The organism is Bradyrhizobium sp. STM 3561, assembly GCF_045571455.1.
GTDB lineage: Bacteria > Pseudomonadota > Alphaproteobacteria > Rhizobiales > Xanthobacteraceae > Bradyrhizobium > Bradyrhizobium vignae.
The window spans coordinates 3,580,121-3,692,885 of record NZ_CP120695.1; the positions used below are offsets into that span (position 1 = coordinate 3,580,121).

General features: G+C 64.6%; 107 protein-coding genes, 1 tRNA gene and 3 pseudogenes (1 of these 111 only partly in view). 56 read left to right on the forward strand and 55 right to left on the reverse strand.

The features are described from left to right. Positions 1-658, forward strand: partial view of a TadE/TadG family type IV pilus assembly protein gene (locus tag P6U28_RS16895; RefSeq protein WP_122402846.1) — the 3' portion only. Its footprint begins 731 nt before the window's first position; 658 of the gene's 1,389 nt are visible here — the last part of the coding sequence; its start codon lies beyond the left edge, outside the window; its stop codon occupies positions 656-658. Positions 659-734: 76 nt separating this feature from the next. Here P6U28_RS16895 and P6U28_RS16900 read toward each other — a convergent pair whose 3' ends face one another. Next, on the reverse strand, positions 735-1,073 hold the full coding sequence (locus tag P6U28_RS16900; protein WP_122402845.1) for a phasin family protein: 339 nt from the start codon (positions 1,071-1,073) through the stop codon (positions 735-737). Positions 1,074-1,460: 387 nt separating this feature from the next. Here P6U28_RS16900 and P6U28_RS16905 point away from each other — a divergent pair, with 387 nt between their 5' ends. Then, complete coding sequence (locus P6U28_RS16905) at positions 1,461-3,284, forward strand: D-alanyl-D-alanine carboxypeptidase (protein ID WP_129143236.1); 1,824 nt, start codon at positions 1,461-1,463, stop codon at positions 3,282-3,284. A 233-nt stretch (positions 3,285-3,517) separates the two neighbouring features. Here the strand turns inward: P6U28_RS16905 and P6U28_RS16910 are convergent, their stop codons facing one another. The 4 genes from P6U28_RS16910 to P6U28_RS16925 form a co-directional block, all read right to left on the reverse strand. Further along, the gene (locus tag P6U28_RS16910) at positions 3,518-4,243 is read right to left on the reverse strand and encodes a DnaJ domain-containing protein (RefSeq protein WP_122402843.1); all 726 of its coding nucleotides are present in this window, start codon (positions 4,241-4,243) and stop codon (positions 3,518-3,520) included. 61 nt (positions 4,244-4,304) lie between these two features. Next, the gene (locus tag P6U28_RS16915; protein ID WP_122402842.1) at positions 4,305-5,054 is read right to left on the reverse strand and encodes a VWA domain-containing protein; all 750 of its coding nucleotides are present in this window, start codon (positions 5,052-5,054) and stop codon (positions 4,305-4,307) included. 136 nt (positions 5,055-5,190) lie between these two features. Continuing rightward, positions 5,191-6,051 carry an alpha/beta fold hydrolase gene (locus P6U28_RS16920; protein WP_122402841.1) on the reverse strand — a complete coding sequence of 287 codons (861 nt, stop codon included), beginning with the start codon at positions 6,049-6,051 and terminating at the stop codon, positions 5,191-5,193. A 342-nt stretch (positions 6,052-6,393) separates the two neighbouring features. Beyond that, positions 6,394-7,317: a division plane positioning ATPase MipZ gene (locus P6U28_RS16925; RefSeq protein ID WP_122406620.1), complete on the reverse strand. Its 924-nt coding sequence runs from the start codon at positions 7,315-7,317 to the stop codon at positions 6,394-6,396. Between the two features lie 283 nt (positions 7,318-7,600). Between P6U28_RS16925 and panC the strand changes: the two genes are divergently transcribed. After that, on the forward strand, positions 7,601-8,452 hold the full coding sequence (gene panC, locus P6U28_RS16930; RefSeq protein WP_122402840.1) for a pantoate--beta-alanine ligase: 852 nt from the start codon (positions 7,601-7,603) through the stop codon (positions 8,450-8,452). Here the strand turns inward: panC and P6U28_RS16935 are convergent. The 4 genes from P6U28_RS16935 to P6U28_RS16950 all read right to left on the reverse strand — a co-directional run bounded on the left by P6U28_RS16935 (position 8,449) and on the right by P6U28_RS16950 (position 11,245). Continuing rightward, positions 8,449-8,889, reverse strand: a complete 441-nt coding sequence (locus P6U28_RS16935; protein WP_122402839.1) for a DUF1489 family protein — start codon at positions 8,887-8,889, stop codon at positions 8,449-8,451. The genes panC and P6U28_RS16935 overlap by 4 nt on opposite strands. Before the next feature lie 42 nt (positions 8,890-8,931). After that, positions 8,932-9,915 carry a hypothetical protein gene (locus P6U28_RS16940; RefSeq protein ID WP_122402838.1) on the reverse strand — a complete coding sequence of 328 codons (984 nt, stop codon included), beginning with the start codon at positions 9,913-9,915 and terminating at the stop codon, positions 8,932-8,934. A gap of 157 nt (positions 9,916-10,072) precedes the next feature. Next, a complete protein-coding gene (locus tag P6U28_RS16945) occupies positions 10,073-10,276 on the reverse strand; it encodes a hypothetical protein (protein ID WP_085969273.1) in 204 nt (67 codons plus the stop codon). A 306-nt stretch (positions 10,277-10,582) separates the two neighbouring features. Beyond that, positions 10,583-11,245 (reverse strand): glutathione S-transferase family protein, encoded by a 663-nt coding sequence (locus tag P6U28_RS16950; RefSeq protein WP_122402837.1) that lies wholly within the window; start codon positions 11,243-11,245, stop codon positions 10,583-10,585. Between the two features lie 124 nt (positions 11,246-11,369). On the opposite strand from P6U28_RS16950, the gene P6U28_RS16955 reads away from it, so the two are divergent. Together P6U28_RS16955 and P6U28_RS16960 are read left to right on the forward strand one after the other, a co-directional pair. Next, positions 11,370-12,083, forward strand: coding sequence for a DUF599 domain-containing protein (locus tag P6U28_RS16955; protein WP_122402836.1), 714 nt, complete (start codon positions 11,370-11,372; stop codon positions 12,081-12,083). A 281-nt stretch (positions 12,084-12,364) separates the two neighbouring features. Further along, positions 12,365-13,530 (forward strand): annotated as a pseudogene (locus tag P6U28_RS16960) (IS110 family transposase). 373 nt (positions 13,531-13,903) lie between these two features. On the opposite strand, the gene P6U28_RS16965 reads toward P6U28_RS16960, so the two are convergent. The 4 genes from P6U28_RS16965 to mgtE all read right to left on the reverse strand — a co-directional run bounded on the left by P6U28_RS16965 (position 13,904) and on the right by mgtE (position 17,747). Then, positions 13,904-14,812, reverse strand: a complete 909-nt coding sequence (locus P6U28_RS16965; protein WP_407122793.1) for a hypothetical protein — start codon at positions 14,810-14,812, stop codon at positions 13,904-13,906. A 49-nt stretch (positions 14,813-14,861) separates the two neighbouring features. Then, positions 14,862-15,680: an aldo/keto reductase gene (locus P6U28_RS16970; protein WP_122402834.1), complete on the reverse strand. Its 819-nt coding sequence runs from the start codon at positions 15,678-15,680 to the stop codon at positions 14,862-14,864. Positions 15,681-15,820: 140 nt separating this feature from the next. After that, the gene (locus P6U28_RS16975; RefSeq protein WP_122402833.1) at positions 15,821-16,138 is read right to left on the reverse strand and encodes a DNA-binding transcriptional regulator; all 318 of its coding nucleotides are present in this window, start codon (positions 16,136-16,138) and stop codon (positions 15,821-15,823) included. A 187-nt stretch (positions 16,139-16,325) separates the two neighbouring features. After that, positions 16,326-17,747: a magnesium transporter gene (gene mgtE, locus P6U28_RS16980; RefSeq protein ID WP_122402832.1), complete on the reverse strand. Its 1,422-nt coding sequence runs from the start codon at positions 17,745-17,747 to the stop codon at positions 16,326-16,328. Positions 17,748-17,828: 81 nt separating this feature from the next. On the opposite strand from mgtE, the gene P6U28_RS16985 reads away from it, so the two are divergent. Both P6U28_RS16985 and P6U28_RS16990 read left to right on the forward strand, forming a co-directional pair. After that, on the forward strand, positions 17,829-18,626 hold the full coding sequence (locus P6U28_RS16985) for a polysaccharide deacetylase family protein (RefSeq protein WP_122402831.1): 798 nt from the start codon (positions 17,829-17,831) through the stop codon (positions 18,624-18,626). Between the two features lie 160 nt (positions 18,627-18,786). Then, positions 18,787-20,157 carry a polysaccharide deacetylase family protein gene (locus tag P6U28_RS16990; protein WP_407122795.1) on the forward strand — a complete coding sequence of 457 codons (1,371 nt, stop codon included), beginning with the start codon at positions 18,787-18,789 and terminating at the stop codon, positions 20,155-20,157. A gap of 4 nt (positions 20,158-20,161) precedes the next feature. Here the strand turns inward: P6U28_RS16990 and P6U28_RS16995 are convergent, their stop codons facing one another. After that, entirely contained in the window at positions 20,162-20,536 is a 375-nt protein-coding gene (locus P6U28_RS16995; protein ID WP_122402829.1) for a hypothetical protein, read from the reverse strand. 286 nt (positions 20,537-20,822) lie between these two features. Between P6U28_RS16995 and P6U28_RS17000 the strand changes: the two genes are divergently transcribed. Beyond that, on the forward strand, positions 20,823-21,080 hold the full coding sequence (locus P6U28_RS17000) for a hypothetical protein (protein ID WP_174221578.1): 258 nt from the start codon (positions 20,823-20,825) through the stop codon (positions 21,078-21,080). Positions 21,081-21,177: 97 nt separating this feature from the next. Here the strand turns inward: P6U28_RS17000 and P6U28_RS17005 are convergent, their stop codons facing one another. The 13 genes from P6U28_RS17005 to P6U28_RS17065 form a co-directional block, all read right to left on the reverse strand. Further along, the gene (locus P6U28_RS17005; protein WP_209296165.1) at positions 21,178-21,366 is read right to left on the reverse strand and encodes a hypothetical protein; all 189 of its coding nucleotides are present in this window, start codon (positions 21,364-21,366) and stop codon (positions 21,178-21,180) included. A 10-nt stretch (positions 21,367-21,376) separates the two neighbouring features. Continuing rightward, on the reverse strand, positions 21,377-21,706 hold the full coding sequence (locus tag P6U28_RS17010; RefSeq protein ID WP_122402827.1) for a four-helix bundle copper-binding protein: 330 nt from the start codon (positions 21,704-21,706) through the stop codon (positions 21,377-21,379). A 116-nt stretch (positions 21,707-21,822) separates the two neighbouring features. Beyond that, entirely contained in the window at positions 21,823-22,767 is a 945-nt protein-coding gene (locus tag P6U28_RS17015) for a cation diffusion facilitator family transporter (protein WP_122402826.1), read from the reverse strand. A 27-nt stretch (positions 22,768-22,794) separates the two neighbouring features. Continuing rightward, complete coding sequence (locus tag P6U28_RS17020; RefSeq protein WP_122402825.1) at positions 22,795-23,697, reverse strand: NAD(P)/FAD-dependent oxidoreductase; 903 nt, start codon at positions 23,695-23,697, stop codon at positions 22,795-22,797. Continuing rightward, positions 23,694-24,770 (reverse strand): flavodoxin family protein, encoded by a 1,077-nt coding sequence (locus P6U28_RS17025; protein ID WP_122402824.1) that lies wholly within the window; start codon positions 24,768-24,770, stop codon positions 23,694-23,696. The genes P6U28_RS17020 and P6U28_RS17025 overlap by 4 nt, the downstream gene beginning before the upstream one ends. A 65-nt stretch (positions 24,771-24,835) precedes the next feature. Next, positions 24,836-25,039, reverse strand: a complete 204-nt coding sequence (locus P6U28_RS17030) for a hypothetical protein (protein ID WP_244607977.1) — start codon at positions 25,037-25,039, stop codon at positions 24,836-24,838. After that, the gene (locus tag P6U28_RS17035; protein WP_122402822.1) at positions 25,036-25,245 is read right to left on the reverse strand and encodes a hypothetical protein; all 210 of its coding nucleotides are present in this window, start codon (positions 25,243-25,245) and stop codon (positions 25,036-25,038) included. The genes P6U28_RS17030 and P6U28_RS17035 overlap by 4 nt, the downstream gene beginning before the upstream one ends. Positions 25,246-25,517: 272 nt before the next feature. After that, a complete protein-coding gene (locus P6U28_RS17040) occupies positions 25,518-25,718 on the reverse strand; it encodes a hypothetical protein (RefSeq protein ID WP_122406619.1) in 201 nt (66 codons plus the stop codon). 136 nt (positions 25,719-25,854) lie between these two features. Continuing rightward, positions 25,855-26,061: a hypothetical protein gene (locus P6U28_RS17045; RefSeq protein ID WP_244607976.1), complete on the reverse strand. Its 207-nt coding sequence runs from the start codon at positions 26,059-26,061 to the stop codon at positions 25,855-25,857. 559 nt (positions 26,062-26,620) lie between these two features. After that, a complete protein-coding gene (locus P6U28_RS17050; RefSeq protein WP_122402819.1) occupies positions 26,621-27,367 on the reverse strand; it encodes a Crp/Fnr family transcriptional regulator in 747 nt (248 codons plus the stop codon). Beyond that, positions 27,367-30,537 carry a CheR family methyltransferase gene (locus P6U28_RS17055; RefSeq protein WP_129143233.1) on the reverse strand — a complete coding sequence of 1,057 codons (3,171 nt, stop codon included), beginning with the start codon at positions 30,535-30,537 and terminating at the stop codon, positions 27,367-27,369. Before P6U28_RS17055 ends, P6U28_RS17050 begins: the two co-directional genes overlap by 1 nt. Positions 30,538-30,879: 342 nt before the next feature. Continuing rightward, positions 30,880-31,146, reverse strand: a complete 267-nt coding sequence (locus P6U28_RS17060) for a hypothetical protein (protein ID WP_122402817.1) — start codon at positions 31,144-31,146, stop codon at positions 30,880-30,882. Positions 31,147-31,156: 10 nt separating this feature from the next. Beyond that, positions 31,157-32,164: a chemotaxis protein CheB gene (locus P6U28_RS17065; RefSeq protein ID WP_122402816.1), complete on the reverse strand. Its 1,008-nt coding sequence runs from the start codon at positions 32,162-32,164 to the stop codon at positions 31,157-31,159. A gap of 87 nt (positions 32,165-32,251) precedes the next feature. Between P6U28_RS17065 and P6U28_RS17070 the strand changes: the two genes are divergently transcribed. Then, the gene (locus P6U28_RS17070; RefSeq protein ID WP_407122797.1) at positions 32,252-32,656 is read left to right on the forward strand and encodes a response regulator; all 405 of its coding nucleotides are present in this window, start codon (positions 32,252-32,254) and stop codon (positions 32,654-32,656) included. Positions 32,657-32,708: 52 nt separating this feature from the next. Next, positions 32,709-32,897, forward strand: a complete 189-nt coding sequence (locus P6U28_RS17075) for a hypothetical protein (protein WP_122402814.1) — start codon at positions 32,709-32,711, stop codon at positions 32,895-32,897. A gap of 342 nt (positions 32,898-33,239) precedes the next feature. Here the strand turns inward: P6U28_RS17075 and P6U28_RS17080 are convergent, their stop codons facing one another. Beyond that, on the reverse strand, positions 33,240-34,022 hold the full coding sequence (locus P6U28_RS17080; RefSeq protein WP_122402813.1) for an SDR family oxidoreductase: 783 nt from the start codon (positions 34,020-34,022) through the stop codon (positions 33,240-33,242). A 170-nt stretch (positions 34,023-34,192) separates the two neighbouring features. Between P6U28_RS17080 and P6U28_RS17085 the strand changes: the two genes are divergently transcribed. The 12 genes from P6U28_RS17085 to P6U28_RS17140 all read left to right on the forward strand — a co-directional run bounded on the left by P6U28_RS17085 (position 34,193) and on the right by P6U28_RS17140 (position 44,780). Continuing rightward, positions 34,193-35,368: a zinc-dependent alcohol dehydrogenase gene (locus P6U28_RS17085; RefSeq protein WP_122402812.1), complete on the forward strand. Its 1,176-nt coding sequence runs from the start codon at positions 34,193-34,195 to the stop codon at positions 35,366-35,368. Positions 35,369-35,380: 12 nt separating this feature from the next. Continuing rightward, a complete protein-coding gene (locus tag P6U28_RS17090; RefSeq protein ID WP_129143232.1) occupies positions 35,381-35,950 on the forward strand; it encodes a hypothetical protein in 570 nt (189 codons plus the stop codon). After that, entirely contained in the window at positions 35,931-37,535 is a 1,605-nt protein-coding gene (locus P6U28_RS17095) for an alpha-amylase family glycosyl hydrolase (RefSeq protein ID WP_122402810.1), read from the forward strand. The genes P6U28_RS17090 and P6U28_RS17095 overlap by 20 nt, the downstream gene beginning before the upstream one ends. 166 nt (positions 37,536-37,701) lie before the next feature. After that, positions 37,702-37,881 (forward strand): CsbD family protein, encoded by a 180-nt coding sequence (locus tag P6U28_RS17100; protein WP_122402809.1) that lies wholly within the window; start codon positions 37,702-37,704, stop codon positions 37,879-37,881. Next, on the forward strand, positions 37,878-39,032 hold the full coding sequence (locus tag P6U28_RS17105) for a DUF305 domain-containing protein (protein ID WP_407122799.1): 1,155 nt from the start codon (positions 37,878-37,880) through the stop codon (positions 39,030-39,032). The genes P6U28_RS17100 and P6U28_RS17105 overlap by 4 nt, the downstream gene beginning before the upstream one ends. 73 nt (positions 39,033-39,105) lie before the next feature. Next, the gene (locus tag P6U28_RS17110; protein ID WP_122402807.1) at positions 39,106-39,666 is read left to right on the forward strand and encodes a c-type cytochrome; all 561 of its coding nucleotides are present in this window, start codon (positions 39,106-39,108) and stop codon (positions 39,664-39,666) included. Positions 39,667-39,698: 32 nt separating this feature from the next. Beyond that, positions 39,699-40,673 (forward strand): cytochrome c oxidase subunit II, encoded by a 975-nt coding sequence (gene coxB, locus P6U28_RS17115; RefSeq protein ID WP_122402806.1) that lies wholly within the window; start codon positions 39,699-39,701, stop codon positions 40,671-40,673. Next, a complete protein-coding gene (gene ctaD, locus P6U28_RS17120) occupies positions 40,670-42,583 on the forward strand; it encodes a cytochrome c oxidase subunit I (protein WP_129143231.1) in 1,914 nt (637 codons plus the stop codon). Before coxB ends, ctaD begins: the two co-directional genes overlap by 4 nt. Further along, on the forward strand, positions 42,580-43,182 hold the full coding sequence (locus tag P6U28_RS17125; protein WP_122402804.1) for a cytochrome c oxidase subunit 3: 603 nt from the start codon (positions 42,580-42,582) through the stop codon (positions 43,180-43,182). The genes ctaD and P6U28_RS17125 overlap by 4 nt, the downstream gene beginning before the upstream one ends. Beyond that, positions 43,179-43,523 (forward strand): hypothetical protein, encoded by a 345-nt coding sequence (locus P6U28_RS17130; RefSeq protein ID WP_122402803.1) that lies wholly within the window; start codon positions 43,179-43,181, stop codon positions 43,521-43,523. The genes P6U28_RS17125 and P6U28_RS17130 overlap by 4 nt, the downstream gene beginning before the upstream one ends. After that, entirely contained in the window at positions 43,511-44,389 is an 879-nt protein-coding gene (locus tag P6U28_RS17135) for a cytochrome c oxidase assembly protein (RefSeq protein ID WP_122402802.1), read from the forward strand. Before P6U28_RS17130 ends, P6U28_RS17135 begins: the two co-directional genes overlap by 13 nt. Further along, positions 44,370-44,780 carry a cytochrome c family protein gene (locus P6U28_RS17140; RefSeq protein ID WP_122402801.1) on the forward strand — a complete coding sequence of 137 codons (411 nt, stop codon included), beginning with the start codon at positions 44,370-44,372 and terminating at the stop codon, positions 44,778-44,780. Before P6U28_RS17135 ends, P6U28_RS17140 begins: the two co-directional genes overlap by 20 nt. Positions 44,781-44,785: 5 nt before the next feature. On the opposite strand, the gene P6U28_RS17145 is transcribed toward P6U28_RS17140, so the two are convergent. Then, entirely contained in the window at positions 44,786-45,703 is a 918-nt protein-coding gene (locus P6U28_RS17145; protein ID WP_407122801.1) for a c-type cytochrome, read from the reverse strand. A gap of 240 nt (positions 45,704-45,943) precedes the next feature. Here P6U28_RS17145 and P6U28_RS17150 point away from each other — a divergent pair, with 240 nt between their 5' ends. Continuing rightward, positions 45,944-46,726, forward strand: coding sequence for a Crp/Fnr family transcriptional regulator (locus tag P6U28_RS17150; protein WP_122402799.1), 783 nt, complete (start codon positions 45,944-45,946; stop codon positions 46,724-46,726). A gap of 231 nt (positions 46,727-46,957) precedes the next feature. Here the strand turns inward: P6U28_RS17150 and P6U28_RS17155 are convergent, their stop codons facing one another. Together P6U28_RS17155 and P6U28_RS17160 are read right to left on the reverse strand one after the other, a co-directional pair. Beyond that, positions 46,958-47,566, reverse strand: coding sequence for a cysteine hydrolase family protein (locus tag P6U28_RS17155; protein ID WP_122406618.1), 609 nt, complete (start codon positions 47,564-47,566; stop codon positions 46,958-46,960). Positions 47,567-47,603: 37 nt separating this feature from the next. After that, positions 47,604-49,925 carry an FdhF/YdeP family oxidoreductase gene (locus tag P6U28_RS17160; protein ID WP_129143230.1) on the reverse strand — a complete coding sequence of 774 codons (2,322 nt, stop codon included), beginning with the start codon at positions 49,923-49,925 and terminating at the stop codon, positions 47,604-47,606. 176 nt (positions 49,926-50,101) lie between these two features. Here P6U28_RS17160 and fdhD point away from each other — a divergent pair, with 176 nt between their 5' ends. From fdhD to P6U28_RS17180, 4 genes are all read left to right on the forward strand, one after another. Further along, complete coding sequence (gene fdhD, locus P6U28_RS17165; RefSeq protein WP_174221577.1) at positions 50,102-50,890, forward strand: formate dehydrogenase accessory sulfurtransferase FdhD; 789 nt, start codon at positions 50,102-50,104, stop codon at positions 50,888-50,890. A gap of 405 nt (positions 50,891-51,295) precedes the next feature. Further along, positions 51,296-52,633 (forward strand): erythromycin esterase family protein, encoded by a 1,338-nt coding sequence (locus tag P6U28_RS17170; RefSeq protein ID WP_129143228.1) that lies wholly within the window; start codon positions 51,296-51,298, stop codon positions 52,631-52,633. Between the two features lie 2 nt (positions 52,634-52,635). Then, entirely contained in the window at positions 52,636-53,958 is a 1,323-nt protein-coding gene (locus tag P6U28_RS17175; protein WP_122402795.1) for a phosphoribosyltransferase family protein, read from the forward strand. A gap of 587 nt (positions 53,959-54,545) precedes the next feature. Continuing rightward, on the forward strand, positions 54,546-55,703 hold the full coding sequence (locus P6U28_RS17180; RefSeq protein WP_160118820.1) for a S1C family serine protease: 1,158 nt from the start codon (positions 54,546-54,548) through the stop codon (positions 55,701-55,703). Positions 55,704-55,792: 89 nt separating this feature from the next. Here the strand turns inward: P6U28_RS17180 and P6U28_RS17185 are convergent, their stop codons facing one another. From P6U28_RS17185 to P6U28_RS17195, 3 genes are all read right to left on the reverse strand, one after another. Continuing rightward, on the reverse strand, positions 55,793-57,697 hold the full coding sequence (locus P6U28_RS17185) for a diguanylate cyclase domain-containing protein (protein WP_244607975.1): 1,905 nt from the start codon (positions 57,695-57,697) through the stop codon (positions 55,793-55,795). A gap of 118 nt (positions 57,698-57,815) precedes the next feature. Beyond that, positions 57,816-59,948: a glycosyltransferase gene (locus P6U28_RS17190; protein ID WP_244608019.1), complete on the reverse strand. Its 2,133-nt coding sequence runs from the start codon at positions 59,946-59,948 to the stop codon at positions 57,816-57,818. Between the two features lie 21 nt (positions 59,949-59,969). Further along, complete coding sequence (locus P6U28_RS17195) at positions 59,970-60,980, reverse strand: HlyD family efflux transporter periplasmic adaptor subunit (protein ID WP_407122804.1); 1,011 nt, start codon at positions 60,978-60,980, stop codon at positions 59,970-59,972. Between the two features lie 476 nt (positions 60,981-61,456). Between P6U28_RS17195 and P6U28_RS17200 the strand changes: the two genes are divergently transcribed. Continuing rightward, positions 61,457-61,729 carry a hypothetical protein gene (locus P6U28_RS17200; protein ID WP_129143225.1) on the forward strand — a complete coding sequence of 91 codons (273 nt, stop codon included), beginning with the start codon at positions 61,457-61,459 and terminating at the stop codon, positions 61,727-61,729. Positions 61,730-62,209: 480 nt separating this feature from the next. Here the strand turns inward: P6U28_RS17200 and P6U28_RS17205 are convergent. Together P6U28_RS17205 and P6U28_RS17210 are read right to left on the reverse strand one after the other, a co-directional pair. Beyond that, a tRNA-Leu gene (locus tag P6U28_RS17205) sits at positions 62,210-62,294 on the reverse strand. Between the two features lie 165 nt (positions 62,295-62,459). After that, positions 62,460-62,702 carry a FliM/FliN family flagellar motor switch protein gene (locus P6U28_RS17210; protein ID WP_018647371.1) on the reverse strand — a complete coding sequence of 81 codons (243 nt, stop codon included), beginning with the start codon at positions 62,700-62,702 and terminating at the stop codon, positions 62,460-62,462. A gap of 67 nt (positions 62,703-62,769) precedes the next feature. Here P6U28_RS17210 and lipB point away from each other — a divergent pair, with 67 nt between their 5' ends. Next, positions 62,770-63,519: a lipoyl(octanoyl) transferase LipB gene (lipB, locus tag P6U28_RS17215; RefSeq protein ID WP_122402792.1), complete on the forward strand. Its 750-nt coding sequence runs from the start codon at positions 62,770-62,772 to the stop codon at positions 63,517-63,519. A gap of 186 nt (positions 63,520-63,705) precedes the next feature. Then, positions 63,706-64,419 (forward strand): DNA helicase, encoded by a 714-nt coding sequence (locus P6U28_RS17220; protein ID WP_122402791.1) that lies wholly within the window; start codon positions 63,706-63,708, stop codon positions 64,417-64,419. Between the two features lie 47 nt (positions 64,420-64,466). Here P6U28_RS17220 and P6U28_RS17225 read toward each other — a convergent pair whose 3' ends face one another. Continuing rightward, positions 64,467-64,889: a 4-oxalocrotonate tautomerase family protein gene (locus P6U28_RS17225; RefSeq protein WP_122402790.1), complete on the reverse strand. Its 423-nt coding sequence runs from the start codon at positions 64,887-64,889 to the stop codon at positions 64,467-64,469. Between the two features lie 111 nt (positions 64,890-65,000). Here P6U28_RS17225 and P6U28_RS17230 point away from each other — a divergent pair, with 111 nt between their 5' ends. Then, the gene (locus tag P6U28_RS17230) at positions 65,001-65,852 is read left to right on the forward strand and encodes a LysR substrate-binding domain-containing protein (protein ID WP_122402789.1); all 852 of its coding nucleotides are present in this window, start codon (positions 65,001-65,003) and stop codon (positions 65,850-65,852) included. 16 nt (positions 65,853-65,868) lie between these two features. On the opposite strand, the pseudogene P6U28_RS17235 reads toward P6U28_RS17230, so the two are convergent. Continuing rightward, positions 65,869-66,069, reverse strand: a pseudogene (locus P6U28_RS17235) (DUF1731 domain-containing protein); the annotation flags it as partial. Positions 66,070-66,174: 105 nt separating this feature from the next. Here P6U28_RS17235 and P6U28_RS17240 point away from each other — a divergent pair. Further along, positions 66,175-67,692 (forward strand): PAS domain-containing sensor histidine kinase, encoded by a 1,518-nt coding sequence (locus tag P6U28_RS17240; protein ID WP_122402788.1) that lies wholly within the window; start codon positions 66,175-66,177, stop codon positions 67,690-67,692. A 57-nt stretch (positions 67,693-67,749) separates the two neighbouring features. Here P6U28_RS17240 and P6U28_RS17245 read toward each other — a convergent pair whose 3' ends face one another. From P6U28_RS17245 to P6U28_RS17260, 4 genes are all read right to left on the reverse strand, one after another. Further along, positions 67,750-68,049 (reverse strand): acylphosphatase, encoded by a 300-nt coding sequence (locus P6U28_RS17245; RefSeq protein WP_122402787.1) that lies wholly within the window; start codon positions 68,047-68,049, stop codon positions 67,750-67,752. Beyond that, a complete protein-coding gene (locus tag P6U28_RS17250; RefSeq protein ID WP_122402786.1) occupies positions 68,046-68,924 on the reverse strand; it encodes an oxaloacetate decarboxylase in 879 nt (292 codons plus the stop codon). The genes P6U28_RS17245 and P6U28_RS17250 overlap by 4 nt, the downstream gene beginning before the upstream one ends. A 146-nt stretch (positions 68,925-69,070) precedes the next feature. Beyond that, positions 69,071-71,086 carry an acetyl/propionyl/methylcrotonyl-CoA carboxylase subunit alpha gene (locus P6U28_RS17255; protein WP_122402785.1) on the reverse strand — a complete coding sequence of 672 codons (2,016 nt, stop codon included), beginning with the start codon at positions 71,084-71,086 and terminating at the stop codon, positions 69,071-69,073. A gap of 163 nt (positions 71,087-71,249) precedes the next feature. Continuing rightward, a complete protein-coding gene (locus P6U28_RS17260) occupies positions 71,250-72,341 on the reverse strand; it encodes a putative zinc-binding metallopeptidase (protein WP_122402784.1) in 1,092 nt (363 codons plus the stop codon). Positions 72,342-72,549: 208 nt separating this feature from the next. On the opposite strand from P6U28_RS17260, the gene P6U28_RS17265 reads away from it, so the two are divergent. From P6U28_RS17265 to P6U28_RS17300, 8 genes are all read left to right on the forward strand, one after another. Then, the gene (locus tag P6U28_RS17265; protein WP_122402783.1) at positions 72,550-75,027 is read left to right on the forward strand and encodes a PAS domain S-box protein; all 2,478 of its coding nucleotides are present in this window, start codon (positions 72,550-72,552) and stop codon (positions 75,025-75,027) included. Positions 75,028-75,178: 151 nt separating this feature from the next. Then, the gene (locus tag P6U28_RS17270) at positions 75,179-75,619 is read left to right on the forward strand and encodes an EamA family transporter (protein WP_122406615.1); all 441 of its coding nucleotides are present in this window, start codon (positions 75,179-75,181) and stop codon (positions 75,617-75,619) included. A gap of 36 nt (positions 75,620-75,655) precedes the next feature. After that, a complete protein-coding gene (locus P6U28_RS17275; RefSeq protein WP_122402782.1) occupies positions 75,656-77,110 on the forward strand; it encodes a PAS domain-containing sensor histidine kinase in 1,455 nt (484 codons plus the stop codon). Then, entirely contained in the window at positions 77,095-78,459 is a 1,365-nt protein-coding gene (locus P6U28_RS17280) for a sigma-54 dependent transcriptional regulator (protein WP_122402781.1), read from the forward strand. Before P6U28_RS17275 ends, P6U28_RS17280 begins: the two co-directional genes overlap by 16 nt. Positions 78,460-78,569: 110 nt before the next feature. Further along, positions 78,570-79,295: a hypothetical protein gene (locus P6U28_RS17285; RefSeq protein ID WP_244607973.1), complete on the forward strand. Its 726-nt coding sequence runs from the start codon at positions 78,570-78,572 to the stop codon at positions 79,293-79,295. A 35-nt stretch (positions 79,296-79,330) separates the two neighbouring features. Further along, on the forward strand, positions 79,331-79,942 hold the full coding sequence (locus P6U28_RS17290; RefSeq protein ID WP_122402780.1) for a hypothetical protein: 612 nt from the start codon (positions 79,331-79,333) through the stop codon (positions 79,940-79,942). Positions 79,943-79,994: 52 nt separating this feature from the next. Continuing rightward, complete coding sequence (locus P6U28_RS17295; RefSeq protein ID WP_122402779.1) at positions 79,995-81,287, forward strand: MFS transporter; 1,293 nt, start codon at positions 79,995-79,997, stop codon at positions 81,285-81,287. Between the two features lie 2 nt (positions 81,288-81,289). Further along, the gene (locus tag P6U28_RS17300; RefSeq protein WP_407122805.1) at positions 81,290-82,540 is read left to right on the forward strand and encodes an arsenic transporter; all 1,251 of its coding nucleotides are present in this window, start codon (positions 81,290-81,292) and stop codon (positions 82,538-82,540) included. 9 nt (positions 82,541-82,549) lie between these two features. Here the strand turns inward: P6U28_RS17300 and P6U28_RS17305 are convergent, their stop codons facing one another. Both P6U28_RS17305 and P6U28_RS17310 read right to left on the reverse strand, forming a co-directional pair. After that, a complete protein-coding gene (locus P6U28_RS17305) occupies positions 82,550-83,914 on the reverse strand; it encodes an MFS transporter (protein WP_122402777.1) in 1,365 nt (454 codons plus the stop codon). Between the two features lie 24 nt (positions 83,915-83,938). Then, on the reverse strand, positions 83,939-84,706 hold the full coding sequence (locus tag P6U28_RS17310) for a GntR family transcriptional regulator (protein ID WP_122402776.1): 768 nt from the start codon (positions 84,704-84,706) through the stop codon (positions 83,939-83,941). Between the two features lie 190 nt (positions 84,707-84,896). Between P6U28_RS17310 and P6U28_RS17315 the strand changes: the two genes are divergently transcribed. The 3 genes from P6U28_RS17315 to P6U28_RS17325 are packed head-to-tail and all read left to right on the forward strand — an operon-like array spanning position 84,897 to position 87,928. Beyond that, the gene (locus tag P6U28_RS17315; RefSeq protein WP_122402775.1) at positions 84,897-86,096 is read left to right on the forward strand and encodes a mandelate racemase/muconate lactonizing enzyme family protein; all 1,200 of its coding nucleotides are present in this window, start codon (positions 84,897-84,899) and stop codon (positions 86,094-86,096) included. A 12-nt stretch (positions 86,097-86,108) separates the two neighbouring features. Next, the gene (locus P6U28_RS17320; RefSeq protein WP_122402774.1) at positions 86,109-86,876 is read left to right on the forward strand and encodes a glucose 1-dehydrogenase; all 768 of its coding nucleotides are present in this window, start codon (positions 86,109-86,111) and stop codon (positions 86,874-86,876) included. Between the two features lie 20 nt (positions 86,877-86,896). Then, positions 86,897-87,928: an L-idonate 5-dehydrogenase gene (locus P6U28_RS17325; RefSeq protein WP_407122806.1), complete on the forward strand. Its 1,032-nt coding sequence runs from the start codon at positions 86,897-86,899 to the stop codon at positions 87,926-87,928. Positions 87,929-87,994: 66 nt separating this feature from the next. On the opposite strand, the gene P6U28_RS17330 is transcribed toward P6U28_RS17325, so the two are convergent. Beyond that, positions 87,995-88,855 (reverse strand): DUF3280 domain-containing protein, encoded by an 861-nt coding sequence (locus P6U28_RS17330; protein ID WP_122402773.1) that lies wholly within the window; start codon positions 88,853-88,855, stop codon positions 87,995-87,997. 194 nt (positions 88,856-89,049) lie between these two features. On the opposite strand from P6U28_RS17330, the gene P6U28_RS17335 reads away from it, so the two are divergent. Both P6U28_RS17335 and P6U28_RS17340 read left to right on the forward strand, forming a co-directional pair. Then, a complete protein-coding gene (locus P6U28_RS17335) occupies positions 89,050-90,432 on the forward strand; it encodes a histidine kinase (RefSeq protein ID WP_122402772.1) in 1,383 nt (460 codons plus the stop codon). Next, positions 90,429-91,091 carry a response regulator transcription factor gene (locus P6U28_RS17340; protein WP_122402771.1) on the forward strand — a complete coding sequence of 221 codons (663 nt, stop codon included), beginning with the start codon at positions 90,429-90,431 and terminating at the stop codon, positions 91,089-91,091. The genes P6U28_RS17335 and P6U28_RS17340 overlap by 4 nt, the downstream gene beginning before the upstream one ends. Before the next feature lie 16 nt (positions 91,092-91,107). Here P6U28_RS17340 and P6U28_RS17345 read toward each other — a convergent pair whose 3' ends face one another. Next, positions 91,108-92,091 (reverse strand): VOC family protein, encoded by a 984-nt coding sequence (locus P6U28_RS17345; RefSeq protein WP_209296173.1) that lies wholly within the window; start codon positions 92,089-92,091, stop codon positions 91,108-91,110. Between the two features lie 146 nt (positions 92,092-92,237). On the opposite strand from P6U28_RS17345, the gene P6U28_RS17350 reads away from it, so the two are divergent. From P6U28_RS17350 to P6U28_RS17365, 4 genes are all read left to right on the forward strand, one after another. Next, positions 92,238-93,029, forward strand: coding sequence for a DNA-binding transcriptional regulator (locus tag P6U28_RS17350; protein ID WP_122402770.1), 792 nt, complete (start codon positions 92,238-92,240; stop codon positions 93,027-93,029). A 72-nt stretch (positions 93,030-93,101) separates the two neighbouring features. After that, entirely contained in the window at positions 93,102-94,625 is a 1,524-nt protein-coding gene (locus tag P6U28_RS17355; protein WP_122402769.1) for a bifunctional 3-(3-hydroxy-phenyl)propionate/3-hydroxycinnamic acid hydroxylase, read from the forward strand. Between the two features lie 21 nt (positions 94,626-94,646). After that, positions 94,647-95,525 carry a fumarylacetoacetate hydrolase family protein gene (locus P6U28_RS17360; RefSeq protein WP_122402768.1) on the forward strand — a complete coding sequence of 293 codons (879 nt, stop codon included), beginning with the start codon at positions 94,647-94,649 and terminating at the stop codon, positions 95,523-95,525. Positions 95,526-95,540: 15 nt separating this feature from the next. Further along, positions 95,541-96,752, forward strand: coding sequence for an ABC transporter substrate-binding protein (locus P6U28_RS17365; protein WP_122402767.1), 1,212 nt, complete (start codon positions 95,541-95,543; stop codon positions 96,750-96,752). A 65-nt stretch (positions 96,753-96,817) separates the two neighbouring features. On the opposite strand, the gene P6U28_RS17370 is transcribed toward P6U28_RS17365, so the two are convergent. After that, entirely contained in the window at positions 96,818-97,660 is an 843-nt protein-coding gene (locus tag P6U28_RS17370; protein ID WP_122402766.1) for a hypothetical protein, read from the reverse strand. 213 nt (positions 97,661-97,873) lie between these two features. Between P6U28_RS17370 and P6U28_RS17375 the strand changes: the two genes are divergently transcribed. After that, the gene (locus tag P6U28_RS17375; RefSeq protein WP_122402765.1) at positions 97,874-98,749 is read left to right on the forward strand and encodes an IclR family transcriptional regulator; all 876 of its coding nucleotides are present in this window, start codon (positions 97,874-97,876) and stop codon (positions 98,747-98,749) included. 10 nt (positions 98,750-98,759) lie between these two features. Here the strand turns inward: P6U28_RS17375 and P6U28_RS17380 are convergent, their stop codons facing one another. The 3 genes from P6U28_RS17380 to P6U28_RS17390 all read right to left on the reverse strand — a co-directional run bounded on the left by P6U28_RS17380 (position 98,760) and on the right by P6U28_RS17390 (position 100,617). Beyond that, positions 98,760-99,026, reverse strand: coding sequence for a hypothetical protein (locus P6U28_RS17380; RefSeq protein WP_122406611.1), 267 nt, complete (start codon positions 99,024-99,026; stop codon positions 98,760-98,762). A 716-nt stretch (positions 99,027-99,742) separates the two neighbouring features. Continuing rightward, positions 99,743-100,234, reverse strand: a complete 492-nt coding sequence (locus tag P6U28_RS17385) for an SRPBCC family protein (protein WP_162500237.1) — start codon at positions 100,232-100,234, stop codon at positions 99,743-99,745. Positions 100,235-100,236: 2 nt separating this feature from the next. Then, the gene (locus tag P6U28_RS17390; protein ID WP_122406609.1) at positions 100,237-100,617 is read right to left on the reverse strand and encodes a helix-turn-helix transcriptional regulator; all 381 of its coding nucleotides are present in this window, start codon (positions 100,615-100,617) and stop codon (positions 100,237-100,239) included. Positions 100,618-100,900: 283 nt separating this feature from the next. Here P6U28_RS17390 and P6U28_RS17395 point away from each other — a divergent pair, with 283 nt between their 5' ends. After that, positions 100,901-101,962, forward strand: a complete 1,062-nt coding sequence (locus tag P6U28_RS17395; RefSeq protein ID WP_162500236.1) for a serine hydrolase — start codon at positions 100,901-100,903, stop codon at positions 101,960-101,962. A 64-nt stretch (positions 101,963-102,026) separates the two neighbouring features. Here the strand turns inward: P6U28_RS17395 and P6U28_RS17400 are convergent. Both P6U28_RS17400 and P6U28_RS17405 read right to left on the reverse strand, forming a co-directional pair. After that, a pseudogene (locus P6U28_RS17400) lies at positions 102,027-102,375 on the reverse strand (outer membrane protein); the annotation flags it as partial. Further along, positions 102,372-103,076 carry an SDR family oxidoreductase gene (locus tag P6U28_RS17405; protein ID WP_122402763.1) on the reverse strand — a complete coding sequence of 235 codons (705 nt, stop codon included), beginning with the start codon at positions 103,074-103,076 and terminating at the stop codon, positions 102,372-102,374. The gene P6U28_RS17405 and the pseudogene P6U28_RS17400, both read right to left, overlap by 4 nt. Before the next feature lie 100 nt (positions 103,077-103,176). On the opposite strand from P6U28_RS17405, the gene P6U28_RS17410 reads away from it, so the two are divergent. Beyond that, entirely contained in the window at positions 103,177-104,019 is an 843-nt protein-coding gene (locus P6U28_RS17410; RefSeq protein ID WP_122402762.1) for a GNAT family N-acetyltransferase, read from the forward strand. Between the two features lie 119 nt (positions 104,020-104,138). Here the strand turns inward: P6U28_RS17410 and P6U28_RS17415 are convergent, their stop codons facing one another. Further along, on the reverse strand, positions 104,139-104,588 hold the full coding sequence (locus P6U28_RS17415) for a hypothetical protein (protein ID WP_162500235.1): 450 nt from the start codon (positions 104,586-104,588) through the stop codon (positions 104,139-104,141). A 285-nt stretch (positions 104,589-104,873) separates the two neighbouring features. On the opposite strand from P6U28_RS17415, the gene P6U28_RS17420 reads away from it, so the two are divergent. After that, positions 104,874-105,152 carry a hypothetical protein gene (locus tag P6U28_RS17420; RefSeq protein WP_122402761.1) on the forward strand — a complete coding sequence of 93 codons (279 nt, stop codon included), beginning with the start codon at positions 104,874-104,876 and terminating at the stop codon, positions 105,150-105,152. Between the two features lie 598 nt (positions 105,153-105,750). On the opposite strand, the gene P6U28_RS17425 is transcribed toward P6U28_RS17420, so the two are convergent. Next, on the reverse strand, positions 105,751-106,749 hold the full coding sequence (locus tag P6U28_RS17425; protein ID WP_122402735.1) for an IS110 family transposase: 999 nt from the start codon (positions 106,747-106,749) through the stop codon (positions 105,751-105,753). 527 nt (positions 106,750-107,276) lie between these two features. On the opposite strand from P6U28_RS17425, the gene P6U28_RS17430 reads away from it, so the two are divergent. Then, positions 107,277-108,236 carry an IS110 family transposase gene (locus P6U28_RS17430; protein WP_122406484.1) on the forward strand — a complete coding sequence of 320 codons (960 nt, stop codon included), beginning with the start codon at positions 107,277-107,279 and terminating at the stop codon, positions 108,234-108,236. 650 nt (positions 108,237-108,886) lie between these two features. Then, positions 108,887-110,740: an alkaline phosphatase family protein gene (locus P6U28_RS17435; protein WP_407122809.1), complete on the forward strand. Its 1,854-nt coding sequence runs from the start codon at positions 108,887-108,889 to the stop codon at positions 110,738-110,740. A 56-nt stretch (positions 110,741-110,796) separates the two neighbouring features. Here the strand turns inward: P6U28_RS17435 and P6U28_RS17440 are convergent, their stop codons facing one another. Further along, complete coding sequence (locus tag P6U28_RS17440) at positions 110,797-111,369, reverse strand: hypothetical protein (protein ID WP_122402758.1); 573 nt, start codon at positions 111,367-111,369, stop codon at positions 110,797-110,799. Between the two features lie 393 nt (positions 111,370-111,762). Here P6U28_RS17440 and P6U28_RS17445 point away from each other — a divergent pair, with 393 nt between their 5' ends. Continuing rightward, on the forward strand, positions 111,763-112,422 hold the full coding sequence (locus P6U28_RS17445) for a peroxiredoxin (protein ID WP_122402757.1): 660 nt from the start codon (positions 111,763-111,765) through the stop codon (positions 112,420-112,422). The last annotated feature ends 343 nt before the right edge of the window (positions 112,423-112,765 follow it).

Consider the following 112,765-nt stretch of genomic DNA (forward strand, 5'->3'; position numbering starts at 1 on the left):
CTGGATGACTTATGCCCAATGCGTGGGGCACGGCTACACTTGGAATCACACGCCTACGATCGACAAGACACTGTGGAACGGATGCGTGACCGACCGCGACAAGAGCTCCAACTACGATGTCACCTCGACCGCGCCCTCCTCTCTCGCCACCTCCTTCTACGCGGATCAGGATCAATCGTGCCCGACAGCCCAGATCCTCCCCCTGACCTACAACTGGACTGCGGTCAACAACACGATCAACTCGATGACCGCGCGCGGTGCAACCAACCAAACCATCGGCCTGCAGTGGGGCTGGTTCTCGCTGCTCCAGCAGTCTCCCCTCAATGCACCGGCGGAATCGATCACCGGCAACACCTACCAGCACATCATTGTGCTGTTCACTGACGGCCTGAACACCGGCAACCGCTGGTACGGTGACTTCTCTAGTACGAGCACACAGGTCGATGCCCGCATGAGCACCTTGTGCACGAACATCAAGAATTCAGGCGTCACCATCTACACCGTGCAGATCGATACGGATGGCGCTGGCCAATCGGCGGTCCTGCCGGCCTGCGCGAGCGACTCAAGCAAGTTTTTCATGCTGACGAGCTCCAGCCAGATCGCATCCGCTTTCAGTCAGATCGGAACCTCCATCTCCAAGCTCCACGTCTCGCGCTGACGCGGAAGTGGAGCCACTCACAAAAAAAGCCCGGCTGTTCAGCCGGGCTTTTCGCTTCCAGGATTTCCCGGAGAGTTTAGTGAGCGGCCGGGGTGAACTTCGACACAATCGTCTCGACCGGCTTGAACGCCTGCTTGGCGAGGTCGTTGTAGAGGCCGGCGATCTTCTGCGATTCCGCAACGAAGGTCTCGTAGGCGGAACGGGCAAAATCGGTCTGTGCTTCCATGGCCTTGTCCAGCGACTTCACGCCGGAAAGCTTCTCGACAAAGGACTTGGTGTCTTCGAACGACTTCTTCGTATAGTCGCCATAGGCGCTCGCGATCGCCTGGAGGCCGTGCTGCACCGAGGTCGCGGAGGCAACGCACTGCTCGAACTGCTCTTTCCCGTAGTTCTGAAAGTCTTCAACCTTGAACATCTCGGAATCCTTTTCCCTGGCTCACGTCGGGAAGCCCCGGCTCCCTGACTTCGCCCAAAATTAGTGCAACGCACAAAAAAGTCAACAATCTTGTGCATCGCACAAAATTCGATGCAAATCGCAGAAATTCCCGGGGTTTCCCGCAAGGGTTCCTTAAGCTTTTGGAAACCGCGGCCCCCTACCCTGATTCCCTGGACGTGTTCACTTCCGCAAGCGGCCAAAAGCCGTTTGAGAACATCACCTTGGCCAGAACAGCGGCTCGGGTCCAACGTCCCCCGCGGCGAACACCAGCGGAGGGACAGCCTGAGCAGGTAATGATCCCGGGTTTATTGGGCACAATTTCGCCTCACGGGCCGGTGATCAAGTCAGAAACGGGGACGGGGTTCCATGCTTCGTAAAAACTTGTCTTCCTCGCGCTTGGCGCGGGTTGGCGTTTTCGGGCTTCTTACGGTCACCACCGCAGTCATCTTCACCACCGATGCTGCCGAAGCGCGGCGCCATCGCCGACACTACGCGCACCACCGGGTCCAGCGCGATGTGTCCGAGAGCTCCAGCCCGAAATTCGCGTCCATCATCATCGACGGCAATTCCGGCGCGGTGCTGCAGGCGACAAGTCCTGACGGGATTCGCCATCCGGCCTCGCTGACCAAGATCATGACGCTCTATCTGCTGTTCGAGCGCCTGGAATCCGGCAAGATGAAACTCGACACTGAGATGCCGGTGTCCCAGCACGCTGCCGACCAGGATCCGACCAAGCTGAATCTGCGTGCCGGCCAGACCATTCGCGTTGAGGACGCGATCAAGGGCCTCGTCACCCGTTCAGCCAACGATGCAGCCGTGGTGATCGCAGAAGCGATCGCCGGTAACGAGGACGACTTCGCCCAGATGATGACGCGCAAGGCGCGCTCGCTCGGCATGTCGCGGACGGTCTACCGCAACGCCAATGGCCTTCCCAACGACGAGCAGGTCACGACCGCACGCGACCAGGCTACGCTGGGTCGCGCCATCCAGGAGCGCTTCCCGCGCTACTATCGCTATTTCGCGACCTCGACCTTCAATTGGCGGGGACAGTCGATCCGCAACCACAACCACCTGCTCGGCAGCGTCGAGGGCGTGGACGGCATCAAGACCGGCTACACCCGCGCCTCAGGCTTCAACCTCGTTACCTCGATGCGCCGGGGCAACCGCCACCTGATCGGCGTTGTGCTCGGCGGCCGTAGCGGCGGTTCGCGCGACGCCATCATGCGCAACCTGCTCGCCGAGAATCTCGAGAAGGGTGCAACCGTCCACACCGTCGCCGCAGTCACGGAGCGCAACGGCGCCGAGGCCAATACCGACGTCGCCGATGCATCGGATGCTCCCCGCTCCGCGCCGCAGGTCCAGGCCGCTGTAGCGCCTGCTCCCGAGGCTGCCCCGTCACGCCTTGCCGCGCGTCTGTCGACGCTGGCCGCCGCGACTGCCGCCATGCCGCCCGCTCAGCCCAAACCCGAAGTTCGGCCGACGGAGTCCAAGGTCGAACCTGCGCCGCTCACCAATGGTGTGATCTCGAGCCAGCCGCTCTCCATCATCCCCGGCTCGTCCGAGCCGATGAAGCCGGTTCGGGTCAAGACGGTTCAGGTCAAGGCCGGCGCCGTGAAGGTCGCCTCTGCGGCCCCGGCTCAGGTCGCGCCGCCGGTCACCAGCACCATCCCGCCGCGTTCGGACGTCGCGGAAACCTCCGGCGCCATCGTCGCCAGGGCAGACCTCATCAACAAGCCGGAGGCGGTGAGCCAGCCGGAAGCGCCGAAGGCCGAGATTGCCCGCACCGAACTGCCTCGGCAGCCGGCCGGCTTCGGCACCGGCAACGGCATTCTCGGGGTGCTGCCGGCCGCGGCGCCCGCTCCCGCCGCTCCGAAGCTCGCGTCCGCCGAGCCGCCGTCGCAGCCGATCCAGATGAGCGCCACCACCAGGCCAGCCGTCACCCACAGCGGCTGGATCGTCCAGGTCGGCGCGCTCGATAGCGAGAACGAAGCTCAGCAGCGCATCGATGCCGCCCGCAACTCGGCGCGCGGCTTGCTCAGCAAGGCCGACCCGTTCACCGAGCCCGTTGTCGCCAAGGACAATCGCAAGCTCTACCGCGCCCGCTTCGCCGGGCTCGAGCGCGACCAGGCCGAAGCAGTCTGCCGCACCTTGAAGCGTGCCGAGATCTCCTGCATCACCGTTCGCAACTGATCTCCTTCCTCCGTTGCAGACCAAATGCCCGCGCCTTGCGCGGGCATTTTCATTTTGGGCTGCGGTGATGCCGAAGCGGTTTCACGACAAGGCTGTTCCACGACAACCTCTCGTCAAGGATTTACGGTTAAAACTTTGCTTGAGGGGATCGACCACGCCGACACAGGCGGGCGACGGCGACACAGAGCAAACGGAGCTCACGCGGTACGGGCGTTTGTGGCGTGGTGCCGGAGTTAGCCGTTATGCGTGCGAAGCAGAGTATCCTTGGCCTCGTTTACCCGGGCAGCGAGATACGTCGAGCCCCCTTGGTCGGGATGGAGTTTCTTCATCAGGGCCTTGTGGGCCCGGCTGATGTCGTCGCGCCCCGCGCCCGGCTGCAGGCCAAGGATCTGATAGGCTTCCTCCGCCGTCATTTTGCTGCTCGCCGCCGTGCGGCGCTGCCGCCCTGCCGCATCGCCCTGCGCGTTCTGACGCCAAGCGGGAAACCGGCGGTCCAGATAGCTTTCAAGTAAGGCCACGCTCTCGGCGTCGAAGGTCGGGACCATCGCCAGCAGGCCGGCGAGATCGAACTCATCGAGACTGCGCCCGGCGTGAGGCCCCGCGACGATCTGGCCGGAAAGCTGGCCAGAGTCGTGGTCGAGCCGCATGTCCAGGAATGGCGAGCGCACCCGCGAGGCCTGCCCGGACGGGCGCGTCGCGCCGCCGCCGAACAGCCCTCCGACATTGCCGAAGCCGGCATTCGCCAACGGCGTCCAGCCGAGCAACCCGGCGCCAAATATTCCGAGGGGGATCGCAACCGCCAGCTCGCCGCGCAAGCCCGTGAAGGCTGCGACCGCCAGCGCCAGCACGCCGCCGCCGAACTTGATGGTGCGCGCCAGCACCGCCGGATTGGCGGAGCGGAACATCTGGAGCAGCAGGTAAAGCGTGATAACAGCGACAGCGCCGGCAAGCAGGGTCATGGCCGGAATATAGTCGTCCTCTCGTCAAAAAGCATGGCGTTCACTGCCGCCGGCCAGGCCGCTATTTCAGCTGGCTGATCAGCTTCGCCGCGCCGCTCACGCTTCCAGCCAATTTCAGCAACGCCTCACGTCCGCCGGCGGCATAGGCCGCAGCTGCCCGCAACAGCTCGCGCAGCTGCGCCGCCGCACCGGGATCGAACCGGCACCAGGCACCGCCAGTCAGGCGCGCGATCTCGCGGAAGGCCCGCTCGGCGACGGCGTCATGACCTTCCTGAAACACGAACACCGGCACCTTGAGCATGCCGAGTTCGCCGGCTTTGGCGCAGAGCTGGTCGATTTCTTCCTCCATGGCATCGCCGACGAAGACCACGGCCCGCACGCCGGATGCGACCGCCTCGCGCCGGGCCTCGCTCAGTACCTTGCCAATCTGGGTGTCGCCGCCGCGGCAATCGATCTTGCTCATCAGCGCCGCCAGCTTGGCGCTGTCGGAGATCCAACCCGTGGCCCGGCACTCGTTGAAGCCGCGATAATAGACCAGCCGGATGTCGAGACTGCCGAGCGCCGCGGCCTCGCGAAACATGTCGGCCTGGAGCGCGCAGGCCATGTCCCAGGTCGGCTGCCGGCTCATCGTCGCATCCAGCGCAAAGATCAGCCGTCCCTTCGCGCCCGGTGCATGCGGTGACAGGGCCCGCGCCTTGGCGACGAAGGCGGCGATGTCTTCCGCGGTTGAGGTCCCCGCTTGCGGTAGCGCGCCGTCTGCTTGCGCCGAGACGGCATCGCGACCGCGCGGTTTGATGGGTTCGCCCGACATCGCTTGCACCTTGCGTGAACGGCTAATGTGGTCAGCGCATGCGGCCCGGTCAATGCGCAAAGCCTCCGCGGGCGGGCGCCGGCGGAGGCTTACAGTCGAGCGGCGATGTCAGCTCTTGTACGTCAGCCCTTGTACGTCAGCTCTTGGCAGGCGCCATCAGGGCGACCGGACCAGGCTCGAGGACCTTGGGCGGGGCCGATTGCGTGTCGACCGGCGCCACCTCGCTGTCCGTCGCGTTCAGGAACTTGTCGAGCATGCTCTGGATCGAGCTCTTGGCCGCATCCGGACCGGTGTCGCGCATGTCGTTGTGCTGGAATTCGGTCTTCACGACCTGGATGCCCGCCTTCTCGCATTCCTCGTCGGTCGGGAGCACGCCTGCGTCCGTCTTGAACTGTGGATCCTGCGAGCGGAACGAGAGGATCTTGAACTTGCCGGCGGTGACGAAGGGCACGCGCAGATTGTCGAGCGTGACGACCTTCTTGACTTCGTCCGGATACTGCTTGGCGAAGTACATCGTGATGTCGCCGCCCATGGAGTGGCCGACCATGGTCACCTTGTCATAGTCGGCGTTGGGCTGAACCTTCTTCATCTCCTGCATGGCGAGATGGATGTTGGCGACGCCGCGCAGGATCTGCGGCAGCCGGCCGACGTAGAGTTCGCCGGGCTTGGTCACCATCGGAGGATCGGTCGGCAAATCATGCTGCGGGCTCACGACCATGTAGCCGCGCGCGGCGAAGATGTTGGCGAGGAAGCCGTACTCGGTGTTCTTGACGGTGTTGCCGTGGTTGATCACGGCGACCGGCAGCGTGATCATGCCGGCATTGGCCTGCAGTTCCTTGTCGCGGCGCACCGCGATGTCTACGGGCACCGGGCGGTTGTCGCGCGAGGCATCGTAGAAGGTGATGGTCTCGTGCTTGATCGCCCACTTGCTCGCCGTGAAATAGGCGATGCCGCAGAGGGCACTGACCGAAACCAGAACGGCAATTCCACGCTTCATTTTCGTCCTCAGCCTCAGGCTTTGCGGCCTGAATCCCTGTTGAAAATCGTGTTCTTCCGGGGCTCTTCGGCCCCTGGTCGCCTATTCCCTAATATATGTCACAGGAGCGTGACAGGAAGGCTAAATATTGTGAGCCCGCAGCCCTTTCATTGTGCGTCGCACACGGTTTGTGAGCACCCCATCCTCATACCGCTACGTCAGGGTGCAGGTCACCGTTCGACGCAACCGGTCTCGATTCGGTTCGATTTCGCAGTAGATGCAGGATAGAACGCGCCGGACGCGGGCCGGGTTCCCGCGACAGGTATTACCCGGAACGGCTGGAACTGGCGCGATACCGAGGCGTCAGGCGCCGAGGATGTCGTGGACCTCAAGCGGCTTGTCGACCTGGCTGAACCACTCGGCCCGGTTGGCGGCGCGGCGGCGGCCGCGCTCGTCGAGCGGCAGCTTGAGCTGGCGGAGCAGGCTCGTCACCTCTTCCCGCGCGGTGAGATGGCCGAGATTGGGCCGCATGCCGAGCGTGGCCTCATCGATCTCATCGAGGGCGGTCAGGCCGCGCGGAAAAAATTCGCGGTACACGACACGCTCGGCGAAGCCATCGACGTAGCGGAACCCGAGCCGCAGCGACAAATCCTTCAACCCCTCGGCGACGAGTTGCTTGTTGCGGGAGCCGAGCATGGAGAGGCGGTTGCGCACGACGATCCAGTCGGTGGTCGCGCCATCGACCTGGCGGCGCTTGCGCCTGACGTCGCGTACCATCTCGGCATAGTGACTCTCGCCCGTCACCGCGTAGCTCGCGGGATCGACGGTGCCGAGCACATCGAAATCGAGGAAGCTGTCGTTGATCGGCGTCACCAGGGTGTCGGCCATCGAATGGGCAAGCCGCATCAGATAGCTGTCGGTACCGGGCGTATCGATGACGATGAAGTCGAAGCTGCTCTCGACTGCCGAGACCGCCTCCATGAACTGCTGGAACTCGGAAGTCTCGTTCTCGGCAATCTGCATGGTCTCGCCGAGCTTGATGCAGCGATGCACCGGCAGTTCGAGGTCGAGCTTGGTGCGACGGGCCCAGGCGGCGCGGTTGTCGATATAGCGGGTGAAGCTTCGCTGGCGGCAGTCGAGGTCGATGGTGGCGACCCGCTGGCCGGCCTTCAGGAGCGCAACAGCAATGTGCAAGGCGGTGGTCGATTTGCCGGAGCCGCCCTTCTCGTTGCCGAGCACGACCACATGCGCCGCGCCGGATTGGCCTTGGCTAGCCTGCACAAGCATAGCGATCCTCAACACCCTGACGAATATCTTCGAGTTGGTCGCCTCTGCGGTCAAGTGAAATGCGTGACAGGTAATGCAAATCGCAGCGCGCCCTGCTTCATCATGAATCGCGCGCCATCTTTCATCTGCGATCCGGCCCACAATGTCGCAAACGTGCTGCGCCACCGTGCGCGGGATGCTGTGCCGCATCCGGATGCATGGCGTCCACGAGCGCCGCTTGTTAAGGTTAGCCTGCTGGCGCTGCGCCCGCGCCTTTCGTCGCTTCCCAATCCGTCGAGTCCTGATGTCAGCAAGCCCATTGATCGCCCGCACGGTCCCCACCCTGCGACGCGCCATCGACAATCTCCGCAAGCGAAAGGCCACGATCGCGCTGGTCCCGACCATGGGGGCCCTTCACGACGGGCATGTGTCGCTGGTTCGTCTTGCCAAGCGGCGCGCCACTCGCGTCGTGGTGTCGATCTTCGTCAACCCCACTCAGTTTGCCCCGACCGAGGATTTTGGTGCCTACCCGCGAACCTGGAAGGCCGATATCGCCAGGCTCGTCGCCGAGGAGGTCGATATCGTCTGGCACCCGGGCGTCGCAGCCATGTATCCGGAGGGCTTTGCCACCCGCATCGTGCCGGAAGGGCCGGCGCTGGCCGGGCTCGAGGACCGCTTCCGACCGCACTTCTTCGGCGGTGTCGCCACCGTCGTCGGCAAGCTGTTCACGCAGTGCCGGCCTGATGTGGCGATCTTCGGCGAAAAGGACTTTCAGCAGTTGCGGGTGGTGATGCAGATGGCGCGCGACCTCGACCTCGGCGTCAAGGTGATCGGCTCCCGCACCGTGCGCGAGCGCGACGGGCTCGCGATGTCCTCGCGCAACGTCTACCTCTCGCCCGAGGAGCGCCAGACCGCCACCGTCCTCTACCGCGCCATGAAAGAGAGCGCCGCGCGCATCCGTGCCGGCGATTCGATCGCGCCTGCGATGGGAGGCGGCGCCGAGATGATCAAGGCGGCAGGCTTGGCGCTCGACTATTACGAGGTCCGCCATGCCGAGACGCTGGCACCGGTCACCTCGCGCAAGGACGGCCCCCTGCGGATCCTGGTCGCGGCCAGGCTCGGCACCACCCGGCTGATCGACAATATCGCTGTTTAGAGCAGCCCGAGGTCACGCAGCTGGCGCCGCATCGGCTCCGGCATCGCCGCAATCGAGCCGGCCGCAGACTTGCCGAGATCGGCCGGCGCGGAATCATCGGTCAGATAGCGCCAGCCCTGGAACGGGCGCATCGGCCGCGGCGAGACCGAGATCACCTTCGGCTGCATCACGATCCGGCAGCGCCCGATGCCGTCCTTGTCGCGGAACGGCTCGATGCCGATGATCTTCTCGCGCGCGGCGATCTCGCCCTTGATCACCCAATAGAGCGAACCTCCGGCGAGGATTTCGGCGTCGCGCTTCGGCACCATGCGGGTGATGTGGATGTGACGTTGCGGCAGACCCTTCTTCTTGGCGGTCCGCATCCGTTCGGCCACCCACTCCTTCAATTCCTTGACGGAGTCGCAGCCGACGGCGAGCTTGATCAGATGGAGTGGCATGCCCAAGCATTAGCCGGGCAGCCACGCATTGGGAATGCCGATCTATTCATTATCCGCAGCCGGAGCAGCGGCCGATGCCGGCGGCGGTGCGAGCGGAACCGGTGCGGCTGCCGGCGCACGCGCAGCTTTTGGCGCCGGCGGCTTCTTCGCGGCCGGCGCTGCGGCCTGTGCCGAGGTCGCGGCCGGCGCACGCGGTGCCGCCGCTGCGTTTGCGGCCGGCGTCGCCTGGCGGGTCGCCGCGGGCGACGGTTCCGGATTCATGATGCTCACCGGTGGCGTCGACGAAGCGCTCGGGAACTCTGCATTGGTCGGCTTGCCCGTCGGCACCGATGGCGGCATCCCGGCGAGTGCAGCGGTGACCGGCATCGCTGTCGCTGCTGCAGGCGTGTTCCAGGTCGGCGCATAGCGCGCGACCAGCGTGTCATAGAGATGGGAGTCCATGTTGGCCGCGACCTGCCGCTGGTCGGCCAGCGAGCGGAACGCGGCGCAATCGACCTGCGTGCAGCCGTCGCGCATCATCAGCACATGCGCGACAAGGCCGTAGCGATCACGCTCCAGCGACTTGCGCAGCACCTTCATGTCGATTGTCAGACTCTTCTCGGCCGCGGCGGCGTCGCCGAGCGCGGTCAGCCGGTCGATCCTGGCGGCAGTGTAGGAGACCGCCGCAGCCGCTGCGTCAGGCGCACCGAACAGCGCCTTCTCGCAACCAGCGGCGACGACATCGCCGGCGAGATCGTCGAGACAGGACAGCGCCGGCAGGCTCGCGGTCACCGCACCTTGCGCGCGCGCTTCGGCTGGAGCGGACTGCGCTTCCGGTCCATAGACGCGCACGGTGGCGGCCCCCGCGATCGCGATCGATAACAGCGTGATGACGGTCAGCGCACCATTGGCGACCGATCTGTCGGCGCGCAGCAGCGTGATCAGGAGGATCAATCCGAAGAATCCGGCAGCCGCCAGCGTCATCCACATCGGGAGGGCCGGCGAACGCCAGATTTGGTCAAGCGAACTGGCCCATGCCCAGTTCATGCGCGACGTCCCCTCACGCGAGCAAAGAGCGAATGGTCAAGCGAGCACCGCGTGTCGGCAACTGCCCCCGCTCACCTTGTGAAGGTGAAGCAGGCCTTTTGACGGCGGCAGAATGCAATTCCCCGGGGTCGCCAATGCGCTGACGGCGTCACAGCCTTCAGGAGAGCGCGAGCTGGCTTTCCTTGGCAACGCGCTCGAAAGCTTCGGTCGAGCTCTTGATCCGGTACTGGCAATCGTCGCCTTCGGTCGGCAGCAGGCGGATGACCTCATAGGCGCCGCTGGCGGCCGGACGCGCAACATTGCTAGCCGTGAACAGGACGCGCGTTCCCACGGGGAATTTGTGCTTCAACACCCTCTCCATTACTCAAACAGCGCCTGCCTCGCCCAGTGTCCCACTGCGATGGCTGGCCGGAAACCCGGGCCGCTATATAGCACGCGGCCGGTCGTTTTGGCCAGCACCATGCCAGCATGGCGAGCACACAAATTTTGCAGTTTTTTCAGAATGATAGAGATGGAACCAGCGGACCGATGATACCGCCGGGGTCGCTGGTTCAGGGGGCGTGTGGCAGGCCGGTCGCAGCTCCGAGTGAGGCGTTGCTCTGGTCGATTTCCGGATCATGAGAGCCGCCGGCCGACACGCGGTCGGCCGCACCCACCAGAGCTGCGATCAGGCGTCCTCGAATTTCGCGATGACAAGCGTCTCAGCCAGCCCGTCGCGCGTCCATTCCTGGAATGCCGGCAGCGCCATCATCGTTTCCATGTAGGCCCTGGTGTCCGGCGCCACCTCGATCGCATAGGTGCGGAAGCGGTGCACGACCGGCGCATACATGGCGTCCGCCGCGCCGAAGCGGCCGAACAGGAACGGCCCCTTCGCGCCATAGCGGGCGCGGCATTCGCGCCAGATCTCCTCGATCCGAGCGATGTTCGCCTTGGCGTCCGCCGACAGCGTCACGGGGCGGATCGGCCGATGCAGGTTCATGCCGCACTCGTTGCGCAGAGCGGCGAAGCCGGAATGCATCTCGGCGCACACCGAACGGGCATGCGCGCGCGCAGCGACATCGTCCGGCCACAGCTTCACTTCCGGGTAGCGCTCGGCGATGTATTCGATGATGGCAAGCGAATCCCACACCGTGATGTCGCCATCGACCAGCACCGGCACCTTGCCGGCGCGGCTGAAGGACAGGATCTGCTCCTTGTCCGCGGGATTGTCGGTGTAGAGCGGGATCAGCGTCTCCACGAACGGGATGTCGTTGGCGCGGAGCGCGAGCCAGGGCCGCATCGACCATGACGAGTAGTTCTTGTTGCCGATCGCGAGTTTCAGCGCAGCCATGTCACCAGTCCTTCCCGAGACGTCCTAGAGCGAGCTGCTTTTAACGCCATCGCCTGCCGCCAATCAATCGTTGCTGCGCCCCGTCATGCGTGGCAATCGTTGCGGTCCTTGCGAGGAGAAAGACATGAGCAGGCATTGGGTCGACATCGCTGCCGTCGGCTTCTTCATCATCGAATGGCTGATTTATGCCCTGACGCTGGAGCACTCGGCCTATGGCCGCGACAGCCTGTCGGCGCGCATGAACGGCTATCGCGAGGTCTGGGTACGCCGGCTGCTCGACCGCGACACGCGCATGGTCGACATGCAGATCATGGCCTCGCTCCAGAACGGCACCGCCTTCTTCGCCTCCACCAGCCTGTTCGCGCTCGGCGGCGCGCTGGCGCTGCTGCACGCCACCAACGACGCGATCACGATCCTGAGCAAGCTGCCGATCGACCTCAGCACCTCGCCCGCGCTGTGGGAGCTCAAATGCGTCGGCCTCGTGCTGATCTGCGTCTACGCCTTCTTCAAATTCGCCTGGGCCTATCGCCTGTTCAACTATGTCGCGATCCTGTTCGGCGGCATGCCGCCGGCCAACCGGCGCGACACGCCGGAGGCCGAAGCCCACGTCATCCGCACCTCGCGCCTGTTCGAATCCGCCGGCCGCCATTTCAATCGCGGCCAGCGCGCCTTCTTCTTCGCGCTCGGCTATCTCGGCTGGTTCGTCAGCCCATGGGTGCTGTTCGTCACCACCGCAGCCGTGGTGGTCGTGACCTGGCGCAGGCAGTTCGCGTCGAGCGCGTGGGCCGCGATGGCGCCGGAGGTCAACCTTGATGAGGGGATGAAGCGCAGTCATTGATCTCTCGTGTCCCGGACAGGCTGCAACGCGCGAAGCGTTGCGGCGCAGAGCCGGGACCCCGAGCAACACGGCACGGGCGCGGCGACATGGGCCCCGGCTCTGCAGCGCACGCTGAAGGAGCGCTGCGCTGCGTCCGGGGCACGCGAGAGGCGTGTGGTCCACGCTCTCTCCTCCTCGTCATTGCGAGGAGCCCTTGCGACGAAGATTCCATGGGGAGTGGATAGCGACCAGGTCTGAGGCCAGACTGAGGGTTGCTGAATCCATTCAACCTGGAGACGACGATGTTGCTCGATCATCCTTCCGACGGACTGGCCGCTATCCGCACGCAGTTTGGCGCAATTTTTGTGTCATTGGAACTAAGCCGTTCGACATGGCTGGTCACTTCGCTGTCGCCCTGCAAGGGCGAGAAGATGTCCAAACGCAGCATGAAGGCCGGCGACCTTTCGGAACTGTTGAAGCTGTTTGCGGAGCTGAAGCGCAAGGCGCAGGCGCGAACGGGTGAGAGCTATCCGATCATCGCGATCCAGGAGGCGGGGCTGGACGGGTTCTGGCTTCACCGCGCCCTGCAGCAGGAAGGCATCGAGAGCCACGTAGTCGATCCGGCCTCGATTGCGACGCCGCGCCGGCGCCGGCGGGCCAAGACGGACCGGCTGGATGGCGAGACGCTGTTGCCGACGCTGCTGGCCTACAAGCGCGGCGAGGTACGGGTCTGCGCCATGGTCGTTGCGCCCTCTCCGGCAGAGGAGGACCGCCGTAGGCTGTGCCGCGAGCGAGAGACCTTGATCGCGGAGCGGATCGAGCATGTGAACCGGATCAAGGGTCTTCTGTTCGCGCAAGGGATCTTCGACTACGCGCCGCTGCGGCGAGACCGGCGGAAGCGGCTGGAGGCCTTGCGGACGGGCGACGGGCGCGCCTTGCTGGCGCATCTGAAGGCGCAGATCAGCCGCGAACTCGACCGGCTCGAACTGCTGCTCGACCAGATCACGGCGGTGGAGCGCGAGCAGGATGCGTTGCTGGCCGCGAGCAAGGCGGCGGGGAGAAGACCGTATCGAACCCGGTGGCAATGCTGCTCGAACTGAAGAGCCTGGGCCCGAACTTCACGGCCGTTCTCTGGTCGGAGGCCTTTTACCGGCAGTTCGCCAACCGCCGCCAGATTGCATCCTATGCCGGCCTTGCAGCCACGCCATGGCGCAGTGGCGGCATCGAGCGCGAGCAAGGCGTGTCGAAGGCTGGCAATCCGCGCCTGAGAACCACGATGATCCAGCTCGCCTGGCTCTGGGTACGCCACCAGCCTCAATCGGCTTTGACCCAGTGGTTCAAGGTGCACAGCCAACGCGGCCGCAAGCGCGCGATCGTGGCGCTCGCGCGCAAGCTGCTCGTGGCCCTCTGGAAGTACGTGACCGCGGGCGTGGTGATCGAGGGAGCCGAGATAAAGGCCGCCGCCTGACACCACGCTCCTCAGCCTCAAAGCCAATCCGCCGAGATTGATCAGCCTCGGCCGATCCGGGTGGACGAACCGATGGATTGCATGGCTTCAAACGCCGTAACGCCCGCTGCCCCGACTGCCAAAGCCTGATGGCGTGCTCGCTCGAGTCAAGGCCAAGTCGCTTCGCGACGGCCCTCCGGGCCGACCTTGACTCGATCTGCGCGCGCCATCCCACGTGCTCCACGGTCGGGACGAAGAGCTGGCCTGCAATCGAACAAAGAGCTGAACAAACCGCCTTGACACACCAAATCCCCATGTGAGCAATCCAGAATCCCGCCGCGGAATTTGCGTGATGGGATTGACAGAGGGCGACACAGGCACGATGGCGGGAGCGCTACGACCCAAAATCCTTCGGGCTGAACGGCAGGTCCAGCACCTTCCATTCCCCATACAAATTGGCCGGCAGCATCTTGTAGGGCTGGCAGTTCTGGAGCGCGCTCATTGCAGACTTGACGATGGCCACGCCTTTCGCGGACGGCGGCGCTTCGATCAGGATGGGCTCGCGCGCCAGCGTGCCGTCGGTGGCGAACACCGCGCGCAGCTTGACATGGACGTTGTCGCTCGGCGCGACCCCGGCGGGCAGCTTTGCGCAACTTCGCAAATGACGACGGAGTGCCGCGATGACTTCGGCCGGCAACCTGGCCGCGATCGAATCCTTGGCGTCGCCGCCATCGTCCTTGGGGGCATCCTTCGGCTCGGGCGGCAGCTCGGGCGGCAGGCCCAGCATGACCCCGTATTTGACTGTGACGTCGGGCTGGGGCGCCTGATAGGCCGGCGGCGCAGCCTGCTGCTGCGGCATCGCCTGAGGCGGCGTTTGCGGCGTCGGCTGAGAGTGCTGCTGCGGCTGCGGTTGCACGTTGGCCTCGTGCTGCTTCGACGCCTGTGCGGGTTGCGGCTGCTTCTGCTGTGGCTCGGGCGAGGCGTGCGGTGACGACGATGGTGCCGCAGTCTGCTGCTCGGCCGCAGACTTCAACGCTGTGTCCGCCTTGTCGTTGAGATCGAGCTTGGGCAGCTTCAGGTCGGGAAGCGGCTCGGGCGGCTTCTCCTTCGCCGCTTCCTTCTCCTCGGCCTTGGCTTCCTCCTGCTTCACCTGCTCCGGCGTGACGATGTCGACCGTGACAGTCTCGGACGGCGCGGCGTGAAACGGATGGACCTCGCTGATCAAAACGATCAGCGCCACCAGCGTCAGATGCGCGATCGCCGAGGCCGCAATGTCCGTCCGTATGATCTTCCGCAGTTCCATCGACCGATCTTGGGTTGCCGTCGCGGTCCTAGCATACCGCGGGTCCCTCTCAATCCCATTTCGGCGCGAAGCCAAAGTCGGTCAGGCGTCCCTTCGGGGTGGCGAGCGCGGCGATCCGGCTCATCTCCTCCTCCGACAGCTCGAAATCGAAGATCTCGATGTTTTCCGACAGGCGCTCGACGCGCGAGGTGCGCGGGATCGCAGCGACATTCTGTTGCACCAGCCAGCGCAGGCAGACCTGCGCCGGCGTCTTGCGGTGGATGCGCCCGATCTCGGCAAGCCTCTGGTCGGTCTTGATGCGGCCCTTGGCGATCGGGCTGTAGGCGACCAGCGCGAGGCCGTGCTGGTCGCAGGCCGCCCTCACCTTCGCCTGGTCGAGATAAGGATGATACTCGACCTGGTTGCAGACGAGCGGCTCCGGCGAGGCCGCCACCGCCTGCTCGATCAGCGCCACCGTGAAATTGGAGACACCGATGTGGCGCGTCAGGCCCATCGTCTTTGCATGCGACAGCGCTCCAAGCGTCTCCGCCAGCGGCACGTGGGGATTGGGCCAGTGCAGCAGCAGCAGATCGACGGAGGGAAGCCGCAGGCGTGCGAGGCTCTCCTTGACCGAGCGTTCGAGATCGTGGGGCGCGAAATGGTTGGTCCAGACCTTCATCGTGAGGAACACTTCATCGCGACGCACGCCGGAGGCGCGCAAGCCATCGCCGACCTCGCGCTCATTGTCGTAGGCCTGCGCGGTGTCGAGGTGGCGATAGCCGAGCCGCAGCGCCTGCTCGACCACGCGCGCGCAGGTGCGCCCTTCAAGCTCCCAGGTCCCGAGCCCGATCGCCGGAATCCTTGCACCATTGGCCTCTACGAACAGCATGAGGAATCCCCTCTGTTGCGGCAGCCCCGTCGACATTATGGACCTCGTCCGGGATGGTTGCCAACGGACGTCAGTGCTATCGGGACGGATGTTCAGGGCAATGCTAACCGGAGGTTCGCGCGAGGCTTCAGGCCTTGACGTCACGCCTTGGCGAGCGCCTGGAACACGGTATCGGGCGCATGCGCGATCACCGCGAGCAGCGCGCGGGCCGGCCCCCGAGGAGCACGCTTGCCCTGCTCCCAGTTGCGGATGGTCTCGACGGGAACGCCGAGCTTGGCCGCGAACTCCATCTGGGTCAGGCAGGCGCGGCGGCGCAAATCGCGCACCGCGAGCGAAGAGGTGTCGGCCGGCGCGGCATTGGCCGCAAGCTCGACCGCCGACGGCTGGACCGGAAACTCCTGTCCGTCCCGCAATTCAACGACCCGTCCGTCCGCCTTCAGCCGCAACCGCATGTCCAGTCCCCCAAGCGCAGCGATGATGCGGCAGGTCGCTTAAGTTCGGATTAAAGATTGTCTCGTGCCCCCAAACGCTGCGCAGCCAGGACACGAGAGTGAGGATGCCCCCGCTGCCTCCTCCGTCATTGCGAGGAGCCCTTGCGACGAAGCTCGCAATGACGTGGTGAGAGCCTGGGGTCCCAAACCGGCCCTACTTCAACCCGAACCAGAGCGTCGCGATGCCGAGGAAGGAGAAGAAGCCGACCACATCGGTCACGGTGGTCACGAACGTGCCCGACGCCACCGCGGGGTCCGCCCGCACGCGCTCCAGCGCCATCGGGATCAGGATGCCGCCGAGCGCGCCGGCGACGAGGTTGCAGATGATGGCGAGCCCGATGACGATGCCGAGGCCCGGGATCTTGAACCAGGCCACCGCGGCAATGCCCGTGATCACGGCGAAGGCGAGCCCGTTGACGAGGCCGACCAGCGACTCGCGCAGCACCACGCGCCAGGCATTGGAGGAGCCGAGCTCGCGCGTCGCCAGTGCCCGCACCGCGACCGTCATGGTCTGGGTCGCCGCATTGCCGCCCTGGCTCGCCACGATCGGCGCCAGCACCGCGAGCGCCACCATCTTCTCGAGCTGCCCCTCGAACAGGCCGAGCACGGAGGACGCCAGGAACGCGGTGGCGAGGTTCACCAGCAGCCAGTTGAAGCGGCCGCGCGCAATCGTGAGGACGGTGTCCGACAGCTCTTCGTCGCTGGTGACACCGCCGAGCGCCTTGAGGTCCTCTTCCGCCTCCTCCTCGATGACGTCGACGACGTCGTCGACGGTGATGACGCCGACGAGGCGGTCCTGGGTGTCGAGCACGGGTGCGGCGACGAGATTGTACTTGCCGAACATGCGCGCCACCTCTTCCTGGTCCTCCAGGACGGAAACGCGGCGGCGGTCCTCGTCAGTGAGTTCGGTCAACGCCACCGGCCGGCGCGTGCGCAAGAGCACATCGAGCGGCACGGCGCCCTGCCAGTGCTGGTCCTTGTCGACGACGTAGATTTCGTAAAAGCGGTCGGGCAGATCCGGCGTCTCGCGCATATAGTCGATCGCCTGGCCCACGGTGAAATCCTGGGGCACCGCGATGAACTCGGTCTGCATGCGGCGGCCGGCGGAGTTCTCCGGATACAGCAGGCTGCGCTCGAGCGCGACGCGCTCCTTGAGCGGCAGCTTTTCGAGGATTTCCTCCTGCTCCGCGGCGTCGAGGGTTTCCAGGAGTTCGACCGCATCGTCGGATTCGAGCTCGCGGACACCCTCGGCGACCGTCTCCGGCGGCAGCTCCTCGAGGATCTCCTCGCGCACGGTCTCGTCGACCTCGTTCAGCGCGGAGAAGTCGAAATCACGGCCGGTGAGTTCGACGAGGCGGACGCGGGCGTCGGGCTGCAATGCCCCGATCAAATCGCCGAGATCGGCCTCGTGCAGCTCCGCGACGCAGGCGCGCAGCGCCGCACTGTCGCCGGCCTCGATCGCATGGGCAATTTCCTCGACGAATTCGTGACGAATTTCGCCGTCTTCATTGCGCATCGGCACGTGGTCGAGTACCGAATCCGAAGCGGTAGGGGCAACGTCCATATGTTCGTCCATGGCGCGCCTCGCCGTTTGACAGGTGGAACGAGTGATCTGGGCTGACGATCAGGCAATACCCACAAGGCAACTCCGAGCGCAATGACAAAGATGCTCCAACTGAGGTGGACCTCGATGATGGCGGGTGCGCTCGTCGTCGGCATCGTCTCGACGGATGCCGCCGAGTGCCCGCGCAAGGACGCGCTCGGTACCTCGCGCATCCTCAGCGTCGACGCCAAGACCTATCCGCGCGTCGGCTTGAAGAGCTTTCCGCAGACGCTGCCGCTGGCCGATCACGAGGTCGTGCTGACCTTCGACGACGGCCCCTACCCGCCGACGACATCGAAGGTGCTGGCGGCGCTGGCGCAGGAGTGCGTGCGCGCAACCTTCTTCCTGATTGGTCTGCACGCCACCGAACACCCCGAGATGGTCAAGCGGATCGCGCGCGAAGGCCACACCATCGGCCACCACACCTTCTCGCATCCGTTCATGGCGCGGATCCCGTTCGACAAGGCCAGGAGCGAGATCGACCGCGGCATCGCGGCCGACGAGATGGCGCTGCACGGGGTGTCGACGACGACACCATCGACGCCGTTCTTCCGCTTCCCCTATTTCGAGGGGACGCAAGCGCAGCTCGACCTGCTCCAGTCGCGCGGCATCGTCGTGTTCGGCGCCGATCTTTGGGCCAGCGACTGGAACGAGATGACGCCGGAACAGGAGTTGAAGCTCGTCACGGAGCGCCTCGCGGCTAGCGGCAAGGGTATCATCCTCTTCCACGACCCCAAGGCGCGCACGGCGGCGATCATGCCGGCCTTTCTGCGGTATCTGAGAGAGAACGGCTTTCGCGTGGTTCATGTCGTGGCGGCCGGCGCGCCGCCGAAGAATGCCGATGCGCGCTGATCCCGGAATGTCACGCCGGCGCAAAATGGGGTGATTTTGGCCCTATTAACACTCTGTTCATGCTACGCCGTGCAAACATGGAGGGGACGTGCGCCTGAACCGTTTCGGTGCAGCTCCGACCTAGAATGGCGGCAATCGCTTATGAGGGCAGACCGGGTTCATGATCGGAAGTAGCGTTGTAGTTCGGACGCGATCGTGGATCGTCCTCTGTCTGGGATTGCTGACCGTGGGCGCGCCGGCAGCTTATGCAGCCGACTGCCCCGGTCACCCGGACGCGCTCGGGACGTCCCGCACCCTCGTGGTCGATCCGCGCGAGCATCCGCGCATCGGCACCATGCAGTACCGCGAGACGCTGCCGCTGAAGGACCATGAGGTCGTCCTGACCTTCGACGATGGTCCATTGCCGAAATATTCCAACCAGGTCCTCAAGATCCTCGCCGACGAGTGCATCAAGGCGACCTTCTTCATCATCGGCAACCAGGCCAAGGCCAATCCGGAAGGCGTGCGCAAGCTGGTCGCGGCGGGCCACACCGTCGGCACCCACAGCATGGACCATCCGCTGACCTTCGACCGGATGCCGATCGAAAAGGCCGAGGCCGAGATCAACGGCGGCATCGAATCGACCTCGGCCGCGATGACCGATCCGTCCCAGCTCGCCCCGTTCTTCCGCATTCCCGGCCTGATGCGCGCCGAGGGCGTCGAGAACCTTCTGATCTCGCGCGGCATCCAGGTGTGGAGCGCCGACTTTCCGGCCGACGACTGGCGGCACGTATCGTCCGACCGCGTCTACCAGCTCGCGATCCAGCGGCTGGAGGCCAAGGGCAAGGGCATTTTGCTGCTGCACGACATCCAGGCCCGCACCGTGGCGGCGCTGCCGAAGATCATCCGCGACCTCAAGGCGCGCGGCTATCGCATCGTCCATGTGGTGCCCGCGACCGCCGAGCGGCCGGCGACGCCGACCACGGCGGTGGAATGGCTGCTGCATCCGCCGACCGAAACGACGCCGATCGCACGCTGGCCGCGCGTGCCGAATTTCGTATTCACGCAGACCCGGATGCTGCCGGCGCCCGCGCTGGCCGATCTCAATGCGCAGACCGAGCATCAGCCGCTGCTGCCGCGCCGGACCAAGGGGCAGATGGATATCGCATCCACCCTGCCCGTGCCCGACCGCGATCTGTTCGCAATTCCGGAGGGCTCGGTCGAGGTGCTGCTGTCGACGACCTTGTCGCGGCGTGCCGCAACCCGGCTGGCGATGGCAGCCGAGCCACCTCATGCGGCCAGGGGCAAGGCAGCACAGGGCAAAGCAGCAAAGGGCAAGGCAGCCAAGCTGCAAGGACGGCGTACGGCGCATACAGCGTCGGCGGCACCGGATCATGCCGCGCAGCCCATCGACATTGCACCCAAGGGGACTGCAGCCAAGGTGACTGCAGCCAAGGGGATTGCGGCCAAGGGGATTGCGGTCAAGGACGCGGCCTCCAAGCGCGCTACGCCCCGCCCGACCCGCGTCGCCAGCCTGAAGAAGCGCGTTTAAGCCCTCACTGCCGCATGATGGCGGCGACGCAGAGCAGCACGATCAGCGCCAGGAAAAACAGGTCCATATAGGACTTGAGCTCGCCGTCGCGCCGCAGCCGCGCAACGTCGGCGACGACCTGCTTGCGCGCCGTGGTTCCGCCCGAACCGTCATTGATCGGAGCCTGGAGGCGCTTGGTCTCGGCCTCCAGCTTCTCGATCTTCTGGAAGAAATAGAATGCGCGCAGCGTCGAGGCCGCGCGCATGGCGGCATAGACCAGCACCAGGATCGCGATGATCGCCCGGTTCTGATATTTCTCCATGAAGTTCAGGCTGAAATAGACCATCGCCATGAAGGCGAAGTTGGTGAAGAAGCGATAGACGAAGCTGAGAAAGACCATGCGCGCTCGAGCCTTGAGGGGTAGCGCAATCGGATCGTTGCGCGTACGGGATCAGGGGCCAAACCGGAACAGCCGGCCTGGATGCCGTGCAGGCCCGTCTACGCCAAGTTTATTTCGACAGAGATACGATCGCCCCGCACCCGCCGCCTTTTAGCCACACGCGGCCATAATGCAAGCCGGAGCACGTCGCCGGTCCATGGCGGCGCCGGCGGCCGCAACGGCTCAATGGCGATTTGGCCGAAGTCGCGATAGACTTGGGAGCTGCCGCCACATCTGGGGTCTGCCGATGTCGAAAAAGGGAATCACGGGCCACGATGACTGGGTGCTGACCGAGGCGCTCGCGACCGCCCTGGTCGCGCTGGAGCAGCTCGAGCCGAAGCACCGGCCGAACGCCCATATGGAGGACATCCGCAAGCTGCTCGCGAACGGCAAGGAGCCGGCGGCGGTGAGCCTGCACCTGGCGCAGGCCAAATGCCGCCTGTTTCCCGAGCTCGACCCGCTGGAGATCTACCGGGAATACGGCATCGGCGAGGAGTATGGCTAAAGCGCGATGAGATTTGGATGAATCGTCATCGCGCTTAAGCTTGTTGTTTACGCATGATCTTTCCGGAAAACCGCTTCGCACTTTTCCGGATCATGCTTTAGGGCCCGCCCGCGACCGATCCCGCGATCACCATGACCAGCGCGCCAACGTCGATCTTGCCGTTGACGGTCAGCTCCTCCGAGCGGTTTCCATCGTTCGCGCCCTGGACCTTGAGCGATTGCGGCCGGTCGGCGGCCTGACGCTGCAACTCGCCGACGATCGCTTCCTTGAGCTTTTCTTCCAGCATGGGCCCCTCCTCACGCCGCCATTGCGCGGCACGATTGCGCGCAGGAGCGGCAGATCGCGACGCATTCGTCCATGCCGCCGATCCGCGCGCAATCCTCGGCGCATTCGCCGCAGATTTCGGCGCACTCAGCGCATGTATGCTTGTGGTGCGGCGTGTTTATCAGCATGAAATGCGCGGCGGTCCGGCACATCTCCGCGCAGGCCATCATCAGGCGGAAGTGTTCTGGCTCGACGTGCTTGCCGCCTGTCTCGAGGCAGTGGTTCATCGCCGTGCCGAGGCATGTCTGGTAGCAGCTCATGCAGAGTTCGATGCAGCGGGTCATCTCTTCGGATCGGGCCATCCGTTCTCTCCCAAGTTGCGCGTCCATGCCGCCCCTGCTCAACTCAACCAAGGCGACGCTTTCATCGTTCCTGCCCTCCCCCCGATTGTGACGACCTGGAACCACATGATGCGGCTCTAGCCGAAACGCCGCGCCCGCGCCGCCCGGTAGCGGGCATCGGTCTGCGGCTTGATGAACAGCGCCGCCACGCTCGGATGGCGCCTGCGGATCTCGGTCTCGATCGAAACGACGCACTGCTCGATATCGTCGGCGCGCTTGTCGTCGGCGAACTCGATGCTCAAGGCCACCACGACCTCGGCCGGCGATAGCTGCACCGTCAGGAGGCCGTTGGCCCTGAGCACGCCGGGCGAGCGCCTTGCCACCTCTAGGATGGAGCGCGCAAGCTCCGGATCTGCAGGCTCGCCGATCAGAAGGCTCTTGCTTTCGCGCGCGAGCGCGACGGACGCGGTCGCCAGCAACAGCCCGATCAGGATCGAACCAACCCCGTCCCAGACCGGCTGGTCCAGCCATACGGCAGCTGCAGTGGCCGCGGCGGCGATCGCGATACCGAGCAGCGCCGCGCTGTCCTCGAGCAGCACCATGAAAGCCGGAGGATCCTTGCTGCGGACGAAAGCCTGATAGTAACCAAACCGCTCGGCGTCCGACCTGAAGCGCCGCAGGGCAATCAGCCAGGAGCCGCCTTCGAACAGGAATGACAGGCCGAGCACCACGAAGCTGACGATGGGATCTTCGATCGGCTCGGGCGCGGCGACGTGCAGAATGCCCTGAAACAGCGAGACGCCGGCGCCCAGCGCGAAGATGAGCAGCGCAACGATGAAGCTCCAGAAATACAGCTCCCGGCCGTAGCCAAGCGGATGGGATTCGTCGGGTGGACGGGCCGCGCGCCGGTAGCCATAGAGCAGCAGGATCTCGTTGGTCGTATCGACGAGCGAATGCACCGCCTCGCTCGTCATCGCCGAACTTCCCGTCCATGCGGCGGCGCCGATCTTCGTGACCGCGACGAGGACATTGCCGAGCAGCGCCGCATAGACAGAGGTCTTCGTGGATGATCCTGCCGCCATGTTCGCCAATGTCCGATACTCCGCTTCTCACGCCAATCGCGCCGGCACGCTGTTGTGGATGGTGCAGGCGGCAATTGCGGCGTGGCCGAACGAGACCGAGATCTGGTGCAGGTCGGTGACGACGTCGCCGATGCCGTAGAGCCCGCGGATCGACGTGCGCTGATGGTCGTCGACCTTCAGATAACCCTCAACGGTATGCTCGGCACCCAGCGCCATCGCGAGCTGGGAGCGCACCTCAGCGCCCATCGCGGGATAGATCATGTCGAATTGCGCCGTGCGGCCGTCGGCGAAGACCGCTTCGATGCCATCGCCTCTCCGCTGCAAACGCAGATCGGGCGCACGCACGACCTCCACGCCCGCCTCGGCCAGCCGTGACGTTGCGGCCCGATCGTCATCCGGCTCGGTTGCGAGCAGCGTCACGTCGCGCGAATAGCCGCGCAGGAACAGCGCCTTGCCCGCAGCACGCGCCAGCGGGCCGATGACGCCGATGCGGCGGCCGGTCGCCTCGAAGGCGTCGCAGATCGGGCAGTAGCGCAAGAGCCCATCCGCGACGGCGGCGCGCCATTCGTCGAACGGCGGATGGGTATCGACGATCCCGCAGGCGAGGACGACGGTGGCGGCTGCATGCGCGCCGCCATTCCAGCTCGCCAGAAAACCACGATCGTGTCGTTGCAAGTCGGTGACCTCGGCGTCCACGCGCGTGACGGCGAGCTCGTCCAGCTGGGCCGACATCCTTTCGATCAGCTCCGTGCCGGACAGGCCGTGGACGAAGCCCGGGACATTGCGACTGCGCGGGATCAGCGCCGCCCGGCTCGCGCCAGTGTCCACGACGCAGACGCGGCGGCGGAAGCGCGCCAGATAGATCGCGGCCATCAGCCCGGCCGGGCCGCCTCCGACGATCAGGCATTCAAGCGGCGGCGCGCCGGTCATTTGGGTTTGGGGTCCACAAGACCGGCACCGGGATCGCCGAAACGCCCGCTCCTTGCCAGCCGGACTGCGTTGCCGAGCGCACGCGCCGCATTCTGCACCTCGTGCTGGAATTCGCTGTCCTCATCGAGATCGCGATGCGAGGTGGCGTATGGCTCCCTATAGCCGACATAGCCGTCGAGCTCGGCGTAGCGGCCCGCCGAGATCAGCTGCATGTCGGTCAACCAATCCGACAACGCCCGGCGCACGCCCGCGGCGCCGACCGCATCTCCGTGAACGACGACGCCGAAGTGACGGCCGGCGAGATGGCGCGGATAGGACCAGCCCTTCAGCTCCAGCGCCTTGGCCTCAGCGGCATTCTTGCCGTGGGTCGCAGTCGGATCGGGATTGCCGCCATCGGCGCAGACCATGCGGTCCATCATCGCCTTGAGCCCGGTGGGCACATGATACCAGTTCACCGGCGCCACGATCAGGATGCCGTGGGCCGCAACCCAGAGCGGATAGATCTCGTTCATCCAGTCGCCAGTCTGCCCCAGTGAATAGTTCGGATAGCAGCTGCACGGCCAGTGGCAGAGCGGCATGGCGGTGCCGACACAGGTCTTGCAGGGATGAATGGTCTTGCCGAACTCCGAGGCGAGGCGCGACAGATCGAGGATGTCGACGGCAAATCCCATCTCGACGAGGACGGGCTCGGCCAGCTTGACCAGCCGCCAGGTCTTGGACATCTCGCCGGGACAGGTGTGCTCGCTGCGGGTCGAGCCGTTGATGAGGAGAATGCGCGGCGTCTCGTCGGCATCGTCGTGCCGCCGCTGCGCCTCCAGGATTTTTGCGCGCGCATCGAGCCAGTCGACGGCAAGATCGTAGTCGGGATCGGAGAAGCCTGGGCCCGCCTTCCGCGTCAACGGCGCCTTGCGCGAATGGCTGTAGGCGTCCCAGGCCGCAGCGGTGATCGTATCGAGCTCCCGTCCGAGCGGGGCAAAGGCGGGATCGACGAACTGACGCTTGTAGCGGCGCTCGAACTCCTCGCGCGACAGCTTGACGGGTGGCATCCCCTTGCGAACGTCGGCGTCCGTCATGCTGGCTCCTGGCGAGGTCGATATCATTCGACCAACCCGGCGCGCAGCGCGGGGTTCCCAGGGCTCTACCCGCGAGCAGGCTCCTGCGGCACGTCGAATTGCGCGATCCGCCGGTCGAGCCGCCACAGCTCGATGCGATGGACCAGCACGAGCGCGGCCGCTTCGCGCTTGGCCTGCTCATCATCGTCGCAGACCAGATTGATGCATCCGAACACGTGCCCATCAGGATCGATCTGAAACGCGCGGTAATGCTTGATGCTCCCCATCATGTTTGTCCTCGTCTTGGGGAGACGGGCGCGCTCAACCAGTCTGTCAGGTTCGAGGTGACTTCGTTCTGTTTGGCGCGTTGCAGCAGCATCTCACGTTCCCTGCCCGGCGGCAGGGTGCGGGCGCGCTCGCGGGCGTTTTCGGCGAAGGCGGCCAGCCGCTCCTGGAGCGATTGGGTCTGTTTCCTGCGGTTACGTTTGGCGGTCATTTGCACTGTCGCGGATAATCGGTTGGAAGGAAATCAGCCCCGGCGGGGGATCTGGCGCCGGGGCCCAAATTCTATTGCCACTCAATTCGCTTACCGGCTGGGGCGGCCCAGCCCGGCAACGTTTGTAGCTTCCGCCGCAACAGCCGGTTCCGGCATTTCAATAAGTTAACGCTGCATGAGTTCGCGCGAGCGAGATCCGGACCGCGCCGGAACCGAAATGTCAACGCGCATATTCAAAGACGACTTGAAGGCGGATCATCATGGCAGACAATCTATTCGGGCGGCTGCAGGCCCGGCGACCGCAGCCACTCGCTCATCTGAGACCCTGTTTCCGCCTGGCGCGCCTTGCGCAACATCTCGTCGCGCGCGGCGCCGGGCGGAAGCGTGCTCGCTTGTTGGCGCAGTCGCTCCGCCTCGGCGGCGAGCCGCGCCTCCAGAGTCTCTATATGCTTGAACCGATGTCGCGTCGTCATCAGGCGTTCTCCCTGGTGCACGAGGTCGAGCGCGCCGTTGCGTTCTGACGTCTGGCGGGTGCCGAGCCGCGCAGCCTGGCAGACGGTCAACGTTGTGGGGGAGGAACGGTTGCCCGTTTCTGCGAAAAGACCGGAGCTATGGTTCCTCGTTGTCCCGGCGCGCCTTGATCTCCGAGCGAAGCATGGCGCTGTCCATGATGGCCAAACGCAAATCGTTCACGGTTTCGCCGTAGTGACCCGCAGCCTGTCTGTGCTGCTCCCGAAGGGCGCGGCTCTCCTCGATAGCACGTCTAGCGCGGGCAAACAGGGAATCAGGCATCAGCCATGATGCAACAGAGTTCAACGGCACTCTCTTGCATAGGTTACTCATATTGCGCCAATCGCTCAAAGAGCCTCGCTCATTAACTTGGATCAAGCCTTCACAACCCCTCTCGGACGGTTTCTCAACCTATGATCGATGTCCGGAACGGGAATTGACCGGCAGATCCCCGATTTCCTTGGCCGAAACGCCGCGGCAGGTGTATGGTCAGTTCATCACCGGCTAACGCCCCGCCCGTAGGCGCCGGTGGCTGAGAGACGTAGGGTGCTCCCGCCTGCATGATCATCCGGGGAGCGCCCGATGGCGAAGCAGTCTCACTATCCTTTGGCGTCCGACGAGAAGCACGCGGAGCAGGTTCGCAAGGCCATCCGTGAATCGTGGGAGGTATTGACGCTTCCCCGACCGGATACGTTTCTCGGCCGACGAACTCACGAGCCTTTTCCAAGCGAACAAGGTGAGGGTGCGCAGGACAGACAGCCCCGCAGACCGCGATGATCGCAAGGGGGCCGCTCCGGCGACGTTCCGGCGGGATGTCACCGACGAAGCGGGTCCCGATAACGAAGGCCGGCTTCATCGCGTCGCTTCAGTCTCCTCGATAGAGCTGCAGATAGCTCGGCGAGTATAGCGCCGCGTTCTTGAGCGCATCGAGGTCTGGGATGGTCAGCATCCGCTCGCGCAGGATGATGAGCCCCGACGCGCGCAGCTCCTGAAGAGTCCGATTGAGGTGAACGACGGACAAGCCCGTGGCATCCGCGAGATCCATTTGCGTCACCGGCATGACGCAGGAATTGCCGTCGACCATCCCCACGACGCGAAGCCGCTCGAACGTTTCGCAGAACAGATGGGCGACGCGCTCAACCGCCACGCGACGGCCGAGATTGATCGCCCATTCGCGTTGAATGGCGATGTTGACGAGGGTCTCGCACCAGAACGCCTCCGCGAGCGAACGGTCGCCTGCCATCAGGCTCTCGAAGCGCGCGCGCTTGATCTCGCTGTAGACCACAGGCGTCATCGTCGCGATGGAATGATCCATCACCGGGAGCAGGAACGCATGCGCATCGCAACTCTCGCCCGGGAAGATGAAATTGACGATTTGGCGTCGCCCATCCTCGAGCGTCTTGTAGCGACAGAGCCAGCCGGACAGGACGACGCGGACGCTATCGACAGGGTCGCCCTCGGAGATCAGGTCCTCGCCCGCTCCGGCACGTTGGAGGCCTTCGAGCATGGCATATTCGAGCGATGCGCGGGCCTCGGTCGACAACGGCCTCAGCGCGCTCAGCCGGCGAATGACCGGCTGCAATGCGCTGCGATCGACCGTCGACAACGGCATCAGGCCGCCACCACGGGTGTGTGGAAGGCGCGCTTGCTCAGCGGGACGGTGATTGTGCATTGCAGCCCCGCAGGGTTGAATATCATCTTGGTTTGGCCCTTGAACTCGAATGCCAGCGTACGCTCCAGAAGATCGGTACCAAATCCTTTTCGAGGCCTCGGGGTCACGGGCGGCCCGCCGCGCTCCCGCCATTCGAACACCAGCTCCGCGGGCTCAACGCTCTCATCGACGCGCCAGGTCACTTCAATGTGACCGGTCGGCTGGCTCAGGGCGCCGTATTTGAGCGCATTGGTCGCGAGCTCGTGGATCGCGAGTGCGAAGGTTTCCGCCGCCTTGGGCTGGAAGCGCACCGTCGGCCCGGAGACCCGCATCTGCTCGCCTTCGCGGGCATCGTAGGCAAGCAGCTCCTCGATCACGAGATATTCGAGATCGACGCCGCCTTCGGGATCTCGGGTCACCAGCGCCTGGGTGCGGGCAAAAGCGTTGAGACGACCATCGAGATGAGAGGCGTATTCCTCCACGGTAGAGCTCGTTTCCGCCGAGCGGCGGGCGATCGACCGCACCACACCGAGCGTGTTGCGAACGCGGTGCTGGAGCTCGGCCAGCAGCAGGCGCTGGCGCTCCTCGGCGCGAGTGATCGCGGTGACGTCAATGAAGGTGATGACGACGCCCGCGATGAAATTGTCGATGCTGCGGTAAGGCAGGATACGCACGATGTAACGGGTGCCGCTGTCAGGCGCGGTCAGCTCGCGCTCGACGCTCGCCAGCGTGCGCAGCACGCGGCGGACGTCGTCATAGAGCTCCTCGATCGGGATGCGCGCCTTGATATGGCTGATCGGCCGGCCCGTATCGGTTTCGACGAGATGCAGCAGGTGCGTGATCGCGGGCGTGAAGTTCATCACGCGCAAATCATTGTCGAGGAATACAGTCGCGATCTGCGTGCTCTCGAGGAAATTCTTGAGGTCGCTGGTGGCGCGCGTCAATTCCTGAACACGGTGGGCCAGCTCGCCGTTGACGGTGGTCAGCTCCTCGTTGACCGACTGCAATTCCTCACGCGAGGTCTCCAGCTCCTCGTTAGCCGACTGAAGCTCCTCGTTGAGCGACTGGTATTCCTCGTTCGAGGATTTCAGCTCCTCGTTGGTGCTCTCCAGTTCCTCGATGGTCGCCTGAAGGCGCTCGCGCGTGGCGCGCAGATCGGTTTCGAGGCGCTCGACATGCTCAGTGCGTACCAGCGCGTTGGGGTTGCCCTGATCGGCCTCGATCATTCGGACCGGGCCGTCCTTGAACAGCACGACGAAATTTCGGTGACCGCCCGCGCCGTCCTGGACCGGCTCGACCGTGATGTCGACCACGACACGGTGACCGTTCACCCCGAGTTGCACCTGCTCGGCATGGACGGGCTCGTTGGTCTCGACAGCGCGGCTGAGCGCGGTGCGCAGTTCGAGGCGCAGATCGCGGTGCACGAGCTGAAGCAGGTCGAGCGAGGCGGCACCCGCCGTCGGCTCGATATAGCGGCCGGTGCGCCCCGAGAAGTGCAAAATCTGGAAATTGTCATCGGTGATGACGTAGGCCGGCGCATAGCGCTCTGCGATGCGCTGGGCGCGCCGCTCCAGCCCGACGTCGGGACCGAACGAGCGCGGCGCCGGCACTTCGGCCGGCACCCTGCCCGCCACCGTCGTGATCGGAAATTCCGGCGGCAGCCGCGTTCCGGTTTCCAGCTTCTTGAAGATGCGCGCCCGTCGGTCGACCGGCGCGAACAGCTTCGGGTGCCGCGTCACGTTCTCGGAATTTCCGAGAAACAGATAGCGGTCCGGCAGCAACGCGAAGTGGAACAGCGGGATCACCCGGTTCTGCAGCTCGGCATTGAGATAGATCAGCAGATTGCGGCAGGAGACGAGGTCGAGCTTGGAGAACGGCGCGTCCTTGATGACGTTGTGCTGCGAGAAGATGCACATCTCGCGCAGCTCCTTCACCACGCAATAGGTGTCGCCCTCGCGCACGAACCAGCGCGCCAGGCGCTCGCTCGTCACCTCTGCCTCGATATTGGTACGGTAGCGCCCCACCCGTGCGGTCGCCAGCGCCCGTCCGTCGATGTCGGTGGCGAAGATCTGCACCTGCGGCGCGGATTCCATCCGCGCCATATGCTCGCGCAGGAGGATGCCGATCGAATAGGCCTCCTCGCCGGTGGCGCAGCCGAGCACCCAGACGCGCACCTGCTGCCCCGCACCCTTGCCCTCGAAGATCTTCGGGATGACTTGGGTCTCCAGCACCTCGAATTCGCGTTTGTCGCGGAAGAATTCGGTGACCCCGATCAAGAGATCATTGAAGAGGTGCTGGGCCTCGTCCTTGTCGTTCCGCAAGTAATCGACATAGGCAGCGATGTCGTCGATCTGGACCACTTGCATGCGCCGCTGCACGCGGCGCAGGAAGGTGTTCTGCTTGTAGCCGTGGAAATCATTGCCGGTCTTGTTGCGCAGGATGTCGGCAATGCGCGACAGCGACGACGCGGCCGCTGCGAGCACCTCATCGAAGCCCTGCTTCTCTTCCAGACGCCTGAGATGACGGGCATAGACCTGGATGTGCTCGGGAATATCTTCCGGCGGCAGCACATAGTCGGCGATGGCGGCGGGCGTGTTGCCGTTGCGCAGATGCTCAGCCTCGTCCTGGCTCGCTACCCTTTCGGCGATGGCGAGGCCGCCGTGATCTTTGAGCGTCGCCGTGCCGAGCGTGCCGTCACCGCCGGTGCCGGCAAGAATGACGCCGATCGATTGCTCGGAGCGTTCCTCGGCCAGCGAGACCAGGAAGCTGTCGATCGTGGCCCGCTCGCCGGGCGCCTGTTCGGCCTTGCGAATCGCGAACCGGTTGTTCTGGATCGTGGTAATCATCGCCGGCGGGCACAGATAGACCATGCCGCCTTCGATCGCGTGGCCGTCGCCGATATCGGCGACCTTGCCGCCATTGGACGCACGCACGATTCCGCGCAGCCGTTGCTCGTCAAAACTCTCGTGGTGCTGAAGCGCCAGCACGATGGCCTGATCGGCGCCTAAGCTCAGCTTGGCAAAGAAGCGCTCGATGCTGTCCAGCGCACCGGGCGAGGCGCCCACTCCTATGATCAGCGGAGTCTTGATCTGGCGCTCTCCTTGGACCGGCTGGTCGCCGACGTCATGCATGGCTCTGATGGCTCTCGTTCGCTCGCCGGGACCAACAGGCGCCCGGCTCCTGCAAATAACAGAAATCAATATTATCCCAATAGATCAAACGCAAAAATGTCCCGAAGCGTTCAGCGTTGTCAGCTCCGGCCGAAAGGTCCATGCTCGCCAGCACTGCGAAGGAACCCGCGATGCCCATCTCCGAGGAGCTCGCCGGCCTGATCAGGCGGGCCGAGCGTGCGACCGCGGAAGCCCGCCGCTTGCTGGCCGAGAACGAGCGCTGGCGCCGGTATACGGAGCGTCAGCTCGATACCATGTTCGAGCTCAGCGCGGAGTTCAGGAGAGCTGCCGTCCTTTCCCCAACTACCCCGCCGCGACCTCCTGCCGGAGATACTCGACCCGCTGCTCGATCAAAACGCGGTGGCGCTCCCATTCCACCAGGGTCTGCCTGAGTAGGCTGACCAGTCGTTCCGCCTGGCGCGTGTCGTGTCCGCCCGCCATCAGCTCGCGCACCCGATCCTCCTGATCGCGGATGCGCCTCCAGCCCTCCTCGATGTCTCTATCGGCCTTCACCAGGAGGCTCTGCTCGATGTTGAGTTGCGCGGTGCGTTCGGCAAGGGAGATGGCCATGGCAGAGCCTTCAGGCCTCCGGTTTGCCCACGGGAGGATCAAGGGACTTTAGCACAACGCGCCGGATCATGTTGGCATATTCGCGATATTCGCGTGCCCGAGCCTCGTACATCTCGGCGACGGCAGCCCGGCCGCTGCGCCGGCCGTCGGCTGCCATGCGCTGCACCAGCTCCGCGCGCTCCTCGATGATGCGCAGCGCCACGCGCAGGGCTTCGTCGACGCGCCCCTCCTGCTCCTTGGCGAGAGCATCGGCGGTGAAGCCGTGACCCACCTGGCAGCGGAAGCGCATCGGTCGCGCTTCCTTGACTTCCGAAAGCACGCCGCCGCAGGCCGGGCAAGTCAGCCCGACAGGGTCCGCAATTGCGCTGAGATTGTCGCTGCCTACACGCTCCCCAGCCGCGATCTCGACCTCGAGCCTGATCTCGGGGGGGACCGGCAGCGCGGCTCCGGCCGGCTCCCTGACGAGCTCGGACAGCACGTCGCCCATGGTGGCGCCGGAAACGCAGAGATCGACTGTAGTCGCTTCCATTGCGCGCCGCGGCATCTCGTCCGAGATTGCGTCCGCGGGATCCTGCACCACGGCCATCCCGCCGCAGCGCTTGATGGCGTTGAGACCGGCCGCGCCGTCGGACAACAGGCCGCTGAGGAGCACGCCGACCACGCGCGGGCCGTGATAGAGGGCGGCAGAGCGGAACAGGGCATCGATCGCCGGCCGCACCATGTTCTCGCGCGGCCCTCGGCCGAGGACAACGCGATCTCCAGCGAGCAGCAAATGATGGTCCGGCGCACCCAGATAGACGTGACCAGGCTCGATTTTCATGCCGTTCTCGGCCTGCCGGACCGGAAGTGGGCCGGCACTGCTGGCAACCGTCGAGAGGATGCCGATGCCCTGCGCCGGAATGTGCAGCACGACGAAGACGGCAGCCGGCAAATCCGCAGGCAGACGGCCCAAAATCTGCTTCAGCGGCGCGGTCGCCCCGGCCGAGCCCCCGATCACGATGATGTCGCGGTTTCCCATGGAACCCACCTTCGATTGCATCGTTTGCACCAAAGTGGGTCCCGGTCTTATGTTCCTATCCGCCTGGAGGGATTGCTGGAGGGGATCATGTCCAGTTCTCACGCATCGTCTCGTCAGCGCGCGCCCCTGACTGGGCGCCGTATCCTCGTGGTCGAAGACGAATATTTTCTCGCAGACGACATCGGACATGCGCTGCGAAAGCTGGGCGCCGAGGTTGCAGGTCCGGTGGGGGACATTGAGGACGCGATGGCAATGCTGCAGGGGGCCGGCGTACTCGACGGCGCCGTGCTCGACGTCAACATTCGGACGGAGCTGATTTTTCCGGTCGCCAGGGAACTCAGGGCGCGCGGCGTGCCCTTCGTGTTCACCACCGGCTACGACAGATTCAGCATCGCGCCGGAATTCCACGACGTGCCGCTCTGGGAAAAGCCGATCGATGTCGCAGCCATGGCGCGGACTCTGGCGGGACTCATCGGCGATCGGCGGGCATGACACGCAACGCAGCGCATCCTTCCCCACTTCTCGCAGTGGAGTGTGACGTTCAATGATCTACCTACCTGATACCGCCCTCGATGAGCAGATGCTCAGCCAATCGCGTGAGCTGGTGCGCGAGGGCATGGCGCTGCTGCGCAGCACCGACCATCTCGTGAGCGCCCAGCGCCTGCGCGATGAGCTGGAGGAAGAGCGCCGCAAGCCGCCGCGCCGGGACCGCAAATCGGGGAAGGCCCGCTGATCTGCGCCGCGCAGCCGATCGAATCAGAACAGATGTGCGACAGCAAGCCAGGCGGTCACCGCCAGGCACAGGACAATCGCGGCGTAAGGTAGCGCGACGCGCAAGACGGCAAGCTCCCCCAATTCAGCTGATCATCATCCAGACAATTGCCACCATCATCACGAGAAAACCCGTGACCGCAGTCGCGACAAAGGCTTGTTCGATGCGATCCATCGCCATCGCAGCCCCCCTCTTGTTTCAGCCCGTACAATTTGACGGTTTCGGGGCCGCTGTGCATTAGGCTATGTGAATCGGCGGGCGCCTTTGTTGTCGGCCCGCAACACGGTTCGCGCCACTCCGTGACTACGACCTCGCGGTGCCCGGCTCCGCCATCTTGCGATGCTGCCTGGCCAGCATCTCGTTCGGCGTGACGCTCGCAACCGTGGTCTGAATCTTGTTCTTCAGTCCGGTGACGATGTCGGCGTCGCCGCGCATCATCGCATCGAAGCCGGCCCTGGCGACACCGTAGGCGCCGTCCTTCTTCTCGGTGCCGACCTTGGTATCCATCATGTCGGCGCGGCGGAAGAACTCGGTTTCGGTCGCACCTGGCATCAGGCAGGTGACGGTGACACCGCTGTCGCGCAACTCCTCGCGCAGCGCGAACGAGAATGAATCCAGGAACGCCTTACTCGCATTGTAGGCGGCCTGGAAACTGCCCGGCATGAAGCCGGCGATCGAGCCGGTGATCAGGATGCGGCCGGCATTGCGGCGGAGCATCTCATTGCCGACGCGGTGGATCAGATACAGCGTGCCTGTGATGTTGGTGTCGATGAGGTGCTTCACCCTGGCAAAGTCCTGGTCGAGGAAGGCTTTGCCGAGGCCGATGCCGGCATTGGCCAGCAGCGCATCGATCGGCCGGTCGCCGAGCGCGGCGCAGAGCTTGTCCACGCCCTCGGTGGTGGCGAGATCCGCCTCGACCGGCTCGACGCTGCCGCCGAGCCGGCGCAGATCGACGGCCACCTGCTCGATCGCGGCCTCGTCCGCCGCGATGACGAGGTTGAAGCCTGCCTGCGCACAGCACCTGGCGAGTTCCAGACCGATACCGGTTGAGGCGCCTGTGACGACGGCGAGTTGATTGGCGGGCATGCGGCAAATCCTCGGATTTGGACCCTTGGGGAATTGAGGTGATGACGCTCAATCGCCGCCCTGCTCCCGCGTTCCTATTTGCGCAGTGCGAAGAATTTGCGCGGGGCGATTAGCAACCATCGTTCCTTCCTGGACTTAGATGCCAAGTGATTCAAGCGGGAGGACGGACGATGAAGGCGCTGGTCTGGCACGGCAAGGAGGACATAAGGTGCGACACCGTCACTGACCCGGAGATCCAGGATCCACGCGACGCCATCATCAAGGTCACGAGCTGCGCCATCTGCGGCTCCGATCTGCACCTCTTCCACAATTTCATTCCGGGCATGTTGCCCGGCGACATCATGGGCCACGAGACCATGGGCGAAGTGGTCGAGGTCGGCTCGGGCGTCGACGGCAAGCTCAGGAAGGGCGACCGCATCGTCGTGCCCTTCACGATCATTTGCGGCGAATGCGAACAGTGCAAGCGCGGCAATTATTCGGTGTGCGAAACCACCAACCGCAAGCGTCATCTGGCCGATAAGGTGTTCGGGCACACGACAGCCGGCTTGTTTGGCTATACGCATCTGACCGGTGGCTATCCCGGCGGCCAAGCCGAATATCTCCGCGTACCCTTTGCCGACGCCACCCACATCAAGGTGCCCCCAGGCATTCCCGACGAGCAATTGCTGTTCCTCAGCGACATCTTCCCGACCGGCTGGCAGGCCGCCGTGCAATGCGACATCGAGCCGACCGACACGGTCGCGATCTGGGGCTGTGGTCCGGTCGGGCAGATGGCGATCCGCAGCGCCATCCTGCTCGGCGCCAACCAGGTGATCGCGATCGACTGCCTGCCCGAGCGGCTCAGCATGGCGGAAGCCGGCGGTGCCACCACGATCAACTTCGAGACCGAGAGCGTGGTGGAGCGTCTGAACGAGCTCACCGACGGCAAGGGACCGGAAAAGTGCATCGACTGCGCCGGCATGGAAGCTCACGTGATGCCGTCCCGGCCAGACACCGTGCTCGACCGCGCCAAGCAGATGGTGATGCTGGAAAGCGACCGGCCGCACGTGCTGCGCGAGATGATCTATGTCTGCCGGCCCGGCGGCATCATCTCCGTCGCGGGCGTCTATAGCGGCCTCTCCGACAACATGCCGATGGGCGCCTTCATGAACAAGGGCCTGACGATGCGCACCGGCCAGACCCACGTCAACCGCTGGACCGACGACCTGCTCCGCCGCATCGAAGAGGGCGAGATCGACCCGTCCTTCGTCATCACCCACACCGTCCCGCTCGCCCAAGGCCCGGAGATGTACCAGGTGTTCCGCGACAAGCGCGATTCCTGCGTCAAGGTCGTGCTGAAGCCCTGAAGGAGCAGGCTTATGTTTCATTTCTCCAACATCGTCCGCACCAAGGGTGATCCGAAGATCGTCGAAGGCGGCCCGAGCCTGAAACAGCCCGCGGACCAGCTCGCGCGTGCACTCGGCTGGTTCAGCATCGGGCTTGGCGTCGTCGAACTTTTCGCGCCAAGGCGCGTCACGGAAACGTTGGGCATGGAAGGCCGTGAGACGATGGTCCGCGCCTTCGGCGTGCGCGAAATCCTCGCAGGCATCATGTCGCTGTCGATCGACAAGAACGCCGGCCTGTGGGCCCGCTTCGGCGGCGACGGCCTCGATGCCGCGGCGCTGCTCTCAGGGCTGACGTCGAATAATCCCAAGAAGGGCAACATCGCGCTGGCGCTGCTGATGGTCGGCGGCATCGCCATGCTGGACTACCGCGCCGCACAGGACACCAAGCCGCGGCGACCGCCGCGCAACGCACGGCGCAAGCTCTATCCCAACCGCAGCGGTTTCCCCAAGGGCATCGAGAGCGTCCGGACTGCGGCTCGGCAGATCACATCGCATGCTGGGCATAACGAGGTGATGCAAGGTGATGAGCGTCGAGTCCCGTGACGAAGCCGCGTGGTGGGAATCCGCCGTCATCTACGAGATCGCGCTGATCTCCTTCCAGGACTCGAACGGCGACGGCAAGGGCGACCTCGCCGGACTGATGTCGCGCATCGATTACCTGAAGTGGCTCGGGATCGATGCGGTGTGGCTGACGCCGATCTACAAGAGCCCCTTCCGCGATCTCGGCTACGACATCTCCGACTATTGCTCGATCGAGCCCGCCTTCGGCAGCCTCGACGCGTTCGATCGCCTCCTCGAAGCGCTGCACGCCGCAGGCATCCGGCTCATCCTCGATCTCGTTCCCAATCACACCGCGAACGATCATGCATGGTTCGTCGAAAGCTCGAGCTCGCGCAACAGCGCCAAGGCGGATTGGTACATCTGGGCCGATCCTGCCGAGAATGGCGGGCCGCCCAACAACTGGCTGAGCCGGTTCGGCGGCAGCGGGTGGGAATGGTGCGAGGCACGGCGGCAATATTACTATCATTCCTTTCTGGTCGAGCAGCCCGACCTCAACTGGCGCAATCCGCAGGTGCGTGCCGCGATCGCCACTTCCATGCGGTTCTGGCTCGACCGCGGCGTGGACGGCTTTCGCGTCGATGCCAGCGCGGTGCTGATCAAGGACCACCTGCTGCGCGACAATCCGCCGAACCCGCAAGCCAAGAGCAAGCCGCCACCGCAGCGGCAGACGCCGGTGTTTACCGACGACCGGCCCGAAACGATGGATTGCATCGAGTTCATCCGCGAGGTGATCGACGCCTATCCGGGACGAATGCTCTGCGGCGAAGTCCAGGGCAAGACCGACCGCATCGGCCACTTCTACGGCAACGGCCGGCCGCGCCTGCATTTGCCGCTCAATTTCGCCCTGCTCGATTCCAAGTGGGATGCGCTGTCGCTGCAAGCGACGATCGACGCCTATTTCAATGCGATCCCTGAACATGTCTGGCCGGTCTGGGTGATCGGCGGCCACGACAAGCAGCGGATCGCGAGCAAGATCGGCGAGGCGCAGATGCGCGTGATGGCGATGCTGCTGATGACGCTGCGCGGGACGCCTTTCTTCTTCATGGGCGACGAGATCGGCCGCAAGCGCGTTCCCATTCCGCCGGACCGCGTCCACGATCCCTTCGAGAAGCTCGTGCCCGGATACGGGCTGTGCCGCGATCCCGAACGCGCACCGATGCGATGGGATGACAGCCCGGGCGGCGGCTTCACCACGGGCAGCCCATGGCTGCCGCTGGAGCCGCCCGAGGGCGCGGCCAACATCGCCGGCCAGCAGCGCGACGAACGTTCGGTCCTGGCGCTGTTTCGCACGCTGATGGCGCTGCGGCGCGACCATGCCGGGCTGCGGCGGGGCGGTTACGCGCCGCTGCGCTCCCAGAACGACGTCCTGGCCTACAAGAGGATGGATGGCCGTAACGAATTTCTGGTCGCGCTCAACATCGCGGCCGAACCGCGGAATTTCCACTGGCAAGGCCGCGGCCGCCTCTTGCTGTCGACGCAGCTGGACCGGCGACCCGAGCCCTTGCCGGATGCTTCCATCCTGCTCCGGGGCAACGAAGGCGTGATCATCGCGATTGAGCCCCGGTGACGGCCCGAAGGAACCATCCGCCTCTCGAAGCGTCTCATCAACGCTTCCGGCGTCCCCCCGTCGCCGGAGGCAATTTGGACGGAACCGCAGCCCCGGCGCTCACGCCCCCTTCGGGCGCCGGGGAAGCGGCGCGAGCCCTTAAGGAAGGACATATCGGAGGCAGCTCATGGGCAAGACCAAAGGTCTTCAGCACCGGATCGCCGGCAGGACCAAGCAGGCCGTCGGCGAGATCATCGGCGACCAGGATCTGCACGATGACGGCAAGGCGCAAGCCGAGCGCGGGCGCGACGAACAGGACAAGCCGAGCGAGCTCAATCCGCTGAAGAAGCTCAAGCAGCTGACGTGAACGCAGAGCCGCGACCAGCGCTTGCCAGCGGGGCGCGGCGCATCACCGGCGGGCGGCGACGCTCGCGCTGGATCGCCGCCGCCGAGCTCGGCCTGATCAGCAGCACTTTCTCCACCATCGTCAGCCAGCTCTTCGCCGCCCGCATCGGCCGCGATGCCGCGGTCGACTGGATGACGGTCGCCGCCATTCCGGCGCGCGATTGGGCGATCAGCAGCGAGCCATCCTGGAGCACGATCCTGGCCGGGATCGCCTTTCACCAATGGGCGGATTTTTCCTGGGCGTTGGTCTTCTTCGGCGTGCTCGGGCGCTGGACTGCCGACTTGCGGCCGGCCACGATCCTGCTGCTGGCGCTGCCCTGGGCCGTATTCTCATCCAGCGTGGAATGGTTCGCGCTGGTGCCGCTGTTTCCGTTCTGGCAGCCGCTGTTCACGCTACAGGAGCCCTACTGGATCGGGCTGCTGGTGCATGGCTCCTCGGCCGTGATGTATCCCCTGTTCGCCCGCCTGCGCTGGAGGCGCGGGCATGCGCCGGGACGCGACGTGCGGTTCACCAACGCGTGGACCACCGGCGCGCTGGCCGTGATTGCAGTGCTCGGGGCGATCGCTTTGTTCGGCGGCCATGGATACGAGCTGCCATGGATGGGCCGCGACAGGGATCAAGATCAGGCTTACATCCGGCATATGAGCACGCACCACGCCCAGGGGATTGAGCTGGCGCGGACGGCTGCCGAACGCGCGCAGGATCCGCATCTGCGAAAGCTCGCGATGCTGATGGTCGCGAGCCAGACCGGCGAGAACCGGATCTTCGAGAATTGGTGGCTGAGCTGGTTCGACACGGAGATGCCCGATTGCAGCACGGAGGAGCGTGCGGCGATGCCGGGCTTCCTGACGCCGGCCGAGATGCGACAGGTCAAGACCGCGCCGCCGGACCAGTTCGACAAATTGTTCGTCGAGACGATGGGCAAGCATCACCGCGGTGCTGTCAGGATGGCCGATCAGATGTGGCACAGCCGCGGCGATCTGCGCCTGCGCATCATGGCGCAAGCCATTCGCCACGAGCAGCAGGGCGAGATCGCGCTGATGCACGGCGCGAGCGGCCTCGCCGCCGTCACCACCGCCGTCCGTAACATGCTCGGCGACAACGTCAATTGAGCGCGAGGAACCTTGGTTCGGCGTCTCGATTGAGGATCGTAGGTTCCTGAATTCAAGCGATCAGATGCAACGGATGGCCGGCGTTGTTCTCCTTGGTCTTGCAACCGCTTTGGCGGGATGCCAGCGGGAAGAGCGGCAGTTGCGGCTCGATCCGCCGATCGCCGATGCGCTCGACAGGGTAGCGCTGATGCCGAACCGCATCAGCGGTGCGCCGCCGGACGTCTATTTCGTGCTCGGCAAGCCCTATGAGGTCAACGCCTACAATCTCAGCCAGGGCAAGCGGCTCTATGCGTGGTTCGGCTGCAGGAGCTGCCATGGCGACGGCCAGGGCGGCAGCGGCCCCGGCTTCCTCGACGGCTGGTGGTACTACGGCCCCGAGATGGTCTCGATCTTCGCCTCGATCCGTGATGGGCGGCCGCACGGCATGCCCGCGTTCGGCAACAAGATGACGACGGATCAGATCTGGCAGCTCGCCGGCTATGTGCAGACGATCGGCTCCTACCAAGGCAAGACCGCCGCACCGAGCCGCAACGACGAGAAGCAGACCCGGCCCGCGGAGAACCGCGCGCCGGCAAAGCTGTTGTTCGATGAAGGTCCCTCGCCCGTCCATCCGGACCAGGGACCGACACCGTGATCCGCGCCGCCCGCAAAGCCTGTTCGAGCGCAATGCTCGCCGCGCCGCTGGCCGGCTGCGGCGGCAACTGGCAATCCGCGCTCGACGTCTACGGCACCTCGGCGATCAGCCTGAAGCACCTCATCATCCTGATCGTCGCGGTCTGCTCCCTGGTCTGGATGCTGGTGCTGATCGCGCTGATCGCCGCGTTGTGGCGAAGCCGTGATGCGCGGCCGGTGTCGCCCGAACCCGGACGCGAGCGACGCATGACCATTGCCGTCACCGGTGCCGTCGTCGCCACCGTTCTCATCATCGGGACCTTCACCGTCATGAGCTTCGTCGCCACGCGCGCGCTCACCGTCGCAGGACAGGACGATCTGACGATCCGCGTGCGCGGCCTGCAATGGTGGTGGGGTCTCGAATATATCGGCCCCGATCCGTCGAGCCGGTTCGAGACCGCCAACGAGATCCACATTCCCGTCGGTCGCAAGGTGCGCCTCAAGCTCGAAGGTCTCGACGTGATCCATTCGTTCTGGGTCCCGAGCCTCGCCGGCAAGCAGGATCTCGTTCCCGGCCGTCCGAACGAGCTCACCATCCGCGCCGAGCACGCCGGCATCTACCGTGGTCAATGCGCCGAGTTCTGCGGCATGCAGCACGCCCATATGTCGCTGCTGGTGATTGCCGAACCGCAGGACGATTTCGACAAATGGACGGCAACACAGCGGCAGACTGCGGCGCAACCGGCCGACGAGCAAACCGCCGCCGGCCTGCAGACCTTCCTGGCAAAGCCCTGTGCGGCCTGCCACACCATTCGTGGCACCGCGGCGGTCGGCACCACCGGCCCTGATCTCACCCATGTCGGCAACCGCCGCACCATCGCCGCCGGCCTGTTCGAGACCACACGGGGCTCGCTCGCGGCCTGGATCGCCGATCCCCAGACCATCAAGCCCGGCAACAACATGCCGATGGTGCCGCTGACGCCCGACGAGCTGCGTGCGGTGTCCGCATATCTGGCGAGCCTGAAATGAAGCCGTCCGCCGCGGCCCCAGAGCAGCGCGACATCGATGTCGAGCGCGCGCAGCTGACCGACGCGCTGGCGGAAACGTGGAAGACCCCGTCCGGCCTCTGGGGCGCGCTTGCGACCGTCGACCACAAGATCATCGGCCGCCGTTACATCTTCACCGCCTTCGTCTTCCTCGCCCTTGGCGGCGTGCTCGCTGCATTGATGCGAATTCAGCTCGCGCAGCCCGAGGCGCGCTTGCTCGGACCCGATCGCTACAACCAGATCTTCACGATGCACGGTGCGAATATGATGTTCCTGTTTGCCGTGCCCGTGATGGAAGCGGTCGCGGTCTATCTGGCGCCGCTGATGGTCGGTACCCGCAACATCGCCTTCCCGCGCCTGAACGCCTTCTCCTATTGGATCTATCTCGCCGGCGGCGCACTGCTCTGGATCGCGTTCGCGCTCGACATGGGGCCCGACGTCGGCTGGTTTGCCTATGTGCCGCTGTCGGGCCCGCAATACGGCACCGGCAAGCGTGCCGACATCTGGGCGCAGATGATCACCTTTACCGAGATCTCCGCGCTCGCGGTCGCGGTCGAGCTCGTCGTCACCATCTTCAAGCAGCGTGCGCCGGGCATGACGCTCGACCGCATCCCGGTCTTCGTCTGGGCCATGCTGGTGACGTCGTTCCTCGTCATCATGGCCATGCCGGCAATCGTGCTCGCAAGCACCAGCCTGATCCTCGACCGCCTCGTCGGCACGCACTTCTACAATCCGGCCGAGGGCGGCGACGTGCTGCTCTGGCAGCATCTGTTCTGGTTCTTCGGCCACCCCGAGGTCTACATCATCTTTCTGCCCGCCGTCGGCATGGTTTCGACCATGATCGAGCCGTTCGCGAGGCGCCCGGCCTTCGGCTATCTCGGCCTCGTGATGGCGCTGATCGCCACCGGCATCCTCGCTTTCGGGCTGTGGGTGCATCATATGTTCGTGGCGGGGCTGCCGCGGCTCGGCGACAGCTTCTTCACAGCCTCCAGCATGGCGATTGCGATCCCCGCCGGCATCCAGATCTTCTGCTGGCTTGCGACGCTGTGGGACGGCAGGCCGGTATTCAAGAGCCCGCTGCTCTTCATCATCGGCTTCATCATCACCTTCGTCATCGGCGGCTTGACCGGCGTGATGGTCGCGTCCGTGCCGTTCGACACGCAGGTGCACGACACCTATTTCGTCGTCGCGCATTTTCACTACGTGCTGATTGGCGGCGCCGTGTTTCCCTTGCTTGGCGCCGTCCACTACTGGTTTCCCAAGCTGACCGGACGCATGATGAGCGAAGCGCTCGGCCAGTGGTCGTTCTGGCTGATCTTCGTTGGCTTCAACGCGACGTTCTTTCCCATGCACATCCTCGGGCTCGAGGGCATGCCGCGCCGCATCTACACCTATCAGCCCGACTTGCCCTGGCACGGGCTCAACCTGTTCGTCAGCGTCAGTGCAGTGATCCTCACGGCCGGTTTCCTGCTGTTCTTCATCAATGTCATGCGGAGCGCACGCTTCGGAGAGATTGCGCTGGACAATCCCTGGGATGCGCCGACGCTGGAATGGGCGACGACATCGCCTCCGCCGAGCTACAATTTCGCCATGATACCGGTCGTCGGCAGCCTGCATCCGGTGTGGGACGACCGCGACGGCCTCCCCGTCGCCGATGGCTTGCGCACCGATCGTCGCGAACTGATCGTGACCACGCTGGCAACCGCCGAACCGCAGGCGCGCGAAGCCTCGCCGCAGAATTCCATCTGGCCGCTGTGGGCCGCGATTGCGACCACGATCATGTTGATCTGGTCGATCTTCTCGCCCTGGGCCGTCGTCTGGGGCTCCATCCCGGCCGCGGTCGCGCTGATCGGCTGGTTCTGGCCCAAGGGTACGCCGGAGGACGAGTCATGAGAGAGAAGATCGTGCTCGATCTCGGCAAATTGCCGCTGCACGGAATGGGTACCGCGAGCGTCACCTGGTGGGGCACGCTCGCCTTCATGCTGATCGAAGGCACCGGCTTCGCGCTCGTGATCGCCGTCTATCTCTACCTGATGAGCCTGGCGACGGCCTGGCCGATCAACACGCCGCCGCCCGATCTGCTTCCCGGCACGCTCGTGACGTTGATCCTGCTAACCAGTCTCATCCCCAACATCCTGCTCTCGCGCTGGGCCGAGCAGCAGGACCTGCGCAAGGTGCGGATCGGAATGGTGATGATGTCGATGATCGGCACCCTCCCGCTGATCGTGCGCATCTTCGAATTCCCCGCCCTCAAGGTGAGCTGGGACAGCAACGCCTACGGCTCAGTGGTGTGGACCCTGCTCGGCCTCCACACCACCCACATCATCACCGATCTCGTCGACACGCTGGTGCTGGCGGCGCTAGTATTCACGCGGCACGGCCGGAGCCCGAGAAGGTTCGGCGACGTCCAGGACAACGCCATGTATTGGAACTTTGTCGTCGCGACCTGGCTTCCGATTTATGGCTGCATCTATTGGTTGGCACGGCTATGAACGCGTCAAAGCTCCTCACCCATCTCTCGATCTGGGCGGGACTCTGGTTCGCGCCGCTGGTCTGGGCGGCGAACATGCAGCTCGGGCAGATCCTGCCCTATGTCGATTGCCGCTCGCAGTCTCACGCCTCAGCCATCACCTCGTTCATCGGTGCGGCGCTCACGACGGCATCGGCCCTCTCATCATGGCTGTCTCCACGGCGGGTGATCGGCAAAACCGACGGACATCATGGCAATGCCGATTTCGGCAGCACAGTGAGTACACTCTCCGCGGGCCTCTTCACTTTCGCCCTGCTGATGCAGGGCCTCGCTGCAATGGTGTTGACGGGATGCGAAAAATAGCCTTCGCCGCGATCGCTTGGTCGATGCCGCATTCGATCTACGCGCATGGGTCGGCGCTGCAGGCTGCAGCACCAGGCTGGACGTTCGATCCTTGGATCATCGTACCGCTCACGCTTTTCGGCCTGATGTACGGCATCGGCAGGCTTGTGCTGGCACGGAAAGGCCGCCAACGCATCGCGCAGGATATCATCTGCGGCGCCGGCTGGCTGACGCTGGCTGCCGCGCTGGTATCGCCGCTGCATTGGCTCGGAGAACGCCTCCTCTCGTTCCACATGATCGAGCACGAAATCCTGATGGCCGTGGCGGCACCGCTGCTAGTGCTCGCAAGGCCAGTCGGACCGTTGCTTTGGTCCCTGCCGCAGCGCACGCGGCTCGCGATCGGCTGGGCGATGCGGCATCCCTACATCACGCGGCTGTGGAGCCTGCTGAGCGCTGGCCGCAACGCCACGCTGTTGCATGGGATCGCGATCTGGACCTGGCACGCACCGGCGCTGTTCGATGCCGCGGTCGAGAACATTCTCCTGCACCGAGTGCAGCATCTGAGCTTCTTTCTGACCGCGATCCTGTTCTGGTGGTCGGTGTTCCGGCGCAGCCAAATCGGCAGCGCTGCCTGGCACGTCTTCGTCACCATGCTGCACACGAGCGTTCTCGGTGCGCTGATGGCACTTGCCCCGCACCTCCTGTACCGGCAGCAAGCCGATGCCGCAGCGGCCTGGGGCTTGACGCCGCTCGAGGACCAGCAACTGGCTGGCATCATCATGTGGGTGCCGGCGGGAACGATCTATGCCGGCTCGGCGCTCGCGCTGATCGCGCTCTGGATTTGCCGGTCCGGTAGGGAGCGAGCCGATGCGCTTCACGCTCTCTAGTTGGGCGGCGCTGGCAATCGGAGTGGCGAGCCTTCTCCTCGCCGCGGCGGTCGCGGTCGGCTTCGCGCGCAGCGACCGTCAGCGAAATGAAAGCATCGCCCGCGCCATGACGGGGGGTGATCCGACCCGCGCACCGGCGATGATCCGCCGCTACGGCTGCGTGGGGTGCCATACCATTCCAGGCATTCCCGGCGGCGACGGCAAAGTCGGTGCTTCGCTCGCCGATCTCAGGACGCGCGTCTACATCGCCGGTGTTGCGACCAACACGCCGGACAATCTGGTCCAGTGGATCGTGACACCACAAGCCTTCTCGCCCCGCACGGCAATGCCCGCGACCGGCATCAGTGAGGCCGAAGCGCGTGACGTCGCGGCCTACCTCTATGCGCAATGAGATGTTCAGGGATTGGGCGTCGGCCGTGCCGGCAATGATTTCACGAAGGTGGCAATCGCCTCACGATCGCTTTCGGGCAGCATCGCCATGTTGGTCACGACTCCGGCCATGGACGAACCGACCCGGCCATGATTCGGCGTGATCCCCGTCTTCAGCATCGCCGCCAATTGCGCTTCCGACCAGTCGCGGAGGCGCGCGGCCGTGATGTTGGGATAGAAACCGGTACCGACGGGGTCCGGTCCGCCAGCATAGCGAGTGCTTGCCTCGATGCCGCCGAGCATGTCGCGGGAGGAGTGGCACTCGGCGCAATGGGCAAGCGCCTCGCTCAGATAGCGGCCACGATTCCATCTTTCGTCCTGCGCCGGATCCGGCGCAATCGGGCCGGGCTTGAAGTACAGCATCTTCCAGAATCCGACGAAACGGCGAATGCCGAATAGCGGATTGAGCTCATGGTCCGGGGGACGCCCCTTCACCGCAGGCAGCGTGCGCAAATAGGCCATCAAGTCCCGCACGTCATCAGGACGCATATGCGTGAAGCTTGCATAGGGAAAGACCGGATAATAGTGGCTTCCGTCCGGAGACACGCCGCGCAGTAGCGCATTGGCAAGGTCGTTGGCGGTCCAGTCTCCGATACCGTCGATCCGGTCCATCGAAATGTTGGGCGCACGAAAAGTTCCATAAGGGGACGCCAGAGCAAGTCCACCACCAAGGTGCAAACGATCGGACTGGCCCGGCGATGCATGGCAGGAGGCGCAATCGCCGGCCGCAAAGACGAGCTTGCCATGCTCGACGTCGCCACCCGAGTCGGATACGGCGCCCACCCCGTCCGAGCCGAAGCGCTCCGGCGCGGTGATGAACCATACCCCCACAGCGGCTGCGCACGCGATGAGGATTGCCGACACCAGCCAGAAGCGCCCGCGCATTCGCTTTCAGTTTCCTCCACCTGACCACCGTCCAGTAACGGAGACGAACCGCGCCTGTTCCTGCTCGACAGACGCCGCGGCACTCAGATCAATAGGAACAATGAACGATACGGCACGTCGATATCCGGGCGCTTCGCTGTATCGCCCGGCGCGCCGGAGTAAACGTATCAAAGGTTAATGCCTCCTACCGTCCTTCTCAGTCAAAGTCGGGGACTGGGGCGGTCGGCCATCGGACATCACATGCAGGCAGGATTTGCTTTCTCGAAACTCGCCGATCGCCTGACGAGCCTCGCCGAATTGCCTCCCGACGATCTCGATCTGCTTGCGGACATGCCGAGCAGCATTGCGCATTTCGGCGCGCATCAGACGGTCCTGCGGCACGGCGACGAGGCTGGGCAATGTTGCCTGCTGCTCCAGGGCTATCTGTCCTGGCAGAATCACGAAAGCGCAGACGGTCAGATCACCGCGCTCTGCGTTCCCGGCGACATCGCCAACCTGCACACCCTCTATCGTCCGCGCATCGACGGCAATCTGGTCGCGCTCGGCCCCGCGATCGTCGCGCTTGTGCCGCACCGCTTCTTCCGCGAAGTCACGGCGCGTTCACCGGCGATGTCACATGCGATGCTGCTGATGCTGCTTGCCGACCACGCCATCCAGCGCAATTGGACGGTGAATCTCGGCAGCCGGGACGCATTGACGCGCGTGGCACATCTGCTCTGCGAGATCACCGTCCGGCTGCAAATCGTCGGGCTCGCCAGGGATTTCAGGTTGTCCTCGCCCTTTACCCAGTCCGACCTCGCCGCCGCCTGTAGCATCTCCGCGGTGCATGCCAACCGCACCATCCAGGAGCTGCGCCGCTGCAATCTGCTGCAATGGCAGGGCAAGACCTTGACGATCACGGATTGGCCGGGCCTGGTCCGGCTCGCCGGCTTCGACCCGGCCTATCTGAGCATTCGATCCGGCGCGAACGATGCGCGGCCGCCATACGTGAGGTCGGCGACGGCCGACGTCGCGGTCGCTTGACCGACCTCAGGCAGGGCTATCGCACATGACTCGTTGCGGCGGCCTGCGCGCAAGCCTCGTCCTTCGAGACGGCGCTTACGCGCCTCCTCAGGATGAGGCTAGTCCGCGTCGGGAGCCCGCATAAAGCGGGCGTCTCGAAGATGGCCGCAGAAGCACTCTCAAACGCGATAGCCCTGCACCTCGAGAGGCGCCGAGGCGCACTACTCACCTTGGAGACTGCAGCTCGCGCACCTACTCCCGCCAGAACTCGGCCAGCTCTTCCGCCGTCACCAGATCGACCTGGCCGTGGAAGCGGGTCCGATACATCGTCATGAGCGCATCGTGCCCGACATCGGATGAGCTGCACAGCGCATCCTCCACGATGACGACCCTGAAGCCGAGATCGACGGCGCTCAGGACCGTCGAGAGCACGCAGACGTCCGTCTCTGCGCCTGAAATCACGACGGTACCGACGTTCTTTTCGACCAGCAGGCTCGCCAGACCGGGGTTGCTGAACGCTGAATAGGCCGGCTTATCGATAACGGCGGCCGGCGGCACGAACCGGTTCAAGGCCGGCACGAGCTCGAGAGCGGATGGCGGCAGATGCCTGCGGGTCGCTTGGTGCCAGCGGTGAAAATAGCTCCGCCACTGCCCCGGGCGATCCTCTGGATCCTGCGGCGTGATGAAGCGGGTGAAGATCGTTCTCGCCGGACGGCGCGAAACGACCGAGACGATCGTCGGCAGGACGCGCTCCATCCAGGGCGTCGCCCAAAGGCCGCCGGGAGCGAAAATGTTCTGCATGTCGATGCACAAGTGAACGGCATCGCTGATGTCGGCAACATCCGACGTACCGTCCCTCATCGTGCTCGCCCCCTGAACATGCGGCTTCATCCACCATTCACAACGCCGAAATCGAGGCCTCTCCGGCATCGATGATCTCGGGCGGAACATCCTTGAACAGGCGTACCGGGATGGACTTGGCGGCGGGGACCTTGCTGCCTTCCGCGTAGTGCCAGAGCGGAACGAGCACGTTGCACTCGGGGTAATAAGCCGCAATGCTCCTGCGCGGAATGCCGTAGGGGACGACCTGGAGCTCGCTCAAGCTGCGCGCGACCCCGTCGTCCGCCTCCGTCACCAGCGTGACGGTATCTCCGGATTTCAGCCCGTCGCTTTCCATGTCGGCGGGATTCATGAACACGACATAGCGGCTGCCCTTGATGCCGCGAAAGCGATCGTCTTCCGTATAGATCGTCGTGTTGAACTGTCCGTCGGCGCGCATCGTCATCAACTCATAGATGCCGTCGCTTTCGCGCGGCGGCGCGAAGGCCGACTTCGGAACGGTGAAGTTCGCCTTGCCGCTCGGGGTCTTCCACTTCCGCTCGCGAGCCGCCAGCGGCCGCGGAAAGCCGCCAGGCTCGAACATGCGCGTGTTGAAGTCCTTGAACTGATCAGGATACGTGTGCTCGATGGCATCGCGAACGCGCGAGTAATCGGCGGTCCAGGCATCCCAATCGATCTTGGGATTGGCCTTCAATGTCGCCTTTGCGAGCGATGCGATGACAGCCGGCTCCGACAGGAGCTGTTCGGCCACCGGCCGGCGCTGGCCACGCGAGCCGTGAATACAGGCGGTGGAATCCTCCATCGACACGGCCTGCGGACCACTTGCCTGCCGGTCGATCTCGATCCGGCCGAGACACGGCAGGAGATAAGTGATCTCGCCGGGCACAATATGGGTGCGGTTGAGCTTGGTCGCGATCTGCACCGACAGGCGCAGGTCGGACCACGCGGGCTCCATCAACGATCGCTCGGGCACGGCACGCAGGAAATTGCCGCCAAGGCTGACAAAGCCGCGCACTCTGCCCTTCAGAATGCCCTCGCAAGAGTCGACGGTGGACAGGCCGTCCCATCGCGGCGGCTCGAACCCGTAGAGCTCTGCTAGCTTGTCGAGCGGCACAAGTTTGGTCTTCTCGGAGATACCGACGGTGCGCTGGCCCTGGACATTGGAGTGGCCTCGGATCGGCGAGATCCCAGCACCAGGTTTGCCGATATTGCCGCGGAGCAGCAACAGGTTGACGATCATCTTGGTCGTCTCGACCCCGTGCTTGTGCTGGGTGATGCCCATGCCGTAATTGGCGATCACGGCGTTGGCAGCCATGTAAGTGTTCGCGGCCTCGCGCAAGGCCATCCGGGAGAGTCCCGAGGCCCGCTCGATCTCTTCCCAGCCCTGGGTGCGGCAGAACGCAGCGAATTCCTCGAAGCCGGACGTGTGCTGGTCAATGAACGCAGCATCGACGATGCGCGGACTCCCATTGGCCCGGGCGAGGTCGTCCGCCTCGATCACCCATTTGCAGATCCCGGTGATGGCGGCGGCGTCACCGCCGACCCGTACCTGATAATATTGCGAGCTGATGCGCGTGCCACCCGCGATCATCTGAACGGGATTTTGCGGATTGACGAAGCGCTCCAGGCCGCGCTCTCGGAGCGGATTGAAGGTCACGATCGGGACACCCCGTTGCGCCGCCTCCTGCAGCGGATGCAGCATGCGCGGCGCGTTGGTGGTGGTATTGTGTCCGAAGAAAAAGATGCAATCGGTAGCCTCGAAGTCCTGCAGCAGAACGGTGCCGACCGGAACTCCGATCACCTCCGGCAGTGCCACCGACGTGCTCTCGTGGCACATGTTCGAACTGTCGGGGAAATTGTTGGTGCCGTACATGCGACCGAACAATTGATACATGTAGCTCGCTTCGAGCGAGGCGCGGCCGGACGTGTACATCACGACCGAGCGCGGATCGAGCCGGTTCAGCTCAGTGCCGATGTGCCGGAAAGCCTCGTCCCAATCGACCGGCAGGTATTTGTCGCTGGCCCGGTCGTAACGCATCGGCATCGTCAGGCGCCCCTGCTCCTCCAGCTGGTGATCGGACCAGGTTCGCAGCTCGGTCAGCGTATGCTGCGCAAAGAACTCCGGAGTCACTGTCTTCCGTGTGATCTCCCAGGCAGTCGCCTTGGCGCCGTTCTCGCAGAACTCGAACGGACGCGGCTTGGCCGGTTTGGCCCAGGAGCAGCTGACGCACATGTATCCATCGGGCTTGTTCTGCTTGAGCAGTATCTCGCTGCCGAGGATCGCAACCTCTTCCTGCGTGAGAACATGGGCAAGGGCGTTGAGCGAGCCCCATCCGCCGGCCGGAGCATCATACTTCTCGACCTTCGCCTTCTGTCGCATGATGCTTCCTTCGATTGCAGGCCCCGCACTCAAACCCGAGACACCATTGCAGGTTCCTAAGCGCCCGGAACCTTGCGCGGGCTCGCGCGTCATGACCCGACGCAGGACGAGTATCCATGCACGGCTCTCAATCTGGCGCACGCGATCGCGCATCGACACCCACGGCCTCGGTCACAATGCAGCGGCTCACGTCGAGTGGCATGCATGATGCGCGTATCGTGGCAGAGGAATGTCCGGTGGCACTCGTCTACGACGGCACGACCGTCGCGGTCCTGATGGCCACTCCCACCGACCTGACCGACCTGGCCCAGGGGTTCAGTCTGACCGAAGGGATCATTCGCGACATCGGCGAGATCGCGGAACTCAGTGTCGTTTCCGGTCCCGACGGAATCGAGCTGCGTCTGTGGCTGCGACCGGACGCGGGGCGCCGGCTGAAGGAACGACGGCGGCGGCTCGTCGGCCCAACCGGGTGCGGGCTGTGCGGCATCGACAGCCTGCGGGAAGCGGGCCGGATCGTTCAGCCCGTCGAGCACTGGGTGTGCCTCACCTCCGAACAGATCGGCACTGCGATCGCGGCGCTCAGCGACACGCAAGTCCTCAATCACAGGACTCATGCCACCCATGCCGCGGGTTTTTTCGAGCCCGACAGAGGAGCCATGCTGGTCCGCGAGGATGTGGGCCGCCACAACGCGCTCGACAAACTTGCGGGCGCTCTGGCCATGGAAGGGAGATCCGGATGCACGGGCGCCGTGATCCTCACCAGCCGGATATCCGTCGAGATGGTGCAAAAAACGGCAGCTATCGGCGCCGGAATCGTCGTCGGCATGTCAGCGCCAACCGCGCTTGCAGTCCGAACGGCCGAGGCCAGTGGCATCACGCTTGTCGGTATCGCGCGGGGAAACGAGTTCGAGATCTTCAGCCATCCAACGCGGGTGTCTTCGCTCACCGCCGCGGAGCGGCCCTGACCGCGCCGCGTCGAGCCGGATTGCGACGCCGTTCAGGTCCGGGCTCGGCATCTCCTCGATCTCCTCCTTGGTCTAACGGCCTCATGACGGACCGGATCGCGATCGCGGAGTCTCCGCCACTTCTCGAAACCGGCCACGATCGACCACATTGAGCGCGATGACGGCAGCCTGGTGATCACCCCTTTCATCCCAGCCCGCCGCTTGGAGCTCCGGCATGGCTCCATCAGGGATCGGGGTCGCTACGCGACATTCACCGGGCGAGGAACGTCGGACCGGCGCTCGAGTTGGTTCGGGAGTAGCGCTGATCGGCGCTTCCTGCGCAGCGCGCGCCTGGGATAATCCCTGAAGCTCGTGTGCGCGTGCGCATCCCGGAGAAGCGCGCACAACCATCCAGGGGAACCTGGTATGACCCTTTCACCGGCTGCCGTGCAGATTCGCGAAAGGACCAATCGCGAGTTGATCGATCTCCTGCGCGAAGCGGGCGAGCATCTGCCGGCCGCCGAACGGGACGACTTCTCCTCGTTCTTCGACCGGTTCGGCGAGGCCAAAATCGTAATGCTCGGCGAATCTACGCACGGCACATCCGAGTTCTATCGCGCACGTGCCAGCATCACCCGGCAGTTGATCGAGCATCACGGTTTCAACATCGTCGCGGTCGAGGCCGATTGGCCGGATGCCACGACGATCGATCATCTCGTGCGGCAACTGCCGTCCGAACAGCCGCTGGAGCGGCCGTTCGAACGCTTTCCGACCTGGATGTGGCGAAACATCGAGGTGAAGCAGTTCGTGGACTACCTGCGCATCCACAACGATGCCTGCCGCGCGGAGCGGAAGGTCCAGTTCCGGGGACTCGACGTCTACAGCCTGAGGAGCTCCATTGCCGCCGTCATCGCCTATCTCGAGCGCGTCGACCCGGAGCGCGCCCGCGCGGCGCGCGAACGCTATTCCTGCCTCACGCCTTGGCAGGCCGACCCCGCCGGGTACGGTCATGCCGTCATGTTCGGACGAGACACATGTGAGGACGAGGTGGTCGCGCAATTGCGCGAGCTATTGGCGCAGCGCCTCTCCTATGCCGAACGCGATGGCGAGGCGTTCTTCAACGCCGCACAGAATGCGCGGATCGTGCGCGCGGCCGAGCAGTACTATCGCATCATGTATCGCGGTTCTACCGAGTCATGGAACCTGCGCGACCGTCATATGTTCGACACGCTGCAATATCTGATGCAGCAACGGGGGCCGCAGGCCAAGGCCGTAGTCTGGGCTCACAACTCGCACATCGGCAACGCCGCGGCAACTTCGATGGGCTGGGCCGGCGAATTCAACATCGGCGAGCTCGCGCGCAACAGCTATGGCGACGAGGCCGCGCTGATCGGCTTCGGCACCGATCGCGGTACGGTGGCTGCGGCGACCGATTGGGGCGGCGAGATGGAGATCAAGTCGGTTCGGCCCGCGCGCGAAGACAGCTATGAGTACCTGTTCCACCGCACGGGTCTGGCGCGTTCGCTGACCGACTTTCGGCCCCCCGGCCGGGGCGAGCTGCGCGACCGACTGACCGGCCCCAGGCTCGAGCGCGCCATTGGCGTCGTCTACCGGCCCGAGACGGAGCGCCTCAGCCACTATTTCGAGGCGGTGCTACCCGATCAGTTCGATGCCTTCGTCTGGTTCGAGGAAACCAATGCAGTGACGGCGCTTGCGACACGGGCCGCATCGGGCGCCGCAGAAACGTATCCCTTCGGGTTTTGATCATGGCAAGCGCGCGCGACGAGCTCGGCGAAGTGGTTGTCGGTCCGCACCGTCTCGCCGGCATTTTGGGCCTGCCGCAAGGCGCGATCGCCATCGTGATTTTTGCCCACGGCAGCGGCAGTGGCCGCCTCAGTCCGCGCAACAACCAGGTCGCTGCGGCGCTGCGTGAAGCGGGCTTCGCCACGCTGCTGCTCGATCTGCTCAGCCCGGAGGAGGAGCGCGATCGAGGCCACGTGTTCGACATCCCGCTATTGGCATCGCGACTCACGGAGGCCGCGGACTGGACCCGCGACAGGCCGGAGCTCGCAGCGCTTCCGATCGGCTATTTCGGCGCGAGCACGGGTGCTGCGGCTGCGCTGGTCGCGGCTGCCGGCCGACCGGACGTCGCGGCGGTGGTTTCGCGCGGCGGCCGCCCGGACCTGGCTGGCGAGGCGCTGCACGCCGTCACCGCGCCGACCCTGTTGATCGTCGGCGGCGCCGATCTGCCGGTGATCCCGCTCAACCGTTCAGCCTTTGCGGAGCTGTCCTGCGCAAAGGACCTCGTGATCGTGCCGGAGGCGACGCACCTGTTCGAAGAGCCTGGTGCGCTCGAACAGGTGACGCAACACGCCATCCGCTGGTTCCGCCGGTTTCTGCCTTCGCGGCGCTCGGACGCCGTAACGGATGATCATTTGGTTTTTGCCGACCGGCGAGACGCCGGCCGCCGGCTGGCCTCGGCGCTGACGAAGTTCAGAGACAGCGGCGCGATCGTGCTTGCCCTGCCGCGCGGTGGCGTGCCCGTCGCGTTCGAGATTGCGCGAGCGCTGCACGCCCAACTGGACGTCGTGCTGGTGCGCAAGATCGGGGCGCCGGGACACGAGGAACTCGGGCTCGGCGCGGTCGTCGATGGCGCTCATCCGCAGGTCGTGCTCAATGAGGAGATCCTGCGCGAGATCCAGCCGAGCACGGCCTACTTAGAGGCCGAGACCGCCCGCCAGCTCGCCGAAATCGAACGCCGCCGGCAGCTTTACCGCGACGGCGAACCGCCGCCGGAGATTGCCGGGCGCACCACGATCGTCGTCGACGACGGGATCGCGACGGGCGGAACGGTGAAAGCCGCGCTCAGGGCGCTGGCAAGGTCGAAGCCCGGCCATCTCGTACTTGCAGTGCCGCTGGCTCCCCGCGACTCGCTTGCCGATCTCAGTGCGGAGGTGGACGAGATCATCTGTCTCGTCAGCCCCGATCCGTTCTTTGCGGTGGGCATGCATTACAGGGATTTCGGCCAAACCTCGGATCAGGAAGTCACTGAGCTCCTGCGCCGCTCGAAGGCCACAGGAAGCGCTTAGTTGCCGCATCTCCGACGCGAGCGTCGCCGAATGCGGGCTCGATCAAGCGCTTGCCACCTACCGGGCCAGTACGAGAGAGAGTATCGCCAGAATCACGGCGCCGATGAGCCCCGCCAGGAAGATTGCTCTTCTCGCTGGCGTGCGAAGAATGATCTCTCCGCCCCTCGCCTTCTCCGCCGGATAGGGGTCCTTTGGCGGAGGGGGCGGCTCTGCTGGGCCTTCACGGTCGGCAAATGCAGATGGCGGAGTTCGGCGTGAACTTTCCTGGCGGCGCGTGGGCTCCGCCCGGTCCAACCAGGAACGGACTGTTCGCGGACGATAGAAGAAACCTTTGGCTCAGCTTGTCGTTGGGCGGAAGGTGGCGCTTACCGATCTCGGTCGTTGCGAGGCCAGGATGCCCTGCGAGGCATTTCAGAGGCGACCAAGAAGGAAGGTCGCCACATGCGGAGCAACTAACAAGCTGCCGCAGCCGCAATGTACTCAGTAGGCGATTTCGGCGAGCCAAGGCGCACCATCTCCTTGAGAGCACAGCTTTGCAAGACACGACAGCCGGCGATCGAAGCAGAGAGCCAGACAACGGAAGAGCTATGAAAATGGACTTGGCGTTACGAAAACTGATTCACGCCCACCTTCGAACATCTGCGATCAGCATGGTCGCACTAGCGGCCCTGACGGTTAGTACCGCGCCTGCCGAGCCGAAGTCGGATGGAGCGCCCAATACTTTCGCTGAGATCGCTGAGAGAGTTCAGCCGGCGGTCATTGGTGTCATCTCGAAATCTGCCGAACCTGAGCAAATTGTGCCAGATCTGCCGTTCAGCGATATGCCAGATGAAGATACCCCCGACGCGCAGGCCTCGAAACCCTCCGAAAAAGACCCGAACGTACGCGAAACGATTGCAATCGGATCGGGCTTCTTCATCTCTCCGGACGGCTACGCCGTGACCAACAGCCATGTCGTCAAGGACAACGGTACTGCCGAGATCCGCACGACCGACAAGAAAACCTACTCGGCAAAGGTGATCGGGAGGGACCCGCTCAGTGATCTGGCCCTCATCAAGGTCGACGGCCGCACCGACTTTGGCTACGTGAAGGTGGCGGAACAATCACCACGCGTCGGTGACTGGGTGCTCACCGCGGGCAATCCATTCGGGCTTGGTGGAACAGTCACGGCGGGCATCGTCTCGGCCCGCGAACGCGAAATCGAGAATGGTCCGACCGACGGCTTCCTTCAGATTGACGCACCGATCAACAGCGGCGATTCGGGCGGGCCAACTCTCGACACCAACGGCGATGTCATTGGCGTGAACAGTATGATCCTTTCTCTATCGGGTGGCTGGGCGGGCGTTGCATTTGCCATCCCAGCCGAAACGGTCAGGAGCGTGATACCCCAACTGAAGGAGAAGGGTACCGTAACACGCGGGTCGATAGGGGTCGAAGTCCAATCAGTGACCCCCGAGATCTCCGACAGCCTCGGTGCCGACGATCTTCACGGTGCGATCGTGACAAACGTTCAAACCAATGGTTCCGCGGCGAAGGCCGGCTTGCGAAGCGGCGACGTCATCACGAAGGTAGAAGGAGATGCGGTCAGGAGCGCCTCCGAATTGACAAAGAAGATCCACGCTATGGCACCCGGCTCCTCAGCTCAGCTCGCGATGGTTCGCGCCGGAAAGCAAAGTATATTGAGCGTGACCTTGGACCAGCTCCCACGCGAGCCGCGGCAGCGTCCACCTATAAATCCGGAGTAGTAGCCAACGTCCGCTGGAAAAGGCCTGGACCAGGAGACTTGGGCGACCAGGAGACTTGGGCAACCAGGAGACTTGGGCTGAGTTGCCATTCAAGCCCGTATCGAGCCGGGCCACGCGATGATTTGCCCTGACATCACAAGGCCGTTGCGCCCGCTGTCCTTGGCGGCGTAAAGCGCCTTATCCGCAGCCGCTATTAATGACGCGCAATCCGCCCTGTCGGTCAGCGCCACATGTGTTGCGCCGCCAATGCTCACAGTGACTTGCTTGGACGGCGGGTTGAGCGCGTGGAGGATGCCGAGTTCGTGGATCGCTTGCCGAATTTGCTCGCCGACCTGCTGGCAACCGCCTGCATCGGTGTTCGGTAACAGCAAGGCGAATTCCTCGCCACCATAACGCGCCGCCAGATCTGCCGGGCGTCTGGCGTACTCGCCCAGGACCCTGGCGATCGAGCGAAGACACGCGTCGCCGGCTTGATGGCCGTACTGATCGTTGAAGCTCTTGAAATGATCGACGTCGATCAGCAATAGCGATAAAGGCGTTCCGTCGCGCCTGGCCCGATCCCATTCCGCCGTCAGCCGCTCGTCGAAGTGCCTGCGATTTGCCAACGCCGTCAGGCCATCCGAAGTCGCGAGAGCCGACAGCTTATCCTCCAGGTCCTTATGCTCGGTCATGTCGCGCGAGATCGCCACTACGCCGTCGATGTCTGCACTCTGCTGATTCCTGGTGACGCGCAGCGCAGTTTCGATCCAGACCTCACTTCTCTCGCGATGACGGGTGCGATATGCAATTCTCGCCTCTTCGGCTTCGCCCTTCATCAGCGCGGAGATCGTTTGCTCAACACGTGCCAAGTCCGCGGGATTGATCCCGGCGAGAATTGACGTGTTCACCAACTCATTCGGAGCCCAGCCAAGAACCCGAGCGCTGGATGGCGACGCATAGAGGATCCGCCTGTCGATCGCGATGCGCATCACCATATCACCCGACTCCTCTGCAAGGAGGCGAAAATCTGCCTCCTTGGCGACCAGGGCTGCGGCCATCTTTTGCCGCTGGTGCAATTGATGCACCAGCAGGAGCCCTGCAACCGCCAGCCCTCCTGTCAGTCCCAGGACTGCAGCCATGCGCCCCAGAGCGGATCTGCGCCAGGGAGCCAAGACGTCCTCTTCGGATTCCGTGGCAACCACGAGAACAGGGTAGCGGGTGCTCCGTTGATAAAAGCTCAGGCGCCGAACCCCGTCGAGAGGCGAGGTGAAGTAGTAGGCGCCCGCAGCCGGCCGCTCGTGGAGGTTCCTGAACAGCGGTGCACCAGACAGATCGCGGCCCGTGTATCCGTTGTCGGGGCTGCGTGCGAGCACAATGCCATCAGCAGCAGCCAGCGCGATCGAACCATTCGGGCCGACGTCGAATCCGGCATAAAACTGCAGAAAAAAGTCAACGTCGATCGTCGTAAGGGCGACCCCCGCAAAACTGCCGTCGGGGTGATTGAAGCGCCTTGACGCGGTGATGATCCATTGCCCGCCCGATCGGCTCTTCACCGGATGTCCAATGAAGGTTCTCCGGTCATCCACGGCGCGATGATGCTGGAAATACTCCCTATCGCTGTTGTTGAGACCGGCGAAGTCCAGAGGCTCGCTGGTTGCGAGCCAGCGTCCGGTCTCGTCATAGATGAACACCGCCCGAATTCGATTCGCTGCCTTGCGCCGGGAAAGAAAGGCCTGAATCTTGGCAATTGCCGCAGGACCGGTTCCCTCGAGTTCGAGCTGGCCAACCAGAACATTGAGAACGGTGTCCGTGAGCTCGAAGGTGTCGTCCGCGTGTTGCGTCAGCGATCGGGCCAGATTGGCCATGTCCGTTTCGGAGTTCTTTAGCGTCGCTTGTCGCGAGGACCACTCCCGCCAGCCACTGAGTGCGACAATCGCCGCGCAGGCGACCGCCACAAATACGGATGCCCAGAACGTCAGACGCCCTTGGCGAACATCGCGGCGGTGATCGGCCAAGAGATATTCCCTCCACTCCTGAAACCCAAGACGAGTCGGGCTATGACGGGTTTGCCCATTTTCGGTTGAGGTTTGTGGCAGAACGTAGAAGGCGGCTGACCGCATCGCCGCCGACCGGCTAAGGCCAGGTTCTGGTGAAACCTGTCGGATGCAGGTTTCGAACTCCAGCGAGATGTGCCAGATCGCCGATCCGCGGTTGAGGCCGGATGACGAGGTTCTCGGCCGGCAGACGCTCAGCCGACGAAGACGCTGCGCCACTTGTCTCAATCCGGGGCAACGGCGCGGCCATTGACCAGATGCTCTTGAGCATCGTCGTGTTCACCGACCAAGCAACAGCGCTGGTCTCTTTCAGGCGGCCAACGGTGAAGAGCTTGCGAATCAACAGGTCTCGTTCAAGCGACTGTGGCAACCTGAACTGCAGTCCGACGAAGTGATCTCGTTGCTGCACGCTCGTCGCCTCGATCCAGCCCACCTGCATGATGTGTACGCGCAGCGGTTCTCCGTTGCGCGGGCACTCGAGACCGGAATCGAGCAAGACGCCCGCGCCGGAAAGGGAGATGTTGCTGATGCGCCCGGAAAGCAGTTCGCCAGCGTCGGTATGGATCACGACCGGTTCGTCGACTTCGAAGCGCTCCTCGGAACGCCCCATCCGCGCCTGTAGCGAGGTCATGCAGACGAAGAAGAGCACGACGATGTTCACGACGGACCAGAAGGCGACCATCGGTAAAGCGGCAGGATGATCGATGATCCGCCATTCCGGGATGGTGTTCAGAACGAGGCCGACAACCGTCAACGCCATCAGGGCCGCCGATAGCCAGAAGATATCTGCAGCATAAGTCGTGCGGCGCGCGGCGGCTCCCTTCGGCGTCACCCTGAATGCATGCCCTTTCGGCTTGACGAGTGTCCCGAGTACAGTCGGCAGAATCTTGAAGCTCTGGATAGTCGCCGACACCTGAGCAGCGAGCGGAAAGTGCGCGTGGGGCGCGAACCAGGAAATACCGCCGTTGAGCGCCAGGATCGCGGGAAACAAGTAATAGAAGACCGATTCAGGGGTGACCTCGACGACAGGCGCAAGGCCAGTCCACATGAAGACGATCGGAACCACCACGACCATGAGCGCCCGCAAGCCCAGTGAGAGCCAATGAGTCGGAAAGAAGAGGAGCCGATGCATCAGGCTCAGTCCGGGGCCGAGCGGCCCGGCGGCGAGATACAGGGTCTGGATCGCGCCGCGCGCCCAGCGTTGCCGTTGCACGAAAAACGCGCCAAGGCTTTCCGGCGCAAGGCCAATTGCCAGCGGTTCGCAAAGATAACGGGTGACGTACCCTTTGCGCAGCAGGACCAGCGTCAGCAGGATGTCTTCGGTGATGGACTGGGTCGGCAAGCAATCGCCGACCGTACGGAGGGCTGCACGACGGGTGACGGAGTTGGACCCACAACAGAAGGCACCATCCCAGCCGTCGCGCGCAGGCATGATGCAATCGAAGAAGAATCGTTGTTCGTCCGGCAGTCGCCGGTGCAGACCGAGATTCGCCTGCATCGGGTCCTCGTTGTAGAAGGCGTGCGGGCTCTGAACGATTGCGATCTTTGGATCGGCGAAGAAGCCCATTGTGCGCATCAGGAAATTGCGCTGCGGCACGAAGTCCGCGTCAAAGATCGCAAAGAAATCGCCATGCGTCATCGTCAGCGCATGATTGATATTACCGGCCTTCGCATTCAAATTGTCGGAACGAGTGAGATAACCGGCCCCCTTGCGTTCGCAGAGTTCCTTGAGCCAGGGCCTGCGACCGTCATCCAGGACCCAGACCTGGAAGTTGGGATAGTCCAGACATAGTGCGCCCGTGATGGTCTTTTCCAACACATCGAGCGGCTCGTCATAGGTGGGAATGAAGACGTCGACCGAGGGCAGTTCATCCTGCAGCAGGCCGCGAAGCCGGCGTTCGTGCTGATCTGCCTCGCTGCGTCGATCGGTCCTGCGTAGGAAGGTCAGGTAGAGAATAAACTGATCCGTGAAGGTCAGGAGCTCAACGAAGAGACAGAACCAGATCCAGCCGACCTGATACCAGCTCCCGCTTGCCGGCAGCACCGTTGTGAAGACACGCCATTCGAGATAGCGGGCAACGACGAGCCATACCGCGATGAAGACCGCTATACGCGCCCATGGGCGCGCGACCGCAAAGGTCGGCGCCAACAGGTACATCGCCGCAAAGACGCCCAGCATTGGCGCGAACAGCTGAGAGAGAGGCAGAATCATGGCCTGCACGGCAGTTCTCGCTCACAGGGATGATTGGTCGAGGTCCAGCCGAGCAGTCAGCCATTTCAGCTTCGAGCTGACCAAGTGAAGCAGGCCATCGGCTCTGCGCTCGAAGCGAACTTCGGCCAATCGTCCGATATCGCAGGAGCCGTTGTGGTCGGCCGCCGTCTCGTTGGGCGGCAACGAGATCTCGACGGTAATATTGCCGGGATCCGGCCGCTGCACCCGAGCCGCGAGCAGTCGATCATCGGCGTATGCCGCCGAGCCGCGAACTTGCCGGACCTGGCCGGTCTTCCAATCCCGACTCCCGATCAGGCGGACAGCCGCCGCATCTCCGGCCTTGATCTTCTCGAAATCGCGCTCGGGCAGTTCAACGACGATGAAGCGGCGCTCGCAATCTGCAAAATCAAAGACCGATTGCCCTTCCGTGACCATCGAGCCTGGACTGGCCGCGACCGACCAGACCACATGGGCTGCGGGCAACGATAGATCGTAGTGTTGAAGGCGATCAAGTCGAGCGCGCTCCTCTGCGATTTCAGCGGCCAGCTGCGCGGAACGCGAGCTGTTTTGCAGCAGGTCCGTCTCGAGCTCCTGGCGGCGGAGAACAAGCCGCTCGCGCTGCTGCTGAGAATAAGGCACGTCATTGGCATCGCTGCGAAGATAAATGCCCTTCTCGGCCGCCGCCAACTCGGTCTTGAAGCGCTGCAGGCGCTCATCGGCCATCTGACACCGCGTTGCAGTTGCTTCCTGAGACGCTTGGGCCTCGGCCGAACGGATCTGTGAGCTGATGCCGAGCTTAACGAGCCTCTCCATCCGGCCCGCGACATCGTTCCGCTGCCGCGCCTCGGCGAGACAGCCACCTCTTTCAGCCTCCGTTTCTCCGATCTCGTGACTGAGGCGCGCCATCGCCCCCAAACGATAGTCCTCACTGCGCTCGCCGAGCTTGCGATCGAGCTCGGCGATTTCCTCAAGTTGCCGACGTGCGAGCTCGGCGCGTTTGGTGGACACGGCAAGCTGCTGATCGAGGTCCATGAGGTGCCGACGATCCGGCGAACGCGCCTCGACCAGCGACACCACCCGGGCGCGCTGGAAATATTCACCTTTGCGTGGAAGATCAGGCGCGAGCTGACCCGCGATCGGTGCAGTCACTCGCATGAGCTCGGCGTTGACGAAGGCGGAGGGAGCGATTCGGTAGGTCACATACGGCAGCAGGGCCCATCCGCTCAGAGCGATGATGCCGAGCGCCAGGGATCGCCTGACGGTTCGGCTACGAATGAAGCGTTCGACATGCAAGCGGACCACGACTGAACCTCCAATAGGCTTTGGTCGCTGCGCCTGCCCCGGCGAAGCAAACCAATCGCCGCCGCTCGCCCAGCATTTCCGCGAAGTCTGCGTCTGAGGCGCCAGTCAATCCGCTGTCATTTGCCGGCATCGGATTTCGTCGCGTCGCAAACTCGTCGTCGCAACCGAGAGAAGTGTATCGAGCTTTCACCACATGAGGTTAATCCGTGTCAAAACCGGATGATTACGGCCCGCACAGAAATCACGATGCCAACTTATCCCGGCTTGAAAGACGCATTGGCGGCAATCTCCTCCGCGAAGCAGCCTTGCAATCGGTCGAGACTGATCATCGCGCGCGCTTTGATGCGACCGTCTGCGAAGAGGATGCCGCACACGCCGGCTGCACCGCTCAGCTCATCGTCCAGCAACGGCGCGCTTTAGCGCTTTTCGGAGGCGCGCCTTCCGAGCGCGTCACCACATTGGGCGAACGCAGAGGATAGACGTTGTCGCTATAGTGGCGGGTGCAAACGTCCGGGCCGCGATCGAGCAGCAGCCGTGCACAGTCCCCGCGATCTTGCGAGGCCGCATGTGCCGTTCGCCGCGCCCAGGTCAGGATGCGAATCCCGCCGACCCGTTGGCGCGGCGCCCCCCACCGCGGAGACCGTGATGGCGTTGCTCTGCGCGCATCCGTTCGCAAAATCACAGCCGCACGTTGCGAGTTCGGGTCCGGTGAGTTGTCCGCGATGAGAGCCGGCCGATGTCTAGGGTTGGCGAGGCCACTGCCTCACGCGCAAATCGTGATTTTCCCGGCGCGCAGTTGGTCCACCGAAGACACGACCAGGCAAAGGGACTAACGCGCGATCGAGATATGCAGGATCAAGAAGCGGGGATGCGCCCAAATGCGATTCTATTCGCGGTCTGGAGCAATAGACTGGGAAGAGAAGCCGCGAAATCTTTTGTAAAACAGAGGCTTATGCCCTTGGTGCGCTCGGAGGGACTCGAACCCCCACGGTGTTACCCACTGCCACCTCAAGGCAGCGCGTCTACCAGTTCCGCCACGAGCGCTAAGGGATGCCGGCTTGAGGTTTTGAGGCCGGCCGGATCAGCGGCGCCGATCTAACAAATCCATCATGGGGATACAAGCCTACAAAAGCCCTGAATTCCACAAGCTTGGCAGGAAAAACGCCGCCCTCCCCAGGAGATCGGCCGCTCCCGCGTGCCCCCGGGGCCCTACCTGGTCCCCGGCGAGCGCGGCAGCATCTGCTTGACCTCGACCGCGATGCGGTTGCGGTCGACCAGCACGACGCCGGAGGCGACCGGCAGATTATTGGCGAGCACCTTGACCTCGTCGGCCTCTGTTGCATCCAGCTCGATGATGGCGCCGCGGGAAAGACGTAATACTTGATGGATCGGCATGGTGGTCGTCCCGAGGACGACCATGAGATCCACGGTGACTTTATCGAGAGTGGGCACTGTCAGGACCGCTGCTACATGAGACTGGCATTTGCTCCCGAGATGATCACCACGTTATGGTTAGCCAATGGTTAATTCCCCTGAAAGCCCCCGCCAAAACCAACGGCAAGAGCTCGATCTGACGTCGCTTTCCGCCTCAGGCGGTGAGCCCGTCCAATGGCTCATCTCGGAAGCTCCGGTGCCCTATCCGGACGCGGTGGCCGCGATGGAGGCCCGGGTCGCCGCGATCGCGGCGGGCGAGTCCCCGGAATTGGTCTGGCTGCTCGAACACCCCCCGCTCTACACCTCGGGCACCTCGGGCAAGGAGTCCGACCTGCTCGATGCCCGTTTCCCGACCTTCGCAACCGGGCGCGGCGGGCAGCTCACCTATCACGGGCCGGGTCAGCGGGTGGCCTATGTCATGCTGGACCTCAAGCGGCGCCGGCCCGACGTCCGGGCCTATGTCGCAGGTCTGGAGGAGCTGATCCTGCGCACACTCGCCGCCTTCAACGTCCGCGGCGAGCGGCGCGAGGACCGGGTTGGTGTCTGGGTCAGGCGGCCCGACAAGGGGACGGATCACGAGGACAAGATTGCAGCGATCGGCGTCCGCCTCAAGCGCTGGGTCTCGTTCCACGGCATCGCCATCAATGTCGAGCCCGAGCTGTCGCATTTCTCGGGCATCGTGCCCTGCGGCGTCGCCGATCCCCGCTACGGCGTCACCTCGCTGGTCGATCTCGGCCAGCTCGTGACCATGGCCGATGTCGACATCGCGTTGAGGCAGGCGTTCGAAGAGCTGTTCGGACCGACCACGGCTCTGGTGCCCGAGGCCGCCGTCTAGCGGACACGCAGCAGGCCGTTCTCCGCAGACGTGGAATCGGCTACGCTCAATTCCGGCGCCGCCCACGCCTCCCCCCTCCGCCGGGAAAGCAGACTTCATGCCGGGCGAATTGATCATCGGACCGACTGTTCGAGCGCTGGGCATAAGGAGGGATTGCGATCATGCTCGGAATGGGAGGTTCTCACGATGAGACTGTCTGCGCCCATCTATCATCTCAAGCGCAAGGCGAAGCGCCTGTCCCGCGAGGAAGGCATTCCACTCCACGACGCACTTGACCGCATCGCCACCACGGAAGGGTTTTCCGCCTGGAGCCTGCTCGCGGCGAAAGCCGCGGCGGAGACGCCGGCCGGCAAGCTGTTTTCTCAATTCCGGCCGGGTGACCTTGTGCTGGTCGCTGCGCGCCCCGGTCATGGCAAAACCCTGATGAGTCTCGAACTTGCGGTGGAGGCCATGAGATCAGGCAGCCACGCGGCGTTCTTCTCGCTCGAATACACAGAAGGAGACGTTCTGGACCGCTTGCGGGCGATCGGCGTCGATCCCGCGCAATTCGACAATTTATTCGAGGTGGATTGCTCCGACGAGATCAGCGCCGAATACGTCGTCAAGCGGATGGCTCCGGTCCCACGCGGCACATTCGTCGTGATCGACTATCTGCAACTGCTCGACCAGAGGCGCGAAAATCCTGACCTCTCCGTTCAGGTACGTGCGCTGAAATCGTTCGCACGTGACAAGGGACTGATCGTGGTTTTCATCTCGCAGATCGATCGATCCTACGATCCCTCGACCAAGCCCTGTCCTGATCTCAGCGATGTCAGGTTGCCGAACCCGCTGGACCTGAAGCTGTTCGACAAGACGTGCTTCCTCAATAATTCCGAGGTTCGGTTCCGCGCAGCGAGCTGACGATCGCAACCGGCCGCGGGTGAGATTGCTCACCCGCGGCTTTCGGATCACGCCGCCTGCAGCGCAACCTCGAGCTTGCCGGCGATGTAGCGCCGCTCCTGGGTGAGGCCGCCGAAACCGTAGGCGTCGCCCTTGACCTCGTCGACATGCAGGTAAGTCTCGGGATGCAGCGGTCCCAGAATCTCGGCCATGCGCTCGAACATGGCGGCGAGATAGGCCGCCTTCTCGTCCTTGGTGTTGGTGCCTTCGGTGACGTGGATGTCGATCCAGTAGCTCGCAAGCTTCTGCTCGGCGAGCGACTGGCCGCCGGCGAACCAGTCGCCCGCATCCACGGACTTCACGATGATGGCGGTGACCTTGGGATCCTTGTGCAGGATCTTTGCGGTGAGCTCGGACACAGCATTCGCGATGTCGGCCTTCAGGGAGGGCGACTGACGAGACGAAGTGTAGGAGACGGTGATCAGCGGCATGGTGGTTCTCCTCGAGATGCCGCACCAATTGCGCGGCGTTGGTGAGAAGCTAGACCCGGGCTCATCATTTTGGTATCTTATCTATTCTGATATCAGTGATAACTATCTATAATGAATGCCATGCTCGATATCGCCACCGTCCAGGCGTTCCTGCTGGTCGCCGATCTCCAGAGCTTTACCCGTGCCGCCGAAGTGCTCGGCACGACGCAGGCGGCTGTCAGCCTCAAGCTGCAGCGGCTGGAGACGTTGCTGGGCAAACGCCTCGTCGAACGTTCTCCGCGCGCGGTCAGGCTCACCGCCGAGGGCGCGGCCTTCCTCGATCGCGCCCGCGCGCTGATGACGGCGCATGACCGCGCGCTCTCGGGCGAAGCGCCGCCCCCGCGATCGCTCTCGCTCGGCATCTCCGATCACGCGGCGGGAGCCGAACTGGTACCGCTACTCGAACGGCTGCACGCGATGTCGCCCAATCTCACTCTCGCCGTCACCATCGGCTTCTCGCGCGAGATGCAGGATGCCTACGACGCCGGCGAGCTGGATGCGGTGATCGTGCGTCAGGAAGGCAGCCGCCGCGGCGGCGAGAAGCTGGCTGAGGACGAGTTTTGCTGGTTTGCCTCACGACGCTTCACTCTGCCGAAAGGCGAGCCCCTGCCGCTCGCGACCCTCGCTCCCCCCTGCGGCGTTCGCGCCATCGCCGTGCGCGCGCTCGACAAGGCCGGTATCGCCTGGCGCGAGCGCTTCGTCGGTGGCGGCGTCACTGCGGTGGTCGCGGCAGCCCTTGCCGGTCTTGCGATCGCACCGCTGGCGCGGCGCATTGCGCCCCCCGGCCTGATCGACATCGGGCCCGCGCACAAGCTGCCGAAACTCGGCAGCTCGAAGGTAATGCTGCATTCGAAGATCAGCGATCCCGCCAAGCTGGCGGCGCTACGCGCGGTGGCGGCAACGTTCCGAAGCGCCGGCGCTTGAGTCCGCCTAACCCCCACAAGATCGCCTCGAACGCGCTCCCGTCGTCTCGTGACGAAACACGAAGCCGCGGCTCAGAGCGCCTTGTTGGGCGGCACGCGCTGGCCGCCCAGCAGCAGCTCATCGGCAAAGCCGCCACGGCCCAGCCGGTGCAGGCGGCGGGCGGGCTCTTCGGTCAATTCTTGCATTAATAACTGGGGATCGGCGCCGTGGCGTTGACGGTGCGCCCCTGCATACCCATCCTGACACTTGCCTAAAAATGTCCCATAGAACTGGAACAAACCCTCCGGCTGCGGCGTTTGTCCCTGTCGAGGCGGGGTCCGGGATGACCGAAAAGTTCAGTCAACAGAGAGACTTGTTCGAGAGCGAGCGCAGTTTCCGGCTGTTGGTTGAGGGGGTTGCCGACTACGCCCTCTACATGCTCGACCCCAAGGGGATCATCACCAGCTGGAACATCGGCGGCGAACGCATCAAGGGCTACTCGCCCGAGGAGATCCTCGGCCAGCATTTCTCGCGCTTCTACACCGAGGCCGACCGTGTCAATGGCAAGCCGGCGCGGGCGCTCCGTATCGCGCGGGAAAAGGGCCGATACGAGGAGGAAGGCTGGCGCGTCCGAAAGGACGGCACGTTCTTCTGGGCCAGTGTGGTGATCGACCCGATCTACGAGGACGGCGCGCTGATCGGCTTCGCCAAGATCACGCGCGACATCACTGAGCGTCGCAATTCCGAACTCAAGCTCGAAGCGATGCACAAGCAGCTGGCCGAGTCGCAGAAATTCGATGCGCTCGGACAACTCACCGGCGGGGTTGCCCACGACTTCAACAATCTTCTGATGATCATCAGCGGCAGCCTTCACATCCTGAAGAAGAGCGCCGGCGACGACGCCAAGCTCAAGCGCGCCGTCTCCGCAATCGAGACCGCGACCAGACGCGGCGCCGCGCTGACGAACCAGCTCCTCACCTTCGCGCGGCGGCAGAGCGTCAACCCGCAGGCGATCGATTTTGCCGAACGCGTCGCGGCCATCCGCGAGGTGCTCGACGCCGGCGTGGGCAGTTCCGTGCGTCTCGCCTTCGACATTCACTCCGACACGTGGCCGATCAAGGCCGACGTCTCCGAGCTCGAGACCGCGCTGCTCAACCTTGTCATCAACGCCCGCGACGCGATGCCGGACGGTGGCACGGTGACGATCGGGGCGCGCAATGTCGTGCTGAACGAGCCGCACCTCGCCGGCGACTTCGTCGCTATCGACGTCACCGATACCGGCATTGGAATTCCTTCCGACGTTCTCGGCAAGATCTTCGAGCCGTTCTTCACGACCAAGCCGATCGGAAAAGGCACCGGCCTCGGCCTTTCGCAGGTGCACGGCTTCGCCCACCAGGCCGGCGGCACGGTGAAGGTCGCAAGCGAGCTCGGCAAGGGCACCACATTCACCATCGTGCTGCCGCGCGGCACGGATGCGCCGTCGCGCAAGACATCGGCAACGACATTCCGCGGCAGCGGCACGGTGCTGCTGGTCGAGGACAATCCCGACGTCGCATCCGTCAGCACCGGCCTTCTGGAGCAGCTCGGCTACCACGTGCGCCGGGTCGCCGATGCCGAAGCGGCGCTGCTCGAGATCGAGAACAACGGCGTCGACTTCGTGTTCTCGGACATCGTCATGCCCGGCAAGATGGATGGGCTCAGCCTCGCCCGTCGCCTCCGCCAGATCCGCCCCGGCCTGCCGATCCTGCTTGCCACCGGTTACAGCGACGTCGCCGCCGGCGTCCGCGGCGATTTCCCGATCCTGCGCAAGCCCTACGAGATCCACGAGCTGAGCGAGGCAATCGCCAAGCTGCCAAGGTGAACGTTCACCTCGAGAGCTCGAGGGACAAGCCCGGGCAGGACGATCTCTTGTGAGCTCTCACACCGTCGGCAGCACCGAGAATGCTTCCCCTGCCCGGCGCAAATTCAGCTCATCCGCGCCTGCCGTTTCGCTGGTGACGCTGTCGACGCGCGAGGACGGCGGGCCGTGGCGGCACAGCGCGACCATATCGGCAACGTGCTTCGGCGCGCCGGCGAACAGCGCTTCCACGCTGCCGTCGCGGCGGTTACGCACCCAGCCTTCGAGGCCGCTCGTTGTCGCCTGATACTCGACCCAAGCCCGGTAGCCGACGCCCTGCACGCGCCCGCGGATCACGACCTGGAGGATAGCGCGGCTCACTTGTTCGGTCCCAAGTTCTGTTCCAGGACATCGGCGCTGCGCGCCTTGACGGCGCTCTCGCGCATGACGCGGGCCATCAGCTCCGACGATGCCAGGCCCTTGAGGCTTTTCGGCGCCATGCCCTCGCGCAACGCCTTCTGCGTCTCGTAGACCGCCTGCGTCGCGGCGGCGATCGGCGCATGGCCCTGGAGCGCGATGCGCACGCGCTGGCTCGCAAGGTAATCGAGCCCGTTCAGTTCCTCCGGCGCGCCGCCGAGCACGATCGGCAGGCGCGTGGCGGATGCGATGGTCTCGAGCTCGGTACGCGATTTGATGCCGGTGAAGAACAGCGCATCGACACCGGTGGCCTCATAGGCCTCGGCGCGGCGAACCGCGTCCTCGATCGAGGTGATCGCGGCAGCGCCCGTGCGGCCCATGATGACGAGCGTGGGATCGCTGCGGCCGTCGAGCGCCGCCTTCATCTTGCCGACGCCTTCCTCGAGCGGGATCAGCTGCGTCTTCGTCTCCCCGAACGCAGCCGGGAGCAGCGTGTCCTCGATGGTGAGGCCGGCGGCACCGGCCGTCTCCAGCTCCTGCACCGTGCGGCGCACGTTGAGCGCATTGCCGTAGCCGTGATCGGCATCGACCAGAACGGGGAGCGCCGAGGCGCGCGACATCCGCCGCATCTGCTCGGCAAGCTCGGTGAGCGTGATCAGCGTGACATCGGGGTCGCCGAGCACGGCGAGCGAGGCCACCGATCCCCCGAACATGCCGAGCGGAAAGCCGAGATCCTCCGCGATACGGATCGAGATGGCGTCGTAGACGGAGCCGGGATGGACGCACGTCCCGCCCGACAGGATCGATCGCAGTTTCTCGCGGCGGGAACGAAAGGCCATGGTTGCCTCGCTTTCAATTCCTCATCCTGAGGAGCGCGCTCTTGCGCGCGTCTCGAAGGATGAAGGCCCGGCTGTTGGCCTCGCCCTCGAGACGCCGCGCAGGCGCGGCTCCTCAGGGTGAGGGTCTCCTGTTGTGCCTGAAGCGATTACGCAAACTCCAAGATCAGCGCGTCCACCGCGAGCGTCGCGCCGGCGCCGGCGTGGATCTTCTTCACGGTGCCGTCCTGCTCGGCGCGCAGCACGTTCTGCATCTTCATGGCCTCGACCACCGCCAGCGTCTCGCCGGCCTTGACCTCCTGCCCTTCGCTGACCGCGATCGAGACCACGAGGCCGGGCATCGGGCAGAGCAGCTTCTTGCCGGTGTCGGAGGCCGTCGTCACCGGCATCAGCCGCGCGGAGGCCGCCTCAGCCTCGGTCCAGACATAGACCGGCACCTCGACACCCTGATGTGCGAGGCGGATGCCGTTGGCGATCGGCCGCGCCTGCACGGCGACGAACTGACCGTCGATGGTGCCCTGCCAGACCGGATCGCCCGGCTTCCATGGCGAGTGCAACAGATGCGCGTTGCCGGCCTTGCCGTCGGGATCGATGAAGCGGATCGCGATCGCCTCGCCCTCGCGCGCCACCTCGAGCAGGATCTCCTGGCGATCGAGCCAGACCGCGCGACGCCGCTCGCGCTGCACGACGCGCCCACCCATTTGGCCCGAGATCTGCCGCTTGCGCTCCCCCAGCACGTGATCGATGGCGGCGCCGACCGCGGCGATCCGCCGCGCGACCTCGCCTTCGGGCACGCGCACCGCAAACCCCTTGGGGAACTCCTCGGCGATGAAGCCGGTCGAGAGCCGTCCCTCGCGCCAGCGCGGATGATGCATCAGCGCCGACAGGAACGGGATGTTGTGCCTGATGCCGTCGACATAGAACGAATCCAGAGCGGTCGACTGCGCCTCGATCGCGGCCGCGCGCGACGGCGCATGCGTGACGAGCTTTGCGATCATCGGATCGTAATGGATCGAGATCTCGCCGCCCTCCTGCACGCCGGTATCGTTGCGGATGGTGATGCCGTCCTTGCTGGCTTCCGCCGGCGGGCGATATTTCACGAGCCGCCCGATCGAAGGCAGGAAGCTGCGGAACGGATCCTCGGCATAGAGGCGCGATTCCACCGCCCAGCCGGTGAGCGTGACGTCCTTCTGCGCGATGGCGAGCTTCTCGCCGGCGGCGACGCGGATCATCTGCTCGACGAGATCGATGCCGGTGACGAGCTCGGTGACGGGATGCTCGACCTGGAGTCGCGTGTTCATCTCCAGGAAATAGAAGCTCTTGTCTTGCCCGGCGACGAACTCGACGGTGCCGGCGGAGTCGTAGTTCACGGCCTTCGCCAGTGCGACCGCTTGCTCACCCATCTTGCGGCGGGTCTCCTCGTCGAGCAGCGGCGATGGCGCCTCCTCGATGACCTTCTGGTTGCGGCGCTGGATCGAGCATTCGCGCTCGCCGAGATGGATCACGTTGCCGTGCTTGTCGCCCAGCACCTGGATCTCGATGTGGCGGGGATCGACGATGAATTTTTCGACGAAGACGCGGTCGTCGCCGAACGACGCCTTGGCCTCGGCCTTGGCGAGGTTGAAACCCTCGGCGACCTCCGCCTTCGAATGCGCAATGCGCATGCCCTTGCCGCCGCCGCCGGCGGACGCCTTGATCATCACGGGATAGCCGATCTCGTCGGCGATGCGAACCGCGTGCTTGTCATCCTCGATGACGCCGAGATAGCCGGGCACGGTCGAGACCTTGGCCTTGGCGGCGGCCTTCTTGGATTCGATCTTGTCGCCCATCGCGGCGATGGCGCCCGGGTTCGGGCCGATGAAGACGACGCCGGCCGCTTCCAGCGCGCGCGGAAACGCCTCGCGCTCGGACAGGAAACCGTAGCCGGGATGCACGGCCTCGGCCCCCGTCTTGCGGCAGGCGTCCACGATCTTCTCGATCACCAGATAGCTCTCGGCGGCGGCGGCAGGGCCGATCAGCACGGCCTCGTCGGCCATCTCGACATGGAGGGCATCGCGGTCGGCCTCGGAATAGACCGCAACCGTCTGAATTCCCATCTTGCGGGCAGTCTTGATGACCCGGCAGGCGATTTCGCCGCGATTGGCGATCAGAATGCGCTTGAACATGCTTTCCTTGAGTCTCGACCTTGGGCGGGACCCTTCCCTGGCCGTTGGGACCTATGGGACGGGCCGTGTGGCTCCCGTGGTACATCAAAATCGGCCGGAGGCAACGGTCTAAATCCGGGGCTTCTGGCGTGCCAGCGCAAGACCGAAATGGGCGCGGCGAGCCCTAGGGACGCCGTGCAGCTTCCCGAGGCTTGCCCGCCTTGGCCGCATCCCGGACCAGGCCATGAACGAAGCCGAGCTTGGCGACCACCGCGGGCGACAGGATGAAGGGATAGAGGTCGCGCAGGCCCATGGCGCGGTTGACGCTGTTCATGGCGAAGGTGAAGGGCAGCCATGCGCCGACCAGCGCCTCGACGTCCCTCGCCTCGTAAGGGTTGAAGCGGATGCGCGCCGTCAACTCCCCGTCGCGGTCGACCTTGGGGCGCACCTCCATGCCGAACTCGGCGGCCATTTCCAGGGTGTCGACGATGTGGAGGTAGTGCGCCCAGGTCTCGGCGAAATCCTCCCAGGGATGCGTCGTGGCGTAGGCCGAGACGTAGCTCTGCTGCCAGTCCGGGGGCGGGCCTTCGGCATAGTGACGCTGCAGGGCCTGGCCGTAATCGGCCGCATCGTCGCCGAACACGGCGCGGCACTGGTCGAGCTTGCCGCCATCGCGCACCAGCACGTCCCAGAAATAGTGGCCGACCTCGTGGCGGAAATGCCCGAGCAGTGTCCGGTAGGGCTCGCCCATCTCGAGCCGGCGTCGCTCGCGCTCGATGTCGTCAGCCTCGGTCAGCGCGATCGTGATCAGGCCGTTGTCATGGCCGGTCATGACCTTTTCGCCGCTGTGTGGATCGTCGGCGAGGAAGTTGAAGATCAGCCCATGCTCGGGATTGTCCTGCCGGGTCTGGAGCGGCAGCTTCCAGCGGATCAGGGAATAGAATAGACGGTGCTTGGCCACCTCCAGCTCGCGCCATCCGGCGAGTTGCGCCGGATCCGAGAGGTTCGGCACGGTCCCATTGTGGCGGCAGGCGCGGCAATAGCCGATGGTATCGCCTGGGTCTGTCAGCCAGTTGCAGGCGTCGTACTCGGCATTCCGGCACAGCATCCGGCCTTCGCCTTTGTCGGCCAGTGTCCTCCAGGCGTCTCCGTCGAGTTCGATCGCCGACATCGTCTCCTTCTCCGGCAGGAAGGCGACCCGATGGCCACAGCGTTCGCAAGCGCGGTTCTCGAAATAGAGGACATTGCCGCAAGCCTGGCAGACAAAGAGCTTCAAGATTTTGGCCTTTCGGAAAGGGAGCCTCGTGGACGAGAGTTGGCGCGCCTCGCAGATACGCGCGCAGGGGGCGCGCCGTTCCAATCTCAGGAACAAAATAGCCGGCGGAGGCGTTCGTTCATACCCGTCGTAACCCGCGCCCGTCCCTGCATATTTCCGTCTGAGCGATGGCCATCACGCTCCGTCTGTGTGAATATCGGTCCGGCACGTGCGCACCCGCATGACAACGGCCGACGCCTTGAACGATCCCTTGCCCGAAACCATTGCTGCCGAAAGGCTGCGCCAGCACCTCGAAGACGTCGCGCGCGAGCGCGACAACGCCTATCGCGCGCTGCAGGAGCGCGAGGCCGAGCTCGCGCTCATCCAGCGCATCGGCAAGGTGGGCGGCGTCGAGGTCGACTTCCGCGAAGGATTCAAGAACCGCCGTTCGCCCGAATATCTGATGATCCATGGCCTGCCCCCAGAGGCCGCGGACGAGACGCACGAGGACTGGGTCAACCGCATCCATCCTGATGACCGCGACGCGGCGGTGAAGCACTTCTTCGAGGCGCTTTCCGGGACCAGCGAGGATTACACCGCCGAATACCGCATCATCCGCCCCAGCGACGGCGAGACCCGCTGGATCCGCGTCGTCGCCAAGATCGAGCGCGACAAGGACGGCCGCGCCATCCGCCTCGTCGGCGCCCACATCGACATCACCGACCAAGCGCTGGCGCGCGAGACGCTGCGCGAAAGCGAGGAGCGATTCCGGCTGATCGCCGACAGCGCGCCGGTGCCGATCTGGGTGACCAAGCTCGACCGCAAGCGGTCCTTCGCCAACCAGGCCTATGTCGATTTCCTCGGCCTGCCCTACGATCAAGCCATCGATTTCGACTGGCGCAAGGTGCTGCATCCCGACGACCTGCCGCACGTGCTGCAGCAATCCGTCCAGGGTGAGGCCTCGCTGAAGCCGTTCGTGCTGGAAGCGCGCTACAAGAACGCCAGCGGCGAATGGCGCTGGCTTCGATCGGAATCGCAGCCGCGCTGGGACCCCACCGGCAAGCATATCGGCTTCATTGGCGTCGCTCACGACATCACCGTCGCCAAGCAGGCCGAGATCGAGCTCAGGCAGCTCAACGAGACGCTGGAACAGCGCATCGCCCAGCGCACCGCCGAGCTCGAAGCCAACCAGGCGCGGCTGCGCGCGATCCTGGAGACCAGCAATCAGTATCAGGGCCTGGTCAATCTCAGGGGCGAACTGCTTTACGCCAACAAGACGGCACTCGACGGCATCAAGGCGAATTCCGCGGACGTGATTGGAAAACCATTTTGGGATACGCCCTGGTTCAGCGCGACGAAGGGCATGAGCACGCTGGTGCGCGAGGCTTTCCACACCGTACTCAAGGGCGAAGCGGTCCGCCTGGAGATGCGCCTGCGGCTGCCGATCGGCGAGCGCGATTTCGATTTCGGCATGCGCCCCGTGCTCGACCGCCACGGCAACATCACCGGTGCGGTGCCGGAGGCCGTCGACATCACCGAGCGTCGCCTCGGCGAGGAAGCGTTGCGTCAGTCGCAGAAGATGGAGGCGATCGGCCAGCTCACCGGCGGCGTCGCGCACGACTTCAACAACCTGCTCACCATCATCCGCTCGGCGACGGATTTCCTGCGCCGCCGCGAGCTGCCGGAAGAGCGCCGCCGCCGCTATGTCGATGCCATCTCCGAGACGGTCGAGCGCGCCTCCAAGCTGACCGCGCAGCTCCTGGCCTTCGCGCGGCGGCAGCCGCTGAAGCCGCAGATCTTCAACGTCGGCAGCCAGGTCGAGGGTGTGGCGCAGCTGGTCCGGCCGCTGGTCGGCGGAAGCATCGAGATTGCGGTGGAGGTTCAGGATGCCGACTGTTTCACGGTCGCCGACATCGCCCAGTTCGAGGCCGCGCTGATCAATCTCGCCATTAACGCCCGCGACGCCATGAATGGCGAAGGCCGCCTCAGCATCGCCGTGCGCAAGGTCCGGGGGATTCCGAGCCTGCGTGCACAAGCGGCGCGCGGCGGCGACTACGTCGCCATTTCGGTCACCGACACCGGCAGCGGCATCGCGCCGGAACATCTCGACCTGATCTTCGAACCGTTCTTCACCACCAAGGAGGTCGGCAAGGGCACCGGCCTCGGTCTCAGCCAGGCCTTCGGCTTCGCAAAGCAGTCCGAAGGCGACATCGCGGTGACGAGCATGCCAGGTCGAGGCGCGACCTTCACCATCTATCTGCCGCAGGCACAAAGCCCCGCCACCGACAAGGAAGCGGCGGCACTGACCAGCGAGGCTGCGACCACCGGGCGCGGCTACCGCGTGCTCGTGGTCGAGGACAATGACGATGTCGGCCAGTTCTCGACAGAGCTTCTGGAAGATCTCGGCTATGTCGTCCGCCGCGTCGCCAACGCCAATGCGGCGCTCGCGATCCTCAATGAGGACGAATTCGCCGTCGACCTCGTGTTCTCCGACGTCATCATGCCCGGCATGAACGGCGTCGAGCTCGCCGCAATCATCCGCGAGCGCTATCCGGGCCTGCCCGTGGTGCTCACCAGCGGCTACAGCAACGTGCTCGCCGAAAGCGCCCATCGCGGCTTCGAGCTGATCCAGAAGCCGTATTCCGTGGAATCGCTATCACGCATCCTGCGCAAGGCGATCACGGAGAAGTTGTCGGTGGCGCGGTGAATGTGATAGCGCACGACTCCGGCCACAAACTCCGTCATTGCGAGCGCAGCGAAGCAATCCAGACTGCCTCCGCGGCGAGACCCTGGATTGCTTCGCTACGCTCGCAATGACGGCGCGGGCGCGCCGTCCTGAAGCAATGGATATCGATAACATGAAACCTGCCCTCCTCTCCGCCTGGCAGACCTGGGCGCTGCTGTCCGCCTGCTTTGCGGCGCTGACTGCGATCTTCGCCAAGGTCGGCGTCGAGAACATCAACCCGGATCTCGCCACCTTCATCCGCACCATCGTGGTGCTGCTCGCCTTCTCGGTGCTGCTGTTCTTCACCGGACAATTCGTCGTGCCCTCGGCAGTCTCGCCGAAGACCTGGGTATTCCTGGTATTGTCAGGACTGGCAACCGGCGCCTCATGGCTGTGTTACTTCCGCGCGCTCAAGCTTGGGCCTGCAACGCTGGTGGCGCCGATCGACAAGCTCAGCGTCGTGCTGGTCGCCCTGTTCGCCTTCGCCTTTCTCGGTGAGCGGCCGACGGCGCAGGGCTGGGCCGGCATCGCCATGATCGGCGCCGGCGCGGTGCTGTTGGCAGTCAAATTTTGAGGTACTGATCGGGCGGATAGGTCCCAGGATGCAGCGATGGGCTCTCTTCGAATCCGACTGCTGGCTCTGTGGATCATGCTGGTCGTCTCCGGCATTGCGACCGGCTATCTGCTGTTCGAATCGTTCCAGCAGACCGCCAATGCACGCCTCGCACGGTCCGAGGAGCTGGTTGCCCGGGCCTGCCGCGATCTCGCCGACCGCTATCAATTCTTCGTCGCGGGTTGGAGCGGCGGGCCGATCGACGATCGACTCAAGAGCGAACTGACCGCCGTGACCCGGACCGCTCTCGCCGGCGCGGCCGGCATAGAAGGCGGCATCTGGCAAGCGAACGTCGGCTCGCTGGGCTATGCATTTCCGACCTATGAGGGAACCGGCCCGAAAACCGACCTGCCGTCGGCCGAGCAAAACACCATTGGTCAGGTCAACGCCGAGGCATTGCGTTCCGGACACCCTGCATCGATCCGGCAAGCCGGCCGATCGCAGGTCCTCATCGTGCATGCGTGCCCGTTGCGCGGGCCGCTGCAAGGGGTCACCGGCTGGACCATGACGCGCGTCTTTACCGCCCAGGGACCTGCTTATAATCAATTGCTGGCCGGACTCGTCGTTCTGGCACTGACGATCTTCGGATCGGCCGTCTGGCTCGCCCGGCTGCTCTACACTTGGTCGCGCAACATCGCGCTGATCGAGCGCGCCCTTGACGACCGGCGGGATGGTGTCGTCGATCTGCCGAAGCTTGCGCGCACAGGCACGCCCGAGCTCGATCGGCTTGTGGATGCACTGAACGCGACTGGTGAGCGTCTCTCGCTCGAGCGCCGGCGCGCCGCAAGCGCGGAGCGGCTTGCCGCGCTCGGCCGCCTGTCGGCCGGCCTTGCACATGAGATTCGCAATCCGATCGCCGCAATGCGCCTGAAGGCGGAGAACGCGCTCGCCGTTGCCGACGGCTCACGCAGCAACGCGGCTCTCGGGACCATCCTGCAACAGGTTGACCGGCTCGACATCCTGTTGCGGGATCTGCTGGATATGACCCAGGCGCACGAACCGAAACTTGCGGAGGTGGATCTCGCATCTTTCATCGACAACGCCGTGGACGCCCATCGCGAGCTCGCGGCCGCCAAGGACCTGATCCTGACTGCGGGAACCGAGGGCGCATGCTCGGAGTTGCCGAGGTTCGACCCCTTCCAGATGCAGCGCGCGTTGGACAATCTCATTCTAAACGCCATCCAGAATTGTCCACCCGGCGGCTCCGTGGCGGTCGAAGCCCGTCGTCGGGATGGCCGCCTGATCCTGCGGGTTGCCGACACCGGCACCGGCATTTCCAACGAGCTGCGCGAACGCCTCTTCGAGCCATTTGTCACCGGCCGCGCCGACGGGACCGGCCTCGGCCTCGCCATCGTGCGCGAGATCGCGCGAAATCATGACGGCGAAGCACGGCACGTAGCGACCCCGCGCGGCGCGACGTTCGAGATCGAGGTGCCATGGCGACCGTGCTGATTGTCGATGACGATGCCGCGCTGCGCGACGGTCTGGCCGAAGCGTTGACCGATCTCGGCCATACCGCTCGCCTGGCGGCGTCCGGCCGGGAGGGCCTGGCCGCGCTCGGCGACGATATCGACGCCGTGCTGCTCGATCTGCGCATGCCAGGCGGCATGGACGGGATCGAGGTGCTGCGCCGGATCCGGTCGGCCCATAATGCGCCACCGGTCGTGGTGTTGACCGCCTTTGCCAGCGCCGCGAACACGATCGAGGCCATGAGGCTCGGCGCCTTCGACCATCTCAGCAAGCCAATCGGACGAGACGATCTGAGCGACTTGCTGAACCGCCTCCCCAAACGCTCGCATTCGATCGTAGAGCCCGCGCCGGATGCGGGTGACGGTCTGATCGGATCAAGCGAGGCGATCCGCCAGGTTCAGAAAGCAATCGGGCTTGCGGCCGACAGCGATGCGACCGTCCTGATTCACGGCGAGACGGGCAGCGGCAAGGAGCTGGTGGCGCGCGCACTCCATACCTACGGCAAACGCAAGGATGGTCCGTTCATCGCGGTCAATTGCGCCGCCATTCCCGAGGACCTGCTCGAGAGCGAACTGTTCGGTCATGTGAAGGGCTCCTTCACGGGCGCGACTGCGGACAGGACCGGCGCGTTCCGCGATGCCGCCAACGGCACCCTGTTCCTCGATGAGATCGGCGACATGCCGCTCGCCATGCAGGCGAAGATCCTGCGCGCCCTCCAGGAGCAACTCGTTACTCCCGTGGGCGGCAAGCCGGTGCGCACCACCGCGCGCATCGTCACCGCGACGCATCGCGATCTGGCCAAGCTCGTCGCGGCGAAGGAGTTTCGCGAGGACCTCTACTACCGGCTCAACGTGGTGCCGATTGCGATTCCGCCGCTGCGGGAGCGCGCTGCGGATATCCTTCCTCTGGCCGAGCACTTCCTTGCTCGCGTTGCCGTCCCAAGCGGACGGCACAAGCAGCTCACCGCCGCGGCGGTCGCGAAGTTGCAGCGGCATGGCTGGCCCGGCAACGTCCGCGAGCTTCGCAATGTGATCGAGCGGGCCTACATCCTGACCCGCTCCGACGTGATCGGGAGCGACGACATCGACACCAGCCGTGCCGGCGTGCTGCCGGCAGATTCTCCTCCTGATGCGGACCTTCCGGCCGCAGTCGCGCAGCTCGAGAAGATGATGATTCTGCGCGCGCTGGATGCGTGCGGCGGCAACCGGACGGAAGCCGCGCGGCGGCTCGGCATCAACCGCCAGCTCCTCTACACCAAGATGCAGCGCTACGGGATTGCTGTCGAGGCGTCAGAAAACCTGACGGGCCGTGTCAGCAAAGACGACGAATAATCCCGGCGTCATCGCGACAACTCCTTTGAGATCAACGACCTCGCGACTGGCACACCGCTTGCCAAAGCTTGGCCAAGCGACATCGTCGCGAAATCGAAAGGAGTTGTTCCATGAAGACAGCACGCATGCGATGGCGGCTCCGTGCACTGCTCGCCAGCACGGCGATCGGCCTCAGTGCGGCCGCCTACGCGCAGAGCACGGGCCCCGTCTGGGATTCCTCGCAGCTTCCGGAGTCACGCGGCACCGTCAAGCAATACACGCTGACGCCGCGCGGCGACGTCGATGGCGTCATCCTGACCGATGGCACCGAGGTGAAGCTGCCGCCGCACCTGACGGCACAAACGGTGTTCTCGATCCGCCCGGGCGACCAGGTCTCGATTCGCGGCTTGCGGGCTCGTGCGGTGGCCTTGGTCGATGCCGCATCGATCACCAATGTCACCACCGGCCGCAGCGTCGTCGACAGCGGCCCGCCTGACCGACGCGATCGCAGTCAGGACCAGCCGATCAGTGGCAGGATCGCCGCGCCGCTGCACGGCAAGCGCGGCGAAGTCAACGGCGCGCTGCTCGAGGACGGCACCGTGCTGCGCCTCCCCCCGCCAGAGGCAGAGCGTTTGCAGGACTGGCTGCGGCAGGGTCAGCCCGTCTCGGTGCGCGGCGCTATTCTCGATACGCCACTCGGCAGAGTGGTCGACGTGCGGGCGATCGGAAGCTCGCCGGAGCAGATGAGCGAGCTTGCCGGCGCCCGGCCGCCTCGCGGTCCTGCGGATGGACCCGACCGGCGCGCACCGCCTCCGCCCGGCTTTGGTCCTCCACCTCCTCCACCTCCGCGCAGCTAGCGTGTCCATTCAACCAACCGAGAAAGGAAAGCACCATGCATTGGATCGATCCCGCCTGCCTGCCCGAGGTCGAGGGCATCTTCGAGCGCTTCATCCTTAATCCCCACGGGGAGGTCGATGGCTTCATCATGAAGCCGGACGGGCGGACCGCAATCCTGGTCCACGCGCCACCGCACCTGGAGAGCGAGCTGACACGCCATCTTTCATCCGGCGACGCCGTTCGCGTTCGCGGCGTGCGGCCGCGCAGGGCCGATCTGCTCGCAGCCGTCGCCATCACGTCGTCGGGTGGACGACAGATCATCGACGAGGGCCCGGAGCCCGACCGCAAACGTCCAAAGCTCAAGCATCAGCCGATGACCGCCGAAGGCAGCGTACGGATGTCTCTGTTCGGCCCGAAGGGCGAGCTTCGCGGCGCACTGCTTTCCGACGGCGTCGTTCTCCGCATCGGGCCCAAGGAAGCCGAGAGCGCCGCACCGCTGCTCGCGCCGGGTGCAAAAGTCGCCGCGCGCGGTGATGGAGCAGAGACCCGACATGGCCGGGTGATCGAGGTGCTGGAGATCGGACCAGGCCTGCATGCGCTGAAGCCTGTCAAGAAGCCGAAACCCAAAGACAAGCCCAAACCCGACGCCGAGGCCCGTGCGGTCTGAGCAGGGCGCTCGCGGCGAGGACGAAACGTGCCGCATTTGACTGGAGGCTGTCGTGTCCACACATGCAGATCGCAGACGCGCCAGCCGCGCGCTGGATGCGGCCAACTTCTTCCTCGCCGACGTCCGCGATGGTCTCGGTCCCTATCTTGCCGTCTATCTCCTCACGGAGCAGCGGTGGGACGAGGCCCGCATCGGTATGGTGATGTCGGTCGCCGCGCTCGCCGGCATCCTCGCGCAGACGCCGGCGGGGGCGCTGATCGATTCAACCAAGGCCAAGCGTCCGGTGATGGCCGTCGCATCCATTCTGGTGACGGTCGCCTCACTGATGCTGCCACTCTTTCCATGCTTTGTGCCGGTCGCCCTCTCGCAAAGTATAGCGCATGCGGCCAGCGTGATTTTCCCGCCGGCCCTCGCCGCCGTGTCGCTCGGTACAGTCGGCCACCACGCCTTCACCGCGCGGATCGGACGCAACGAGACGTTCAATCATGCGGGCAATGCCGTGGCGGCGGCGATCGCGGGTATCGGGGCCTACCATTTCGGCCCGAACGTCGTCTTCTACCTGCTCGGCGCCATGGCGACCGCGAGCCTCGTCAGCATCCTTGCGATCCCTGAAGGCGCCATCGACCACGACCTGGCCCGCGGGCTGCACGATGCGGTTGCGGGCAGCGAGCGCGAACAGCCATCAGGTCTCGGCGTGCTCCTGACCTGTCGCCCCCTTCTCGTCTTCGCGATCTGTGTGGTTCTGTTTCACCTCTCCAACGCCGCCATGTTGCCGCTGGTTGGGCAAAAGCTCGCTCTTCAGGACAAGAACATCGGCACCAGCCTGATGTCGGCCTGCATCGTCGCGGCGCAAATTGTGATGGTGCCGTTCGCGATGTTGGTCGGCGCCAGGGCCGACAATTGGGGGCACAAGCGCTTCTTCCTCGCCGCATTGCTGATCCTGCCTGTTCGGGGGGCGCTTTACACGCTCTCTGACAATCCGTTCTGGCTCGTCGGCGTGCAGCTTCTCGACGGCATCGGCGCCGGTATCTTCGGCGCGATCTTCCCCGTCATCGTGGCCGACCTCATGCGCAACACCGGCCGCTTCAACGTGGCGCAGGGCGCGGTCATCACCGCCCAGAGCATTGGAGCTGCGCTCTCGACAACGCTCGCCGGCTTCGTCGTGGTCGGTGCGGGCTACGATGCGGCCTTCATTGCGCTCGGCACGGTCTCGGCGATCGGCGCCCTCATCTGTGTCCTCGCCTTGCCCGAGACGCGGCATGGCACCTTGCGGCCGCAGGGAGAAGACAGCGGCTCCAGCATCGGCTATCGCTGCCGAATGATCCCGTTCCGCATTGAGGACTGAACGTGCCATCTGACGCCATCTGGGCCTGGAGCATCATCGTAGCCGCGACCGCAGGCGTCATCATCCGCCCGTTTCGCATGCCCGAGGCGATCTGGGCCGTCATCGGCGCCGCCGTGCTGGTGGTGCTTGGCTTCCTGCCCTGGGATGACGCGCTCGTCGGCATCGAGAAGGGCCTCGACGTTTATCTCTTTCTGATCGGCATGATGCTGATCGCCGAGCTGGCGCGGCTCGAAGGCCTGTTCGATTATCTTGCCGCGTTCGCGGTCGGGCATGCGCGCGGCTCGCCGCAGCGGCTGTTCTTGTTGATCTATCTGGTCGGGACATTCGTGACGGTGCTGCTCTCGAACGACGCAACCGCGATCGTGTTGACGCCCGCCGTCTATGCCGCGACGCGCGCGGCCGGCGCCAAGCCACTCCCCTACCTCTTCGTCTGTGCCTTCATTGCCAATGCCGCAAGCTTCGTGCTGCCGATCTCCAATCCGGCCAACCTCGTCGTGTTCGGCAAGAACATGCCGCATCTGGGGACCTGGCTGCGGCAGTTCGCTCTGCCGTCGCTCGCCTCGATTGTTCTCACCTACGTCGCACTACGCCTTGCCCTGCGTCGCGAGCTGAGGGACGAGACCATCGAGACGCGGGTGCCTCATCCCAAACTCAGCCGCGGCGGCCTGTTGACGGCCTACAGCATCGGCGCCATCGGTATCGTGCTGATCTGGGCCTCGGCCCTCGACCTGCAATTGGGGCTGCCGACCTTCATCTGCGGCGTGGCGACGGCAGCGATCGTGCTGCTGATCAGCCGGCAATCGCCTTTGCCCTTGCTGCACGGTGTCTCCTGGAGCGTGCTGCCGCTGGTCGGCGGGCTCTTCGTCATGGTGGAAGCGCTGGTGAAAACCGGCGTGATCGCCCAGCTGAGCGCGCTGCTGCACCAAGCTGTGGCGCAGTCCGCGACGGAGGCTGCCTGGAGCGTCGGCATTGCCACCGCGCTGGCCGACAACGTCGCCAACAATCTGCCGGTCGGCCTCGTCGCCGGCTCGGTGGCCGCCAGCGATCACCTGCCCGCATCCGTCGTCAGCGCCATCCTGATCGGCGTCGATCTCGGCCCCAATCTGTCGGTGACCGGCTCGCTCGCCACCATCCTTTGGCTGGTCGCGCTCCGGCGCGAGAAGATCGAGGTCGGCGCCTGGCCTTTCCTCAAGCTCGGTCTGCTGGTGACGCCGCCTGCTCTGATCGCGGCCTTGGCGGCCGCGATCGGGTAGCATTCTCTCCTAGTCGTTCTCGTAGCCGTAGACTTCCGGCAGAATGAAGATCGCGGCGAGCAATCCGATCAGCGGGAAGACTGCGACGAACAGCGTGGCGTTGGCCTGCCCGATCGCCGCGAACAGCGACGGGAACAGGAAGATCGCCAGGAATGACGGCAGCTTCACGAACATGTAGGCGAAGCCGCTGGCGGTGCCGCGATATTTCGGCTTGGCGACCATGGTCGGGATCGTCATGCAGTTCGAGGCGTCCCAGTAATGGCCCCACAGCATCGCGGCGGCCGCGAACGGCAGCAGCATCTTGTTGTCGGTGTAGAGCGCGAAGGCCGCGACGAGCAGCGATACCAGCACGATCGAGAAACCGGCGATCGAGATGCCGCGATGGCCGATCTTCGGCGTCAGCAAGGGTCCGACCCAGCCCGACAGCGCCGCGAAGGCAAATAGCGCCATCGTCACCAGATTGTTGCCGAGAATTGACGAAACGCCGACCATCGCGAACAGCACCGGCAGGTAGAACGCGAAGGTCGAAAACTCGCTTGCTTGCATGAAGCAGGCGATCCAGCCGTAGACCGTCGCGCGCCAGCGGATCGGATCCTTCTTGAGGTCGGCGAGGAAGGCGCCAGTCGAGACCTTCGGCACCACAACATCTTGGTCCGGCAGCATGTCGAGATTGTCGTTGAACATCTCGCGCGCGACCTGCTTGGCCTCGCGATAGCGGCCCTTCTGCACCAGCCAGACCGCCGTCTCCGGCACGTCATGGCGCATGATGAGGATGATCAGCGCCGGCACCGCGCCGAGGCCGAGCGTGACGCGCCACAGCATCTCGTGGTTCATGTCGACCAGGAGGAAGATCACGATGACGCCGATGGTCAGGACCTCGCCGACCGCAAACATGAACTGCCAGCGGTTGCCCATGACCTCGCGCTCGCCCTTGGCCATGGATTCCATGATGTAGGTGTATCCGGTCGAGATGTCCGAGCCCAAGGGAATGCCGAGCAGGAAGCGGATGACCACCAGCCAAGCAACGTTCGGCACGAAGGCCTGCGCCAGCGCCAGCACGATGAACATCACCATCGTCACCAGGAACATCACGCGGCGGCCGATCTTGTCGGACAGCCAACCGCCGAGCAGCGCACCGATCAGGGCGCCGCCTTGCGTGCCGGCCGCGGCAAGGCCGAGCATCAGCGGATCGGGATTGTACTGCTCCTTGATGAAGATCAGCACGAAGGCGATCGAATAGAGGTCCCAGGCCTCGACCAGGATCGAGGCCATCATCAGCCAGCCGACCTTGTTGCCCTTGGGACTGTAGTTCGTGATGAGGTAGCGGACCGCGGCTTCGCTCGCGGTCGGTTTTGCCATCGCCATCGTTGCCATTCTTCTTCCTTTCTTCAGAACTCTCTACGCGCCGAGCAGCGGCTCGATGCTGCAATCGAGCAGGCGCGGATCGATCCCCGCTTCCATGCCCGTGAACATCTCGCCCATGTAGTCGATCAGGGCATCGCTCGCCTTCACCGCGTCCTCGACGCGGCGGTTGGCGACGGCTGCGAGAATGGCGAGATGATGATCGATCGTGCCCGATAGATCGGCCTGCCCCGGCATGAAGCGATGGTGGATGTAGCCGATGCGGCGATACAGCGTGTGCAGCGGCCGCAGCGTATGCACCAGGAACGGCTCGCCCGCGGCCTCCAGCACCAACGCATCGATCCGACGGTCGAGGCTGTTGAATTCGTCGAGGGTCAGGCTGGCGCGGCGCTCGCGCAACAGGCGCTCGATGTGCAGCGCCTGATTGCGATGCGACAGGCTGGCGCGATCGGCCGCAAGGCGGATCACGAAGCGCTCCATGTCGCGGCGTAACGCCAGCAGCATGCGCTCGCGCGCCAGGTCGATCGGGGCGATGTGCAGGCCATGACGAGGCCGGATGATGATGAGAGTGTCGGCCGAGAGACGATTGACGGCGTGATGCACCGGCGTGCGGCCGAAGCCCGTGATCTGCTGCAATTCCAGCATCGTCAGGAACTGGCCGGGCTTGAGCTCGCAATGCACCAGGAGCTCTTCGATCCTCTGATAGGCCAACTCGAAAAAGTTGAGACGGTTGCTCCGGGAGGGCCTGCCTCCGCCGTCATCCTCGTTTCTCACCACCTCGAGCGCGCGCTTGCGCCGTGCCATGTCGTCCTCCCGTAAACCCGCGTTCTCGTGCAGGTGCGCCTTGGCAGGTGGCGCCTTGTTGGTGACGTCCTAAAACATGTTGTGATATATTACAAGCGGGCGTAAAGACTGCGGCCGGGCGCGCCGCGATTGGCCGCGCGGAAATGACAATAAACGGGCGGGCTATGCCCCCGACGGGAGGACTGTTGCCGTGAAGATCACGTCGATCGAGACCCTGCGCACCGAGGAATTCTCCAACGTCATCTGGGTCCGCATCCACACCGACACGGGTGTGATCGGGCTCGGCGAAACATTCTACGGCGCCGGCGCGGTCGAGGCGCAGATCCACGACACCTTTGCCGGCCGCCTGCTCGGCCGCAATCCGCTGCACATCGAAGCGATCCATCGCGACATGCTGAACCTGCCGATGGCGCAGTCCTCCACCGGCGTCGAGTATCGCGCGGCCTCCGCCATCGACATCGCGCTGTGGGATTTGTTCGGCAAGGTCTGCAATCAGCCGGTTCACCAGATGCTCGGCGGCCTCTGCCGCGACAAGCAGCGCATCTACAACACCTGCGCCGGCACGCAATATGTCCGCTCCACCAATATCAGCCCGGTTGCGAACTGGAATCTCGGTGCTTCCAAGGGACCTTATGAGGATCTCGACGGCTTCATGAATCGTGCCGATGCGCTGGCCGAAAGCCTCCTGGAAAGCGGCATCTCCGCGATGAAGATCTGGCCGTTCGATCCGGCGGCACAGGAAAACAAGGGCCTCTACATCACCGCAGCGCAGATGAAGCAGGCGATCGAGCCGTTCGAGAAGATCCGCAAAGCGGTCGGCGACAAGATGGAGATCATGGTCGAGCTCCACTCGCTGTGGAATCTGCCGACCGCCAAGCAGATCGCGCGCGCGCTCGAGCCGTACAAGCCGACCTGGTACGAAGACCCGATCCGGATGAACTCGCCGCAGGCGCTGGCCGAATATGCCCGCTCGACCGACGTCTGGGTCTGCGCCAGCGAGACGCTGGGCTCGCGCTTCCCCTACAAGGACATGCTCGACCGCGACGCCATGCATGTGGTGATGGCTGATCTGTGCTGGACCGGCGGCCTCACCGAGGGCCGCAAGATCGCGGCGATGGCCGAGACCTATCACCGGCCTTTTGCTCCTCATGACTGTATTGGCCCGATCGGCTTCATCGCCGCCATCCACATGTCTTTCAGCCAGCCCAACACCTTGATCCAGGAATCGGTGCGCGCCTTCTACAAGGGCTGGTACAATGAGCTCGTCACCACGATGCCTGTGATCAAGGACGGTTACGTCTATCCGATGGAAGGACCGGGTCTCGGCGCCGACCTCCTGCCCGCCGTATTCGAGCGCTCCGATCTCATCGTGCGCCGCTCCAACGTCTAAGGATTCCTCGAGATGAGCACTTCCCTCTTCGACCTTTCCGGCCGCACCGCGCTCGTGACCGGCTCCTCCCGCGGCCTCGGCCGTGCCATTGCCGAGGGCATGGCCAGGGCCGGCGCCAGGATCATCGTCAACGGCGTCGATGCCAAGCGTGTCGAGCAGGCCGTCGCCGAGTTCCGTGCCGCCGGACATCAGGCCGAGGGCGCCGCCTTCAACGTCACCGACGAGCCGGCGATCGTCGCGGCCTTCAACGACTTCGACAAGAAGGGCATCATGGTCGACATCGTCGTCAACAATGCCGGCATCCAGCACCGCAAGCCGCTCGTCGAGTTCAGCACCGACGAATGGCGCAAGGTGATCGAGACCAATCTCACCAGCGCCTTCGTGATCGGCCGCGAGGCGGCCAAGCGCATGATCCCGCGCAAGCGCGGCAAGATCATCAATATCGGCTCGCTCGGCAGCGAGCTCGCGCGCCCCACCATCGCGCCCTACACCGCGGCCAAGGGCGGCATCAAGAACCTGACCCGCTCGATGGCGGTGGAATGGGCCCAGCACGGCATCCAGGCCAATGCGATCGGCCCCGGCTACATGCTGACCGACATGAACGAGGCGCTGGTCAACAATACCGATTTCAACAATTGGCTGATGGGCCGCATTCCCTCCAAGCGCTGGGGCAAGCCGGACGAACTGGTGGGCGCCGCGATCTTCCTGGCGTCCGACGCTTCCACCTACGTCAACGGCCAGATCATTTATGTCGATGGCGGCATGATCGCCGCGATGTGACCGCGAACAAGGAGCAAGCCATGCGCGCCGTCGTCATCCATGCCCCGAAGGACCTGCGGATCGACAACTACCCCGATCCGACGCCCGGCCCCGGCGAGGTCCGCGTCAAGATCGCCAATGGCGGCATCTGCGGCTCTGACCTGCACTACTACCATCATGGCGGTTTCGGCGTCGTGCGCATCCGAGAGCCGATGGCGCTGGGGCATGAGATCGCGGGCGTTGTCGCCGCGGTTGGTGACGGCGTCAGCGCTGTGAAGGCTGGCACCCGCGTCGCGGTCAATCCGAGCAGGCCTTGCGGGGCGTGCCTGCATTGCCAGGAAGGCATGCGCAACCAGTGCCTCGACATGCGCTTCCTCGGCAGCGCGATGCGCTTTCCCCATGTGCAGGGCGGCTTTCGCGAATTCATCACGGTCGATGCGGCGCAGGCCGTGCCGATCGCGGACAAGCTCTCGCTGGCGGAAGCCGCGGTCGCCGAACCGCTTGCGGTGTGCCTGCACGCCGGCAGGCAGGCCGGTCCCCTGCTGGGCAGGCGCGTGCTGATCACTGGCTGCGGTCCGATCGGCGCGCTGATGATTTTGGTGTCGCGTTTCGGCGGCGCATCCGAGATCGTGGTGACTGACGTCGCCGACGCGCCGCTTGCCGTCGCGAGAAGACTCGGTGCGACCCACGCCATCAACGTCGCGACCAACGCCGCCGCACTCGATCCCTGGCGCGCCGGCAAGGGCGTGTTCGACACGCTGTTCGAGGCCTCCGGCAACCAGGCAGCGCTCCGCACCGCGCTCGACGTGCTCAGGCCCGGATGGACGCTGGTGCAGCTCGGTCTCGGCGGCGAGATGACGCTGCCGATCAACTCCATCGTCGCCAAGGAACTGCAGCTCCGCGGCACCTTCCGTTTCGATCCCGAGTTCGAGCTGGCGGTGCGCCTGATGGGCGAAGGGCTGATCGACGTCAAGCCGCTGATCACGGCGACCATGCCGTTCGAGAACGCGGTCGCCGCGTTCGAGCTCGCCAGCGACCGCTCGCAATCGATGAAGGTGCAGCTGACGTTCTGAAGTGCGACGACGGCGGTTTACCTCTCCCGTAGGGAGAGGTAATGCAAGCACCGCACACGATAGGCGCTACTGGCTATCGATCAGCCGTTCGCTCACCAGCCGCACCGCCCCGCGCTTCCAGGAATAGTCCGCGCCCATGCGCAGGCCGCTGTCGCCGCGCGCCAGCACCGCGCCGGTCCTGGCATCGCGAAGCTGGAAGCCGAGCGTGTATTCGGTGCGGCTGACGCGGCGCACCACGCCGATCAGTGACTGATCCGCACCGAGCTTCTGCGCAATGGAGGCCTCGCACCCGCCGCAATCGCGCAAAGCGCCCGCCTTCCCCGCCTCTCCGCCGATATCGACGATCCGGTAGCGGCCGGATTGGCCGAGCGCCTCGCGCACACCGCCGGTGACCTCGGCCAGGTGCGAGGCGTCTGAACCGGCTGACGCGCCCGCTGAGGCGGCGGTCATGTCCTCGAGCTCGAAATCGAACACTGCAAGCGCGGCCGGCGCAGGCATGCCCAGCGCCGCGATGACCTCGCGGGACACGAAGACCTCGGCGCGCCTCCATGATTCATCATTGTCGCCGCGGAAGCTGTAGAGCTTGTCCATCACGAGCTTCTTGGCGCCAACGTCGATCACGGCGACCTTCGCCCACTGCACCAGCGTGCTCGTCTTCTGGATACCGCCGATCACCTTGAACGCCGCTCCGTTCTGGGCGGACGGCACCAGCCGATAACGCCCACCCTCGCTGATATCTCGTCTGAGCGCGGCCATGAACGCCACTAGCCGCCGCTCGTGGGCGGCAGTCTGGTTGGTCGGCTCGGCCGACGTATCGGTATAGCTGAAATCGTCCACGGCTACGCCAATGGCGCCCTCGGCATCGGCCCGCGCATAAGAGAGGACGAGCAGCAGAAAGGCGGAGAGGATCGGCCGGAAGCGGTGCATGGACGGACCTCATGGGATGGAGCACCCCGCAAATCTGGACGGGTCGCCCGACACCGTGCAGCCGTGACCGTCCCGACGAAGGCCGGGAAAATTTCACGACATTGCACCGCGGTAAGGCTGGAACGCTTCCCGCCGCTGGCGTTCTGCCGTTTAATGAGGGCGCGACAAACCCGTTCGCACCAAGGTGCAAGCCGATGTGGAATCGCCCGAGGTTCGATCTCAAGGTCCGTCTGACGCTGCGCGTGGCCGCGATATCGGCCGCCTGCTTCGCCGCGATCTCCGCCTATTTCCTTGTTTCAGCCGATAGCGCTGCGCATGCGCGCATCGACGGGATCGCCGCCATCGTGGCGAAGACACTCGAGCTGCAACAGGGCAAGATCCAGTGGGTGGCGAGCCCCCGCTCGGACTTTCCGAACCTCGACCCGGTTTCGGCCCATGTGATGACGCCGGGCCTGTGTCTTGGCTTCCGTAGCCCGAGCGGCGACATGCTGCAGCGCTTCTGCAGTGGCGCGCCTGCCCCGGCGAGCCCGCCGCCGCACGCCTTCGCCGCCTTCTATCGCAGCCTGTTCGACCCCGGCCGCGAGGCGGCGCGGCCGGTGATCGTGCGCGGCACCAAGCTCGGCGAGACCGTGGTCTCGGTCGATCCGGCCGTGCAGACGGCCGAGGCCTGGCACGAGGCCGGCCGTCTGATGATCGCGCTTGCGATCGCACTGCCGCTGCTCTGCGGGCTGATCTATGCCGCACTGGCCCGCGCCCTCCGCCCCACCCGCATGATCGGCAACGGCCTCGAGCGGATCGCCGCCGGTGACCTCACGACGCGGCTGCCGCCCTTCGATCTCGCCGAGCTCTCCGCCATCCGCGACGTCTTCAACCACCTCGCAGAAAGCCTCGACACCGCGCTTGCAGAACGCAACGAGTTGACGCGTAAATTGATCGCGCTCCAGGACGAGGAGCGCCGCCATCTCGCGCGTGAGCTGCACGACGAGTTCGGGCAATCGCTCGCTGCGATCCGGGCGCTGGCCGCGTCCGCCCGCCAGACTGCGGCACAGGACTGTCCCGGCCTGCTGGGCGAATGCGACAGCATTGCCCGCACCGCGACCGGCATGATGGAGACGCTGCGCGGCGCACTATTCCGATTGAGGCCCCCCGATGTCGACGAGCTCGGGCTCGTTGCCAGCCTCGAAGGCCTTGTGTCGGGGTGGAACGGCCGCAGCCGCGGCCAGACCCGCTTCGATATCCGGTTCGACGGCGCCTTCGAGAGCGTGCCCGCCTCCGTCAGCGCCAATCTCTATCGCATCGTGCAGGAGGCGCTCACCAATGCGGCCAAGCACGCCGGTGCCACGAAGGTCAGTCTGCATCTGACGATGTCCGAAAGCCAGATCGCGCTCGCGGTCGAGGACGACGGCCGGCCGAACGAGGCTGCCGTCAAATCCGGCATGGGCCTGCTCGGCATGCGCGAGCGCGTCGCCGCGCTTTGCGGCCGGCTGAGCTTCGAGACCGGCCCTGACGGCTCGGCGCTGCGCGTGTTCATTCCGCTCGCGGCCGCCGATCGGCAGGCGCTGGAGCACGCGGCATGAGCGCGACTGAAGCGACCATCCTGCTGGTCGACGACCATTCCGTCGTCCGCGAGGGCTATCGCTCCGTGCTGCAGAAGCAGCCGGGATTGCGCGTCGTCGCCGAGGCGGCCGACGGTGCGGAGGCCTATCGTCTGTACAAATCCGAGGCGCCCGACCTCGTCATCATGGACCTCAGCATGCCCGGCATCGGCGGCATCGAGGCCGTCAGGCGGATCAGGCAGTGGGACAAGGCGGCGCGCATCCTCATCTTCACCATGCATGAGAATGCCGGCTTTGCCGTGCAGGCGATCCGCGCCGGTGCAAGGGGCTACGTCACCAAGACCAGTCCGCCCGAGACGCTCGTGCGCGCGGTGAAGGACGTGCTCGCCGGCAAGATCGCCATCAGTCCCGACATCGACCACGAGCTCGCGCTCAGCCGCATCAGCGGCGAGAGCTCGGCCGCCGACGTGCTGACGCCGCGCGAATTCGAAGTGCTGCGGCTGCTGCTCGCCGAGAACACGACGGAGGAGATCGCCGAGACGCTGCATGTCAGCCCGAAGACGGTGGCGAACCTGCATTCCCTGATCAAGGACAAGCTCGGCGTCGGCTCCGACATCGAGCTGGTCCGGCTCGCGCTGCGCCAGGGATTGCTGACGCAGGTCGATCTCGGCGAGGCCTGAGCCGTGCTGCCGCAGATCATTCGCGTGCGATCACCGAATCCAGCCATGCGCAATTCAGAGGTGGCACGCGCGGGTCGGCGACGCGCACGCCGCGCGCGGCCGCATCGAGTCGCATGTCGCGCAATCGCTTGCGCTGCTCTTCGGGCACATGGAGCCGCTCGTGGCCCCACAGGGAGGGCCCATCAAAGGTCTCGTGCGGCTGCCAGGTCTCGGGATTGATGACGCGTCCGCCCCAGCCGTATTCGATGAAGAAGCCGGACGGCGTATTTACGTAGAACGAGGTCATGTGGTCATTGGTGTGCCGACCCAGCGTGTAGGCGATGCGCCCCTCGTCCATTTGCGCGAGGTCGTAGCCCTGCCCGACATCATCGAGGCTGCCGAGCTCGACCATGAAGTGATGCATCGCCTTCCGTCCCGAGCCGACCATCGCAAAGGAGTGGTGGCGGCCATTAACGTGGAAGAAATAAAGCCCGTAAGGCTTCAGCCCAAAATCGGACACGTGAAAGCCGAGCACGTCGCGATAGAACGGCAACAGCGGCTCGACGTCCTCGACGTTGAGCACGACATGCCCCATGCCAAGCGCTCCGGTGCGGAAACCCGAGATCGGCCGGCCCGGCCTAAACGGCTCGCTCGCAAGCTCCGGCCGGCAAAAGGCTTCCAGCCGGTTGTCGGCGGGATCGGCAAACGCGATCAGCTCGGCGACATGCCGCTCGTCGGCGAGCGCGCGCGAGCCGCGCGCGACCTTGACGCCGTGGCTTTCCAGCCGGCCCGCCAACCGATCCAGTTCAGCGGTCGACGGCACCTCCCAGCCCATCACGGCCAGCCCCGCATCGCTGCTGCCGTCGACGATCAGCCGCTGCTTGCGGTCGTCCATGCGGAAGGCGCGCATCCTGCCGCCGCGATCGACCTGCTGCATGCCGAGCAGCCCGGTCGCCATCCGGCTCCATTGGTCGAGCTGCGACGAGTTGATCCCGATATAGCCGAGCGCGGTGATTTCCATCGACGTTCTCCCAAGGGCATCGCACCCGCTGCACTGCGGCGAGCTTGATACCGGCCGCGCACGATCCTACGGTAACGTCCCCGCAATCGCTTCGCGCTCGAAGACGATAATCGCGCAGCCGTGCGCCACAAGGGAGGAAATACAAGGTGTCCAAGGTGCGGACGCGGAACGGCCAGCCGCGGCAATCCGAGGGCGTCCGCGCCTTCAAGCGCGGGCTCGACGTGCTGCACGAGGTCAACCGCTCCGGCGGCATCCGCGCCGGCGACGTTGCCCGCGCGCTCGACCTGCCCCGACCCACCGTCTACCGCCTGCTCGAAACCCTGGAGGAACTCGGGTATATCGCCCGCAGCGCCAGCGATGACCGATTTCGAGTCACCCGGCGCGCGCTGAGCCTCGGCGACGGCTATGATCCCGGAGTGGTGATCTGCCAGGCGGCGGCACCTTATCTCGCCGATCTTAGCAAGAAACTGGTCTGGCCGGTCGATCTCTCCACCTATGAGAACGCGGCGATGGTCGTGCAGGAGACCACGCATTCGCGCAGCCCGCTCTCGATCGATCGCGGCATGATCGGCAAGCGCCTGCCGATGCTGCGCACGTCTGCGGGCCGCGCCTATCTCGCCGCGTGCCCTGCGCGCGAACGCGATCTCATCATCAATCACCTCCGCCGCATCGATGAGGCCGACGACCGCCCCTTCCTCGACCAGGGCCGGCTCGACCGCATGATCGCCGAGACTGCCGCGCGAGGTTACGCAATCCGCAGCGAGGGCGAATACAATCCCAAGACGGCTTCGATTGCCGTTGCCATCGTGCGGGACGGCAGCGTATTCGGCTGCATCTCAATCATCTGGATCCGCTCGGCGCTGGGGATCGAGGAAGCGGTCGCGCAGTTCGCGAGCCAGCTGCTGGAAACGGCGTCCGCCATCCCTGTCGCGGGATAGAGGCCGTCCGCTGGGCGGACAGTTGGCGCGCCGGCGTTGAAGGTCCGGCCCTGCTTGGGGAAGAGATACCCCATGCAAGATAAATCCGCCCCTGAAGAGTTTGACGTCGTCATCGTCGGCCGCGGCCCGGTGGGCGCCACGCTCGCCAACCTGCTCGGCCTGTGCGGCGTGCGGACGCTGGTGCTGGAGCGCGAGGCGCGCACCTATCATTTGCCGCGCGCGGTGCATTTCGATGATGAATGCATGCGCGTGTTCCAGACCATCGGGCTTGCCGATGCGATCCTGCCGCATGTCATTCTCAGTCCCGGCATGCTCTTTCTCGATGCAGCCGGCCGCATGCTGCTGGATTGGTCCCGTCCGCAGACGCTGACGCCGATGGGCTGGCATCTCAGCTACCGCTTCCACCAGCCCGATCTGGAGGACGTGCTGATCGCCGGCCTCGCCCGCTGGCCGCACGTCACCTTGCGCAGCCGCTGCGACGTGTTCGCGCTGGACCAGGACGCGGCCGGCGTGCGCGTTCGCTACGAGGACCTCTCCAACGGGAGGCTCAGCGATATCCGCGCCGGTTACGTGATCGGCTGCGACGGCGCCCGTTCTCTCGTTCGCCGCTTCATCGGCTCGGGGATGGACGATCTCGGCTTCCACGAGCGCTGGCTCGTGATCGACGTCCTGCTCAAGCGGACGCGCGATGACCTCGGCGACTACAGCCTCCAGCATTGCGATCCCCGGCGGCCGGCAACCTACGTGCGCGGCACCGGCACGCGACGGCGCTGGGAGATCACCGTGCTCCCGCATGAGGATTCCCAGGAGGTGGCGCAGCCGGCAAAGGTCTGGGAGCTGCTGTCGCGCTGGGTCACCCCCGACGATGCCGAACTCGAGCGCGCCGCGGTCTACACGTTTCATTCCGTCATCGCTCAGCAATGGCGCAACGACCGGCTGCTGCTTGCCGGCGATTCCGCGCACCAGACCCCGCCCTTCCTCGGCCAGGGCATGTGCGCCGGCATCCGCGATGCCGCCAACCTCGCCTGGAAGCTCGCCGGCGTCATCCGCGGCGAAGCGAGCTCCGATCTCCTCGACACCTATCAGAGCGAACGGCTGCCGCACGTGCGCGAGTTCATCGAGCTCGCCATTCGCCTCGGCGGTGTCATCAACACCAAGGCGATCGAGGCCGGCCTTGCAGCCGGACAAGCGCGCGAGAACGCGCCGGTCAGGCTGGAAGTGAAGAAGCCGCTGCTCGGCCCCGGACTCGCTTTCGGCGACCTGCCGCTCGCCGGACATCTCGCACCGCAATTCATGCTCGGCGACGAGCGCCGCAGCGACGACCGGACCGGCTACCATCATGTGTTGCTTGTCGAGACCGCGGCCGCACTGCCGTCGCACCTGGCGCTGTCGCAGGCCGGGATCGAGATCCTCACCAGTGACGATGCCGAAGGCATCGGACCCTGGCTGCGCGAACGCGGCATCATCGCCGCACTGGTTCGTCCCGACCGCTACATCCGCGGCACCGCCCGCAACGAGACCGAGCTCGAGCGGCTCGCCGCCGCGGTCATTCCTGAAACCCAAATTCCTTCAGCCCAGACGCCGTCCGCGGCCTGATCGAACCCACAAGGACATCTCATGAAGCTGCTCTCATTCATCGCCGACGGACGCGCCTCCTTCGGAGCCCTCAAGGACAATGGCGTCGTCGATCTCGGCGCCCGCATGCCGGCCTGCAGCACGCTGCGGCAGCTGCTCGAAGCCGGACGCCTCGCCGAGGCGGCAAGGCTGGCCGTCTCCGTGGCGCCCGATCATTCGCTCGACAAGATCAGCTTCGCGCCGGTGATCCCCGATCCCGGCAAGATCATCTGCGTTGGCCTCAACTATCGCGATCACGTGGCCGAGACCGGCCGTACCATCACCGAAAAGCCGGCCCTGTTTGCCCGCTTCGCCTGTAGCCAGGTCGGCCATTTCCAGCCCATTGTGAAGCCGAAAGTGAGCGACGACTTCGACTATGAAGGCGAACTCGCGCTCGTGATCGGCAAGGCGGGCCGTCACATTCCGGCCGACCGCGCGTTCGACTACGTCGCCGGCTATTCCTGCTACAACGAAGGCAGCATCCGCGACTGGCAGCGCCACACCAGTCAATTCCTCGCCGGCAAGACCTTTGCCGACAGCGGCAGTTTCGGTCCGTGGCTGGTGACGACGGACGAGATTCCCGATCCTTCAAAGCTCACCCTGCAGACCCGGCTGAACGGCAACGTCGTGCAGGACACCACGACGGATCTCCTGATCACCGCCATCCCCGAGCTGATCGCCTACATCTCCACCATCTGCCCACTCTTGCCCGGCGACGTCATTGTTACGGGCACGCCGGGCGGTGTCGGCGCCAAGCGCACACCGCCGCTGTGGATGCGCCCCGGCGACACGGTCGAAGTCGAGATTTCCGGCATCGGCACCTTGCGCAACACGGTGATCGCCGAACCAGCTCGACCGTCAACACCGATCAATCAACGATAGACTTAAGGAAACGCCATGGGCACGACCCGCACCACCTCCCCCGCAATCCTGCTGATTACACTCGCTCTCGCGGGCTCCGCTGCGCGGGCCGAGATCAAGGGCGACGCCATCCGCATCGGCGTCCTCACCGACATGAACGGCGTGTTCGCGACCGCCATGGGCCCGGGCTCGGTCGAAGCGGCGCGGATGGCCGCGGAGGAGTTCGGCGGCAAGATCAAGGGCAAGCCAATCGAGATTTTGCAGGCCGATCACCAGAACAAGCCGGATCTCGCCGCATCCCTCGCGCGCAAGTGGTTCAGCGACGGGGTTCAGGCAATCGCCGATGGCGGCAGCTCCGGCGCGGCACTTGCGGTGCAAGAGCTGGTGCGCGGCAACGGCAAGATATTCCTCGTCTCCGGCGCCGGCGCGAACCAGCTGACTGACGAAGCGTGCGCCCCAACCAGCGTGCAATGGACCCAGGACGCCTATTCCACGGCGACCGCCGTGGTCTCCGGCATCATGCAGACCAGCAAGGAGCCCTGGTTCTTCATCACCGGCGACTACGCCTTCGGCCATTCGATCGAGGCGACCGCGCGCGACCGCATCGCCGCGCTCGGCGGCAAGGTCGCCGGCAGCGTCAAAGCGCAGCTCGGCACGCCCGATTACAGCTCATTCCTGCTCCAGGCACAGTCGTCGGGCGCCAAGATCCTGGCCATCAACGTTGCCGGCGATAACGCAACCGCGATCAAGCAGGCCGAGGAGTTCGGGCTCGCCGATCAAGGCATGAAGATTGTGCCGATGTCGTTCCAGAACGTTGACATCGAGGCCGTGGGCCTGAAGGCCACGCGCGGTGATCTCATCGTCACCTCGTTCTTCGAGGATGTCTCGCCGGCAGCCCGGAAATTCTCCGATGCGTTCTATGCTCGCCGCAAGGCGATGCCGTCGCAGATCCAGGCCGGCGTCTATTCCGCCGTGCGCCACTATCTGCAAGCCGTGAAGGACATCGATTCCGACGAGGGCCCTGTCGTGATGGCCAAAATGAGGGCGATGCCGGTATCTGACGCCTACACCACTAACGGCCGCATTCGCGAGGACCAACGCATGGTGCACGATCTCTATCTGGTGCAGGTCAAGACTCCGGAGGAATCCAGGGGCCCGTGGGACTTCGTCAAGCTGGTCGCGACGATCCCGCCGGACCAAGCCTTTCGTCCGCTCGATCGTAGCAAATGCAGCCTGGTCGGCAAGTAAAGCGTTTTCAAGCGCAGTGGATGCCGGTTCGCGTCAAGAAAACGCGTCAAACACGAATCTGACCGTCAGGCGAGATAACGCGCCAGATAGCCTTCCATGGCATAGAGTGCGCAGAGCGCGAGGCTCGACCAGACGGCGGCGCTGAAATAGAGGAACATCCAGGTCAGCTCGCCCTTCCAATGCGCGATGTCGTGGGTCACCACCCAACGTGTCGCGACGTCGTGCAGGCCTTCGACGAGCCCGAGGAATTTGTTGCCCTCTTGATGCCCTGCCCGCCAGCGGCTGAGATACATCGGCACGTCGACGGTGACGAGGAAGGCGAGAAAGCAGGCAATCCCGACGATGCCAGCGATCAGCGCCCAGCGCACCACGCCCTGGAATTCCGGCATCAGGCGGCACAGAGCGATGCCGGCGAGGAAGAAGGTCACCGCCCACAGCGAATTCTCGATCGCGTTGTAGAGATAATTGGTGGTGACCACAGCGTACCAGGAGAAGCACTCGGCGATGATGATGATGGGCACGATCACGAGCGCGATGTTCACCGCCGTCTCCGCGCCGGTCATGGTGCCGAGCTGATGCAGGATGATCGCCCATTGCGCGGCGAAGCACACCTCGGCCACGGTCGCAACCGAGCGTCCGACGAAGACGCTGGAGAGCCAGGTGTCGAACAGGCAGATGCGCTGCACGTCGGCGCGCGGCAGCACCGAACGGAAGGCGCAGCCGAACACATAGCCGGCGCACAGCAGGAACATCAGCCCGATATCCGAGCCGCCACTGAGGCTGGCCGAAGGTGTCGGGTAGAACTCGCGATAGAGCATGAACCAGACGAGAATATTGGCGCTGCTCACAAGCGTGAGGGATCCCCACCACCACGCGAGGGGATTTGACCGCGCCTGCCACTGCAACATGAACCGCTCCGCAAAATCATCGACCTGACATGCCGTCGTAATAATCCTGTCACAAGACGACATGCAATCACGACAACAATTTGTGTGGTCGGTCGGTCAAGCGCGTCCTCCAGCGGAATGGTGAAATGCAAGCCTCTGTCCACTTTTCGGACAATCTATGCGTCTTCTGCGAATTTATTGGACAAGAATGACCTGCCAGTCCGATAATTAGGAATGGTCCCGACTGACTCATCCAAGCCGCGACGTCCGCTCTCCTCCGCCGCCGCAGTGCTGGCGGAGAGCACCGATGACGCCGCTTTCGCCACCACGCTGGCAAAAGGGCTCGTCGTGCTCGAGGCCTTCGAGGCGGGGAGCACGCTGCTCGGCAACATGGAGCTCTCGACGCTGACGGGCATCCCGCGGCCGACGGTGGCGCGGCTGACCCACACGCTGGCCGAGCTTGGCTACCTCCGCTACGACGCCGAGCGGGCGAAGTACCGCGTCGGTGCGCGGGCGCTGCGGATGGCGTACCCTCTGCTTGCCGGAATGCAATTCCGCCAAGTGGCGCGGCCCATGATGCAGGAGCTGGCGCACAGCGTTCGCGGCACGGTCTCGATCGGCCTGCTCGACGCCACCTCGATGATCTATGTCGAGACCGCGCGCTCCGGCGATGTCGGCCCGCACGTGCCCGACATCGGCATGCCCATTCCGATCGTGATGACCGCCATGGGTCGCGCAGCGGCGGCGACCTTGCCGCCGGCCGATGCAGACCGGCTGGAACGGAACATCGCCGCCGAAGACGCCGGGCTATGGTCGGCCTTTCGCGACAAATACCGCGCCGGGATTGCACAATGCAAAAGCCGCGGCTTCTGCTCCTGCTTGGGCGAGTACATGGCTTCGATCCATGCGGTCGCTGCGCCGCTGTTTCATGTGCGCGAATCGAAGCAGTCGTTCTCGATCAATTGCGGCATCCCCGCGTTCCGGCTGCAGCCAGGACAACTCGAGGGCGAGATCGGTCCGCGCATCGCGGCGCTCGCTGACGGTATCCGCACCATCGTCGGGCAGGAGGGACCGGCGGTTGAGACACGCAAGCAAAGCAAGAGGACATGAACCTTGGGGTTCATTGTCTTCCGGCACGGCGGCCGCCGCTGCGGATGAAGTCGTCGCGTTCGCCGACATGGCGCTGATATTCGGAGATCGCGCGGTTGGCCATGCGGATCCGGTTCGTCTGCCCCTCCTCGACCATCCTCGTGATACGCTGCGCCAGGAACACGCAGGCCTCGAATTCGTCGCAGATGGCGCCCGTACGCACGAGAAAGTCCCAGGCGATCTCGTAAGCCTGCTCCGCGGCGGGATTGCGGTAGTCGCTGAACATGATGTGCGTCATCATCGGCAAAGCCGGAGGGCCACGATCGTTCCTACCGGCGGCGCGGGACGGACTCCGGCGCCAGTGTTCCGATTTTCGGACCGGGCGATCTGACGACATTGCCGCGCCTTCACATCGGCAAGCGCAGGAACGGTTGGCGACGCGCGTGATTGGTCCGTCTTGAACCTCACGGAGAAACGACATGCGCAAGACGATTCTGACAATCATCACAGCTGCGATACTAGCCGCGGCTTCGGGCGGAGCATTCGCGCAAGGTGCGGGCGGCGCCGGCGGCGGAGCCGGTGGCGGCGCCGGTGCGGGCGCAGGTGCGGCTGGAGGCGCAGGTGCAGGTGCAGGTAGCGCCGGCGCCGCAGGAGCCGGAACCGGCGCATCCTCGGGTGATGGTGGCGCCGGAACTTCAGGAACTGGCGGCGGTGGCGACATCAGCCATGTTGAGCGCGGCGGACAAGGCGCTTCCAGCCCTAGGGGCATGCGCAACGAGATGACTCCGCCGTCTAGCGGCAACGTCCCTCGGCGCTAGCCGCACCATCGACAGGCTGCATCGAACGTCGATCACGACCGAAGGCCGCGCGCGAATGCGGCCCCGGCGAATCCTCTCCGCCGGAGCCGCATCCATTTTTCGAGCTGCTGAAGGATGAATCTTGAGCGCGTTCAGGGTGGTCATCCGTCGTTCGGGGATGATGCGAAGCGGCGATCCCCCGAACGATCAGCTCGTCTCATCCCTTCATCCCCGCCACATACGCCGCCAGCTTATCCAGCGTCTGGTAGCCGTATTCGACGGCACCGAAGCCGATCATGCCGTCGCGCTGCTCGTTGCTCGAGGCCAGCTGGCGCATCATCAGCACGGTCTTGCCGTTGCTCTGCTCGGCAAAGGTGACGGTGAAGCGGAACATGCCGGGATCGTCATCCTGGTCGAGGCCATGATCCATCTCCATCAGCGACGGCCGCTCGATGCGGCGGAAGCGCATGCGGTTCGGATAGACCGTGCCATCGGGACCGATCATGTTGAAGCGCCAGACGCCGCCGACGCGCACGTCGATCTCGAAGGTCTCGACCTTGAATCCCTTCGGACCGAACCATTGCGGCAGATGCTTCGGGTCGGACCACGCCTCGAACACCAGATCGCGCGGCGCGTCGATCACGCGCGACATCACGATCTCGCGGTCGAGCGACCATTGCGACAGAGCGGGATTGGCAGAACTCGTCATTATCAGGAACCTTTCCGTTTGGTTGTTCGGGACGGCCGCTTGGCGCCCGCCCTCTCCTTCTTGAGCTTCATCACGTAGTCCTCGAACCGGTCGAGCCGCGCCTCCCAGACCGCGCGCTGCTGCTGGAACCAATCCTCCGCGCCGACAAGCGCATCCGGGCTGAGGCGACAGGTGCGCACGCGGCCGGATTTCTCCGACAAAACGAGCCCGCTCGTCTCCAGCGCGTGGATGTGCTTCATGAAGCTCGGCAGCGCCATGTCGAAGGGATCAGCGAGTTCGCCGACCGACGCCTCGCCCGCACACAGCCGCATCACGATCGCCCGCCGCGTGGGGTCGGCGAGCGCTGCGAAAATCCGGTCGAGGCGGGAGGATTGGTTAGCCATGGAGCTAACTATAGAGCGGGTTCGCGCCGTGTCAAACAATTGTTAGCTCGTGAGCTAAGTAATTTCAGCCCACGCTGCGGAACCCACAACGCGCAATCGTGAATTGGGACGCGGGGCATTTCCCGTTAAAGACAGGCTCGGGGCGTATGATCGTTCGTCGAGACACGTGCCGCCTATTGTCACTCAACCGTATCATCTCACTCGCCGGGCTCTCGCCCGGGCTGCGCTCGTTCCATTGGCGATCGCGTTGGGCGGGTCGCACCGCGCCTTCGCGGATTCCGACATGATCGCGCAGATGCGCGACATCGTCGCGAACGAGTTGGCGCCGACCGCAACGCCGGACCATGCAGGCGGGCTCGCCGCCGCTCTTTATGCCGGCCGCCATTTCGAGTTCTTCACCTATGGCTTTGCCGATGATGCCGCCAAACGACCGGTGACGCCGGATACGCTGTTCAATCTCGCCTCATTGCGAAAGCCGTTCGAGGCGACACTCGTGGCGCTCGGCACGCTGCGCGGCGAACTGCGCCTTGACGATCGCCTGCCGAAATACCTTCCCGAGCTGACCGGCGAGTACATCCGCCGCGTCACTGTCGGCGAGCTCGTCGCACACACCTCGGGGCTGCTGCTGCCGACCGACCATCCGCCATGGCCGAACGAGCAGTACGATCGCGCGCAGTTCATCGGGATGCTGAACGCGTTCGCACCGGCCCCCGGCGTCGCCCCCGGCCGACAGCGCGTCTACACCCATGCCGGCTACGTTCTGCTTCAACTCGTGCTCGAGCGCCGCTATGGCATGCCGATCGCGCCCCTGTTCCAACAGCGTATCCTCGGACCGCTCGGCATGACCGCAACCTGCGTCCCCGAACGCGGCGAGGACAATCGCGCCATCATGGACGCGGACTGGATGCAGCGTGCGGTCCAGGGCTATTCGGATCAAGGCATGGCGATCGGTCCGATCGGCGACCAGCAGAGCTATTTCGACTTCCCCGGCACCGGCCAGATGTTCTCCTCGGCGCGCGACCTCGCGACATTCGTAGCGGCCTGCGTCGATGGCCGAGCGATCGATCCGCATCTGCGCGAAGCACTGCGGCTGGCGCAGCGTGAGGCTTTTCGCGTCGACGACAGGTTCGGGCAAGCGATGGCCTGGGAGACGGTGCGCCTGCCCGGTGTCACCGTCGTCGACAAGCCTGGCGGCCTCAACAATGCCTCCGGCTATATCGGTCTCGTGCCGGCGCGGCGGATCGGCATCGTCCTGCTCGCCAATCGCGGCGAGTACCCGCACGAGATCGCGCGCTACAAGATCCTGCCCGCGCTGGCGCAGCTGATCGCGCCGCACGGCGGCTGAGCGTCAAAACGGAAAGCCCGGCCGAGCCGGGGCTTGCCACGCCAGGTCCGGAACGGGATGAAGCTCAGTACCTGGCGACGACGGGTCCACCGAACTTGTGATTCACGCCGACGCGCACGATGTTCGACTTGATGTCGACCGAGTGGGTGTAGACGTTCCCGGGGTATGATGTCACACCCGCGACCAGATTGGTGCTGTTCAGGGTACTGCGGCCGAGATCGACATAGAGATATTCGGCCTTGAGCGACCAGCCGCCGCCGAAGGCATATTCGGTGCCGACGCCCGCGGTCCAGCCGACGCGTGTATCGCGGATCGCCCTAGATTCCGTCGCTGGCCGCGAAGGTGTCGGTGAGGTTGAAATTGCCCTTCACCTCGGCGGCCGCGCCAATGCGATTCGAAGTTGCGTATGTCAGACCGAGCGTGTCAGTCCGCCGTCAACGCGGATGTTCTGGCCAGTGATGTAGGCTGCGCCGTCGGACGCCAGGAACGAGATCGTCGCCGCGATCTCCTCGACCTTGCCGTAGCGCTTCATCGGCACGCTGTCGCGCCGCGCGTCCTGCTGCGGCAGGCTGTCGATCCAGCCCGGCAGGACATTGTTCATGCGAATATTGTCCGCGGCGTAGGTGTCGGTGAATATCTTGGTGAAAGCGGCAAGACCGGCGCGGAACACCGCTGAGGTCGGGAACATCGCGCTCGGCTCGAACGCCCAGGCCGTCGAGATGTTGATGATGGCGCCGCCCTTCTGCGCCTGCATCAGTGGCGTCACCAGCCGGGTCGGACGGATCACGTTCAGCAGATACGTGTCGAGTCCGGTGTGCCACTGCTCGTCGGTGATCTCGGTGATGGGCGCACGCGGCCCGTGCCCGGCGCTGTTGACGAGCACGTCGATCCGTCCCCACTTCGCCATCGCAGCGTCGACGAGGCGCTTCAGATCGTCGTTCGACTGGTTCGAGCCGGTGACGCCGATGCCGCCGAGCTCGGCAGCCAATGCCTCGCCCTTGCCCGAGGACGACAGAATCGCGACGCGAAACCCGTCCGCTGCCAGCCGTCGCGCAGCCCCCGCCCCCATGCCGCTGCCGCCGGCGGTAACGAGCGCAACCTTCTCTGCTGCCATGATCAATCATCCCCGTGTTGAGGCGAGCCGCAGGCCCCGCCTATCATGAGGCCTTCTACCGCCGGACTTGCCGTCAGGTCCATCGCCGAGAGCGTTCGTCATGAGCGATTTGCAGATCCGCAATTTGCGCCCCGAGAAGATCACAATCGCCATCGACTGGGCCGCGGCAGAGGGCTGGAATCCAGGCCTTGCCGACGCCGCCTGCTTCGCGATACCCGATGCGCAAGGCTTCTTCGTCGGCGAGATCGACGGCGAGCCGGTCGCGACCGTCTCCTGTGTCAATTACGGCGACCGCTTCGCCTTCCTCGGCTTCTACATCGTGCGCGAGCCCTTTCGCGGTGCGGGCCATGGCCTGCGCATCTGGAACGCGGCGATCGCGCATGCGGGCACGCGCGTCATCGGGCTCGATGGTGTCGTCGCGCAGCAGGAGAATTACAGAAAGTCCGGCTTCCAGCTGGCTTACGCCAATATCCGCTATGGCGGCGTCGTGACCGCGCCACCGAGATCGTCTGCCGAGGTCGTCGGCCTCGACGAGATCCCGTTTGCCATTGTTGAAGCCGATGACGCCACCGTCTTCCCGGCCAGGCGCAGCGCCTTCCTGCGCGCCTGGATCAACACACCCGGTCACGTCGGCCGCGCGTTGCTGCGCGATGGCAGGCTCGCCGCGTGGGGCCTCATTCGTCCGTGCCGGACGGGCTGCAAGATCGGCCCGCTCGTCGCCGACGATCGCGCGGCCGCGGAGGCGGTCGTGCAGGCTCTGCTGGGAAGCGCAGGCGGCGGCGAGGTCTTCCTCGATGTCCCCGCCGTCAATCCTGGCGCCGTCGCGCTCGCCGAGCAGCTCGGCCTCAAGCCGGTATTCGAGACGGCACGGATGTACACGGGGCCGATCCCGCCGCTGCGCATCGACCGCATCTTCGGCGTGACCAGCTTCGAGCTGGGCTAAGGCATGATCCGGAAAAGTGCGAAGCGGTTTTCCGGAAAGATCATGCGTAAACAACAAGCTAAAGCGCGATGACGATTCATCCAAATCTCATCGCGCTTTAGCTGAGCGGAACCCGCCGCTCAGTAGCAGCGCATGATGTTGACGGTGTGCTCGCTGCCGCCGCGGCCGGGCACCGTCACCTGCTCCGTCGGGCAGCTCGGTACATAGGGCCGGTCGGACGGCACGACGTTCGGCGGATAGCGGTGCGTCCAGTCCCAGGGAACATCGTAGGTGTAGGTGTAACGCACGTCGGTGGAGAGCGGCTGGCCGGCATCGACGAAGGGCTGGCTGTAAGAAGCAGCGCCGTCGTAGAAGAATCCGCCGCCGCCCGGCCAATAGACCCAGGGCGCGCTGCGGCGGTGGAACCGGGCGCCCGACCCGATCGGCGGACGTGTTGCAGCCGGCGGCGCGGCGGTCACGACGCCGGGCGCCGCGGCGCCAGCCGGTCTGGCAAAACTGTCGCTGGAGCTAAGGAGCAGCGCGGCTGCGCTGAGCGAGGCGAACAACGCCCCATGTGATCTGACAATCATGATACGCACCACACTCGTTCGGCTTTGCGATAGCGGCTCCCCGCGAGAGGCTAGGCCGGGCTGTCGCCCACCCGCAAACGTATAATTAATTATTGGTTAAGGCACGCGGTTAACTGGAAGCAACGTGCAGCAGAATGCCCGGAATTCGCGTCTCATTTCAGCCACTTCGTTCCGCGGCAGGCGCTTCATATCCAGTTGATCGGAGTTGATCGCTCACCGGCCCATACTGCCGGAACGCTCCCGCAGTGCAACCGTTGGCCTCAACACAAGCAAGGAGCATCTCCAATGCAGAACAAGTCAAAACTCCTCTGCCTGATCGCGGCATCGCTCATCGCGGGCACCGCGGCCGCCTCGGCGCAGGGCTACGACTGGTATGGACCGCGCGCGGGCTGGGACCGCACGGCCCCTTACGAACCGGTTCAACCGCGCGCGTACTATCCTGACGTCGCGAGGCCCTACGGTGCGTTCAATGGCACCAACCATTCAACCCCGAGCTCGACGCAGGGCGATGTCGGCCCTGACGGCAACAACAACGGCACGCTGACCGGCAGCTATCGCTGGTAAGATCGTCTGCCTCGAAGGCCCACCGCCCGCAATGGATGGTGGGCTTTCGTGCGTCAGCGGTCCTGCTGCTTGCGCAGCCGGCCGCACCTTATCGAACAGCCCGGCCACAATCCCTTGCGTTGACCGTCGGGCAAAACACGCGAGCCATGGGTCAACGCACCCGGCCAAAAATATTCCGCTTTACCGAAATTCGGAAACGACGTATGTCTCGCCGCAATCCGGCCCAAGGAAGAGGGGCGTATCGCGATCGTCACGAACGCGGGCCGGACGGCGGTGGACGTGGGTTGCACCGGCGCGAAGGGTTTTGCAGGGCGGGCAACCGTGAGCGAAGACCTCGCGCCAACGACGGGTGCGGTTCGCGTACGGCAAAATCGTGTGGTCCTGGCGCCCGGGGTCTGTGCGCCAAGTGTTGCGGTGATGTGGCGGCCCGACCGGGCACGTGCATCAGCCATCCGCAAGGCGACGGGGGCAATAGTGCATCGCTCCCCGAGGAGCAACTGTGTTGAAGTAGCCCGGCGATCGGCCGGCCTCAAGGCTGGCGCTGGCGCGCCACCGCCTCCGGCGGCTTCCGGCCTTGACCCCGTCCGCTCGCCGGTCTTCAGGGCGTGCAAGCGCTCGGCGGAAGCCGAGCGGAGTTGCTCACTTCGTACCGGCCGGCGTCCCATTTCTCGCCGCGTGCGATCATGACGTTCAGGATCACGATCAGCTTGCGCATGCAGGCGGTGAGCGCAACCTTCGGCTCCTTGCCTTTGGCGATCAGGCGATCGTAAAAGGCCTTGAGCACGGGGTTATGCCGGGTCGCGGCTCCCATGGACGCCATGTAGAAGACGTTGCGGACCTTGCGGCGTCCGCCCTGGATATGACGGACGCCCCGACGTTTGCCGCTGTCGTCGTCATAAGGCGCAGCACCCAGCAGGGCCGCGGCCACTTTGTTGCCTATCTGGCCGAGTTCCGGCATCGCCCCGATCAGTCCGGCGGATGTGCCCCCGGCAAGACCTGGTACGCTCTCGATGATCTCGGCGAGTTCGGCAAAACGCGGTGTGGTCTTGATCAGGGCTGCGATCGCTGCTTCCAGCTTGGCAATTTCGGCGGCGAGCCGCTTCAGCAGGCGATTTTGCATCTTCTGCACGACGTCAGGAGTGGAATGCTCCGTCCTGTTTCGCAAGCTCGTCTGCACGTCAATCAGAGCCTGGCGCGCACTCACGATCTGCGCCAGCTTCTCGCGTGCCGCATCGTAGGCTTGCCCCCTTGCCTCAATGAAGGTCTCGGCGAACCAGGCAATCATCTCCGCATCGATCGGATCGTTCTTGGCGAGCTGTCCAGCCGATTTGGCGAAGTTGCGCACCCGCTTTGGATCCACCACCAAGCCTTCGATACCATCCTGGCGTAGCACCTTGGCCCACTCCCGCTCATAACCACCGGAAGCCTCCATGGCGGCTTTGCCGACCTTGTGCTTGCGAAGCCAGCGGATCAGCGCTCGCCGACCTTCTGGGCTGCTCGCGAACGTCTGCCGTTGTGACAATGAGCGAATGCACACATCCACCTTGTCCTTGGCCACGTCGATGCCAGCGACAAGGACGTCGTTTTGTGCCATCATCTACTCTCTTCCTTGCTCGGTTCGGGCTCGAAGCCCATGCAACTGTTCGGGTTGAGGAAGACCACCGGATCTGTCCCTCGCTCCCCGACAGGCTCAAGGCCTTTGAGCACGAACGGGCTCAGATCCAGCGACGGGCGGTTTTGCGAGAACCGCCCGTTCGCACATTCTGGCAGATTTTCTGGACACAAGAGCACGACATAAGCCGTCAAACCACTGCGCAGGGAAGGCCGGGATGTCTCCGGTTGCCCTGTTTCTCCGCCGTGCATGAAGCATACGCAATCTGCTCTTGGCATGGCGGTCGATGGGAGCCAACCGGCTCCCGGTCTTCCCTGCGCCCTTGTGTCCCCGAAATCTGCCAGAATGTGGCAACGGGCGGTTGGATCAGAACCGCCCGTTGCCGGAACTGAGCCCGTTGCGCCCAAAGGCGACAGAGCCTGCTAAAGAGCAAGGGACAGCTCCGGTGTCTTCCTGAACCCGAACAGTTGCAAGGGCTGCGAGCCCGTACCAGGCAAGGAAGGGAGTGGATGATGACACAAGACGATCTGGTTGTCGTCGGCATCGATGTCGCTAAAGACAAGATTGATGCGTGCATTCGGACCGTAACGGAACGGAAGACTTGCCCAACAACCGCGGCGGGGCGACGGAGCTTGATTGCATGGCTTCGCAAGCATCAGGTCGGCAAGGCAGTGATGGAGGCAAGCGGCGGCTACGAGCGGGTATGGGCCAAGGCGTTGCGCCAAGCAGGGCTGGAAGTACGGATCGTCGATCCCAAACGGGTTCGCCACTTTGCGGAATCGGCGGGACGCCTTGCGAAAAATGACAAGATCGACGCGGAGATGATCTCCTGGTTCGCCGAGACATTCGGCGAGGCTCCCAGCCAAGTCGACAATCCCGCTCACGAGGAGATGAAGGCACTGGTGAAGGGACGCCAAGGCCTGCTTGACGTCAGGGCTCGCCTGGAAATGCAGAAGGAGCATGAGGCGCCGGCCCTTGTTCAGAAGGCTCGCGCGCGTCTTCTTAAGAAGCTGGCTGACGAAATCGCCGCGCTCGAGACCGCGATCGCGGCGACGATCAAGACAACGCCGGACTTTGCCAAACGCGCCGAGATCATCCAGAGCGTACCAGGCTTTGCTGAGGGGACCGCAATGGCGCTGCTTGGAGGACTACCGGAGCTGGGGCAGGTGAGCGACGAAGTTGCCGCCGCGTTGATGGGCGTTGCTCCTTATGACGATGATAGCGGCAAACGTCGAGGTGAACGCTGCATCAAGGGTGGCCGCCGCTGGGTGCGAAATGCCCTCTACATGCCCTGTGTCGGTGCCGCAACGCTGAACAATCCGGTGTTCAAGGCCTTCTACGAACGGCTGATTGCCAAGGGCAAGCCGCCAAAGGTCGCGATCGTCGCCTGCATGCGCAAGCTGATCATCATCCTCAACACCATGATCGCGCGCGGCGAGACGTGGGATCCGAAGAAATACAGGGTGGCCTGACGAGCGCGCCTATCTCGCGCTCGGACCTCGGCCGAGCGCATGCAAAGCCAACAGACCGGTGAGCGGACGGGGTCAAGGCCGTCAGCCGCCGCAGGCGGGGGCGCGCCAGCGCCAGCCTTGAGGCCGGCCGATCGCCGGGCTACTTCGCCACAGTTGCTCTTTCAATTGAGGGTGAGGCGACGAAGCAAAGCTCGGGCGAGATGAGCCGCGAGGATGCGAAGGCGTGTCTACAATTCAGATGCCGGCCGCAGAGCGACGCCGGCGCCACTTGCTCCGTCATTGCGCGGAGCGAAGCAATGCAGAGTCTTTTCGCGGATGCATTTCTGGATTGCTCCGCTCGCAATGACGATGTTGAGGCAGCCGTTCGCGAAGATTCAGGCCTCGTGCCCCGGACGCAGCGCAGCGCCCCTCTAGCGCTGCACTGCAGAGCCGGAGCCCATGCTGCAGCAAATGCCGCGGCCTGCTGGGTCCCGGCTCTGCGCCGCGACGCTTGCGCGCTGCAGCGCGTCTGGGACACCAGATCAACGTCATCCCCTCCCAGCCCTATTGCATCCCCAACAGGGCTTGTAACAAAACCGTCATGCAGCGAAACTAAACGAAGCTGGGAGCCGCGATCGCGGCCGAGCCGCCTCATCGCAGGGAGAGATTTGATGCGCCGTTCACTGGTGTTGCTGTCCGCCGGGCTGACGGTCCTGTCCACCGGACTTGCCTCGGCCCAGAACAACACGCCCCGCAATTTGATCCTGTTCATTCCGGACGGCCTGCGCGCGCTGAAGGTGACGCCGGAGACGGCCCCTGCAATGGCCGAGGTCCGCGACAAGGGCGTCAACTTCAAGAACCCGCACTCCCTCTTCCCGACCTTCACCATGGCCAACGGCTCGGCAATGTCGACCGGCCACTATCTCGGCGACACCGGCGTGTTCTCCAACACGATCTGGACCGGCTACACCTCGGCGCCGGCCGGCGACACCGTGGTCCCGTTCATCGAGAACGATGCCGTGCTCGGTGACATCGACGAGCATTTTAGGGGCGACTACCTCAACGAAGAGACCATCCTGAAGATGGCCCGCGACAAGGGCTTCAGCACCGCCGCGATCGGCAAGGTCGGCCCGACCTACCAGTTCGACCACACCGACAAGCCCGAGAAGGCGGGCCTGCATTCGGTCGTGTTCGACGATTCCACCGGCGGCAAGAATGGTGTGGCGCTGTCGGATGAGGTGAAGGACGCGCTGACCAAGGCCGGCCTGCCGCTCGCCACGCCGCCGCGCGGCGACAATTCCAAGGCGGGAGATGCCAAGACGCCGGGCACCACGGTCGCCAACGTCGCGCAGCAGGCTTATTTCGCCGACGTCGCCACCAAGGTGGTGCTGCCGATGTTCAAGGCGCGCAACAAGCCGTTCGTGCTGGTGTTCTGGTCGCGCGACCCGGACGGCACCCAGCACAACCAGGGCGACAGCCTCAACCAGATCATGCCCGGCATCAACGGCCCGAGCTCGATGGCGAGTATCAAGAACGCCGACAACAACCTCGCCACGATCCGCAAGGCGCTGGACGAGCTCGGGCTCGCCGCCAGCACCAACATCATGATCCAGGCCGACCACGGCTTCTCGACCATATCCAAGGAAAGCAAGACCAGCCCCTCGGCCAAGATCAGCTATGACGACACGCCGAAGGACTTTCTGCCGATGGGCTTTTTGGCGCTCGACCTCGCCAAGGCGCTCGACCTGCCCCTGTTCGATCCCAACGACAAGAACGCGAAGATCGAGGGCAACAAGCATCCCAAGGCCGGCAACGGCGTGCTCGGCAAGGATCCGGAGAAGCCCGATCTCGTCGTCGCCACCAATGGCGGCTCCGACCTGATCTACCTCCCCAACATGGACAAGAAGCTCGCCGCGAAGACCATCAAGGCGCTGCTCGAGCAGGACTACGTCTCCGGCCTGTTCGTCGAGGACTCGCTCGGCCGCTTCCCCGGGACGCTGCCGCTGTCGAGCATCAATCTGCGTGGCAAGGCGGCGACGCCGACGCCGTCGATCGTCGTCAACTTCCGCTCCTATGCCAGCGATTGCGGCGAGGCGCCGACCAACTGCTCGGTCCAGGTGGCCGACACCGTGCTGCGCCAGGGCCAGGGCATGCATGGCAGCTTCAGCCGGGGCGACACCATGAACTTCATGGCCGCGATCGGGCCGGACTTCAAAGCTGGCTATGTCGACGAGATTCCGGTCAGCAATGCCGACGTCGGCATGACGGCCGCCCAGCTCATGGGCCTGCGCGGCTCGCATAATGGTGGCCTGATCGGCCGCGTGATGTCGGAGGCCATGCCCAACGGCATCGTACCGAAGGCCTATGTTGGCACGCTGAAGTCCAAGCCCGCCGAGGGCGGCCTGATGACCGTGCTGAACTTCCAGCGCGTCGGCAGCCAGCGCTATTTCGATGCCGCCGGTTTTCCCGGGCGCACGCTGGGACTCGAGCCTGCCGCCGTCAAACAAAAAACGGCGGGGAAATGACCCCGCCGTTCCCGCGCGTCATCGAGTGACGCACAAGATCTTACATGCCCAGTCTCTTACATCCCGATGTCGAACACGTTCGGCAATTGGCCCGCCAGAGGCAGCGCGGTGGCGCCCAGGAAGGTCGCCACCATCGCCATGAGGCGCCGGTTGCTCTGGCGCTTGCCGCGCATCTGGCGGGCAATCCACTCCAGCATCTCGCTGTTGACCTTGGAGGCATAGGACGGCGCCCAGCTCTCGATCTCGGTGTCGGCGGACAGCGCAACGCTGCGCGGCGGCACCTTCAGGCCCGAGGCGCTGGCGGCATAATGGGCAACAGCCTTGGCGAGCAGGTCGTCGAACCGGCCACCGTCAGTCCGTTCGGTCGCGGCCTCGTTGATCTCGAACAGAACTTCGGCCTCGGCGCGGCTGACGGGCTGGTCGTTGACGGCGGTCGCGGTCAGGATACGCATGCACCAGGCGGCGTCGTCGGCATCGAGCGAACGGGAGAAATGTACCCTTCCCTTGGTCGTTGGGCCTTCGCCCGTGATCACGCCGTCGCGCACAATGCTCAGCGCATGGGCCGCGGTGTCGCGGCAGGACGGTTCGAGAGACGACGACTCGGTAGGCTTAGGCGCAGCGGCAGACATAGTGCACTTCCAGACTTCTTCTGATCGGCCAGCATTTTCATACCGGCGTAAAGGGGTGGTTAACGATTCGATATGGGGATCGCGACTTCTCTAGATGGTTGCCAATTGGTCGCGGTCAGGACCAATTTGGTTCTAGGACGCGCCGGGCGGGCGTGATGGAAGTGATAAAAGGCATTATCGGGGCAATCGAGTCCCGTGCGGCTCCCGTGGAGATGTTTCGTCGCAGGCGCCGCTGTAACAGAAAGGTGCTAGGAAATCGGCCGTTCAAAGATGGAGTTCACATTTTACTTGAGCCGGTTCACTTGGCGTTCACTTGGCCTCGCCAAGCCATTATACTGGGTACGACGGCCAGACATTAATTCACAAGCAAATTCAATATGATGAGGTAGAACCATGACACTTCCGATCGGCGCCACCGCCCCCGACTTCGAAGCCGAGACTACCGAAGGGAAGATCAAGTTCCATGACTGGATCGGCAACAGCTGGGCACTCTTGTTCTCGCACCCGAAGGACTTCACGCCGGTTTGTACGACTGAGCTTGGCGCTCTCGCCAAATTGAAGCCGGAGTTCGACAAGCGCGGCGTCAAGCTGATGGGCCTCTCGGTCGATCCGGTCGACCGTCATTCCAAATGGTCGGAGGACATCAAGGAGACCCAAGGCGCAGCGCCGAACTATCCGATGATCGGCGACACCGATTTCAACGTCTCCAAGCTCTACGGCATGCTGCCCGCCTCGACCTCGGGCGATCCCCTCACCCGCACGCCGGCCGACAACCAGACCGTCCGCAACGTCTTCGTCATCGGGCCGGACAAGAAGATCAAGCTGGTGCTGGTCTACCCGATGACCACCGGGCGGAACTTCCAGGAGATCCTGCGCGCCATCGACTCGCTGCAGCTCACCGCCAAGCATCGCGTCGCGACGCCGGCCGACTGGACCCAGGGCGAAGACGTCATCATTGCGGGCTCGGTCTCCAATGACGAGGCCAAGACGATCTACCCGCAGGGCTGGAAGGAGCCGAAGCCCTACATTCGCATCGTGCCGCAGCCGAAGTGACTTTTGGCGGTCGCGTATAACGGCCGCCAAAGTCATCCCGGGATGGTCCGAAGGACCAGACCTCAGGTGCGCAATCGCGCACCGGGGGATCTCGAGATTCCGGGTTCGGTCCTACGGACCGCCCCGGAATGACCGGGCTGAATTGCGCCGCGTACAAGCGGTCGAGGAAGCTCTCCACCAAGGCCTTCAAATGCAGGCTCTCGGCCGGCCCCCCGTAATTCCTGGCAATCGGCTTACGGCCGCATAAACGGCCGTTCGCATTGCCGCAATACTTTCCCAAACGTAAACGAGGACCCCCCTGAAGGCTTACCTGCGAAGCCGGCGGGCGCGCCCGGAGACGGCT

Coding starts and splice junctions, on each gene's coding strand:
- P6U28_RS16900 (WP_122402845.1), bottom strand. CDS start 1,073: ATGTTCAAGGTTGAAGACTTTCAGAACTACGGGAAAGAGCAGTTCGAG.
- P6U28_RS16905 (WP_129143236.1), top strand. CDS start 1,461: ATGCTTCGTAAAAACTTGTCTTCCTCGCGCTTGGCGCGGGTTGGCGTT.
- P6U28_RS16910 (WP_122402843.1), bottom strand. CDS start 4,243: ATGACCCTGCTTGCCGGCGCTGTCGCTGTTATCACGCTTTACCTGCTG.
- P6U28_RS16915 (WP_122402842.1), bottom strand. CDS start 5,054: ATGTCGGGCGAACCCATCAAACCGCGCGGTCGCGATGCCGTCTCGGCG.
- P6U28_RS16920 (WP_122402841.1), bottom strand. CDS start 6,051: ATGAAGCGTGGAATTGCCGTTCTGGTTTCGGTCAGTGCCCTCTGCGGC.
- P6U28_RS16925 (WP_122406620.1), bottom strand. CDS start 7,317: ATGCTTGTGCAGGCTAGCCAAGGCCAATCCGGCGCGGCGCATGTGGTC.
- panC (WP_122402840.1), top strand. CDS start 7,601: ATGTCAGCAAGCCCATTGATCGCCCGCACGGTCCCCACCCTGCGACGC.
- P6U28_RS16935 (WP_122402839.1), bottom strand. CDS start 8,889: ATGCCACTCCATCTGATCAAGCTCGCCGTCGGCTGCGACTCCGTCAAG.
- P6U28_RS16940 (WP_122402838.1), bottom strand. CDS start 9,915: ATGAACTGGGCATGGGCCAGTTCGCTTGACCAAATCTGGCGTTCGCCG.
- P6U28_RS16945 (WP_085969273.1), bottom strand. CDS start 10,276: ATGGAGAGGGTGTTGAAGCACAAATTCCCCGTGGGAACGCGCGTCCTG.
- P6U28_RS16950 (WP_122402837.1), bottom strand. CDS start 11,245: ATGGCTGCGCTGAAACTCGCGATCGGCAACAAGAACTACTCGTCATGG.
- P6U28_RS16955 (WP_122402836.1), top strand. CDS start 11,370: ATGAGCAGGCATTGGGTCGACATCGCTGCCGTCGGCTTCTTCATCATC.
- P6U28_RS16965 (WP_407122793.1), bottom strand. CDS start 14,812: ATGGAACTGCGGAAGATCATACGGACGGACATTGCGGCCTCGGCGATC.
- P6U28_RS16970 (WP_122402834.1), bottom strand. CDS start 15,680: ATGCTGTTCGTAGAGGCCAATGGTGCAAGGATTCCGGCGATCGGGCTC.
- mgtE (WP_122402832.1), bottom strand. CDS start 17,747: ATGGACGAACATATGGACGTTGCCCCTACCGCTTCGGATTCGGTACTC.
- P6U28_RS16985 (WP_122402831.1), top strand. CDS start 17,829: ATGACAAAGATGCTCCAACTGAGGTGGACCTCGATGATGGCGGGTGCG.
- P6U28_RS16990 (WP_407122795.1), top strand. CDS start 18,787: ATGATCGGAAGTAGCGTTGTAGTTCGGACGCGATCGTGGATCGTCCTC.
- P6U28_RS16995 (WP_122402829.1), bottom strand. CDS start 20,536: ATGGTCTTTCTCAGCTTCGTCTATCGCTTCTTCACCAACTTCGCCTTC.
- P6U28_RS17000 (WP_174221578.1), top strand. CDS start 20,823: ATGTCGAAAAAGGGAATCACGGGCCACGATGACTGGGTGCTGACCGAG.
- P6U28_RS17005 (WP_209296165.1), bottom strand. CDS start 21,366: ATGCTGGAAGAAAAGCTCAAGGAAGCGATCGTCGGCGAGTTGCAGCGT.
- P6U28_RS17010 (WP_122402827.1), bottom strand. CDS start 21,706: ATGGCCCGATCCGAAGAGATGACCCGCTGCATCGAACTCTGCATGAGC.
- P6U28_RS17015 (WP_122402826.1), bottom strand. CDS start 22,767: ATGGCGGCAGGATCATCCACGAAGACCTCTGTCTATGCGGCGCTGCTC.
- P6U28_RS17020 (WP_122402825.1), bottom strand. CDS start 23,697: ATGACCGGCGCGCCGCCGCTTGAATGCCTGATCGTCGGAGGCGGCCCG.
- P6U28_RS17025 (WP_122402824.1), bottom strand. CDS start 24,770: ATGACGGACGCCGACGTTCGCAAGGGGATGCCACCCGTCAAGCTGTCG.
- P6U28_RS17030 (WP_244607977.1), bottom strand. CDS start 25,039: ATGATGGGGAGCATCAAGCATTACCGCGCGTTTCAGATCGATCCTGAT.
- P6U28_RS17035 (WP_122402822.1), bottom strand. CDS start 25,245: ATGACCGCCAAACGTAACCGCAGGAAACAGACCCAATCGCTCCAGGAG.
- P6U28_RS17040 (WP_122406619.1), bottom strand. CDS start 25,718: ATGACGACGCGACATCGGTTCAAGCATATAGAGACTCTGGAGGCGCGG.
- P6U28_RS17050 (WP_122402819.1), bottom strand. CDS start 27,367: ATGCCGTTGTCGACGGTCGATCGCAGCGCATTGCAGCCGGTCATTCGC.
- P6U28_RS17055 (WP_129143233.1), bottom strand. CDS start 30,537: ATGCATGACGTCGGCGACCAGCCGGTCCAAGGAGAGCGCCAGATCAAG.
- P6U28_RS17060 (WP_122402817.1), bottom strand. CDS start 31,146: ATGGCCATCTCCCTTGCCGAACGCACCGCGCAACTCAACATCGAGCAG.
- P6U28_RS17065 (WP_122402816.1), bottom strand. CDS start 32,164: ATGGGAAACCGCGACATCATCGTGATCGGGGGCTCGGCCGGGGCGACC.
- P6U28_RS17070 (WP_407122797.1), top strand. CDS start 32,252: ATGTCCAGTTCTCACGCATCGTCTCGTCAGCGCGCGCCCCTGACTGGG.
- P6U28_RS17075 (WP_122402814.1), top strand. CDS start 32,709: ATGATCTACCTACCTGATACCGCCCTCGATGAGCAGATGCTCAGCCAA.
- P6U28_RS17080 (WP_122402813.1), bottom strand. CDS start 34,022: ATGCCCGCCAATCAACTCGCCGTCGTCACAGGCGCCTCAACCGGTATC.
- P6U28_RS17085 (WP_122402812.1), top strand. CDS start 34,193: ATGAAGGCGCTGGTCTGGCACGGCAAGGAGGACATAAGGTGCGACACC.
- P6U28_RS17090 (WP_129143232.1), top strand. CDS start 35,381: ATGTTTCATTTCTCCAACATCGTCCGCACCAAGGGTGATCCGAAGATC.
- P6U28_RS17095 (WP_122402810.1), top strand. CDS start 35,931: ATGAGCGTCGAGTCCCGTGACGAAGCCGCGTGGTGGGAATCCGCCGTC.
- P6U28_RS17100 (WP_122402809.1), top strand. CDS start 37,702: ATGGGCAAGACCAAAGGTCTTCAGCACCGGATCGCCGGCAGGACCAAG.
- P6U28_RS17110 (WP_122402807.1), top strand. CDS start 39,106: ATGGCCGGCGTTGTTCTCCTTGGTCTTGCAACCGCTTTGGCGGGATGC.
- coxB (WP_122402806.1), top strand. CDS start 39,699: ATGCTCGCCGCGCCGCTGGCCGGCTGCGGCGGCAACTGGCAATCCGCG.
- ctaD (WP_129143231.1), top strand. CDS start 40,670: ATGAAGCCGTCCGCCGCGGCCCCAGAGCAGCGCGACATCGATGTCGAG.
- P6U28_RS17125 (WP_122402804.1), top strand. CDS start 42,580: ATGAGAGAGAAGATCGTGCTCGATCTCGGCAAATTGCCGCTGCACGGA.
- P6U28_RS17130 (WP_122402803.1), top strand. CDS start 43,179: ATGAACGCGTCAAAGCTCCTCACCCATCTCTCGATCTGGGCGGGACTC.
- P6U28_RS17135 (WP_122402802.1), top strand. CDS start 43,511: ATGCGAAAAATAGCCTTCGCCGCGATCGCTTGGTCGATGCCGCATTCG.
- P6U28_RS17140 (WP_122402801.1), top strand. CDS start 44,370: ATGCGCTTCACGCTCTCTAGTTGGGCGGCGCTGGCAATCGGAGTGGCG.
- P6U28_RS17145 (WP_407122801.1), bottom strand. CDS start 45,703: ATGCGCGGGCGCTTCTGGCTGGTGTCGGCAATCCTCATCGCGTGCGCA.
- P6U28_RS17150 (WP_122402799.1), top strand. CDS start 45,944: ATGCAGGCAGGATTTGCTTTCTCGAAACTCGCCGATCGCCTGACGAGC.
- P6U28_RS17155 (WP_122406618.1), bottom strand. CDS start 47,566: ATGAGGGACGGTACGTCGGATGTTGCCGACATCAGCGATGCCGTTCAC.
- P6U28_RS17160 (WP_129143230.1), bottom strand. CDS start 49,925: ATGCGACAGAAGGCGAAGGTCGAGAAGTATGATGCTCCGGCCGGCGGA.
- fdhD (WP_174221577.1), top strand. CDS start 50,102: ATGCAGCGGCTCACGTCGAGTGGCATGCATGATGCGCGTATCGTGGCA.
- P6U28_RS17170 (WP_129143228.1), top strand. CDS start 51,296: ATGACCCTTTCACCGGCTGCCGTGCAGATTCGCGAAAGGACCAATCGC.
- P6U28_RS17175 (WP_122402795.1), top strand. CDS start 52,636: ATGGCAAGCGCGCGCGACGAGCTCGGCGAAGTGGTTGTCGGTCCGCAC.
- P6U28_RS17180 (WP_160118820.1), top strand. CDS start 54,546: ATGAAAATGGACTTGGCGTTACGAAAACTGATTCACGCCCACCTTCGA.
- P6U28_RS17190 (WP_244608019.1), bottom strand. CDS start 59,948: ATGATTCTGCCTCTCTCTCAGCTGTTCGCGCCAATGCTGGGCGTCTTT.
- P6U28_RS17195 (WP_407122804.1), bottom strand. CDS start 60,980: ATGGACCTCGATCAGCAGCTTGCCGTGTCCACCAAACGCGCCGAGCTC.
- lipB (WP_122402792.1), top strand. CDS start 62,770: ATGGTTAATTCCCCTGAAAGCCCCCGCCAAAACCAACGGCAAGAGCTC.
- P6U28_RS17220 (WP_122402791.1), top strand. CDS start 63,706: ATGAGACTGTCTGCGCCCATCTATCATCTCAAGCGCAAGGCGAAGCGC.
- P6U28_RS17225 (WP_122402790.1), bottom strand. CDS start 64,889: ATGCCGCTGATCACCGTCTCCTACACTTCGTCTCGTCAGTCGCCCTCC.
- P6U28_RS17230 (WP_122402789.1), top strand. CDS start 65,001: ATGAATGCCATGCTCGATATCGCCACCGTCCAGGCGTTCCTGCTGGTC.
- P6U28_RS17240 (WP_122402788.1), top strand. CDS start 66,175: ATGACCGAAAAGTTCAGTCAACAGAGAGACTTGTTCGAGAGCGAGCGC.
- P6U28_RS17250 (WP_122402786.1), bottom strand. CDS start 68,924: ATGGCCTTTCGTTCCCGCCGCGAGAAACTGCGATCGATCCTGTCGGGC.
- P6U28_RS17255 (WP_122402785.1), bottom strand. CDS start 71,086: ATGTTCAAGCGCATTCTGATCGCCAATCGCGGCGAAATCGCCTGCCGG.
- P6U28_RS17270 (WP_122406615.1), top strand. CDS start 75,179: ATGAAACCTGCCCTCCTCTCCGCCTGGCAGACCTGGGCGCTGCTGTCC.
- P6U28_RS17275 (WP_122402782.1), top strand. CDS start 75,656: ATGGGCTCTCTTCGAATCCGACTGCTGGCTCTGTGGATCATGCTGGTC.
- P6U28_RS17280 (WP_122402781.1), top strand. CDS start 77,095: ATGGCGACCGTGCTGATTGTCGATGACGATGCCGCGCTGCGCGACGGT.
- P6U28_RS17285 (WP_244607973.1), top strand. CDS start 78,570: ATGAAGACAGCACGCATGCGATGGCGGCTCCGTGCACTGCTCGCCAGC.
- P6U28_RS17290 (WP_122402780.1), top strand. CDS start 79,331: ATGCATTGGATCGATCCCGCCTGCCTGCCCGAGGTCGAGGGCATCTTC.
- P6U28_RS17305 (WP_122402777.1), bottom strand. CDS start 83,914: ATGGCAACGATGGCGATGGCAAAACCGACCGCGAGCGAAGCCGCGGTC.
- P6U28_RS17310 (WP_122402776.1), bottom strand. CDS start 84,706: ATGGCACGGCGCAAGCGCGCGCTCGAGGTGGTGAGAAACGAGGATGAC.
- P6U28_RS17320 (WP_122402774.1), top strand. CDS start 86,109: ATGAGCACTTCCCTCTTCGACCTTTCCGGCCGCACCGCGCTCGTGACC.
- P6U28_RS17325 (WP_407122806.1), top strand. CDS start 86,897: ATGCGCGCCGTCGTCATCCATGCCCCGAAGGACCTGCGGATCGACAAC.
- P6U28_RS17330 (WP_122402773.1), bottom strand. CDS start 88,855: ATGCACCGCTTCCGGCCGATCCTCTCCGCCTTTCTGCTGCTCGTCCTC.
- P6U28_RS17335 (WP_122402772.1), top strand. CDS start 89,050: ATGTGGAATCGCCCGAGGTTCGATCTCAAGGTCCGTCTGACGCTGCGC.
- P6U28_RS17340 (WP_122402771.1), top strand. CDS start 90,429: ATGAGCGCGACTGAAGCGACCATCCTGCTGGTCGACGACCATTCCGTC.
- P6U28_RS17345 (WP_209296173.1), bottom strand. CDS start 92,091: ATGGAAATCACCGCGCTCGGCTATATCGGGATCAACTCGTCGCAGCTC.
- P6U28_RS17355 (WP_122402769.1), top strand. CDS start 93,102: ATGCAAGATAAATCCGCCCCTGAAGAGTTTGACGTCGTCATCGTCGGC.
- P6U28_RS17360 (WP_122402768.1), top strand. CDS start 94,647: ATGAAGCTGCTCTCATTCATCGCCGACGGACGCGCCTCCTTCGGAGCC.
- P6U28_RS17365 (WP_122402767.1), top strand. CDS start 95,541: ATGGGCACGACCCGCACCACCTCCCCCGCAATCCTGCTGATTACACTC.
- P6U28_RS17370 (WP_122402766.1), bottom strand. CDS start 97,660: ATGTTGCAGTGGCAGGCGCGGTCAAATCCCCTCGCGTGGTGGTGGGGA.
- P6U28_RS17375 (WP_122402765.1), top strand. CDS start 97,874: ATGGTCCCGACTGACTCATCCAAGCCGCGACGTCCGCTCTCCTCCGCC.
- P6U28_RS17380 (WP_122406611.1), bottom strand. CDS start 99,026: ATGACGCACATCATGTTCAGCGACTACCGCAATCCCGCCGCGGAGCAG.
- P6U28_RS17385 (WP_162500237.1), bottom strand. CDS start 100,234: ATGACGAGTTCTGCCAATCCCGCTCTGTCGCAATGGTCGCTCGACCGC.
- P6U28_RS17390 (WP_122406609.1), bottom strand. CDS start 100,617: ATGGCTAACCAATCCTCCCGCCTCGACCGGATTTTCGCAGCGCTCGCC.
- P6U28_RS17395 (WP_162500236.1), top strand. CDS start 100,901: ATGATCGCGCAGATGCGCGACATCGTCGCGAACGAGTTGGCGCCGACC.
- P6U28_RS17405 (WP_122402763.1), bottom strand. CDS start 103,076: ATGGCAGCAGAGAAGGTTGCGCTCGTTACCGCCGGCGGCAGCGGCATG.
- P6U28_RS17410 (WP_122402762.1), top strand. CDS start 103,177: ATGAGCGATTTGCAGATCCGCAATTTGCGCCCCGAGAAGATCACAATC.
- P6U28_RS17415 (WP_162500235.1), bottom strand. CDS start 104,588: ATGATTGTCAGATCACATGGGGCGTTGTTCGCCTCGCTCAGCGCAGCC.
- P6U28_RS17420 (WP_122402761.1), top strand. CDS start 104,874: ATGCAGAACAAGTCAAAACTCCTCTGCCTGATCGCGGCATCGCTCATC.
- P6U28_RS17425 (WP_122402735.1), bottom strand. CDS start 106,749: ATGATGGCACAAAACGACGTCCTTGTCGCTGGCATCGACGTGGCCAAG.
- P6U28_RS17430 (WP_122406484.1), top strand. CDS start 107,277: ATGACACAAGACGATCTGGTTGTCGTCGGCATCGATGTCGCTAAAGAC.
- P6U28_RS17435 (WP_407122809.1), top strand. CDS start 108,887: ATGCGCCGTTCACTGGTGTTGCTGTCCGCCGGGCTGACGGTCCTGTCC.
- P6U28_RS17440 (WP_122402758.1), bottom strand. CDS start 111,369: ATGTCTGCCGCTGCGCCTAAGCCTACCGAGTCGTCGTCTCTCGAACCG.
- P6U28_RS17445 (WP_122402757.1), top strand. CDS start 111,763: ATGACACTTCCGATCGGCGCCACCGCCCCCGACTTCGAAGCCGAGACT.